106 protein-coding genes, 8 tRNA genes, 1 rRNA gene, 7 pseudogenes and 1 riboswitch (2 of these 123 only partly in view) are annotated in these 114,530 nt (G+C 53.5%); of the genes and pseudogenes, 95 read left to right on the plus strand and 27 right to left on the minus strand.

The features are described 5' to 3' along the window. Together narH and GC56T3_RS09035 are read right to left on the minus strand one after the other, a co-directional pair. A protein-coding gene (narH, locus tag GC56T3_RS09030) for a nitrate reductase subunit beta (protein WP_013145252.1) crosses the window boundary here: on the minus strand, nt 1–218 show its start. It extends 1,252 nt beyond the left edge of the window; 218 of the gene's 1,470 nt are visible here — the first part of the coding sequence; it begins with the start codon at nt 216–218; the stop codon falls past the left edge of the window. Continuing rightward, nucleotides 208–3,894, minus strand: a complete 3,687-nt coding sequence (locus tag GC56T3_RS09035) for a nitrate reductase subunit alpha (RefSeq protein WP_013145253.1) — start codon at nt 3,892–3,894, stop codon at nt 208–210. Before GC56T3_RS09035 ends, narH begins: the two co-directional genes overlap by 11 nt. Nucleotides 3,895–4,065: 171 nt before the next feature. Here GC56T3_RS09035 and GC56T3_RS09040 point away from each other — a divergent pair, with 171 nt between their 5' ends. The 7 genes from GC56T3_RS09040 to GC56T3_RS09070 all read left to right on the plus strand — a co-directional run bounded on the left by GC56T3_RS09040 (nt 4,066) and on the right by GC56T3_RS09070 (nt 13,213). Then, nucleotides 4,066–4,569, plus strand: a complete 504-nt coding sequence (locus tag GC56T3_RS09040) for a metal-dependent hydrolase (RefSeq protein WP_013145254.1) — start codon at nt 4,066–4,068, stop codon at nt 4,567–4,569. A gap of 86 nt (nt 4,570–4,655) precedes the next feature. Next, nucleotides 4,656–5,408, plus strand: a complete 753-nt coding sequence (locus GC56T3_RS09045) for a carboxylesterase (protein ID WP_013145255.1) — start codon at nt 4,656–4,658, stop codon at nt 5,406–5,408. A gap of 216 nt (nt 5,409–5,624) precedes the next feature. Next, on the plus strand, nt 5,625–9,782 hold the full coding sequence (locus GC56T3_RS09050; protein ID WP_013145256.1) for a bacteriocin-processing peptidase family protein: 4,158 nt from the start codon (nt 5,625–5,627) through the stop codon (nt 9,780–9,782). Nucleotides 9,783–9,867: 85 nt separating this feature from the next. Beyond that, on the plus strand, nt 9,868–10,134 hold the full coding sequence (locus tag GC56T3_RS09055) for a hypothetical protein (RefSeq protein ID WP_013145257.1): 267 nt from the start codon (nt 9,868–9,870) through the stop codon (nt 10,132–10,134). Between the two features lie 45 nt (nt 10,135–10,179). Then, nucleotides 10,180–10,929, plus strand: a complete 750-nt coding sequence (yidC, locus tag GC56T3_RS09060) for a membrane protein insertase YidC (RefSeq protein ID WP_013145258.1) — start codon at nt 10,180–10,182, stop codon at nt 10,927–10,929. Between the two features lie 176 nt (nt 10,930–11,105). After that, nucleotides 11,106–11,657, plus strand: a complete 552-nt coding sequence (locus tag GC56T3_RS09065) for a cysteine hydrolase family protein (protein WP_013145259.1) — start codon at nt 11,106–11,108, stop codon at nt 11,655–11,657. An 86-nt stretch (nt 11,658–11,743) separates the two neighbouring features. Then, on the plus strand, nt 11,744–13,213 hold the full coding sequence (locus tag GC56T3_RS09070; protein WP_013145260.1) for a nicotinate phosphoribosyltransferase: 1,470 nt from the start codon (nt 11,744–11,746) through the stop codon (nt 13,211–13,213). 143 nt (nt 13,214–13,356) lie between these two features. On the opposite strand, the gene pepF is transcribed toward GC56T3_RS09070, so the two are convergent. Beyond that, a complete protein-coding gene (pepF, locus tag GC56T3_RS09075) occupies nt 13,357–15,213 on the minus strand; it encodes an oligoendopeptidase F (RefSeq protein ID WP_013145261.1) in 1,857 nt (618 codons plus the stop codon). 93 nt (nt 15,214–15,306) lie between these two features. Here pepF and GC56T3_RS09080 point away from each other — a divergent pair, with 93 nt between their 5' ends. Then, nucleotides 15,307–16,197: an aldo/keto reductase family oxidoreductase gene (locus GC56T3_RS09080; protein ID WP_013145262.1), complete on the plus strand. Its 891-nt coding sequence runs from the start codon at nt 15,307–15,309 to the stop codon at nt 16,195–16,197. Between the two features lie 12 nt (nt 16,198–16,209). After that, nucleotides 16,210–18,366, plus strand: coding sequence for a DNA topoisomerase III (locus GC56T3_RS09085; RefSeq protein ID WP_013145263.1), 2,157 nt, complete (start codon nt 16,210–16,212; stop codon nt 18,364–18,366). Nucleotides 18,367–18,550: 184 nt separating this feature from the next. Here the strand turns inward: GC56T3_RS09085 and GC56T3_RS09090 are convergent, their stop codons facing one another. After that, nucleotides 18,551–19,432 carry a glycerophosphodiester phosphodiesterase family protein gene (locus tag GC56T3_RS09090; RefSeq protein ID WP_013145264.1) on the minus strand — a complete coding sequence of 294 codons (882 nt, stop codon included), beginning with the start codon at nt 19,430–19,432 and terminating at the stop codon, nt 18,551–18,553. A 174-nt stretch (nt 19,433–19,606) separates the two neighbouring features. Between GC56T3_RS09090 and GC56T3_RS09095 the strand changes: the two genes are divergently transcribed. The 25 genes and pseudogenes from GC56T3_RS09095 to cobO all read left to right on the plus strand — a co-directional run bounded on the left by GC56T3_RS09095 (nt 19,607) and on the right by cobO (nt 39,430). Then, nucleotides 19,607–19,678 (plus strand) — tRNA-Gln (locus GC56T3_RS09095). Nucleotides 19,679–19,935: 257 nt separating this feature from the next. Then, nucleotides 19,936–20,421 (plus strand): ribonuclease E activity regulator RraA, encoded by a 486-nt coding sequence (gene rraA, locus GC56T3_RS09100; protein ID WP_013145265.1) that lies wholly within the window; start codon nt 19,936–19,938, stop codon nt 20,419–20,421. 80 nt (nt 20,422–20,501) lie between these two features. Continuing rightward, a complete protein-coding gene (locus tag GC56T3_RS09105; RefSeq protein WP_013145266.1) occupies nt 20,502–20,756 on the plus strand; it encodes a hypothetical protein in 255 nt (84 codons plus the stop codon). Further along, nucleotides 20,746–21,126, plus strand: a complete 381-nt coding sequence (locus tag GC56T3_RS09110) for a retropepsin-like aspartic protease (RefSeq protein ID WP_013145267.1) — start codon at nt 20,746–20,748, stop codon at nt 21,124–21,126. The genes GC56T3_RS09105 and GC56T3_RS09110 overlap by 11 nt, the downstream gene beginning before the upstream one ends. A 10-nt stretch (nt 21,127–21,136) precedes the next feature. Beyond that, nucleotides 21,137–21,283: pseudogene (locus tag GC56T3_RS09115) on the plus strand (S-adenosylmethionine--2-demethylmenaquinone methyltransferase); the annotation flags it as partial. Nucleotides 21,284–21,341: 58 nt separating this feature from the next. Beyond that, a riboswitch (cobalamin riboswitch) is annotated at nt 21,342–21,536 on the plus strand. A gap of 184 nt (nt 21,537–21,720) precedes the next feature. Then, a complete protein-coding gene (locus tag GC56T3_RS09120) occupies nt 21,721–22,119 on the plus strand; it encodes a ferredoxin (RefSeq protein ID WP_013145268.1) in 399 nt (132 codons plus the stop codon). Then, complete coding sequence (locus GC56T3_RS09125) at nt 22,120–22,863, plus strand: energy-coupling factor ABC transporter permease (RefSeq protein WP_013145269.1); 744 nt, start codon at nt 22,120–22,122, stop codon at nt 22,861–22,863. 4 nt (nt 22,864–22,867) lie between these two features. Beyond that, nucleotides 22,868–23,161 carry an energy-coupling factor ABC transporter substrate-binding protein gene (locus GC56T3_RS09130; RefSeq protein WP_013145270.1) on the plus strand — a complete coding sequence of 98 codons (294 nt, stop codon included), beginning with the start codon at nt 22,868–22,870 and terminating at the stop codon, nt 23,159–23,161. Next, nucleotides 23,145–23,870 carry an energy-coupling factor transporter transmembrane protein EcfT gene (locus GC56T3_RS09135; RefSeq protein WP_013145271.1) on the plus strand — a complete coding sequence of 242 codons (726 nt, stop codon included), beginning with the start codon at nt 23,145–23,147 and terminating at the stop codon, nt 23,868–23,870. The genes GC56T3_RS09130 and GC56T3_RS09135 overlap by 17 nt, the downstream gene beginning before the upstream one ends. Continuing rightward, on the plus strand, nt 23,867–24,664 hold the full coding sequence (locus GC56T3_RS09140) for an energy-coupling factor ABC transporter ATP-binding protein (RefSeq protein ID WP_013145272.1): 798 nt from the start codon (nt 23,867–23,869) through the stop codon (nt 24,662–24,664). Before GC56T3_RS09135 ends, GC56T3_RS09140 begins: the two co-directional genes overlap by 4 nt. Before the next feature lie 64 nt (nt 24,665–24,728). Beyond that, on the plus strand, nt 24,729–26,510 hold the full coding sequence (cobJ, locus tag GC56T3_RS09145) for a precorrin-3B C(17)-methyltransferase (protein WP_013145273.1): 1,782 nt from the start codon (nt 24,729–24,731) through the stop codon (nt 26,508–26,510). 37 nt (nt 26,511–26,547) lie between these two features. Beyond that, the gene (locus tag GC56T3_RS09150) at nt 26,548–27,372 is read left to right on the plus strand and encodes a sirohydrochlorin chelatase (protein ID WP_013145274.1); all 825 of its coding nucleotides are present in this window, start codon (nt 26,548–26,550) and stop codon (nt 27,370–27,372) included. A gap of 22 nt (nt 27,373–27,394) precedes the next feature. Continuing rightward, nucleotides 27,395–28,171, plus strand: coding sequence for a precorrin-6A reductase (gene cobK, locus GC56T3_RS09155; protein ID WP_013145275.1), 777 nt, complete (start codon nt 27,395–27,397; stop codon nt 28,169–28,171). 114 nt (nt 28,172–28,285) lie between these two features. Then, nucleotides 28,286–28,933: a precorrin-8X methylmutase gene (locus GC56T3_RS09160; protein WP_013145276.1), complete on the plus strand. Its 648-nt coding sequence runs from the start codon at nt 28,286–28,288 to the stop codon at nt 28,931–28,933. 6 nt (nt 28,934–28,939) lie between these two features. Beyond that, nucleotides 28,940–30,058 (plus strand): cobalt-precorrin-5B (C(1))-methyltransferase, encoded by a 1,119-nt coding sequence (locus GC56T3_RS09165; RefSeq protein ID WP_013145277.1) that lies wholly within the window; start codon nt 28,940–28,942, stop codon nt 30,056–30,058. Further along, a complete protein-coding gene (locus tag GC56T3_RS09170) occupies nt 30,024–31,229 on the plus strand; it encodes a bifunctional cobalt-precorrin-7 (C(5))-methyltransferase/cobalt-precorrin-6B (C(15))-methyltransferase (protein ID WP_013145278.1) in 1,206 nt (401 codons plus the stop codon). Before GC56T3_RS09165 ends, GC56T3_RS09170 begins: the two co-directional genes overlap by 35 nt. Beyond that, nucleotides 31,226–31,927 carry a precorrin-2 C(20)-methyltransferase gene (gene cobI / locus GC56T3_RS09175; RefSeq protein ID WP_013145279.1) on the plus strand — a complete coding sequence of 234 codons (702 nt, stop codon included), beginning with the start codon at nt 31,226–31,228 and terminating at the stop codon, nt 31,925–31,927. The genes GC56T3_RS09170 and cobI overlap by 4 nt, the downstream gene beginning before the upstream one ends. Next, nucleotides 31,924–32,697, plus strand: a complete 774-nt coding sequence (gene cobM / locus GC56T3_RS09180) for a precorrin-4 C(11)-methyltransferase (protein ID WP_011231288.1) — start codon at nt 31,924–31,926, stop codon at nt 32,695–32,697. Before cobI ends, cobM begins: the two co-directional genes overlap by 4 nt. Nucleotide 32,698: 1 nt before the next feature. Further along, on the plus strand, nt 32,699–33,898 hold the full coding sequence (locus tag GC56T3_RS09185) for a cobalt-precorrin 5A hydrolase (protein WP_013145280.1): 1,200 nt from the start codon (nt 32,699–32,701) through the stop codon (nt 33,896–33,898). Continuing rightward, complete coding sequence (locus GC56T3_RS09190; protein ID WP_013145281.1) at nt 33,844–35,208, plus strand: cobyrinate a,c-diamide synthase; 1,365 nt, start codon at nt 33,844–33,846, stop codon at nt 35,206–35,208. The genes GC56T3_RS09185 and GC56T3_RS09190 overlap by 55 nt, the downstream gene beginning before the upstream one ends. After that, nucleotides 35,201–36,712: a cobyric acid synthase gene (locus GC56T3_RS09195; protein WP_013145282.1), complete on the plus strand. Its 1,512-nt coding sequence runs from the start codon at nt 35,201–35,203 to the stop codon at nt 36,710–36,712. The genes GC56T3_RS09190 and GC56T3_RS09195 overlap by 8 nt, the downstream gene beginning before the upstream one ends. Beyond that, a pseudogene (locus GC56T3_RS18600) lies at nt 36,690–37,010 on the plus strand (transposase); the annotation flags it as partial. The gene GC56T3_RS09195 and the pseudogene GC56T3_RS18600, both read left to right, overlap by 23 nt. A 68-nt stretch (nt 37,011–37,078) precedes the next feature. Further along, nucleotides 37,079–38,137: a nicotinate-nucleotide--dimethylbenzimidazole phosphoribosyltransferase gene (gene cobT, locus GC56T3_RS09200; protein ID WP_013145283.1), complete on the plus strand. Its 1,059-nt coding sequence runs from the start codon at nt 37,079–37,081 to the stop codon at nt 38,135–38,137. Beyond that, the gene (gene cobA / locus GC56T3_RS09205; protein WP_013145284.1) at nt 38,134–38,904 is read left to right on the plus strand and encodes a uroporphyrinogen-III C-methyltransferase; all 771 of its coding nucleotides are present in this window, start codon (nt 38,134–38,136) and stop codon (nt 38,902–38,904) included. Before cobT ends, cobA begins: the two co-directional genes overlap by 4 nt. Further along, nucleotides 38,885–39,430: a cob(I)yrinic acid a,c-diamide adenosyltransferase gene (cobO, locus tag GC56T3_RS09210; protein WP_013145285.1), complete on the plus strand. Its 546-nt coding sequence runs from the start codon at nt 38,885–38,887 to the stop codon at nt 39,428–39,430. The genes cobA and cobO overlap by 20 nt, the downstream gene beginning before the upstream one ends. Before the next feature lie 140 nt (nt 39,431–39,570). Here cobO and GC56T3_RS19640 read toward each other — a convergent pair whose 3' ends face one another. The 3 genes from GC56T3_RS19640 to metA all read right to left on the minus strand — a co-directional run bounded on the left by GC56T3_RS19640 (nt 39,571) and on the right by metA (nt 41,071). Beyond that, nucleotides 39,571–39,720, minus strand: a complete 150-nt coding sequence (locus tag GC56T3_RS19640; RefSeq protein WP_011231282.1) for a hypothetical protein — start codon at nt 39,718–39,720, stop codon at nt 39,571–39,573. 176 nt (nt 39,721–39,896) lie between these two features. Next, complete coding sequence (locus GC56T3_RS18605; protein WP_011231280.1) at nt 39,897–39,995, minus strand: YjcZ family sporulation protein; 99 nt, start codon at nt 39,993–39,995, stop codon at nt 39,897–39,899. Between the two features lie 167 nt (nt 39,996–40,162). Beyond that, the gene (gene metA / locus GC56T3_RS09215; RefSeq protein WP_011231279.1) at nt 40,163–41,071 is read right to left on the minus strand and encodes a homoserine O-succinyltransferase; all 909 of its coding nucleotides are present in this window, start codon (nt 41,069–41,071) and stop codon (nt 40,163–40,165) included. A 119-nt stretch (nt 41,072–41,190) separates the two neighbouring features. Here metA and GC56T3_RS09220 point away from each other — a divergent pair, with 119 nt between their 5' ends. Genes GC56T3_RS09220 through GC56T3_RS09230 form a run of 3 tightly spaced genes read left to right on the plus strand, consistent with a single transcriptional unit; the run spans nt 41,191 to nt 43,407 of the window. Beyond that, on the plus strand, nt 41,191–41,706 hold the full coding sequence (locus tag GC56T3_RS09220) for a hypothetical protein (RefSeq protein WP_013145287.1): 516 nt from the start codon (nt 41,191–41,193) through the stop codon (nt 41,704–41,706). A gap of 60 nt (nt 41,707–41,766) precedes the next feature. Beyond that, nucleotides 41,767–42,243 carry a glutathione peroxidase gene (locus GC56T3_RS09225; protein WP_013145288.1) on the plus strand — a complete coding sequence of 159 codons (477 nt, stop codon included), beginning with the start codon at nt 41,767–41,769 and terminating at the stop codon, nt 42,241–42,243. 18 nt (nt 42,244–42,261) lie between these two features. Next, a complete protein-coding gene (locus GC56T3_RS09230; RefSeq protein ID WP_013145289.1) occupies nt 42,262–43,407 on the plus strand; it encodes a conserved virulence factor C family protein in 1,146 nt (381 codons plus the stop codon). A gap of 53 nt (nt 43,408–43,460) precedes the next feature. Here GC56T3_RS09230 and GC56T3_RS09235 read toward each other — a convergent pair whose 3' ends face one another. Continuing rightward, nucleotides 43,461–43,844, minus strand: a complete 384-nt coding sequence (locus GC56T3_RS09235; RefSeq protein ID WP_013145290.1) for a DUF4183 domain-containing protein — start codon at nt 43,842–43,844, stop codon at nt 43,461–43,463. A gap of 440 nt (nt 43,845–44,284) precedes the next feature. On the opposite strand from GC56T3_RS09235, the gene GC56T3_RS09240 reads away from it, so the two are divergent. The 15 genes from GC56T3_RS09240 to GC56T3_RS09305 all read left to right on the plus strand — a co-directional run bounded on the left by GC56T3_RS09240 (nt 44,285) and on the right by GC56T3_RS09305 (nt 55,425). Next, complete coding sequence (locus GC56T3_RS09240) at nt 44,285–44,668, plus strand: DUF4183 domain-containing protein (protein ID WP_013145291.1); 384 nt, start codon at nt 44,285–44,287, stop codon at nt 44,666–44,668. A gap of 241 nt (nt 44,669–44,909) precedes the next feature. After that, a complete protein-coding gene (locus GC56T3_RS09245) occupies nt 44,910–45,347 on the plus strand; it encodes a BrxA/BrxB family bacilliredoxin (RefSeq protein WP_013145292.1) in 438 nt (145 codons plus the stop codon). 84 nt (nt 45,348–45,431) lie between these two features. Next, on the plus strand, nt 45,432–45,563 hold the full coding sequence (locus GC56T3_RS18610) for a YuzL family protein (RefSeq protein WP_011231272.1): 132 nt from the start codon (nt 45,432–45,434) through the stop codon (nt 45,561–45,563). Nucleotides 45,564–46,210: 647 nt separating this feature from the next. Continuing rightward, the gene (locus GC56T3_RS09250) at nt 46,211–47,395 is read left to right on the plus strand and encodes an LL-diaminopimelate aminotransferase (protein ID WP_013145293.1); all 1,185 of its coding nucleotides are present in this window, start codon (nt 46,211–46,213) and stop codon (nt 47,393–47,395) included. A gap of 21 nt (nt 47,396–47,416) precedes the next feature. Continuing rightward, a complete protein-coding gene (locus tag GC56T3_RS09255) occupies nt 47,417–47,995 on the plus strand; it encodes a YpjP family protein (RefSeq protein WP_173346448.1) in 579 nt (192 codons plus the stop codon). 91 nt (nt 47,996–48,086) lie between these two features. Beyond that, on the plus strand, nt 48,087–48,791 hold the full coding sequence (locus GC56T3_RS09260; protein ID WP_013145295.1) for a hypothetical protein: 705 nt from the start codon (nt 48,087–48,089) through the stop codon (nt 48,789–48,791). 74 nt (nt 48,792–48,865) lie between these two features. Beyond that, entirely contained in the window at nt 48,866–49,660 is a 795-nt protein-coding gene (thyA, locus tag GC56T3_RS09265) for a thymidylate synthase (RefSeq protein ID WP_011231268.1), read from the plus strand. 13 nt (nt 49,661–49,673) lie between these two features. Further along, nucleotides 49,674–50,168, plus strand: coding sequence for a dihydrofolate reductase (locus GC56T3_RS09270; RefSeq protein ID WP_013145296.1), 495 nt, complete (start codon nt 49,674–49,676; stop codon nt 50,166–50,168). A 180-nt stretch (nt 50,169–50,348) separates the two neighbouring features. After that, nucleotides 50,349–50,795: a YndM family protein gene (locus GC56T3_RS09275; RefSeq protein ID WP_013145298.1), complete on the plus strand. Its 447-nt coding sequence runs from the start codon at nt 50,349–50,351 to the stop codon at nt 50,793–50,795. 565 nt (nt 50,796–51,360) lie between these two features. Continuing rightward, a complete protein-coding gene (gene ilvA, locus GC56T3_RS09280) occupies nt 51,361–52,632 on the plus strand; it encodes a threonine ammonia-lyase IlvA (protein WP_013145299.1) in 1,272 nt (423 codons plus the stop codon). Nucleotides 52,633–52,728: 96 nt separating this feature from the next. Then, nucleotides 52,729–52,980 (plus strand): YpmP family protein, encoded by a 252-nt coding sequence (locus GC56T3_RS09285; RefSeq protein ID WP_011231264.1) that lies wholly within the window; start codon nt 52,729–52,731, stop codon nt 52,978–52,980. Nucleotides 52,981–53,159: 179 nt separating this feature from the next. Continuing rightward, a complete protein-coding gene (locus GC56T3_RS09290; protein ID WP_013145300.1) occupies nt 53,160–53,369 on the plus strand; it encodes a DegV family protein in 210 nt (69 codons plus the stop codon). 54 nt (nt 53,370–53,423) lie between these two features. Further along, the gene (locus GC56T3_RS09295; protein ID WP_013145301.1) at nt 53,424–53,996 is read left to right on the plus strand and encodes an SCO family protein; all 573 of its coding nucleotides are present in this window, start codon (nt 53,424–53,426) and stop codon (nt 53,994–53,996) included. Nucleotides 53,997–54,070: 74 nt separating this feature from the next. Then, nucleotides 54,071–54,853, plus strand: a complete 783-nt coding sequence (locus GC56T3_RS09300) for an SGNH/GDSL hydrolase family protein (protein WP_041468403.1) — start codon at nt 54,071–54,073, stop codon at nt 54,851–54,853. Continuing rightward, complete coding sequence (locus GC56T3_RS09305; RefSeq protein ID WP_013145303.1) at nt 54,850–55,425, plus strand: YpmS family protein; 576 nt, start codon at nt 54,850–54,852, stop codon at nt 55,423–55,425. The genes GC56T3_RS09300 and GC56T3_RS09305 overlap by 4 nt, the downstream gene beginning before the upstream one ends. An 87-nt stretch (nt 55,426–55,512) precedes the next feature. Here GC56T3_RS09305 and GC56T3_RS09310 read toward each other — a convergent pair whose 3' ends face one another. Then, nucleotides 55,513–56,877 carry an RsmF rRNA methyltransferase first C-terminal domain-containing protein gene (locus tag GC56T3_RS09310; protein ID WP_013145304.1) on the minus strand — a complete coding sequence of 455 codons (1,365 nt, stop codon included), beginning with the start codon at nt 56,875–56,877 and terminating at the stop codon, nt 55,513–55,515. A 28-nt stretch (nt 56,878–56,905) separates the two neighbouring features. After that, nucleotides 56,906–57,499, minus strand: a complete 594-nt coding sequence (gene plsY / locus GC56T3_RS09315) for a glycerol-3-phosphate 1-O-acyltransferase PlsY (protein WP_011231258.1) — start codon at nt 57,497–57,499, stop codon at nt 56,906–56,908. 175 nt (nt 57,500–57,674) lie between these two features. Here plsY and GC56T3_RS09320 point away from each other — a divergent pair, with 175 nt between their 5' ends. Both GC56T3_RS09320 and GC56T3_RS09325 read left to right on the plus strand, forming a co-directional pair. Then, a complete protein-coding gene (locus tag GC56T3_RS09320) occupies nt 57,675–58,100 on the plus strand; it encodes an OsmC family protein (protein WP_013145305.1) in 426 nt (141 codons plus the stop codon). 258 nt (nt 58,101–58,358) lie between these two features. Beyond that, the gene (locus tag GC56T3_RS09325; RefSeq protein ID WP_013145306.1) at nt 58,359–59,981 is read left to right on the plus strand and encodes a bifunctional UDP-sugar hydrolase/5'-nucleotidase; all 1,623 of its coding nucleotides are present in this window, start codon (nt 58,359–58,361) and stop codon (nt 59,979–59,981) included. Nucleotides 59,982–60,048: 67 nt separating this feature from the next. On the opposite strand, the gene pepT is transcribed toward GC56T3_RS09325, so the two are convergent. Beyond that, nucleotides 60,049–61,284: a peptidase T gene (gene pepT / locus GC56T3_RS09330; protein ID WP_013145307.1), complete on the minus strand. Its 1,236-nt coding sequence runs from the start codon at nt 61,282–61,284 to the stop codon at nt 60,049–60,051. A gap of 303 nt (nt 61,285–61,587) precedes the next feature. Here pepT and GC56T3_RS09335 point away from each other — a divergent pair, with 303 nt between their 5' ends. Together GC56T3_RS09335 and GC56T3_RS09340 are read left to right on the plus strand one after the other, a co-directional pair. Further along, nucleotides 61,588–62,805: a threonine synthase gene (locus GC56T3_RS09335; protein ID WP_013145308.1), complete on the plus strand. Its 1,218-nt coding sequence runs from the start codon at nt 61,588–61,590 to the stop codon at nt 62,803–62,805. Between the two features lie 29 nt (nt 62,806–62,834). Next, a pseudogene (locus GC56T3_RS09340) lies at nt 62,835–63,219 on the plus strand (ECF transporter S component); the annotation flags it as partial. 68 nt (nt 63,220–63,287) lie between these two features. Here the strand turns inward: GC56T3_RS09340 and GC56T3_RS09345 are convergent. Together GC56T3_RS09345 and GC56T3_RS09350 are read right to left on the minus strand one after the other, a co-directional pair. Beyond that, nucleotides 63,288–63,902 carry a sulfite oxidase-like oxidoreductase gene (locus GC56T3_RS09345; protein WP_013145309.1) on the minus strand — a complete coding sequence of 205 codons (615 nt, stop codon included), beginning with the start codon at nt 63,900–63,902 and terminating at the stop codon, nt 63,288–63,290. A gap of 396 nt (nt 63,903–64,298) precedes the next feature. After that, complete coding sequence (locus tag GC56T3_RS09350; RefSeq protein WP_041468208.1) at nt 64,299–65,579, minus strand: IS110 family transposase; 1,281 nt, start codon at nt 65,577–65,579, stop codon at nt 64,299–64,301. Nucleotides 65,580–66,005: 426 nt separating this feature from the next. Between GC56T3_RS09350 and GC56T3_RS09355 the strand changes: the two genes are divergently transcribed. The 5 genes and pseudogenes from GC56T3_RS09355 to GC56T3_RS09375 all read left to right on the plus strand — a co-directional run bounded on the left by GC56T3_RS09355 (nt 66,006) and on the right by GC56T3_RS09375 (nt 70,560). Continuing rightward, the gene (locus tag GC56T3_RS09355) at nt 66,006–66,692 is read left to right on the plus strand and encodes a DUF969 domain-containing protein (RefSeq protein WP_013145310.1); all 687 of its coding nucleotides are present in this window, start codon (nt 66,006–66,008) and stop codon (nt 66,690–66,692) included. Beyond that, on the plus strand, nt 66,693–67,655 hold the full coding sequence (locus GC56T3_RS09360; RefSeq protein ID WP_013145311.1) for a DUF979 domain-containing protein: 963 nt from the start codon (nt 66,693–66,695) through the stop codon (nt 67,653–67,655). 29 nt (nt 67,656–67,684) lie between these two features. Then, a complete protein-coding gene (gene pcp, locus GC56T3_RS09365) occupies nt 67,685–68,332 on the plus strand; it encodes a pyroglutamyl-peptidase I (protein WP_013145312.1) in 648 nt (215 codons plus the stop codon). A 41-nt stretch (nt 68,333–68,373) separates the two neighbouring features. Further along, a pseudogene (locus GC56T3_RS20235) lies at nt 68,374–68,611 on the plus strand (transporter, sodium/bile acid symporter family protein); the annotation flags it as partial. 278 nt (nt 68,612–68,889) lie between these two features. Further along, the gene (locus GC56T3_RS09375; protein ID WP_013145313.1) at nt 68,890–70,560 is read left to right on the plus strand and encodes a DUF6044 family protein; all 1,671 of its coding nucleotides are present in this window, start codon (nt 68,890–68,892) and stop codon (nt 70,558–70,560) included. Nucleotides 70,561–70,604: 44 nt separating this feature from the next. On the opposite strand, the gene GC56T3_RS09380 is transcribed toward GC56T3_RS09375, so the two are convergent. Beyond that, nucleotides 70,605–71,237, minus strand: a complete 633-nt coding sequence (locus GC56T3_RS09380) for a DUF2238 domain-containing protein (protein ID WP_013145314.1) — start codon at nt 71,235–71,237, stop codon at nt 70,605–70,607. A 326-nt stretch (nt 71,238–71,563) separates the two neighbouring features. On the opposite strand from GC56T3_RS09380, the gene GC56T3_RS19965 reads away from it, so the two are divergent. The 16 genes from GC56T3_RS19965 (at nt 71,564) to GC56T3_RS09455 (ending at nt 81,595) form a co-directional block, all read left to right on the plus strand. After that, complete coding sequence (locus GC56T3_RS19965) at nt 71,564–71,653, plus strand: putative holin-like toxin (protein ID WP_021322622.1); 90 nt, start codon at nt 71,564–71,566, stop codon at nt 71,651–71,653. A 343-nt stretch (nt 71,654–71,996) separates the two neighbouring features. Further along, nucleotides 71,997–72,113: ribosomal RNA gene (gene rrf, locus GC56T3_RS09385) — 5S ribosomal RNA — on the plus strand. Nucleotides 72,114–72,122: 9 nt separating this feature from the next. Then, a tRNA-Val gene (locus GC56T3_RS09390) sits at nt 72,123–72,197 on the plus strand. A 4-nt stretch (nt 72,198–72,201) separates the two neighbouring features. Beyond that, nucleotides 72,202–72,273, plus strand: a tRNA-Ala gene (locus GC56T3_RS09395). Nucleotides 72,274–72,279: 6 nt separating this feature from the next. Beyond that, a tRNA-Leu gene (locus tag GC56T3_RS09400) sits at nt 72,280–72,362 on the plus strand. A 17-nt stretch (nt 72,363–72,379) separates the two neighbouring features. Then, nucleotides 72,380–72,472 (plus strand) — tRNA-Ser (locus GC56T3_RS09405). A 151-nt stretch (nt 72,473–72,623) separates the two neighbouring features. After that, a tRNA-Thr gene (locus GC56T3_RS09410) sits at nt 72,624–72,696 on the plus strand. A 17-nt stretch (nt 72,697–72,713) separates the two neighbouring features. Continuing rightward, nucleotides 72,714–72,795, plus strand: a tRNA-Tyr gene (locus tag GC56T3_RS09415). A 10-nt stretch (nt 72,796–72,805) separates the two neighbouring features. Further along, a tRNA-Ile gene (locus tag GC56T3_RS09420) sits at nt 72,806–72,879 on the plus strand. Between the two features lie 217 nt (nt 72,880–73,096). Beyond that, on the plus strand, nt 73,097–73,396 hold the full coding sequence (locus GC56T3_RS09425; RefSeq protein ID WP_011231247.1) for a phasin family protein: 300 nt from the start codon (nt 73,097–73,099) through the stop codon (nt 73,394–73,396). Nucleotides 73,397–73,447: 51 nt separating this feature from the next. Then, a complete protein-coding gene (locus tag GC56T3_RS09430) occupies nt 73,448–75,124 on the plus strand; it encodes an AarF/ABC1/UbiB kinase family protein (RefSeq protein WP_013145315.1) in 1,677 nt (558 codons plus the stop codon). A 270-nt stretch (nt 75,125–75,394) separates the two neighbouring features. Beyond that, nucleotides 75,395–75,985 carry a CBO0543 family protein gene (locus tag GC56T3_RS09435; protein WP_013145316.1) on the plus strand — a complete coding sequence of 197 codons (591 nt, stop codon included), beginning with the start codon at nt 75,395–75,397 and terminating at the stop codon, nt 75,983–75,985. Between the two features lie 251 nt (nt 75,986–76,236). Further along, complete coding sequence (locus tag GC56T3_RS09440) at nt 76,237–76,656, plus strand: CoA-binding protein (protein ID WP_011231244.1); 420 nt, start codon at nt 76,237–76,239, stop codon at nt 76,654–76,656. Nucleotides 76,657–76,812: 156 nt separating this feature from the next. Further along, complete coding sequence (gene parE, locus GC56T3_RS09445) at nt 76,813–78,750, plus strand: DNA topoisomerase IV subunit B (RefSeq protein WP_013145317.1); 1,938 nt, start codon at nt 76,813–76,815, stop codon at nt 78,748–78,750. A gap of 59 nt (nt 78,751–78,809) precedes the next feature. Beyond that, nucleotides 78,810–81,254 (plus strand): DNA topoisomerase IV subunit A, encoded by a 2,445-nt coding sequence (parC, locus tag GC56T3_RS09450; protein WP_013145318.1) that lies wholly within the window; start codon nt 78,810–78,812, stop codon nt 81,252–81,254. Beyond that, on the plus strand, nt 81,251–81,595 hold the full coding sequence (locus tag GC56T3_RS09455; RefSeq protein WP_013145319.1) for a PilZ domain-containing protein: 345 nt from the start codon (nt 81,251–81,253) through the stop codon (nt 81,593–81,595). Before parC ends, GC56T3_RS09455 begins: the two co-directional genes overlap by 4 nt. A gap of 104 nt (nt 81,596–81,699) precedes the next feature. On the opposite strand, the gene GC56T3_RS09460 is transcribed toward GC56T3_RS09455, so the two are convergent. Continuing rightward, entirely contained in the window at nt 81,700–82,431 is a 732-nt protein-coding gene (locus GC56T3_RS09460; protein ID WP_013145320.1) for a MerR family transcriptional regulator, read from the minus strand. Nucleotides 82,432–82,724: 293 nt separating this feature from the next. On the opposite strand from GC56T3_RS09460, the gene treP reads away from it, so the two are divergent. The 7 genes from treP (at nt 82,725) to GC56T3_RS09495 (ending at nt 91,930) form a co-directional block, all read left to right on the plus strand. Then, nucleotides 82,725–84,143 carry a PTS system trehalose-specific EIIBC component gene (gene treP / locus GC56T3_RS09465; RefSeq protein WP_013145321.1) on the plus strand — a complete coding sequence of 473 codons (1,419 nt, stop codon included), beginning with the start codon at nt 82,725–82,727 and terminating at the stop codon, nt 84,141–84,143. Between the two features lie 112 nt (nt 84,144–84,255). Then, the gene (gene treC, locus GC56T3_RS09470) at nt 84,256–85,947 is read left to right on the plus strand and encodes an alpha,alpha-phosphotrehalase (protein ID WP_013145322.1); all 1,692 of its coding nucleotides are present in this window, start codon (nt 84,256–84,258) and stop codon (nt 85,945–85,947) included. A 22-nt stretch (nt 85,948–85,969) separates the two neighbouring features. After that, complete coding sequence (gene treR, locus GC56T3_RS09475; RefSeq protein WP_013145323.1) at nt 85,970–86,683, plus strand: trehalose operon repressor; 714 nt, start codon at nt 85,970–85,972, stop codon at nt 86,681–86,683. Nucleotides 86,684–86,897: 214 nt separating this feature from the next. Further along, the gene (locus GC56T3_RS09480; RefSeq protein ID WP_013145324.1) at nt 86,898–88,310 is read left to right on the plus strand and encodes a Na+/H+ antiporter NhaC family protein; all 1,413 of its coding nucleotides are present in this window, start codon (nt 86,898–86,900) and stop codon (nt 88,308–88,310) included. A gap of 270 nt (nt 88,311–88,580) precedes the next feature. Next, nucleotides 88,581–89,030: a thioesterase family protein gene (locus tag GC56T3_RS09485; RefSeq protein ID WP_013145325.1), complete on the plus strand. Its 450-nt coding sequence runs from the start codon at nt 88,581–88,583 to the stop codon at nt 89,028–89,030. Between the two features lie 117 nt (nt 89,031–89,147). Beyond that, the gene (locus GC56T3_RS09490) at nt 89,148–90,647 is read left to right on the plus strand and encodes an aminotransferase class V-fold PLP-dependent enzyme (protein WP_013145326.1); all 1,500 of its coding nucleotides are present in this window, start codon (nt 89,148–89,150) and stop codon (nt 90,645–90,647) included. Nucleotides 90,648–90,751: 104 nt separating this feature from the next. Next, entirely contained in the window at nt 90,752–91,930 is a 1,179-nt protein-coding gene (locus GC56T3_RS09495; protein ID WP_013145327.1) for an acyl-CoA dehydrogenase family protein, read from the plus strand. 73 nt (nt 91,931–92,003) lie between these two features. Here GC56T3_RS09495 and speE read toward each other — a convergent pair whose 3' ends face one another. The 3 genes from speE to nsrR all read right to left on the minus strand — a co-directional run bounded on the left by speE (nt 92,004) and on the right by nsrR (nt 93,652). Then, nucleotides 92,004–92,879, minus strand: a complete 876-nt coding sequence (gene speE, locus GC56T3_RS09500; protein WP_013145328.1) for a polyamine aminopropyltransferase — start codon at nt 92,877–92,879, stop codon at nt 92,004–92,006. A gap of 29 nt (nt 92,880–92,908) precedes the next feature. Further along, nucleotides 92,909–93,103 carry a hypothetical protein gene (locus GC56T3_RS09505; RefSeq protein ID WP_020755390.1) on the minus strand — a complete coding sequence of 65 codons (195 nt, stop codon included), beginning with the start codon at nt 93,101–93,103 and terminating at the stop codon, nt 92,909–92,911. A 105-nt stretch (nt 93,104–93,208) separates the two neighbouring features. After that, nucleotides 93,209–93,652, minus strand: a complete 444-nt coding sequence (gene nsrR / locus GC56T3_RS09510; protein WP_011231230.1) for a nitric oxide-sensing transcriptional repressor NsrR — start codon at nt 93,650–93,652, stop codon at nt 93,209–93,211. 171 nt (nt 93,653–93,823) lie between these two features. Here nsrR and hmpA point away from each other — a divergent pair, with 171 nt between their 5' ends. The 8 genes from hmpA (at nt 93,824) to GC56T3_RS09550 (ending at nt 101,559) form a co-directional block, all read left to right on the plus strand. Further along, complete coding sequence (hmpA, locus tag GC56T3_RS09515; RefSeq protein ID WP_013145329.1) at nt 93,824–95,059, plus strand: NO-inducible flavohemoprotein; 1,236 nt, start codon at nt 93,824–93,826, stop codon at nt 95,057–95,059. Between the two features lie 224 nt (nt 95,060–95,283). Next, a complete protein-coding gene (gene purU / locus GC56T3_RS09520; RefSeq protein ID WP_013145330.1) occupies nt 95,284–96,186 on the plus strand; it encodes a formyltetrahydrofolate deformylase in 903 nt (300 codons plus the stop codon). Nucleotides 96,187–96,295: 109 nt separating this feature from the next. Beyond that, nucleotides 96,296–96,670 (plus strand): helix-turn-helix transcriptional regulator, encoded by a 375-nt coding sequence (locus tag GC56T3_RS09525; RefSeq protein WP_011231227.1) that lies wholly within the window; start codon nt 96,296–96,298, stop codon nt 96,668–96,670. 159 nt (nt 96,671–96,829) lie between these two features. Then, nucleotides 96,830–97,672 (plus strand): AAA family ATPase, encoded by an 843-nt coding sequence (locus GC56T3_RS09530; RefSeq protein ID WP_369769994.1) that lies wholly within the window; start codon nt 96,830–96,832, stop codon nt 97,670–97,672. A 10-nt stretch (nt 97,673–97,682) separates the two neighbouring features. Further along, entirely contained in the window at nt 97,683–99,587 is a 1,905-nt protein-coding gene (locus GC56T3_RS09535; RefSeq protein ID WP_013145332.1) for a nitric oxide reductase activation protein NorD, read from the plus strand. Nucleotides 99,588–99,604: 17 nt separating this feature from the next. Then, nucleotides 99,605–100,846 carry a DHH family phosphoesterase gene (locus GC56T3_RS09540; RefSeq protein ID WP_013145333.1) on the plus strand — a complete coding sequence of 414 codons (1,242 nt, stop codon included), beginning with the start codon at nt 99,605–99,607 and terminating at the stop codon, nt 100,844–100,846. Nucleotides 100,847–100,856: 10 nt separating this feature from the next. Then, nucleotides 100,857–101,162 carry a M23 family metallopeptidase gene (locus GC56T3_RS09545; RefSeq protein ID WP_193568237.1) on the plus strand — a complete coding sequence of 102 codons (306 nt, stop codon included), beginning with the start codon at nt 100,857–100,859 and terminating at the stop codon, nt 101,160–101,162. 202 nt (nt 101,163–101,364) lie between these two features. Further along, the gene (locus GC56T3_RS09550; protein WP_011231223.1) at nt 101,365–101,559 is read left to right on the plus strand and encodes a hypothetical protein; all 195 of its coding nucleotides are present in this window, start codon (nt 101,365–101,367) and stop codon (nt 101,557–101,559) included. Between the two features lie 302 nt (nt 101,560–101,861). On the opposite strand, the gene GC56T3_RS09555 is transcribed toward GC56T3_RS09550, so the two are convergent. From GC56T3_RS09555 to katG, 3 genes are all read right to left on the minus strand, one after another. Beyond that, nucleotides 101,862–102,287, minus strand: a complete 426-nt coding sequence (locus GC56T3_RS09555; protein WP_013145335.1) for an NUDIX hydrolase — start codon at nt 102,285–102,287, stop codon at nt 101,862–101,864. Between the two features lie 108 nt (nt 102,288–102,395). Beyond that, nucleotides 102,396–102,878 (minus strand): hypothetical protein, encoded by a 483-nt coding sequence (locus GC56T3_RS09560; protein WP_013145336.1) that lies wholly within the window; start codon nt 102,876–102,878, stop codon nt 102,396–102,398. A 370-nt stretch (nt 102,879–103,248) separates the two neighbouring features. Beyond that, nucleotides 103,249–105,459, minus strand: coding sequence for a catalase/peroxidase HPI (katG, locus tag GC56T3_RS09565; RefSeq protein WP_013145337.1), 2,211 nt, complete (start codon nt 105,457–105,459; stop codon nt 103,249–103,251). Between the two features lie 386 nt (nt 105,460–105,845). Between katG and GC56T3_RS19970 the strand changes: the two are divergent. After that, nucleotides 105,846–106,955, plus strand: a pseudogene (locus GC56T3_RS19970) (MFS transporter); the annotation flags it as partial. Nucleotides 106,956–106,997: 42 nt separating this feature from the next. Here GC56T3_RS19970 and GC56T3_RS20305 read toward each other — a convergent pair. Further along, nucleotides 106,998–107,459: pseudogene (locus GC56T3_RS20305) on the minus strand (SDR family NAD(P)-dependent oxidoreductase); the annotation flags it as partial. Between the two features lie 490 nt (nt 107,460–107,949). On the opposite strand from GC56T3_RS20305, the gene GC56T3_RS09575 reads away from it, so the two are divergent. Continuing rightward, complete coding sequence (locus GC56T3_RS09575; protein WP_013145339.1) at nt 107,950–108,432, plus strand: hypothetical protein; 483 nt, start codon at nt 107,950–107,952, stop codon at nt 108,430–108,432. Between the two features lie 79 nt (nt 108,433–108,511). Here GC56T3_RS09575 and GC56T3_RS09580 read toward each other — a convergent pair whose 3' ends face one another. After that, the gene (locus tag GC56T3_RS09580) at nt 108,512–109,087 is read right to left on the minus strand and encodes a hypothetical protein (RefSeq protein WP_013145340.1); all 576 of its coding nucleotides are present in this window, start codon (nt 109,085–109,087) and stop codon (nt 108,512–108,514) included. 108 nt (nt 109,088–109,195) lie between these two features. Further along, nucleotides 109,196–109,831 carry a hypothetical protein gene (locus GC56T3_RS09585; protein ID WP_013145341.1) on the minus strand — a complete coding sequence of 212 codons (636 nt, stop codon included), beginning with the start codon at nt 109,829–109,831 and terminating at the stop codon, nt 109,196–109,198. A 253-nt stretch (nt 109,832–110,084) separates the two neighbouring features. On the opposite strand from GC56T3_RS09585, the gene GC56T3_RS09590 reads away from it, so the two are divergent. After that, nucleotides 110,085–111,707, plus strand: coding sequence for a hypothetical protein (locus tag GC56T3_RS09590; protein ID WP_013145342.1), 1,623 nt, complete (start codon nt 110,085–110,087; stop codon nt 111,705–111,707). A 126-nt stretch (nt 111,708–111,833) separates the two neighbouring features. On the opposite strand, the pseudogene GC56T3_RS20310 reads toward GC56T3_RS09590, so the two are convergent. The 3 genes and pseudogenes from GC56T3_RS20310 to GC56T3_RS09605 all read right to left on the minus strand — a co-directional run. Then, nucleotides 111,834–113,017 (minus strand): annotated as a pseudogene (locus GC56T3_RS20310) (DNA polymerase IV). Further along, nucleotides 113,001–113,225, minus strand: coding sequence for a lysine transporter (locus tag GC56T3_RS09600; protein WP_013145343.1), 225 nt, complete (start codon nt 113,223–113,225; stop codon nt 113,001–113,003). The pseudogene GC56T3_RS20310 and the gene GC56T3_RS09600 overlap by 17 nt, the downstream one beginning before the upstream one ends. After that, on the minus strand, nt 113,222–114,530 hold the 3' portion of the coding sequence (locus GC56T3_RS09605) for a PH domain-containing protein (protein WP_013145344.1). The gene runs 134 nt beyond the window's last position; only the last 1,309 of its 1,443 coding nucleotides appear in the window; the start codon falls outside the window, past its right edge — the gene reads right to left on this strand; it ends in the stop codon at nt 113,222–113,224. The genes GC56T3_RS09600 and GC56T3_RS09605 overlap by 4 nt, the downstream gene beginning before the upstream one ends.

A 114,530-nucleotide genomic window follows, 5' to 3' on the forward strand; every position in this document is an offset into this window, starting at 1 on the left:
AGTTCGCCGTTTTTCAACTCCCAGCCGCCTCTATACTTCTCTTGGTTTTCCCATTGTTTCGGATAGCCGATTCCGGGTTTCGTTTCAACGTTGTTAAAGTACATGTATTCAGCGCCGGGGCGGTTCGTCCATGTGTTTTTGCACGTGACGCTGCACGTATGGCAGCCGATGCATTTGTCCAAATTCATCACCATGCCGACTTGCGCTTTAATCTTCAAGCCAATCAACCTCCTCGAGTTTGCGGATGACGACGTACAGGTCGCGTTGGTTGCCCGTCGGTCCGTAATAGTTGAATCCGTAGCTTAACTGTGCATATCCGCCGATCATATGCGTCGGCTTTACGTGGATGCGCGTCGGGCTGTTGTGCGTGCCGCCGCGGTTGTTTGTCAGCTTCGTGCCCGGCACGTTAATATGGCGGTCTTGCGCGTGGTGCATAAACGCCATGCCGCGCGGCAGCCGGTGGGAGACGACGGCGCGGGCGACGACGACGCCGTTTTCGTTGAAACATTCGATCCAGTCGTTGTCGTTGATGCCGGCTTCGGCCGCATCATCTTTGTTCATCCACACGGTCGGCCCGCCGCGGAAAAGCGTCAACATCGGCAAGGAGTCGAAATACATGCTGTGGATCGACCATTTGTTATGCGGCGTCAAATAGTTCAAGATGACTTCCTTTCCGTTTTCTTTCGGGCGTTTGTTTGAAAACGGACGGTGCGGCAACACCGGCTTGAACGTCGCCATCGTTTCGCCGAACTCGTGCATCAGTTCATGATCGATGTAAAACGACTGCCGGCCGGTCAACGTCCGCCACGGGATGAGCCGTTCGACGTTCGTCGTAAACGGCGAGTAGCGCCGCCCGCCTTTTTCCGAGCCGCTGAACGCCGGCGAGGTGATGACCGTTTTCGGCTGGGCGGTGATTTGTTCAAACGTAAAGCATTCTTCCTCGCGTTCTTTCGCTAAATCGGCCAATTTCAAATCCGTCTTTTTCTCAAGCGCCTCCCACGCTTTCACCGCCATTTTGCCGTTTGTAGTTGATGACAGCGTCAAAATCGCTTCAGCCGCTTTTTTCGCTTCGCTGATATCCGGGCAGCCGTCGGCGATTGAAGCGCGCCGGACAGTGCCAAGCCGGCGTTTCAACTGTTCATACTCGTCTTTCGCTGACCAGGCAATCCCTTTTGTGCCGATCGGCTGGCGGGCGACGTTCGGACCCAGGGCGGTCATTTGATCGTAAATGAGCGTATAGTCGCGCTCGATGACATGAATGTTCGGCATCGTTTTGCCCGGAATCGGTTCGGTTTCGCCTTTGCTCCAGTCTTTCACTTCACCGAACGGCTGCGCCAGCTCTTGCGCCGTATCGTGCAACAGCGGAGTGGCGACGACTTCTTTCATTGGCTTCAAGCCGGCTTGTTTCGCGACATCGGATACCGCTTTCGCGAGCGATTTGAAAATGTCCCAGTCCGAGCGCGCTTCCCAGAGCGGGGGCACCGCCGGGTTGAATGGGTGGACGAACGGGTGCATATCGGTGCTGCTTAAGTCATGTTTTTCATACCAGGTCGCCGCCGGCAGGACGACATCGGAGTAAAGAGCCGTTCCCGCCATGCGGAAGTCTAGGTTAACAAGCAAGTCGAGCTTGCCTTCCGGCGCTTTGTCGCGCCAGCGGATTTCTTCCGGGCGCAGGCTGTCTCGGTCATCGTTTAACAAGCCGTTCGTCGTGCCAAGCAAATGTTTTAAGAAATATTCGTGCCCTTTGCCGGAGCTTGAAATTAAGTTGGCGCGCCAGACGATCAAGTTGCGCGGGAAGTTGGCCTCATCGTCCGGGTCTTCAATGGCAAACTGCATCTTTTTCTCTTTCAGCTGTTTCGCGACATAGGCGCCGATTTCTTCCGGTGTGCGGGCGCCGGCGTGAACGGCTTCGTTGTACAGCTCGATGCCGTTTTTGTTAAATGTCGGGTACGACGGCAGCCAGCCGAGCCGCGCGGCCAAGACGTTGTAATCGCCAGGATGCAAGTAACGCGCTTTTTTGGCCAGCGGCGAGACGAGTTCGTCGACCGGCCGCTCTTCGTAGCGCCATTGGTCGGTTGCAAAGTAAAAGAACGACGTGCCGTTTTGCAATTTCGCCGGTCCGACCCAGTCGCGGGCGGTGGCGATTGTCTGCCATCCTTCCGCTGGGCGCAGTTTTTCTTGCCCGACGTAATGCGCCCAGCCGCCGCCATTCACCCCTTGGGCGCCGACGAACAACACCAAGTTCAACACAGCGCGGTAAATCGTATCGGAGTTATACCAATGGTTGATTCCTGCGCCGACGATGATCATGGACCGGCCGTTTGTGTCGATCGCGTTGTCGGCAAACTCGCGGGCGATTTTGACGACGAGATTCCGCTTGACGCCGGTGATCGCCTCTTGCCACGCCGGGGTGAACGGAACGTTGTCATCGTACGAACGGGCAACGACACCGCCGATGCCGCGGTCAATGCCGTAGTTGGCCAAAACCAAGTCATAGACGGTCGTGACATACACGTCGCCCGCTTCGGTGTGCACTTTTTTCACCGGCACAGCACGCTCGATTGTTTTTCCACCGTCATCCGTGAAATATGGCAACTGAATCGGGAAGATTCCATCTTCGCTGCCTAAAAACGACAGGCGCGGTTCAATGGGCTGCCCCGTTTCCTCGTCGACGAGGCGCAAGTTCCATTTCTCCTTATCCTCCCAGCGGGCGCCGATCGTTCCATTCGGCACGACAAACGAGTCGGTGTTTTCATCATAGATGACCGGCTTCCATTCGGCATTGTTCGTTTGTTTGCCAAGGTCTTTCGCCAACAAGAAGCGGCCGGCCGTCCATGCGCCGCCGTTTTGTTTTAAGGTGACGACAAACGGAAAATCGGTGTACGTTTTGGCATATCGTTCAAAATATGGAACGATCCGTTTGACGTAATATTCGTTTAAAATGACATGCCCCATCGCCATCGCCAAGGCGCCGTCCGTCCCTTGCTTCACCGACAGCCAGTCGTCGGCGAATTTTGTCGACTCGGCGTAATCTGGGCTGACGGAGACGACTTTCGTGCCGCGGTAGCGCACTTCGGCTAAAAAGTGAGCGTCCGGAGTCCGGGTGAGCGGGACGTTCGAGCCCCAGGTGATGATGTAGCCGGCGTTGTACCAGTCGCTTGACTCCGGCACGTCCGTTTGGTCGCCCCAAATTTGCGGCGAGGCTGGCGGCAAGTCGGCGTACCAGTCGTAAAAGCTTAACATCGGTCCGCCCATCAGCTGCATAAACCGCGATCCGGCGGCATGGCTGACCATCGACATCGCCGGAATCGGCGAGAAGCCGATGTTGCGGTCCGGTCCGTATTTCACAACCGTATACAATAAGGAAGCGGCGACAAGCGTCAACGCTTCGTCCCAGCTGAAGCGGACAAACCCGCCTTTTCCGCGCGCCTGTTTGTAGCGTTTTGCTTTTTCGCGGTCTTCGACGATGCTTTTCCACGCTTCAAGCGGGTTGTTCGGATGAGCTGCGAGCGCCTCGCGCCACATGTCAAGCAAAACGCCGCGCACGTACGGGTATTTGACGCGCAACGGGCTGTACATGTACCATGAGAAGCTCGCGCCGCGCGGACAGCCGCGCGGTTCAAAATCCGGCATATCCGGCCCGGTTGACGGGTAGTCAAGCTGCTGCCCTTCCCACGTGACGATGCCGTTTTTGACATAAATGTTCCAGCTGCACGATCCTGTGCAGTTGACGCCGTGAGTCGAGCGGACGACTTTGTCGTGCTGCCAGCGGCGGCGGTAGGCGTCTTCCCAGGCGCGGTCGCCGTAAGTTGTTTCACTGTGGCCGTCGGCTTGGCGCTCAATCGGCCGAATATATTTGAAACGGTTGGCAAGCGGGGATCGTTTTCGTTTCATTTTGTTCAACTCCTTTACGCGTTCTGTACTTTTAACGATAACCATGATGCCAATAACACGATGTTAACTTTGTCACACTTCGCGGCATTGTCACAAATTCGTCAAAGAAACGAACAAATATTCTTTTCTGTGGTATAATGGGGAAAACGATAAAAGTTTGAGGGGATTTCGTTGCGATACTCCAGCCATGTCATTGCCACATTATGCCTCGGCGCGGCGGCGGCCGCGCATACAAAGCTGCCGTTTACCGCCGCCTATACGGCGGGGCTTGTCATCGGCAGCCTTCTTCCTGATATTGACGAGCCGTCGTCATACGTCGGCCGCCGTTCGTTCGGCGTCGCCGGCAAAGTGAAAGAAGCGTTCGGCCATCGCGGCATGACGCATTCGCTCATCGTCTGGGGGGTGCTTGCCGCCCTCGTCTGGCGAGATTCGGCGTCGCCGTTTACCGCGGGGCTCGTGCTCGGCTACTTGTTTCACATTGTGGAAGACTTTTTTTCCGTCCAGGGAGTGCCGCTGTTTTGGCCGTTTTCGTCCAAGCGGTGGAAAGTGCCGCTCTATCGGACGGGAAAGGGGATGGAAAAAGCATTGGTTGGCATCGCTTGGATCGCGTTCGTCTATTTTGGATTCAACGGCTTGTTTCACGAATGGTGGCGGTCATGGTTGTCGATGTGGTAACGGCGCCCGATCAAAAAAGGAAAAAAGAGGTGCGGCGGCGAATATGGTGAGAGGAACGGGTTTGACTAGATAAGGGGGAGAGGAAGATGAGCGAACAATATCCGGTGCTTCCGGGCGCCGAGCCGTTTTACGCCGAAAACGGGCCGGTCGGGGTGCTGCTCGTGCACGGATTCACGGGCACGCCCCACAGCATGCGCCCGCTCGCTGAGGCGTATGCGAAAGCGGGGTATACCGTTTGTCTGCCGCGTTTAAAAGGCCATGGGACACATTATGAAGATATGGAGCGGACGACATTCCACGACTGGATTGCCTCGGTCGAAGAAGGATTTGAATGGCTGAAAAAACGATGCCAAACCATTTTTGTCACCGGTCTGTCCATGGGTGGGACGCTGACGCTTTATATGGCGGAACGTTACCCGTCCATCCGCGGCATCGTCCTGATCAATGCGGCGATTGACATCCCGGCCATCCGCGCTGGTCTAGCGGGTGGCGGCGAGCTGCCGAGGTATCTGGATTCGATCGGTTCGGACTTGAAAAATCCGGATGTGAAAGAGCTGGCATACGAGAAAACGCCGACCGCTTCGCTTCTTCAGCTGGCTAGGCTGATGGAGCAAGTGAAAGGCGAGCTGGAACGTGTGACATGCCCGATTTTAATTTTCGTCTCGAACGAAGACCATGTCGTGCCGCCAGAAAACGCCGATCTCATTTTTCAACGCATTCCATCGGCGCAAAAAGAAATGGTCCGTCTTCAAAACAGCTATCATGTGGCGACGCTTGACTATGATCAACCGGTCATTATCGAACGATCGCTCGAATTTTTTGCTAAGCATGCGGATTGAACATCTCTGTTTCCGGCCTTGTCCTGCCAAATTAGGGCAGGGCATTTTTTTGTAACATAACGGGCGTTCCGAGCGGCTATTTTCATAGTGCAGGCGGCGAACAAAACGGGTTCATCGATTTTTGTTGTCGTTATTTTTCTAAAAAAATAGGTGGCTGTTTTCGACGGCTTGTTCTAAACTAATGATAGTGAAAATGATAAAGGAGCTTTCAGTTGCATGATGATGGAACAAATTTCGTTGCTTATTCAAGAAAAGAGAATAATAGAGGCTCTTGACAGAATCAAACCTTATTTACAACATACGGCCTTGTTCTGGTGGCGGCCGCTCATGGCTTCGTGGGACGAGATCGAACCGTTTCAGGCGCTCATCCGCCTGTTCGATTATGCGCTCATGTACCGGCATAGCGGGCTTGTCGCGCGGTACGCCCACCGGAAGTTCAACACGCTGCAGACGCTCGCGTGGTTGTGCGACGAATGGCTCGATCAACGCCGGCCGCTCGATGTGGAAGAGGCGCTCACTCCGCGCCTGACCGCCGCGCTCGAAGGCCGGGTGGAGGAGCCGAGGGAAGCGATCGCCCGGGCGGCGTTTGCGTTGGTGCGCGCTTTATTGGATATGCAGCGGATCGAGGAGGCGAGGGAATGGATGGATGTGGTTGCCCGCTATGAGACGGTGCCGATGCATGACAAGTGGGGCTATTTTTATATCGAAACCGGCGACCGGAAGCGAGCGGAACAAGCGATCCGGGCTGGGTTGGACGACCCGGAGCGCGGCGACATGTGCTATTTGCTTCTTGCCGATTTGTGTGCGCTCGATGGCCGCCACCACGAGGCGCTTGCCGTTCTGGAGGAAGGAGGGCAGCGTTTTCCGCAAGTGCTGGCGTTTTACGCTGAGCGCGTGCGCCGCTTGCGCGATGTGCGCGCCTACCGCGAGGCGCTCGCGGCGATGGATGAACTTGACCGCCTGAATCCGCTTCATATGCATCGCCGTTATTTCGCCCATTTGCGCGCCGAACTGTATTACCAGCTTGACGAATGGGAGAAGCTTGAATCGCTTGTGAAAGCGGAGCCGCAGCTTGAAAAAACGCCGTACGCCCGAGCGCTTGGGCGGCAAAGGAAACGGTCGGTGGTGCTGCCGCTTGTGCCGGTCGTGCAAAAGCATAACTATTGCGTGCCGGCGAGTTTGGAAATGATGCTTCGATTGCTTGGCTCCCCCCGCACGCAGGATGAAGTGGCCCAACATATTTTTGATGTGCGCGGATCGAAATTGTCGACGACGGTTCATTATTTGGAAGAGCTTGGCTTTGTTTGCCGCTTTTTCGTCGGCTCGCCGCTTCGTTGGAAGCGGCTGATTGATGAGGGCGTTCCGGTGCTGTTAAGCGTCGATTATGAACAGTCATCGCACGTGCAGGTGTTGTTTGGCTATGACGAGCGGCTTGGGGCGTTGTACGTGCAAGACCCGAATCTATTTGATCCGTTTGTTGTTTCCGAGGACGAGCTTGCCAAATGGTATGCAGGGACGCATTATTTGTCGATTGTGGCGCTTCCCCGGGAAAAAGCGGCGCTCGCCGCCGAGCTCCCCGAAGAGGAAGACCGCTATTTCCGCGAATTGCATGCGTTGGCCGAAAAGATGGATGAGGACGAGCAGGCGCATTTCGCCGTGTTTGTCGCCTTTTTGCGCAAGCATGAGCACATCCCGTACACATGGCTGTATGTCATGAAGCATTTTAGCAGCGATGAGGCGAAGCCGCTTGTGTTGGATTACACCGGGCGCGTCTTGAGCGAGTATCCCGAACATAACGACTTGCTGCTGATGGCGGCGAAAGCGTACGTCTACACGCAAGAAATGGAGAAGGCCGAAGACGTGCTCAAACGGGTGAAAGGAAAGGCGCAAAGCCCGCTCTACCATTATTTGCGCGGCCGCATTGCCTTTTTTGCCAGCCGCTACGAAGAGGCGGCACGCTATTTTCGCACCTCGCTCCAGTTGGACCCAGACCAGCCGGAAGTGTGGAGCTATTTCGGACTCGCCTCGGCGTACGCCGGTCATATCGAAAAAGGGCTCATCTCTTCGCGCGTGGCGGTCAGCCTGTATCCGGGCGATTTGTTTATCGAAACGAACCACGGTGTGCTTTTGTTCCACGTGAAGCGGTTCGCCGAAGCGCGCGCTTGGTTTGATCGTCTTGTGCGCCGCGAACGGCGGGATGCCCAGCTTTGGTATGAGCGGGCCCGCTGCGATCGGGAGCTCGGCCGCCGGCGCAAGGCGGAACGCGGCTTTTGCGTCGCCAAAGCGCTCGACCCGCAGGAACCGTACCCGTATTTGATGTTGGCTGACTTGTATGATGACGACGGCGATCGGGAAAAAGCGAAAGCGGTGCTGGAAGAGGGGCTGGCTGTTGCTTGGCGTTTGGCGCCGCTTTACGTCCGCCTTGGCGATCTCTATATGGAGGAAGGAGAGGCGGAACAAGCGGTTTCGTGCTACGAAGAGGCGATCCGCCATGACAGCGATGACGTGTTTGCCCATCTAGGCTTGGCGGCCGCCCTCGCGGAGCGCGGGGATGTGGAAGCGGCGCGCCGGTATGTAATCAAGCAGCACACCCGTTTTGCCAACAACAGCGAATATTGGCTCAATGCAGGCAAATGGCTCATCGCCCACGGTTTCGCCGATGAGGAGGAAGGACGCGAGACGGCGCTGTCGTGGTTGGAGGAAGGGCTGCGCCTTGCTGAGTTTGATGCGGAAGAAGCGTATGAGTTTTATCTTGAGCTGTTGACAACGCCGACTCTTTTCGAACGCGGCCGGGCGTTTTTAGAACAGCTTGTCTCAGCTCGCCCGACACTCGCTTCGGCCCATTCCGCTCTCGGCGCCCTTTATGAACGGCAAGGACGGCCGTCGAAGGCTATGGATTTGTACCGCGAAGCCGCCGCCATGGGCCACCCGCTTTCACTCTTCCGGCTGGCGGAGCTGTGCGCCTCACTTGGACGCCACGAAGAGGCGAAACAACAGTATGAGACGTGTCTCAAAGCCGATCCATCGTTTGTCCTCTGCCATTTTCGCTTAGCTGCGCTCTATGAGGCAGAAGGAAACGAAGAGCGGCAGCATACGCATTTGCTTCAGGCGGTCCGCCTTGCCCCGAAGCGCGTCGATATGGAGCAGCTTGCCGCGATCGCGGAGCCTTCAGCGCTTCTTCGGGCTTTGGCTGACGCCCGTCCGCATGCAGGGGAGGCGTGGTATTACGACAGCCTTGGATATGTTTATGGAGCGCTTGGGCGCCGCGATCAAGAAAAGGCGGCGGTCGAGAAGGCGCTTGCTCTTGACCCGGACCATCATGAAGTGCTCCGCCATTGGGCGATGGTGCTCATGGGGGAAGGACGCCAAAAAGAGGCGGTCAAACTGCTCGAACAGTTGATGGTGCGCCATCCTGACGATGAACCGTTGTACCCGTTGTATGTTGCTCTCTTTCCGAAAACGATGCGCGGCTTAGGGAAGCTGCGCCATCGACTCGAGCGGCTGAAGGCAAGCCGCGAGGCGAAAAGCGTCATGTATCGGAACACAGCCTCGGCTCTTCTCCCGTATTTTGGCGAGGAGCAGGGGGAGCATGACGCACCGGTGCGATGGTGGACAAAAGCGAAAGAATGGGTCGGCACCGTTGTCTTGTTTTCGATTGTGACCGATTTATACGACGAAGCGATTCGCCTCAACCGCAGCGATGCGGAAACCTATGGGCGGCTCGCCCGCTTATATGCCGCGCTGGAATTGGACAGCGACGCCGTGAAAACGTGGCGCAAAGCGCTCGCCCGCGTTTGGGATCCGTCTTTGGCGCAAGAATTTGTGGAATATTTATTGGCCGCCGATGAGGAAAGAAAACGCGAGGAAGCGAAGCGCTGGCTGGAGCGGCTGCTGGCGGAGCGCCCGGACGATGTCGAACTGCGCGTGTTGCAGGCGGTCGTTTGGCTTCAAGAAGGGCAGCACGAGAAAGCCGAGCGGCAGCTCGAGGAGATTGTGGCGGAAGACCCGCTCGCCCGTGAGGCGCTCATGTTGCTTGGCGAACAGTATATGGAAACGGGCCGCTATCAGGAAGCGGCGGCGCTTTGGGAGCGCTACGCCGATTGGTATCCTGAGGATGAAGAGCTGAATATGCAGCTCGCGGCTGCTTATGAAGCGGCAGGGCACATTGAGCGGGCGTTGGCTGCCATTGAACGGTGCGCCCATATGGCCAAAGATGCCCGACTTCGCTACGAACGAGCTCGCTATCTTGCGCTGCTTGGACGCTTCGATGAGGCGAAGCAAGAGCTTGAGGCGGCATTTTCGGCTGATGAAAGCGGAGAGCTCGCCCTGTTGGCAGCTGACGAGCCGGCATTTCACCGCTTGGAGCAGATGTGATCAATTGTTGCTTTTCTTTTGATGGAAAGTTTGCTATTGTATGAGAAGAGAAGATGGACGGGGCAAAAGGGGGTGGACGGGACGCATGGAAGCGCCTATTGATTTGCTTGTGTATATGTCGCTTGTCGGCGCGTTATGGATCATCATGAAAGGACATATGAGCGCGCGCCGGATGGCAGGCTCGCTGTTTTATGAACCGGCGTTGGCCTCGGTTCGCGAGCGGGAGGCGGCAGGAGGCGTCGAACGAGCGGCGCTTCCATGGCGCCCGCTGTTTTTGCCGCAGCGGCGGAAAATTCCCGTTCGGGAACGGACAAGCCGAACGGATGAGGATGGAAGGCCCTTTCCTTTATGATGAAACGGCATGATTTTGCAACATGATATTGAAGGAGGGCTTTTCATGAAAAAATGGGTATTGGTGCTGCTTGGCGCCGTTTTGCTTCTTTCCGGCTGCAACCGCAACGAACCGATCAATGAACATAGCCAAGGCATTTGGAACCATTATTTTGTCTACCCGATGTCGAAGCTCCTTTTGACGCTTGGGCACTGGTTTGGCGACAACTACGGCATCGCCATTATCGTGCTGACGCTCATCGTCCGTTTTTGCTTGCTGCCGCTCATTTTGAAGCAGTTCCGCGCATCACTCGCCATGCAAAAGCTGCGCCCGGAATTGTTGAAGCTGCAAGAAAAATATAAAAGCAAAGACCCGGAAACGCAGCGCAAGCTCCAGCAAGAAATGATGCAGCTGTACCAAAAGCACGGCGTCAATCCGGCGAGCGGTTGCCTGCCGGTGCTCATTCAAATGCCGATTTTTATGGCGCTTTATTACGCGATTTCGCGGACGCAAGAAATTAAAACCCACTCGTTCCTATGGGTCGAGCTTGGCCACCGCGATCCGTATTTCATTTTGCCCGTTTTGGCGGCGTTGACAACGTTCATCTCGCTCCGCCTCTCGCCGTCGATGGCCGAAGAACAAATGCCGCAAATGGCGATGATGTCGTACATCATGCCGGTCATGATCTTTATCGGCGCCAGCTCCGTCCCATCGGCGCTGTCGCTTTACTGGGTGGTTGGCGGCTGCTTCTCGATCATCCAGTCGCTCATTTTGCGCAGTCAGCTGAAAGCGGCGAAAACGGCGGAAAACAGCTAAAACCACATCGACAATCTCCTGTCCGCTTCCAGCAGGCAGGGGATTTGTTGTCTTGTCTGCTGTCCATATTGCTATGGTATAATGGTAGAAGAGCCCAAAAAGATGTGGCGAGATGGAAAAACAGCAACCTGGCCAATTTAGAAATAGAGGAAAAGAGAAAAAGGGAGTGAACGGGAATGAACAAGGCGCTCATTAACATCGACTACACCGTCGATTTTATCGCCGATGATGGCGCGCTCACATGCGGGAAGCCGGGGCAGGCGATTGAAGAAGAACTTGTACGGGTGACGAAACAGTTTATCGATCGTGGAGATTTTGTTGTCTTCGCCATTGACAAACATGTGGCGGGAGATCACTACCATCCGGAAACGAAGCTGTTTCCGCCGCATAACATTGAAGGGACGGAGGGACGAAAGCTGTACGGGGAGCTCGAAGAGGTGTATCAAGCAAATAAGCATAAAGACAACGTCTATTGGATGGACAAAACGCGCTACAGCGCGTTCGCCGGGACCGATTTGGAGCTGAAATTGCGTGAGAGAGGCATCACGGAAGTGCATTTGGTCGGCTGCTGCACCGATATTTGCGTCCTCCATACGGCGGTTGATGCGTACAACAAAGGCTTTCGCATCGTCGTCCACCGGCGGGCGGTCGCGAGCTTCGACGCGGCGGGACACGAATGGGCGCTCCGCCATTTTCGCCATACGCTAGGCGCAGAAATAGTGGAATAATGGAGAAAACATGATAGAATAGACGATGAACGTTCTTTTTCTCCATTCGGCGGCGCAGTCATTCGTATGTTGGAGGTTGCACATTCATGAAAAAATATGCCGATGACAGTTTGATGCTTCATACGGACTTATATCAAATCAACATGGTCGAGACGTATTGGGAAGATCGTATGCATGAGCGCCGCGCTGTGTTTGAAGTGTTTTTCCGCAAGCTGCCGTTTGGCAACGGCTATGCGGTGTTCGCTGGGTTGGAGCGCGTCATTCAGTTTTTGCAACAGTTCCGATTTTCTGACAGCGACATCGACTATTTGCGCCAAGAACTTGGTTACCGCGACGACTTTTTAGACTATTTGCGGACGCTTCGCTTCACCGGCACGGTCCGTTCGATGCGCGAAGGGGAAGTGGTGTTTGCCAACGAACCGATTATGCGCATCGAGGCGCCGCTCGCCGAGGCGCAACTCATCGAAACGGCTATTTTAAACATCATCAATTTCCAGACGCTCATCGCCACGAAAGCGTCGCGCATTAAGCATATTCTCGGGGACGAACCGGCTTTGGAGTTCGGCAGCCGGCGGGCGCAGGAGATGGATGCGGCGCTTTGGGGGGCGCGCGCAGCGTATATCGGCGGGATTGAGGCGACATCGAACGTGCGCGCCGGGAAGCTGTTTGGCATTCCGGTCGCCGGAACGCACGCCCATTCGATGATTCAAGCGTATCAGGATGAATACACCGCCTTTTTGAAGTATGCACGCCGTCATAAAGACTGCGTATTTCTCGTCGATACGTACGATACGTTGAAGTCCGGGGTGCCAAACGCCATTCGCGTCGCGAAGGAGCTGGGCGACCAAATCAACTTTATCGGCATCCGCATCGACAGCGGCGATTTGGCCTATTTGTCGAAAGAAGCGCGGAAAATGCTCGATGAAGCCGGATTTCCGAACGCGAAAATTTTCGCCTCAAACGATTTGGACGAAGATACGATTTTAAACTTGAAGTCGCAAGGGGCGAAAATCGATGTGTGGGGGATCGGCACAAAGCTCATTACGGCGTACGATCAGCCGGCGCTCGGCGCCGTGTACAAAATGGTGGCGATTGAAAACGAACGCGGTGAGATGGTCGATACAATCAAAATCAGCGGCAATCCAGAGAAAGTGACGACGCCGGGGCTGAAGCGGGTGTACCGCATCGTCAACAAAATCAACCATAAAGCGGAAGGCGACTACATCGCCTTAGAGAGCGAAAACCCGCAGCAAGAAGAGCGGCTGAAAATGTTCCATCCGGTGTACACGTTCATCAGCAAATTCGTCACCAATTTCGAAGCGCGTGATTTGCATGTGACGATCTTCGACAACGGCCGGCTGGTGTATACGTCGCCCCCGCTTCCGGACATTCAAGCGTATGCGAAAGAAAGCTTGCGCTTGTTTTGGGAGGAGTACAAACGGACGCTCAATCCCGAGCAATATCCCGTCGATTTGAGCCAAGCGTGCTGGGACAATAAGATGGAAAACATCCGCAAGGTGAAAGAAAAAATTGCAGGCGCATCTTTAAGTGAATAACCGCCTTGGCTGCGGGGCAAGCGCATGGTGTCGCTTTGCGCGCGATCGACCGCCTTAACCGGTCCGGCGCGTTGCAGCGCAAAGCGATATTCTTTTTTCCGCCGCAATAACAAAGGTGTCCCGAACGGCGCGGGACACCTCTTTCATGTAGACCGCTGACGGTTTTGGCTTGGCAGCTGTCGATCGAGTTCGTCAACGAGTTCGGCGAAATGACCTAAGACCCGCTCGATCGGTTCGGGGCTTGTCATATCCACTCCGGCTCGCTTGAGCAGACGGATCGGATCATCGGATGCGCCGGAGCGCAAAAATTGTTTGTACCGCTTCACCGCCTTGCCGCTTGTATCGGTTTGGATGTCGCTCACAATGGTGTACGACGCCGCGAGCGAAGTGGCATATTTGTATACATAAAAGGCGTCATAAAAATGCGGGATGCGCAGCCAGCCGTGCGCGGCGCCGGGATCGGCGGCGTACGCCGGGCCGTAATACGTTTTCAGCAGGCCAAGCCAAAGATGGTTCAGTTCGTCCGCTGTCAGACTGCCGCCTTGGCGCACTTTGTCATGAATCATCCGTTCAAATTCGGAATACATCACTTGCGTGTACAACGTGCCGCGGATTTGCTCGATTTGTTCGATGAGCAGGCGGAGTTTTTCTTCTTTTGTTTTCGCCTGTTTGTACAAATAATCGAGCATGAGCCATTCGTTCGCGGTCGAGGCGACTTCGGCGGTGAAAATCGAATGGCCGGAATAATGGTACGGCTGCGCGCGGTTCGTGTATACGGAATGCATGGCGTGCCCAAGCTCGTGGGCCATCGTCAATACGCTGTCGAGCGAACCGTTGTAATTGAGCAAGATGAACGGATGGGTGTCATACGCTCCCGTGTTGTAGCCGCCGGTATATTTTTTCGGGCGCGGGAAGACATCAAGCCATCGTTCTTGAAACGCTCGGTGCACCTGTTTGATATAGTCGGCGCCGAGCGGCTTGAGTCCTTCCACTATGAGCGTCTTCGCCGTTTCGACCGGAATCGGTTTCATTGTTTCGCCGACGAGCGGCACGTACAAGTCATAGCTATGGACGCGGTCAAGCCCGAGCGCGCGCCGCCGCAGTTCGACATAGCGGTGAAGCGCCGGCAAGTGGCGGCGAGTGGCGGCGATCAAGTGATCGAACACTTCCTTTGGTACGTCATCGGCGGCCAGCGCGGCGGCAAGGCCGGATGGATAGCGGCGCACGTTCGCATACAATTCATCCGCTTTGACCGAGGCATACAGCGTCGCGGCTGCGGTTTGTTCCATGGCTTCATAACTTTTGGCTTTCGCTTCAAACGCCGCCTTTCGATAGCGGCGGTCCGGGTGCTCGAGCATGGCGGCGTATTGGTCGTCGGTCAATGTCACTGTCTTTCCGTTCGGCATCTTGACAGATGGCGGCTCGTAATCGCCGCGGGCGGCGTGGTCATAAATGTTCTCCGCTTCGCCGAGCGCCGGCGATAGTTTCGCGAGCAGCTGTTCTTCGCGTTTCGTGAGCGTATGCGGCTTTTGCTCGCGCAACTCATGGAAGTAATAGCGGTACGCTTTCAGCGGTTTGCTTTTTTGGAGCTTCCTGAGCGTCCGCTCTGGGAGGGCGAGCAGTTCCGGCTCGATAAACGCTGTTTTCGCCGCATATTGGGCGGCGAGCGCTTCCACTTTTGCCCCGAGCCGGGCCGCCGTTTCATCTTCAATGTTGATATCGCGTTTTAAATGGGCGTAAAGCGACAGTTTTTCGAGCTTGCGGGCCGTTTGTTCGTTTAGGGCGAACAGTTTGGCGATCGTCTTCGCATCGTCAAGCTTCCCTTCAAACGCCGCCAGTTTCGGCAAGGCGTTTTTCACCGCCTTGTAGTCGCGCATCCATTCGTGTTCGGATGGGTAAATGTCGGCCACATTCCATTCGTATGCAGTTTCGGCGGCTGATGTCGGCCATGGGGGGGCCAAAAGAAGCACGGCGGCGAGCCCAAGAAGCCAGCGCTTCATATCATCACGTCCTTTCCGTTTTTTCCTCTTGTTGGTAGTATGCGCAAGCGGAACGATTTTAGCCAAAACCAAAAAAAGAAAGGGAGACGATCAATGGAACGAATCCGTTTAGCGGACGATTTGACTTTTTCCCGCCTCATTCACGGCTGTTGGCGGCTTGCGGACTGGGGCTATTCGCCCGAGCAGCTGCTGTCGCTCATTGAATTTTGTCTTGAGCGCGGCATTACGACGTTTGACCATGCTGATATTTACGGCGACTACACGTGTGAATCGCGCTTTGGCGAAGCGCTGGCGTTAAAGCCAAGCTTGCGCGGTCAGATCGAGATCGTGACGAAATGCGGCATCAAGTTGCCGTCAAAATACGGGATGAAATTATATGATACAAGCAAAACCCATATCATCGCCTCGGTCGAGCAGTCGCTCGCCAATTTCCGCACGGATTATATCGATGTCTTGCTCATTCATCGTCCGGATCCGTTCATGAATCCAGAAGAGGTGGCCGAGGCGTTTTTGAAGCTGAAACAGGACGGAAAAGTGCGCTATTTCGGCGTCTCGAACTTTAAACGTTCGCAGTGGGAAATGCTTCAGTCGTATTTGCCGTTTCCGCTCGTGACCAACCAAATCGAAGTATCGGCGTATCGGTTGGAAAATCTTGAAGACGGCACAGTTGACCTTTGCCTTGAGAAGCGCATTCCGCCAATGGTATGGTCGCCGCTCGCCGGTGGAGCGATTTTTTCCGCTGACGATGACCGGGCGGTGCGGCTGCGCGGGACGCTTGAACAAGTGCGGGGTGAGGTGGGCGCTGAGACGATCGACGAAGTGTTGTACGCGTGGCTCCTCGTTCATCCAGCGCGGATGATGCCGATTGTCGGCTCGGGGAAACAAGAACGCATCGAGCGGGCGGTGCGGGCGCTGTCTTTGTCGCTTTCCCGCGAGCAATGGTTCGCCATTTTGCAAAGCTCCATGGGGCATGATGTGCCGTAAGGGGAAAGGGCGATGAAAGTCATTATCGCGGAAAAGCCGGACCAAGGGGCGACGCTCGCCTCGATTTTTCGGACGAAAAAACGGCAAGGCTATATCGAAATTTTGCCGAATAACTTGTTTCCCGACGGGGCGTATATGACATGGGCGATCGGGCATTTGTTCCAGCTCGCAGCTCCTGAGCGGTACCGCCCCGAGTGGAAACGGTGGACGCTCAACACGTTGCCGATCATCCCGGAACGGTTCGAGTATGAGATCGAAAAAGCGAAGGCGAAACAGTTTCAAGTGGTCAAGGAACTGTTGCGAAAGCCGGAAGTGACGGAAATCATCCATGCCGGCGACGCGGGGCGCGAAGGGGAGCTCATTGTGCGCAACATCATCCGCATGAGCGGCGTCAACAAGCCGATGAAGCGGCTTTGGCTGTCGTCCTTGACCCCGAAGGCGATTGAGGAAGGGTTTTGCCGTTTGCTTGATGAGCAGACGACGCGCCCGCTCTATGAGGAAGCGTACGCCCGCGCCTGCGCGGATTGGCTCGTCGGCATGAACGCCTCGCGCGTGTACAGCCTATTGCTGAAAGAGCGCGGGATGAATGATGTGTTTTCCGTCGGACGCGTGCAGACGCCGACATTGGCGCTGATCGTCCGGCGTGAGCGGGAAATTGAGCAGTTCCGCCCTGAACCGTTTTGGGAAGTCGTCGCTTCGTTTGTCATCGGCGATAAGCGCTATGAAGGAAAATGGACGGATGAAAACGGCCAAACGCGTCTCAAGGACGAGGAGATGGCGAAAAAGATCGCTGCCTTTTGCCAAGGAAAACGAGCGGAAGTCGCCGACGTCCGCACGGAGCGGAAAACGTATCAGCCGCCCCTGTTGTTCAACTTATCGACGCTGCAGGCGACAGCGAACAAGCTGTACCGCTTCTCGCCGAAAAAGACGCTTGATGTGCTGCAATCGCTCTACCAAAAAGGGATCGTTTCGTATCCTCGTTCCGATTCGATGCATGTGACGAAAGGGGAAGCGGAAACGTTCCCTGCCATTTTACAAAAATTGTCATCGTTTCCAGCGTACGCTTCTTATTTTCCGCTGCCGCAGCCGTCGATTTTACAGAATAAACGTTATGTAAACGAGAAAAAAGTCACCGACCACTACGCGATCATCCCGACTGAACAAGTTGTTGCCCCGGAGAAGCTGTCGGACGACGAGCGGAAGGTGTATGATTTGGTCGTCCGCCGCTTGATTGCCGCCCACCACCGGGCGGCGGTCATCGATTATACGACCGTCACGACGCTCGTTGACGGTCGGGCTCGCTTCGTTTCGAAAGGAAGGCAGGTCGTCGAGGAAGGATGGCGCGCGGTCATCCGCCCGCATGAGGAGGAGAAAGATGCTGCGCTGCCTCCCCTTGAGCGAGGGGAGGCGGGGAAAGCGGCCGCTGTAAAGGTGAAAGAAGGGAAGACCGAGCCGCCGAAACGGTATACAGAAGGCGAACTCATCACCTTGATGAAAACGGCGGGAAAATTTTTGGACGATGAGGAACTGGAAAAAGTGCTCGCCAAAACGGAAGGGCTGGGCACGGAAGCAACAAGGGCGGCGATCATTACCATGCTGAAAGAGCGGAAGTATATTGAAGTGAAAAAGAACCTCGTGTACGCGACCGACAAGGCGAAAGTGTTGATCGAGGCGCTTGGCGGCACGATTCTCGCCTCGCCGGAAATGACGGCGAAATGGGAGCAGCGCTTAAGCGAAATCGGTGAAGGGAGCGCCTCTCCCGCTGCTTTTATGGAACAGGTGAAAAAGTTGGCGCAAAAAGTGGTCGCTGACGCCATCGCCGCTGCGCCGAATTGGAATTTCAGAGGGGTTGACACCGCCTCGATCCAACGGACAAGGAAGAAAAAAACGATGGGCGAGAAGCTTGGACCGTGCCCGCTTTGCCGCGGGACCGTCGTCGACAAAGGAACGTTGTACGGTTGCGACCAGTACGCGAAAACAAAATGCCCGTTTACGATCTCCAAACGCATTCTCGGCAAGTCGATTTCGGCGGCGAATGTGAAAAAGCTGCTGGCGCAAGGGAAAACAAATGTCATAAAAGGGTTTAAAAAAGGCGGGAAAACGTTTGACGCCATACTCGTTTGGGATGAAAACGAGAAGAAATTGTCGTTTCAGTTTCCGAAGCGGTGACGAAGGCAACAGGCGTTGGGGACGGGAGGCTTGGCGAAAAGGCGGACCGATGGCGGCCCGCCGATCTGGCCTCCTTTTTCTCAAATGATACACCGAATCGGGTCAAATGGGAACGATTTTCGTTTTTATTAACCATAATAACATTATGTAAACAATAAGTTCCCCCTGGCTCCCTGAAGGTGGGTCAATGACGGGGCAAACGACGGCAGGCAGCCATGCGATCCGGGCGGTCAGGATAGTCGGTGAACACACCGTCAACCCCCATGGCGCATAGGCGAGCGAGATCGTGTGGTTCATTGACGGTATAGACGTGAACCATGAGCCCGCGGCCATGGGCGGCGCGCACCCACTCTTCGGTGACGACTGAGAGCGGCAAGCCGATGCCATCGGCATAGACGGCGATTTGTTGCAGCAGCTCGTCGCGGCCGCTGTGCGCTTCCTTTTCGCCGACCAATTGAATGAGCCGAATGCCGCGCGGGATGAGCGGCCGGAGCGCTTGCAAGCTTTCCGGGTGGAACGATTGAAACATGACGCGGCGCTGTTGCAGGAATCCGTGTTTTTTCAATAGATGGACGACCGCCTCTTCGATGCCGGGCTGTTTCGTTTCGATGTACAACGGGGCTTCCACACGCTCCGCTTTCAGCATCTGAATCACCTCATCAAGCGTCGGGATGCGCTGGCCGGCAAAGCGTGGATGAAACCACGAACCGGCATCCAGCCGCCTCAGTTCAGCGAACGAAAAATCATTTACCCGCCACGGAGCACGGCGCGGGTAGACCGTTTCGGCATTTGTCGTCCGGGCGAGCGTCGCATCATGCAGGGCAACGAGCTTCCCGTCTTTGGCTGCGCGCACATCGACTTCGATATAGTCCGCCTGCATGCGGGCGGCGAGGCGGTAGGACGCGAGCGTATGCTCCGGCGCGTGTCCGGACGCGCCGCGGTGGGCGATGACGGCGGTTTTCGGCTGGCTGGATGGCTGACAGGAAGCCACGGCCGCTGAGACGATCGGCAGCGATAACCAAAACAATGCGCAAAGATAGAAGCGAAAAACCGTGATCGGGCGCATATACATCTCTCCCCTTCCAGTATCATATCGGAAAAACAAGTGCGAGAGAAAACGAGGGGATATAGCAGGGAAAGGATGTTTGTACCGATAGTGTCGCACATCAAACAAAGGGATATTCAGTTTGATGCATAACGTGCACCATCATGCCGCATACTGTAAACGACAACAAAACGTTGGGCTATAGCCAAGCGGTAAGGCAACGGACTTTGACTCCGTGATGCGCTGGTTCGAATCCAGCTAGCCCAGCTGAACGTCTGGTCAAACCGGAGGGGCTTTGGGCCGGTGAAAACGGTCTCCGCCATATATCGGCGCGGGGCCGTTTTTTATGGTTTCAATGCGGGCGGTAGAATACATCGAAGCGATTAACAGCCACACAATGGTTTGGTTCACATCGTCGCGTTCGTGTCAGTCGTTCGAATGAAAGATCGTCGACAAAAAACTGCTGAGGCAGAAGGATTTTGGCGAATGACGGCGAATGCAAAACATGAAAGGGGAGAGCGACAATGAAAACAGCCGATTTATGCGATCAATTTTTAGACGAGTTGCAAGTATGCGAGTTGCCGTTTCAATCGTACGGCGGAAAACGGATGTTTTTTGGGCCGATCGCGACGGTCGACGTGTTTGAGGACAACGTTCTTGTCCGCGAAGCGCTCGAGACGGTGCCGCCGGGGACGGTGCTCGTGGTCGATGGAAAAGGCTCGCGCCGCGTCGCGCTATTAGGCGACCGGTTGGCGCAAATCGCCTGCGACCGGGGGCTTGCCGGCGTCATCATCCACGGCTGCATCCGCGATTCGGCGGAAATCGGCCGCATGCCGCTTGGGGTCATGGCGATCGGCACATGCCCAGTGAAAAGCAAAAAAGAGGGAAAAGGCGCCCGCGACGTTGTGCTTGAGTTCGGCGGCGTCCGCTGGGAACCGGGCGCATACGTGTACGCCGATGCCGACGGCGTTGTCGTTGCTCGTGAAAATGTGCGTCTAAAAAGCGATTGATGGTTGTCATATTTTACGAAGGCGTTTCGATGTTTGGACGGTGATATAACGGATACAAAGAACAAGTTGAGGTGATAGAGATGAAATGGCAGGAAGTGCGTTCGTTGTATCCAAACCAGTTTGTGAAAGTACAGGCATTGAAGTCCTACTTACAGGAGGACCAAGAAATTATTGAAGAAGTGGATGTTATTGGAACTGTTTCGAATGAGGATGCAACTCGAGAGTTGTTGCAATCAAAAGGGAATCAGCTTGTTTATCACACGAGCCACAAGGAAATTGTTTTAAAAGTTCGGAAAGCGATTGGCCTGAGAGGGAAATTTCATTATGCAGATTGAATATCGTGAAGGATTGCTGTTTACATCGATCGAAATCGTTTATCAAGGAAGGTCTAAGTTGATTCATAATATGGTGATTGATACTGGTGCGGCGAAAACAGTGATTTCTCAAAATGCAGTAGAGGATATTCATTTGCGGGTAGAGCCGGGCGATCGTATTGTGGCTTATTATGGAATCGGTGGGAAAGAGTACGCGTTTACAAAAAAATTAGACTGTATTCAGTTAGATTCTTTCCAACTAAGAGAGTATGAGATTGATTTTAGCGGGATGGACTATGAGGGGATTAACGGTTTGTTAGGACTGGACATATTGCTGGACGCTGGATTTGTCTTAGACCTAGACAAGTTGGAGATGTATCGTTCTGGTTGAAATGGAGCGCCCGCTCGAAAGCAAAAAAGAGGGAAAAGGCTCACGCGACGTTGCGCTCGAGTTTGGCGGCGTCCGCTGGGAGCCGGGGGCATACGTGTACGCCGATGCCGACGGTGTTGTCGTCGCCCGCGAAGATTTGTCGGCAAAAAACGGTTGACGGCCGCCGTCAAGTTGTACTACGATGAAAACGGATGCTTGTTCCATGACAAGATCAATAGGCGAGAAACAAACAAGGTGCCTAAGCCTGCTTTAGGGTTTGGGTGAAAAGGGAAGCCCGGTGAAAATCCGGCACGGTGCCCGCCACTGTGATGGGGAGCTTTGCGGCAGCAAGTCACTGAAGGATGCTTCGGGAAGACGCCGCCAAGCGATGATCCTAAGTCAGGAGACCTGCCTTGTTTGGATCGGACGGATGCCTACGGGACTATAGGCAGACGTGCGGGAGAATGATGGCTGCATTGGGCCTGTTTGGGCCGTTTACGGCTTTCGTATACATTTTTCTGCACCTCTGCTGTAGAGGTGCTTTTTCTTTTGCCGAAAACCTGCCCGTCTGTCTGCGTCTAAATTCTATCATTCTAGCCAAAAAGGGGGGATTCGGTGGCGACATGGGATTTGCGGGGAATGAAGCATCATGTGCTCATTTGCAACGGAGGGACGTGCCTCCGCCATGGCGGGGATGACGTGACAATGGCGGTGCGCGAGGAGATCGCCCGCCTCGGGCTTGACGATGCTGTCCATACAACAAGGACGCGCTGCAACGGACGCTGTCAAGACGCGTGTGTGATGATCGTCTATCCGCAAGGCGTCTGGTATCGACAGATGACGCCGGAGCGGGCGAAGGAGGTTGTGCGCGCTCATTTGGATGAGGGGCTGCCTCTTTTGAAATGGGCGACGTATGAATATGAAGACGAATTGGTGTTGACGCCAGCCGGCGAACGGGAGGCGCCAAGCGGAAAACGAAAAACCGAACATGGCGTGAAAGGAGTGAAGGGATAAATGAAGAGAGCGGTTCGATGGAGCGGAATGGCGGCTTTATTCACTGCTTATTTTTGGTTGACGAATGAAAATGAAGCGTATGCCATGCACATTATGGAAGGATTTTTGCCTGTCAAATGGGCGCTGTTTTGGTGGCTGCTGTTTTTGCCGTTCTTTGTGTTCGGATTGCGGCGGCTTGTGCATACGCTGAAGCAGCACCCCGAACATAAGCTTCTGATGGCGTTAGCTGGTGCGTTTACGTTTGTATTGTCGGCGCTGAAAATTCCATCCGTCACCGGCAGCAGCTCGCATCCGACCGGGATCGGCTTCGGCTCGGTTTTGTTTGGACCGTGGGTGATGGTGGTGATCGGTACAGTCGTTCTTCTCTTTCAAGCGCTGCTTCTTGCCCACGGAGGGTTGACGACGCTTGGGGCCAATGCCATGTCGATGGCGATCGTCGGCCCGTTCGTCGCGTACGGAGTGTATCAACTGTGCCGAAAAGGGGCGGTATCCAATCGAGCGGCTTTGTTTCTTGCCGCTTGTTTGTCTGACTTGGCCACATATGTGATGACGTCCCTGCAGCTTGCCTTGGCGTTTCCGTCTCCTGATGGGGGAGTCATCGCTTCGTTTTTGAAATTCGCCGGCATTTTTGCCATTACTCAAGTGCCGTTGGCGGTGACGGAAGGCATCATAACGGTGATCGTCTGGAACTGGCTTTCCTCCTATCAAGCTTCTCCGCTGTTTCAAAAGGAAAAGGAGGCATAATGGGATGAAGAAAAATGGCTTGCTCGTGTTGTTGGCTGCTTTGCTTGTCATCATTCCGCTTTGGTGGGCGCGCGGATCGGAATTCGGCGGAACGGACGATCAAGCAGAAAAAGCTATTCAAACGCTCAACCCGCACTATCGTCCTTGGTTTGAGTCGATCTTCACCCCTCCAGGCGGCGAAGTCGAAACGCTTTTGTTCTCGCTGCAAGCCGCGCTTGGCGCCGGCGTGATCGGCTACGTCATCGGGTTGTACAAAGGGCGTTCGGAGCGGAAAAACAGCCATGATTCGCGAGTTTGACCGTTGGACGTATGACAACCGGCTGCGGGCATGGCGGGCGGAGTGGAAGCTGATCGTGGCGTTTGTTATGCTTGCCGTTGTCATGATGGGCGGCTGGCGCGAACAATGGCTTGTGCTCATCGGAATGGCGTATTGGATTGTCGCTCGCGCACGAGTGCCGTTTGCGGTGTATGGAAAAGCGATGCTCGCTGCCTCCGTTTTTTTAGGGCTCAGCCTGCTGACGCTCGTTGTGTCCGTGTCGGTTCCTTTTCAAATAACCTTGATCAGTAACCAGCTGAAGCCGGCTGCGGAGCTCGCCGTTCGCTCCCTTGCCGCTTGGTCGTGCTTGTTTTTCCTTCTCATTACGACGCCGGCGCCGGACTTGATTGCGGTGCTGAGGCGAATGCGGCTGCCGGCGGCGCTCGTGGAACTTTGCTTTCTTATGTATCGCTTTATCTTTTTGCTCGAGCAGGCGGCCGCAGAGCTAATGCTGGCGCTGCGGGCCCGCAGCGGAGGAACGCATTGGCGGCATGGCGGGATGCTGATGTACCAACTGTGGGTGAAAACGTGGCAGTCGTATGAAGCGTTCAGCCGTTCGCTTGCGGCGCGTGGAGGCGTCGCGTCGGCCGGGCATACGCATCAGCGGGAAAAAGCGCATGTGCCTCTTGTCGATGTTGCGGCCGGCATCATCATGGCTTTGCTGCTTGGGTGGGCATGGTGGAAAGGGTGAAAACGTTGCTGCTGCGGATGGAACGAGTGAAATACGCTTATCAAGCAGAACGGTATGTGCTGAATGGGATTGATTGGGAAATTCCAGAGCGAAAAAAATGCGCCTTGATCGGGCCAAACGGCTGCGGCAAAACGACGTTGTTTCTTCATTTGAACGGGCTGCTGCGGGCGCAGGAAGGAGCGGTGTATTGGAAAGGGCGCAACATGTACGAACGCGGCGCCGATTGGGCGCAATGGCGGCGTGAAGTCGGCATCGTCTTCCAAAACCCGGAGCACCAAATCCTCGCCCCGCTCGTGCGTGATGAATTGGCGATCAGCTTAGTCCATGCCGGAATCGATCGAGAAAAAATGAGGGAGGCGCTTGCCGCGATTACGGCGGAATACCACCTTCAATCTTGGCTGGACCGCCCGACCCATCAATTCAGTCTCGGACAGAAAAAATGGCTGACGCTCTGCTGTACGATGGCGGCCAAGCCGGACTTGCTCGTATTGGACGAACCGACCGCCTATTTGGATCAGCATCAGACAAAGCAGTTTCTCAAACAAATTGACGCCATTCACCAGGCGGGGACGACTGTGTTGATCGCCACCCATGACATGGATTTCGTCTGGCAGTGGGCGGATGTCGTCGCGGTCATGCACGAAGGACGGATCGTGATGCAAGGGGCGCCCGAAGACGTATTCGCCGACCGCCAGCGGCTGTTGGACATTCGCTTGGATGTTCCGCTGTTCGTGCGGCTTTGGCAAGCATGGCGGCCAGAGGAAAAGATCGTCCCCCGATGTGTTGCGCCGTGAAAGGGACATGAGCGGCGAATGGAGTGTGAAAAATGGGTGCTAGTCGGCAAAAGGAGGGATCATGATGAGCGGCAAATTGCTCATTGTCGGCTTCGGCCCGGGAAGCGTCGACCAAATGACGAAACGGGCTCGGGAAGCGATTGAAGAAAGCGACGTCATCATCGGCTACAAAACGTACATCGAACTTGTGCGCGATCTCATTGCTGGAAAAGAGATCATTAGCACGGGCATGACCGAAGAAGTGAGCCGCGCCCAAGCGGCGGTGAAGTGGGCCGAGCGCGGCAAAACGGTCGCCGTCATTTCAAGCGGCGACGCCGGGTTGTACGGCATGGCGGGGCTCGTGTATGAAGTGTTGATCGAAAAAGGGTGGACGAAAGCGAGTCCGATTGAAGTCGAAGTCATCCCCGGCATTTCCGCCATTCATTCGTGCGCTGCATTGCTTGGGGCGCCGATTATGCACGATGCGTGTACGATCAGCTTGAGCGACCATTTGACGCCGTGGGAGCTGATTGAAAAGCGGATTGACGCCGCGGCGGCGGCCGATTTTGTCATCGCGCTGTACAACCCGAAAAGCGGGCGGCGCACTCGGCAGATTGTGGAGGCGCAGCGCATCCTGCTTCGCCACCGGTCTCCGGAGACCCCGGTCGGTCTGGTAAAAAGCGCGTATCGCGAGCGTCAGCATATTGTCCTCACCGACTTGGCGCATATGCTGGACCATGAAATCGGTATGTTGACGACGGTCATTATCGGCAACTCGACGACTTTTGTTTACGATGGGCTCATGATCACGCCGCGCGGCTACCAGCGCAAATACCAGTTGACCGCCGCCGTCCAGCCGCTCAAGCCGCATGAGCGGCTGCGCAAAGAGGCGGAGCCGTGGGCGCTCGACCAGACGAAGCCGCTGAGAGAGCCGGACGAAGAAAACGGAGAAGCGTTTCGGCCGTTTGCCGCGGCTGCCTCCGCTTTCGGCGACGAGAAAGACCGCGGTTTGGCCGCCGTGGCGGTTTTGCCGCCGGCTGTGGACGCGGCCGCGAAGGAAGCTGGATTGGCGCCGGCAGCTTCCGCTTTTCCGCTGCCGGAGGAGCCATTCGTCCAAACGGAAAACCGGCCGTCATCCGCTCTGTTGCATCGGGTGAGAGAAACAGCGGAGGACGCGCTTGCAGCATTGGAAAGAAGAACGACAAAGAAGGCGTCCGCCGTGCTGTTCGAAGCGGCAGTGAGCCCAGGGGTGGCCAACAAGCAGTTCACTCCGGAACAGCTCATCGCGCTCGCCGAAGCGGTCGGACCGGACGGGAAAATGACGTACACGCCGGATCATTATATCAAAATCGAGCGGGTGACAGAGGATCCAAAAGGGCTTGTCGATCGGCTCGCTGCTGTCGGACTGATGGTGATGCCGGTTGGTGATGTGCTGACGGTGAAGGCATGCGACTTTTGCGATGGAGAGAAAAAAGACGCGATTCCATATGCCGAGGAATTGGCGCGGCGATTTGGGGGCATGGCGCTGCCGAAAGAGTTGAAGCTTGGCATCAACGGCTGCGGCATGGCATGCTACGGCGCGGTGCGCGAAGACATCGGGCTTGTGTACCGGAAAGGGAAATTTGACTTGTTTTTAGGCGGGAAAACGGTCGGCCGCAACGCCCATCCTGGCCAGTTCGTTGCGGAAGGCATCCCGCCGGAAGAGATGGTGGCCATTGTGGCGGACATCATTGAACAGTACAAAGAACATGCTCATCCGAACGAACGATTTCATAAGTTTTTTGCCCGCGTGAAACAAATCGGCCGCTTTTCGTACGAGGAGGCCAAGACGGCGGCGAAGATCGAAACGCCGGCATGCGGTGAGTAACCTTGGATGGAGCGATATAAAAGAGAGGAGAGCGAATATGAGAGCCATTTTGTTTGTCGGCCATGGAAGCCGCGACCCGGAAGGAAATGAGCAAGTACAGCAGTTTGTCGACCGCCTGCGGCCGCGTCTTTCTGCTTCTTTCCATGTTGAAACGAGTTTTCTAGAGTTTGGCCGTCCGTCGATCAGCGAAGGAATCGAGCGGTGCGTTGAGGCCGGAGCGGCGGAAGTGGCGGTCATTCCGCTCATTTTATTGCCGGCTGGGCATTCGAAGCTGCACATCCCGGCGGAAATCGATGAGGCGAAAGCGCGCTATCCGCACATCATGTTTCGATATGGACGGCCGATCGGCGTTCATGAGCAGACGTTCGCGATTTTGCGCGAGCGTCTGCAAGAAATCGGCGAGCGGCCGGAAGAGCCAGACGACGGCACAGCGGTCATTTTGCTCGGCCGCGGCGGGAGCGACCCGGACGCGAACAGCGACTTGTATAAAATCGCCCGCTTGTTTTGGGAACAAACGGGCTATGCGCTCATCGAGCCGGCGTTTATGGGGGTGACGACGCCGTCGCTTGATGACGCCGTCCGCCGCTGTCTCATGCTTGGGGCGAAGCGGATCGTCGTTTTGCCGTATTTTTTGTTCACCGGTGTGCTCATCAAGCGGCTTGAACGGCAAGTGGCGCAATACCGCCTCGATCACCCGCACGTCTCATTTGCGCTGGCCGATTATGTCGGCTTTCATCCGAAACTGATCGATATCGTGCTTGACCGCCTGCAAGAAGTGCTCGATCAAACGGTGGCGATGAACTGCGATGTCTGTCAATACCGGCTGCACGTTTCTCACCATCATCATCACCATCATCACTAAAAAACAAAAAGGGGGAGCGCTGATGATTTTGATGTTGGCAGGGACGAGCGATGCCCGCGAATTGGCGGTGATGATCCAACAAGCTGGCTATTCGGTCACGGCGACGGTCGTCACCGATCACGCGGCCGAACAGCTTCGGTCATCCGGCATTCGCGCCTATGTCGGCCGCTTGGATGCGTCCCAGCTTGCCGAGCTGGCCAAAGCCGAGGGAGCCAAAGCGATTGTCGATGCGAGCCATCCATTTGCGGAGGAGGCGTCGAAAAACGCCATGCAAGCGTCGGCCGTTGCCGAATTGCCGTACATCCGCTATGAGCGGCAGGCGTCTTCGCTTTCATCCGAGAAGGTGACGTTTGTCGATAGCTATGAAGAAGCCGCCGAGCTGGCGGCGGAAAAAGGCGGCGTCGTGATGCTGACGACCGGCAGCAAAACGATCGACATTTTCGCCGCCAAGCTGCTCGGGCGCCCGGACGTCAAGGTGATTGCGCGGATGCTGCCGCGGAAAGACAATCTCGACAAATGCGAGCGGCTTGGGTTTTCCCAAGAGCAGATCGTCATGATGCAAGGGCCGTTTACGAAAGAGCTCGATCGGGCGCTATACCGCCATTTTGGCGTCACGGTCGTCGTCACGAAAGAAAGCGGCAAGGTCGGGTTTGTCGATGAGAAAATCGCTGCCGCCGAGGAGCTCGGCATCGATGTCATCGTCATCCGCCGCCCACGGTTGTCATACGGCATCGTGCATCACGATTTTGCCGGCGTGCTTGAGTCGTTGAAGCAGCATGCCCCGCTTCCGACGGCGTAAACGGATGGACATTCCTCCATGCCGCTGGGTAAAGCGCACACGTAGTGTCAAACAAAATAGATTTGGCTAGCGGGAGTTCCCTGAACATCAAGCGAAAAAAGGAGCGAGTGAAAGATGGAGTTTCATACCACGTTTCGTCCGGCCACCGTCCAGCCGGAACAAATTGAAGCGCGAAGTTTTCAAATCATTGATGAAGAGATCGGCGAGCATTCGTTTACGGAAGAACAATATCGAATCGTTCAGCGCGTCATCCATGCATCGGCTGATTTTGAGCTGGGCAAAAGCCTCATTTTCCACCCGGATGCGATCCGCTCAGGCATTGACGCCATTCGCAGCGGCAAGCTCGTCGTCGCCGATGTGCAAATGGTGCAAGCCGGCGTCAATCAAGCGCGGCTTGCGAAGTTCGGCAGCGCGGTGCGCGTCTATATTTCTGATGAAGACGTGATCGCTGAAGCGAAACGGTTGAATACGACGAGGGCGATTGTGGCGATGCGCAAAGCGGTGAAAGAAGCGGAAGGCGGCATTTTTGCCATCGGCAACGCTCCGACAGCGTTATTGGAGCTCATTCGCCTCATCAAAGAAGGAGAGGCGCGGCCGGGATTGGTGATCGGCTTGCCGGTCGGATTCGTCTCGGCGGCGGAATCGAAAGAAGAATTGGCGAAGCTCGATGTGCCGTTCATCACCAACCGCGGCCGCAAAGGAGGAAGCACCGTGACTGTCGCCGCCTTGAATGCTTTATCGCTGCTCGCCGAGCGAGCGTGACGAACGATGGAAACAAAAAAAACGCTGCGTGAAGGATATACGACCGGATCGTGCGCGGCAGCGGCCACGAAAGCCGCGCTCACAGCCCTCATCACTGGCCAAGTGCAGACAGACGCGACGATTCGCCTTCCGATCGGGCGGGTCGTCACCTTTTCACTTGCCTCTTGTTCGTTCGAAGGCGAAACGGCGACTGCAGCTGTGGTGAAAGACGGCGGCGATGATCCGGATGCGACGCACGGTGCGCTCATCGTTTCCACTGTCTCATGGGCCTCGTCGCCGGGCGTTCATATTGACGGCGGGGAAGGGGTCGGACGTGTCACGAAACCCGGCTTGCCGGTGCCGGTCGGGGAAGCCGCGATCAATCCAGTGCCGCGGCAAATGATCCGCGAAGCAGTCAACGAAGTATTGGCGCAATACGGTTTACATCGCGGGGTGAACGTTGTCATTTCCGTGCCCGGCGGCGAGGAAATCGCCAAAAAAACGTTGAATCCGAGGCTTGGCATTATGGGCGGCATTTCGATTTTAGGAACGCGGGGCATCGTCGTTCCGTTCTCGACCGCCGCCTACCGGGCGAGCATCGTGCAGGCGCTTCAAGTGGCGAAAGCGAACGGCTGCCGCCATGTTGTCATCACGACCGGGGGGCGGAGCGAGAAATACGCCATGCAAGAATATCCGCATTTGCCGGAAGAAGCGTTTATCGAAATGGGCGATTTTGTCGGCTTTACGCTGAAACAATGCAAACGGCTTGGCATCGAGATGGTGTCGATGGTCGGGATGATGGGGAAATTTTCGAAAGTCGCTCAAGGAGTGATGATGGTGCACTCGAAAAGCGCCCCGGTCGACTTTGGCTTTTTGGCTGCCATCGCCGAGCAGGCAGGTGCTTGTCCAGAACTGGTGGCTGCGGTGCGCGGCGCGAATACGGCGGCGCAAGTGGGCGACATGATGCAAGAGGCTGGTTGCACGAAGTTTTTCGAGCTGTTGTGCGAAGCGTGCTGCCAGGCGGCGCTTCACGAAGTGGGAGGCGGTCTGACGGTGGCGACGTCCATTTACACAATGAACGGACAACGATTAGGAAAGGCGGTGCAGACCGATGGGGACGATGAAGTTGATCGGTGTCGGTGCTGATGGGCAAGCAAGTCTTCCGGAGCTGTATCGACGCTGGATTGATGAAAGCGAGCTGCTTGTCGGCGGCGAACGGCAGCTGGCGATGTTTCCTGAATACAAAGGAGAAACGATGGTCATCCGCCGCGGACTGGCGGAGCTGGTGGAGCGGCTCCGCCATGAGACGCGCAACACGGTCGTGCTTGCTTCCGGCGATCCGCTCTTTTACGGCATCGGCAGCTATTTGGCCGGCAAATTGCCGATCGACGTGTATCCCGCCGTCAGCTCGGTGCAATGGGCGTTTGCGAAAATGGGCGAGTCCTGGCAAGACGCGGCGTTTGTCAGCGTCCATGGCCGGCCGCTCACCGGCTTGGCTCAGCGGATCGACGGGCGGCGCAAAGTCGCCATCTTAACCGATGCGACGAACTCGCCGGCCGCCATCGCCCGCTATTTGCTCGAGTACGGCATGACGGAATATGAGGCGTTTGTCGGCGAGGAGCTCGGCGGGCCGAACGAGCGATGCCGGTTTTTCAAGCTAGAAGAAATGGCAGAAACCGAGTTTCTTCCATTAAATATAGTCATTTTGCGGCAAACCGCTCCCGGTCCGGTTTGGCCGCTCGGCATTGACGATGATGAATTTTTCCAACGCAAGCCGGACAAAGGGCTGATTACAAAGAAAGAAATTCGCGTCTTAAGCGTAAGCGCCTTGCGCTTGCGCCCGGACAGCGTCGTCTGGGACATTGGGACGTGCACCGGTTCGGTCGCGATTGAAGCGGCGAAAATCGCCCGCGACGGGGCGGTGTTTGCGATTGAAAAAAATAAATGCGACCTCGAGATTTGCCGGCAAAACTTGCGCAAATTCCGCGTTGACATCACGCTTGTGCACGGCAGGGCGCCCGATCGTCTCGATGAGTTTGCCGACCCGGATGCCATCTTTATCGGCGGCACGTCAGGCGCGATGTCGCCGTTGTTGGACGTCTGTTCAAAACGGCTGAAGAAAAATGGACGCATCGTGATCAACGCGGCAACGGTTGAGACGCTTGCTGAAGCGGGCCGCGAGCTCGGCGAACGCGGGTTTCATGTGGACATCACGCTCGCGCAAGTGTCGCGAAGCAAGCCCATTTTAGAGTTGACGCGCTTTGAGGCGCTCAATCCGGTGTATATCATGACAGCCAAGCGGGAGGGAGACGAATGACCGGCACGTTGTACGGCATCGGTGTTGGCCCGGGCGATCCGGAGCTCATGACGGTGAAAGCATACCGCCGCCTAAAAGAAGTGGATGTCATCGCCTATCCAAAAAAAGGGCGGCAAAGCAAAAGCTATGCGGAACAAATTGTTGATGCGTATTTTGCGCCAGAGGAAAAACGGCGGCTCGGCCTGCATTTTCCGATGACAAAAGACCGAGCCGTGCTTGAGCCGAAGTGGAACGAGGCGGCGGACGCCATTTGGGCGGAGCTGTCGGCCGGGCGCGATGTCGCGTTTGTGACCGAAGGCGATCCGCTGTTGTACAGCACGTTCATTCATTTGATGCACGTGATGGAGCACCGCTATCCGGAAGCGCCGATTGAAGTCGTCCCCGGCGTCAGTTCGGCCAACGCTGCTGCCGCTAGGCTTCGTCTGCCGCTGGCGGATGGTGATGAAACTGTGGCGATCGTGCCCGCCCGCGACGATGTTGAGGCGATGAAAGCGGCGCTTCTTCGTCACGATTGCGTTGTCTTTTTTAAAGTGGCGAAAGTGATCGATTTGCTGGTTCGTCTGTTGCGGGAACTCGATTTGCTTCATCGCGCCGCTGTTGTGACGAAAGTGACGTCCGGCGAGGAAGTCGTGTGGAAGGTCGAGGAGCTCGACGGAGCGGAGCTCGAATATTTGACATTGATGGTGGTGAGAAAGTGAAGCTGTATATCGTAGGAGCGGGGCCGGGAGCGCCGGATTTGATCACGGTTCGCGGCGCCGAGCTTCTCGCTGCTGCCGACGCCATTTTTTACACAGACTCGCTAGTGAGCGCGGAATTGATCGAGCGCTACCGGAAGCCGGATGCTGACGTTTTCCATACTGCCGGCATGCATTTAGAAGAAATGGTCGCGGCAATGGCGGAGCAAGTGAAACAAGGACGGCTTGTCGTGCGCGTCCATACCGGTGATCCATCGATTTACGGGGCGACGCTTGAGCAAATCGCCTTGTTGAAAGAAGAAGGAATTGAAGTGGAAATCGTCCCCGGCGTCAGTTCGGCGTTTGCCGCCGCGGCCGCCGTGCAGGCGGAGCTCACCGTTCCGGAATTGACGCAGACGGTCATTTTCACCCGCGCCGAGGGGCGGACGCCGATGCCGCCGCGTGAGAAATTGCAGGAGCTGGCGCAGCATCATTGCACGCTCGTTCTTTTTTTAAGCGCGACGCTTGCCAAAAAAGTAAGCGCGGCGCTCCTTGAAGCGGGCTGGAGCGGTGATACGCCTGTCGCGATCGTCTATAAGGCGACATGGCCGGATGAAGTCGTGATTCGTTCCACCGTTGCCACAATGGCTGACGATATGCGGCGCCATGGTGTGACGAAACACGCGATCATGTTGGCCGGTTGGGCGCTCGATCCCCATATTCATGAGCGCGGCTACCGTTCGAAGCTGTACGACCGCACGTTTACGCACGGATATCGAAAGGGGGAGAAGTAAGGTGGGGGCTGCTGCCGCGAACAACAAAAGACACGGCGCCTATGCTGTCGTGGCCATTACGAAACACGGGGTCGAGATCGCCCGACGCCTTGGCGGCGCTCTTGCGGGAGCGGACGTTTATTATACGGATAAATTCGCCCGCGGCGATGAAGCCAAGCACGGGATCCGCTTGTTTTCCGGCAACGTCAGAGCGCTGTTGCCGGAGTTGTTCGCCCGCTATGACGGACTCATTTGCATCATTTCGCTCGGCGCTGTCGTGCGGGTGATCGCTCCGCTGTTAAAAGACAAAAAGACCGATCCTGCGGTCGTGGTGATCGATGATAAGGCTGAACATGTGATTAGTGTTCTTTCCGGCCATTTGGGCGGAGCGAACGAACTGACGCGGCGCGTCGCCGCCATTTTAGGCGCCCGACCGGTCATTACGACCGCTTCTGACGTGCAGCAGACAATCGCCGTCGATCTGTTCGGTCGCCAGTTCGGCTGGGAATGGGAATCAGCTGACAAGCTGACACCAGTGAGCGCCGCGGTCGTGAACGAAGAGCCGGTCGCGATCGTGCAAGAGTCGGGGGAAACCGGCTGGTGGCCGGAAGGGCGGCCGTTGCCCAAAAACATTGCCGTGTACGACTCGATCGCGGAAGCGCTCGCTGCCCGCCCGGCGGCCGCGCTTGTGGTCACTCATCGCCTGCTTGCACCGGAAGAAGAGGCCATTTTGCAAAACGGCGTTTTGTATCGCCCGAAAGTAATCGCGCTTGGCATCGGCTGCAACCGCGGCACATCGGCTGACGAAATCGAAGCGGTCATCCATGAGACGCTCAATGAGCTGCGCTTTTCGATGAAAAGCGTCAAAGCGGTGTGCACCATTGATTTGAAAAAGGATGAACAAGGACTTTTGGAGGTAGTCAACAAATATAGATGGGAATTGGTTGCGTATACGCCAGAAGAGCTGAACACGGTGCCGATCGAAGCGCCGTCGGAAACGGTGTACCGCTACACCGGCGCGTATGGGGTGAGCGAGCCCGCGGCGAAATTGTACAGCGGGGCCGATCGGCTGGCGCTGGTGAAAAAGAAGTCCGGCAATGTGACGATTTCCGTGGCGCTCATCGATCATCAAAAGAAAGCGACCATGCAGGGAAAGGGGAAAGAGGCATGCGACGGCTTGTCATCGCCGCACCGGGAAGCGGCGCCGGCAAAACGACCGTGACGCTTGGGTTGATGGCGGCCATGAGGCAGCAAGGATATACGGTGCAAGGGTTTAAATGCGGTCCGGACTACATCGACCCGACTTACCATACGGCTGTGACCGGCCGGCCGGCGCGCAACTTGGACAGTTGGATGATGGGAAGCGAAGCGGTCAAAACGGTGCTCGCCAACGGTTGTCAAGGGGCTGATATCGCCATCATCGAGGGGGTGATGGGGCTGTTTGACGGGAAACAGCCGCTTTCTGACGAGGGGTCGACGGCTGAAATCGCCGTGTTGACCGAAAGCCCGGTGCTGCTTGTCGTCGATTGTTCCGGAATGGCCCGCAGCGCCGCCGCCATCGTCCATGGGTTTCAAACGTTTCGCCCCGATGTGCGCCTCGCCGGCGTATTTGCCAACCGCGTCGGCAGCGAAGGGCATTTTCGGCTTGTCAAAGCGGCCATCGAGCAAACGTGCGGGGTGCCGGTCGTCGGGTTTCTCACGCAAGACGAAGCGTTGGCGCTGCCAGAGCGCCATTTAGGGCTCGTGCCGTCGGTGGAGCGCGGCGAACTGGATTCGTTTTTTGCCGAACTGGGGAGAAAGGTGGCGCGCACGATCGATTGGGAGACGCTCCTTTCGATTGCAGAAGCGCCAGCCCTTTGTTCTCCGGCGCCGCTCATTCGCCCTTCGCGGCCGTATCGCGTGCGCGTGGCGGTTGCCAAAGATGCCGCCTTTCATTTTTACTATCCGGAGAATCTGGAGATGCTTTCTGCCTGCGGCGCGGAGCTTGTCTACTTTTCTCCGCTCGCCGGCGAGCCGCTTCCGGATGGGGTGAACGGATTGTATATCGGCGGCGGGTTTCCGGAAGAGTTTGCCGCCGAGCTCGCCAGGCAAGCCGCGGTCAAACAGTCGATCCGCGCCGCCATTGAACAAGGGATGCCGACATTGGCCGAGTGCGGCGGATTTATGTTTCTTACCGAGCAGCTTGTTGCGACGGACGGTGCGGCCTATGAGATGGCAGGCGTCATCCCGGGGAGAGTGGTGATGAAGACGAAGCTCGCGGCGCTTGGCTACCGCGAAGTGCGCGGTCGAAATGGAAATTTTCTATTGCCGGAAGGAGAAACAGCGCGCGGGCATGAATTTCACTATTCCGTGTACGAACCGCGGGGCGAGGCGCCGTTTGCCTACGAAACGAGCGGCCGGAAAGGAACGAAGCCTGACGGTTATTTGGCGCACCGGCTTGTCGCCGGCTATGTCCATTTTCATTTCGCGTCCGCCCCGGCGATGGTTGAGCGGTGGCTCGCCGAATGCGAGAAGGTGACCATCAATGGCTAAGGCGCTGCCGATCATGTTTCAAGGCACTCATTCCGATGCCGGCAAAAGTGTCATCGCCACCGCGTTTTGCCGCATGTTCGCCCAGGACGGCTGGAAGACGGCGCCGTTCAAGTCGCAAAACATGTCGTTAAACTCCTACGTGACGCCGGACGGAAACGAAATCGGGCGGGCGCAAGGAATTCAGGCCGAAGCGGCCGGAGTGGCGGCGCGCGCCGAGATGAATCCGATTTTGATTAAGCCAAGCCGCGAGCATGAATCGCAAATCGTTGTGCTTGGCAAACCGTACGGCAATATGCAGGCGTTCGCTTACCGGAACGAGTTTTTCCACCAAGGGCTGGCCGTCATCCGTCAGTCGCTCGAAACGTTGATGAACGAGTATGACCGGATTGTCATGGAAGGAGCGGGAAGCCCGGCGGAAGTAAACTTAAACGACCGCGAGCTCGTCAACATGCGCATCGCCCGTCTCGCCAACGCCCCGGTCGTGTTGATCGGCGATATTGAGCGGGGCGGGGTGTTCGCGAGCCTCGTTGGAACGCTGTCGTTGCTTGAGCCTGAGGACCGAAAGCGGGTCATTGGGGTCATCATTAACAAGTTTCGCGGCGATGTGGCGCTGCTTAAGCCGGGGCTTGATTGGTTTGAGCAGCACACCGGCGTGCCGGTGCTTGGCGTCGTTCCCTATTTGCCTGATTTGGCGATCGATGCTGAAGATTCGCTGTCGCTTGAGCGGTTTGCTTCATCTGTCGGGGGAGAGGAAGCGATTGATGTCGCTGTCATCCGCTGTCCGAAAATCGCCAATTTCACCGACATCGACCCGCTTTTGGCCGAACCGGACTGCCGCGTCCGGTTGGTCACGCACGCCGATGAGCTTGGCGCGCCGGATGTGATCGTGCTTCCCGGCAGCAAAAACACGATCGAAGACTTGATTTATATGAAGAAAAGAGGACTCGCTTCCCGCATTGTGTCGCTTGTCAATGAAGGAAAAGCGAGAGTCGTCGGCTTATGCGGCGGCTACCAAATGCTTGGCGCCGTCATCCGCGATCCGTATGGAGTCGAGACGCCGCTCCCGGAAGTAAAAGGGCTTGGTTTGCTGCCGATTGAAACGACGCTTGAGCGGACGAAAATCACGATCCGTACGGAAGGGATGCTTACGTGGGCGGGCGAGCGGTTTTCGGTGCAAGGATACGAGATTCATATGGGCCGCTCGGCGCCGCTTCCTGGCTATGCGCCGCTTATTGAGGCGGACGGCCGCCATGAAGGGGCGAAGCACAGTGATGAGCGGGTGCTGGGCACGTACATGCACGATTTGTTTCATAACGATGCGTTCCGCACCGCGTTTTTCAACAGCATTCGCCGCCAAAAAGGAATCGCCCCTTCTGGCGTCCGACCCTTTCGCTCGCTCAAAGAAAAGGCGTTCGACCGGCTTGCCGCTCATGTCCGCCAGCACGTGGCGGTCGAGCGGATCGAACAGATGATGCGTCAATTTGGCTGTCGCGATCACAGTTGAAGTCCAACAACGGGAAGACACCAAGGCAATGGGCGTTGATTTGGGACTTCGTTATATCGCCGTTGTCAGCATTGGAACGAAATCGTTGTTTTTCAAGGGTAGCCAATGCGCTTTCATTCGCCGACGATATGCGGCTTTGCGGCGAACGTTGGGCAAAGCGAAGAAGTTCCATATGATTCGCAAAATCGGCCGTAAAGAGTCCCGCTGGATGAAGGATCGAAACCATAAAATCAGCCGTCAACTCGTCCGTTTTGCCCTCGCCAACGGTGTTGGCATGATTCGGATGGAAAAGTTGACGCGTTCCCTCAATCATAGACGAGAAAGGAGGAAGCGCCTATTCCCGCTTGATGGGGATATGGTGCGCCCATGATGAATGTTTCCATCCCACCGATCCACCGTGAAATGGTTGAACAAGCGCGTGCCTATATCGATCAATTGACCAAACCGCCCGGCAGCCTCGGCCGTCTTGAAGAAGTGGCGGCAACGCTTGCCGGCATGACCGGGGAGCTGCTTCCACGCGTCACTCCGCCCGGAGTGCTCGTGTTTGCGGCCGACCATGGCGTCACGGAAGAAGGGGTGTCTGCCTATCCGGCCGAAGTGACGGCGCAAATGGTGTACAACTTTGCCAACGGCGGAGCGGCGATCAACGCCTTCAGCCGGCAAATCGGCGCGTTGCTTCAGGTGATTGATGTCGGTGTCGCCGTGCCGATTGCTGATGAGCGCGTCATTCAGAAAAAGGTGCGCCCGGGAACGAACAATTTCGCGGAAACGGAAGCGATGACGCCGTCCGAGGCTGAACAGGCGCTTCATGTCGGTTACGAACAGGCGGCGTCCATCATTGAACAAGGCGCCCGCACGCTCATTGTCGGCGAAATGGGCATCGGCAATACGACCGCCGCGAGCGCCTTATTGGCCACGTTGACCGATGAGCCGCTTGAGCGCATCGTTGGCAAAGGAAGCGGCATTAAGGAGGAAATGCTTGCCCATAAACAGGACGTGATCCGACGGGCGCTCTTGCTTCATCGACCGGATCCGGCGAAGCCGCTTGAATGGCTTTCGAAAATCGGCGGGTTGGAGATCGCTGCTATGGCCGGGGCGATGCTGGCAGCCGCCGAACGGCGCATCCCGATTTTGCTTGACGGTTTTATTTGCACGGTGGCTGCCCTTGTGGCCCGCCAGTTTGCCGTGAACGTCACAGACTATATGATTGCCGGCCATCGTTCGCAAGAGCCGGGGCACAGTATAGCCCTTCGTTTGCTAGAGAAGGAGCCGCTTTTGGATCTCGGCATGCGCCTTGGCGAAGGAAGCGGCGCGGCGGTAGCGTTTCCGCTCTTGATTTCAGCAACGGCGATGGTGAACGAAATGGCGACGTTCGCCTCGGCGGGCATTTCCACGGCCAATGCGAAAGGGGAGAAGGGGCGATGACCGTCGGCAAAGTGTATTTAGTCGGCGCTGGGCCGGGGGATGAAAAGCTCATCACGGTTTACGGCCGCGAATGCCTAGAACGGGCGGATGTCATTATTTACGACCGGCTCATCAACCGTAAGCTGCTGCGCTACGCGAAGCCGGACGCTGAGCTTCTTTACTGCGGCAAAGAGCCGGGAAAACATGACACGGTTCAAGAACAAATTCATGAGCTGCTCGTTTGGCATGCGCAACAAGGAAAAACGGTCGTCCGCTTAAAAGGCGGCGATCCGTGCGTTTTTGGCCGCGTTGGTGAAGAGGCGGAAGTGTTGGCGAAAGCCGGAATTCCGTTTGAAATCGTTCCAGGGGTGACATCCGGCATTGCTGTGCCGGCGTACGCCGGCATTCCGGTCACCCACCGTGATTACGCCGCCTCGGTGGCGATGGTCAGCGGGCATCGGAGTGAGCGGATCGATTGGGAGGCGCTGACTCGAGGATGCGATACGATCATTGTCTACATGGGAGCGGCCAATTTGCCGGATATTTGCGGCCGGTTGATGGCGGCCGGAAAGCCGTCGGATACGCCGGCGGCCATCATTGAATGGGGGACGACCGAGCGGCAGCGCACGGTGGCGGCGACGCTTTCGACGCTGTCAGACGAGGCGGAACAGGCGGGCATTTCCCATCCTGCCATCATCATCATCGGCGATGTCGTTCGTCTGCGTGAGACGCTCCAATGGTTTCCGGAGCGGCAAGGGGGCGTGGTCGATGCCGACGCCTCGTCATAGCGGGCGTGTCATCGTTTATACGGGCGACGGAAAAGGAAAAACGACGGCCGCATTGGGGCTTGCCCTGCGTGCCGTCGGCCGGGGAATGAACGTCGCGATTTTGCAGTTTGTGAAATCGCCGGAACGGACATACGGCGAGCAGTTGGCCCTAGAGCGTCTTGGCGTCGACGTCCGTCAGCTCGGCGCCGGCTTCACATGGACGAAAACGCCGGACATCCACCGCGAAGCATTGAAGCGTGCCTGGGCGGTGGCCAAAGAATATGTGTATTCCGGACGGTATGACATGATTGTGCTCGATGAACTGAACAATGTGTTGGCCATTGACCGCTTTCCCGTTGAAGATATCGTATCAGTCGGCGAGGTGCTCGAGCTGATCCGCACGCGCCCGCCGTCGCTCCATCTTGTCATCACGGGGCGCGCGGCGCGCCCGGAGCTGATGGCGGCTGCCGATATCGTGACGGAAATGAAGCTCATCAAGCATGACTATGAACAAGGAAGAACCGCGATGAAAGGGATTGAATTTTAGAAGCAAAAAGAGGCTGTCTCAAAAGGTTGGTTTTCTTTCGATAAAGTACAATATATTGTTTTCGGACAGCATTTTGCGCGTATATATACAGTAATAAGCAAAGGTGTCCCGATCCTTTTGGGACACCTTCTTTTTGTGGGTTAGGCATTTTCATCGGTTTTGTCATTTTGGATTTTGTTTTGCCGCCGTCCTTTGCTGTTATCGCCGGAAACCGGGCCGCGAAGCAAGGCCATCGGATCTTGCGTTGGCGCGTTTTGATTGCGGCTGCCGTTGTTTGGGCGTTTCGTCATGAGCTCCACCTCCTTTGGCTACCGTTGTCATACGTTTAGCATGGACGATGCCTTCATTCCTATGCATGGTTGTCTACAGCCCAGCATAAAAAAAGCGGGAAGCGTTCGTGTTCCCGCTGAAGCCGGCCGGATGCTGGCAAACACGGCGGCCGGATGAAGGCAATCAGTGATTTCGGTTAGTAGGCATATCCGCCCAAGCAGGCACATCCAACAATAATCAACAAAATAAACAGAACGACAATCAACGCAAAGCTGTTTCCATGCCAAGCGCCCATCATGTTCACCTCCTGGTGGAATCTATCGTATTGTATGTCAAAAAAACGAAAAGAACAGGGCGATTGTCGAAACACGAAAACAATCGGCCAAAATGAGAAAAACGCCTTGCATATGTTTCAGCAAGGCGTTTTTTCGGGATGGTTCAACATGATTGCATATATTGATTTCATTCCCATTCATAAGGCGTTTCTTGATACACGTAATAGTTCAGCCAGTTGACAAACAGCAAGTTGGCATGCGAGCGCCATGTGTTCAGCGGTGGCTGGCTTGGGTCATCATTGGGAAAGTATGATTCCGGGATGTGAATCGGCAGCCCTTTCGCCAAGTCGCGTTCATATTCTTCTTTGAGCGTTGTCGCATCATATTCTGGATGGCCCGTTAAGAAAATGCGGCGCCCGTCGTTCGATGCGACGAGGCAAACGCCGGCTTTGTCAGACATGGACAAAATGGTGAGATCCGGCACTTTTTCGATGTCTTCGCGCTTGACGTCTGTATGGCGGGAGTGCGGCATGCGGAACACATCGTCAAAACCGCGCAATAGTTTTACGTTTTTCACTTCCACCGTATGGTTGAACACACCGAAGCATTTTTCCGGCAATGGGTATTTCGGAATGCCGTAGTGATAGTATAAGCCAGCTTGTGCCCCCCAACAAATGTGCAACGTTGACGTGACGTTCGTTTTCGTCCATTCCATAATTTCCGTCAATTCTCCCCAATAGTTGACCTCTTCAAACGGCATTTGCTCGACCGGCGCTCCGGTGATGATCATCCCGTCGAACTTGCGATGGCGAATGTGCGGGAAAATCGTGTAAAATTGTTCTAAATGATGTTTGCTTGTCGTTTTCGGCTCATGGGTCGCCGGGCGCAAAAAGGTGACGTTCACTTGCAGCGGCGAGTTGCCGAGCAGCCGCAGCAACTGTGTCTCTGCTTTTTCTTTTTCGGGCATCAAGTTTAAAATGATGATGTTGAGCGGACGGATGTCTTGGGAGTAAGCCCGTTCTTCGTCCATCACGAAAATGTTTTCTTGTTCGAGTATTTCTTTCGCCGGCAAGTCTTTTGGAATGTTGATTGGCAATGGTGTCCCCTCCGTTTCTGTCTCGTTACTAAATACCTTAATTATAAAAACTTTGTCAACATTCTTCAATTGATTTTTTGACCTTAAAACAGCTTGTGAACAAAAAGGGGGAATCCCGATTGGATCCGACCGCCTTTGACAATTTAAAAACGGTGTTGGAAGGAGCGATATATGACGCGGACTTGCAAGGGCGCATTGCCGTGGTCGATCGCCGCGACCTTGTCGATTTGGCTCGTTTGTTCCGGGAGTACGCCATTTCATTTCGGCTGAATGATGCGCCCGATCCGCTCGTCGTCTGCACCGCGCGGCTTTCGCTTGATTTTGCTGAGCTGGTCAATGAGCGGCTCTATCACGGCCGGGCCGGCTGCCGGCTCGCTCTTCTGTTTACCCTTCCGGTTCGCCGCTCGTCCGTTTGTGCGCTCATTGAAGGAACGCTGCGGACGATTTGGGGGGAGGAGCGAATCATCCGGCAAACGCTCCGCTTTACGTTTCCGCATGAACGCGGCCCGTATGAAAATGAAGCCGTGGTCGAATTTGCACGCCTCATTTATGAGGAAAACGCCGCCGATTTGCCGGAGATGGTGCCGTATATGGTTTCATCACTTGAACAATTGCAGCTGTTCGCCGGGCAGTAGTGGCGCAAAAAGTGGAAACAAACGGTGAAATCCGCTATGATAGGGATGAGGTGAAAAATCATGAGTGTATATGAATTCAGCGCCAAAACCATTCGCGGAGAGGAACAACCGCTTTCCGTCTATCGAGGCAACGTGCTGTTGATTGTCAACACGGCGAGCCGTTGCGGCTTCACCCCGCAGTATAAAGAACTGCAGGAGCTGTATGACGAATATCGCGATCGCGGGTTTGTTGTGCTCGGCTTTCCGTGCAACCAGTTCGGCGGCCAAGAGCCGGGGACGGAAGAAGAAATTGAGCAATTTTGCCAGTTGAATTACGGTGTGACGTTCCCGCTGTTTGCGAAAGTGGATGTGAATGGCGATAACGCCCATCCGCTGTTTCAATATTTGAAAGAAGAGGCGCCGGGGGCATTGGGAACAAAGGCGATCAAATGGAATTTCACGAAGTTTTTGGTCGACCGCAACGGCAAGGTTGTCGCTCGTTTCGCACCGCAAACAAAGCCAAGCGAGCTGAGAAAGGAAATTGAAAAGCTGCTGTAAGGCAAGGAGGGGTAACGCTTGCGCATTCAAGCGATTGAGCCGACGCCAAGCCCGAACACGATGAAAATATTGCTTGATGAAGAATTGCCTTCCGGCACGCGCCATAACTACAAACCGGACAACATTGGCGAAGCGCCGCCGCTTATTCAAGCATTGATGCGCATTGACGGAGTGAAAGGCATTTACCATGTCGCTGATTTTTTGGCTATTGAACGCCATCCGAAATACGACTGGCGCGACATTTTGGCGAAAGTGCGCGAAGTGTTCGGCGAGAAAGCGGATGACGGCGCCGAGGCAAAGCCGAAAGGAAACGAACATTTCGGCGAAGTGAAAGTGTTCGTGCAAATGCTGTACGGTCTGCCGATGCAAGTGAAGCTTGTCGATGGGGAGCGCGAACACCGCGTCGGGCTGCCGAAACCGTTTATGGACGCGGTCATTGAGGCGCAAAAATACGCAGGAAATGTTGTGCTTGAGCGCAAATGGGTCGAAAAAGGAGTGCGCTACGGCACGTTTGAGGAAATCGGCCGCGAAATGGTCGATGAGCTGTCGGCAGCCTATCCGCCCGAGCGGCTGGAGCGGATCGTCAACATGTTCCGCCGCGGTGAGCAGGAAAAAACGGTGCAAAAGCGTCCAAGCCTCAAAGTGACGAGCGAGATGCTCGATGACCCGGATTGGCGCAAACGGTATGCCGCGCTCGAGCAGATGGCCGAGCCGACCGAGGACGATATCCCGGTGTTGGCCAAGGCGCTCAAGGATGAAAAAATGGCCATCCGCCGCCTGGCAACAGCGTATCTCGGCATGATCGGCGGCAAAAAGGTGCTTCCGTATTTGTATGAAGCGTTAAAAGATCCTGCTGTCGCTGTCCGCCGCACCGCCGGCGACTGTTTGTCCGACATCGGCGATCCGGAGGCCATTCCGGCCATGATCGAAGCGCTAAAGGACGAAAGCAAGCTCGTCCGTTGGCGCGCGGCCATGTTTTTGTACGAAGTCGGCGACGAATCGGCGCTGCCGGCGTTAAAAGCGGCGGAAAACGATCCGGAGTTTGAAGTGAGCTTGCAAGTGAAAATGGCCATTGAACGGATCGAAGGCGGCGAAGAAGCGAAAGGCTCCATCTGGAAGCAGATGACGGAGAGCCGGAAGAAAGAAAACGAAACGGAACAGTAAAACAGGCGCGCCCATCGGTGCGCCTGTTTTTATGATCGAAAAGAGTATTGCTGTTACGTTGTCACTGTAGTGTTGGAGCTTGGAGCGAATTGGACAATTTCGAGCACAACCGGGGTGTTAGCTGGAATCGAGCCGCTTCCGGTCGGGACGGTAATGGACAGTGACCCGACGCCGGTAGCTCCTGGAGTGTACGTCGATATCCCTTCCATTTGCAAAACGCCGTTAATGTACACGTTAAAGTAGCTATTGTTAGTTGCCAATGCTGGCAACTCTGTCGCTTGGCTGCCGTCGTCTTGCAAAAAGCTGGCTGCGTCGATCGTTAAGGTTGCTCCTTCTGCTATTTCAGCTGTTGTGATGTAAAAAAATCTTGCGACGTCTGGTGCAACCTCTGTCGTGGTAGTAGCGGCGACAAACAATTTAATTAATTGTAAAGCCATACAATCTCCCCTTCTCCATTTTGTGTTTAACATGCTGTGGCCCCGAAGCTGAGCCAATTATCATCCGTTCTTTTTAGTATCTGGAACTCTGTTGGCAATCAGCCGGTGCCATAGGTTCATTTTATTGTATGGATTAATTACAGAGGATGGCTCGGCGATTGCCGCAATGGGAGAAAAATGATGTTTTTGCCCTGCTATACCAGCCTGTTTTACCAGTGAATTTGAATATGAAACAAACATTTTAAACGAATTTGGTCGTTTTATGATCCTGTTATAATAGACTGAATTAAGTGGAATATAGTGATTTTTTACTACCGTTCATTAACCTGCCATTTTGTTTGCTATTCACTTTGGAGATGGGAGGTGAATATACTAATGCAGAATATCTTGCGGAGTGAAATGATCACGAAACAATATGGTGTGTTTGGGTGAGCAAACGAATGAAACGGACATCTTCAGCAGCAAAACATGTGATCGCTGCTTCCAAAGTATACGATTGGACCCATGCTGTACTGACCATTCCTCTCCGTGTGGCGCTCCACTTCCCTCCGCGTGTCTTGCAGGCGGAAACGTACCAGTATAACACCATATCAGACGGAGTGAAAACCGTCTATACAGACGACGATGAACTGAGAGAGTACGGCGACCGCGGTATTTTAGATCCGAAACATGTATCATGGATCAACTTGTTTATTAATGGGGTGCTGCAACCGGAAAAACTGTATGAGGTGGAAAAAGGGAAGCTGACATTGAAGACGGCCGAGCCGCCGCCAAAAGGTGCGCCGATTATTCTTCAATTTATTACAATTAAATCGGGTTTCTAATTTTCTTTACGTCTGCGCATTCGCTTTTCAGAACATGTTCCCGAATCCAAGCAAAGCCTTTGGAGTCCATCCTCCAGGGCTTTATTCGTCATTGCTGAAATGTTGCCGAAGCTTGAGGCATCATTTTTTGGCCGTCAGGAAAAGGTGAATAGGGAAGCACAGCAGTCATCTTCATTGATTTTTGCACCGGAAGTATAGTATGCTGATAGCACAGCGACTATAGGGTGGAGGGATGATGGCCATGTCGATGGCGTATGAAGAATATATGCGCCAGCTCGTGCAGCCGATGCGGGATGAACTCGTCCGCGCCGGCTTCCGCGAATTGCGCACGAGCGAAGAAGTCGAGCAGTTTATGGAACAAGTGGAAGGAACGACGTTTGTCTTTGTCAACTCAGTGTGCGGCTGCGCCGCTGGATTGGCGCGCCCGGCGGCGACGCAGGCGGTGCTGCGGAGCGAGAAAAAGCCGGACCATTTGGTGACGGTATTCGCTGGCCAGGATAAGGAAGCGACAGCGAAAATGCGCGAGTACTTTGTCGGTTATCCGCCGTCTTCGCCGTCGATGGCACTCTTAAAGGGGAAAGAAGTCGTTCACTTCATTCCGCGCGAAGACATCGAGTTTCACTCGATGGAGGACGTGATGGAAAATATTTTGGCTGCGTTTGACCAATATTGCGGCTGATGCGGTGCGAGCGAGGAGCAAACTGCTTTTGTTCCGCATACAACGGCGCGTTGGCGGGAACGATAAGGGCGGAGGTGATCGGGCGTGCCGAAGCGGAAAAAAGATCGTTCGAAAACGGGCGTCAGCGCCCCAGATGTTCGAGGGCAAGGCACGACGGAGACGGAGACAGGCGCCTTCGAGCTTGACTCTGCCCGCAAAAAAACAAAAATCGATTAAAAAGGAGCTCCCGATGCGGGGCTCCTTTTGTCGTTTTCATGCGCAAACTCCCTTCGCATCCAACAGAATGCCAAGGGAGCTGGATGGATCGCCAAGAGCGTTTAGGCGTTGGCGATACAACTATAAATAAAGTAAAGCAATGTAATGAGGCTGGCCGCAAAAAAGATCGTGTTCATGTTTCATTTTTCCCGCCTTTCTGTCTATATTTTCGCTGAGAATCTATGATACACTATTCATGTGAACTACCCCCACTTCGCTTTGCTTGAAGTGGGAGCTTCTCAGTTCCACGACGAAAGCATTCTTTCGTCTCCCTGAGCGTGACTTCGGGTCGTCCCAACCCTAGGCATCCGACGATTCGGAGTTCTTTCGCGCCTTGGATATTTTACGCATGGAAGGCTTTGCTTGGTTTTCGCATTGGATATTCTCCATGCAACCCCCTATATCCAGTTCACAAAGAACATGATATACCTTGATTTTATCATGTGTTTTGGCTGACGCCAACCGACATCCATTTGCCGCTGATCGCTGGGCTGCGACCTTCACGCGGTTGAAGCGGGTGTCTTCTTTCGGAACTATGATAAAAGTATATACCAACAAAAGCAAAAAGAAAATGCAGTTTTTGTCTTGTCAAGGGAGAGGAAGACGAAATGAAAAAAGCGAAACGAATGAACGCGTTTTCGGCATCGATTTTCGCCGAGTTGACGGCGTATCGTCAAAAGCAGCGCCACCTTCATGACGAGTGGATCGACTTGAGCGTTGGCAGCCCGGATTTGCCGCCGGCGCCGTTTGTGCGTGAGGCGATTGCCCGCTACGCCAACGAGCCGAATGCGTACGGCTACACATTAAAGGGCATTCGCGAGTTTCATGAAGCGGTCGCCGATTATTATCGGACGGCGCATGGCGTCGTGCTCGATCCGGAGACGGAAGTGACGTACGTCATCGGATCACAGGACGGGCTCGTGCATTTGCCGATGGTGTTCGCCGACCCGGGGGATGTCATTTTATTGCCGGATCCCGGGTATCCGGCGTATGCGGCGGGAGTGGCGATGGCGGAAGCGATGCCGTATTTTCTGCCGCTGAGGGAGGAAAACAGCTTTTTGCCGGATTTGCGTGCGATCCCGGAGGACATCGCCAAACGGACGACGATCATGTTTATCAACTTTCCTGGAAATCCGGTTCCAGCCGTAGCGACAGAATCATTTTATCGCGAAGTGGTCGAGTTTGCGAAGCGGTACGATATCCTCGTTGTTTCCGATTTTGCTTACGGCGAGCTGTATTATGACGGAAACAAACCGGTGAGTTTTCTTTCTGTTCCAGGCGCAAAGGACGTTGGCGTGGAGATCAATTCGTTGTCAAAAAGCTACAACATGGCCGGCTGCCGGGTCGGCTACTTGTGCGGAAATGCCGAGGTGATTCGTGCGTTTGCCGAGTTCAAGTCCAATTTGGATTACGGAATTTTTTGGCCGCTGCAAAAAGCGGCCGCGGAAGTGCTCCGCCATGGCGCCGGCTTTTGCGCCCAGAGCCGCATGATGTATCAAGCGCGCCGCGATGTGCTCGTGGATGGACTCGCTGACATCGGTTGGACGGTTGACCGTCCGCAAGCCGGTATGTTCGTGTGGGCGAAAATTCCGGACGGCTTTACATCGCTTTCGTTCGCGAAGGCGCTCATCGACCAAGCGGGCGTCGTTGTGACGCCTGGGCACGCGTTTGGGCCGAGCGGCGAAGGGTATGTGCGCATCGCCCTTGTCCAGCCGGAAGAAGTGTTGCGCCGGGCGGTCGCCAAATTAAAAGCGACCGGCTTGTTCGCGTCTTTGGCCGCTGATCGGCGGTAGCGGGAGGTGAAGGAGATGAAGCTGCCGTCTTGGCTTCGAAAAACGCTTGTTGCCGCCATTACCGTCTGCACGTTTGGACTCGTCACACCGCCCGCTTCGCTGCTCGCGGCCAAAGAGCCGCCGTCAGATGATGCATCGTCTTCCGACTGGCAGCACAGTCCAACAAGTCGTGCCGAGGAAGCGGTTTCGTTGACGCGAGCTCAATTCATTGAGCGGACGATGGAAAAGGCCGTTGCCCAGTCCCATGAAAAATTCGGCCGCAAAATCGCTCCGGTCATTGAAGATGAGTTTCGCGCCGTCATTTTGCCGCGCATGGAAGAAGTGATCGCCGAGCTTGCCGATCGTTATCCGGAAGAGGAGCTCCGCTATTTGGCTGTTTCGGAAAATCCGTCCGGCGGGCAAGGGGAGCGCATTTTTCATTTGTATCGGGCGGATACGGGAGAGGATTTGATCCGCTTTCACGTCCGCCGCGAGCATCCGCCGCAAGACGGATATTGGTTTCAGTTTCACTATCATACATGCGATGATGGGTTTCAAGCCCATCATGAACTCGGGAAAATCTACTGGTCAAAAAATACGCCGCCGAACTGGCGTACATAATCGCCTACGGTTCTTTCCTGATTTTGCGCGTTTTTTCCCGCTTCGTTCTATGATATGATTTTCATAGATTGAAAGAAGCGGGGGAACCACGATGAAACGGCTGTTCACTAGTTTGTTGGCGGCGCTGTTCGCCATTCCGCTTCTGTCGTTCTCGCCGTATCCGGCTGCCCATGGCGTGCTGCTTGAAGAAAGCAGCCTTGGCCTTAGGGGTGTTCCGTCTCATGATGTGCTTGGCCGCATCATCATCGTGCCGGAGACGGAGTTTTCCGCCTCTGAAGCGAATGAAATGATCCGGACGCTCGCCCGCATTGATCGCACGATTTTAGAGCAGGCGGCGGACCACCATATTTACATCCAACTGTTGACCGGCCCGATCACCGATGAGCCGACGGCCCGCCATTTGCGCGGAAAAACGCCGCGCGGTTATATGCCGGGTTCGAAAACATGGGATGACGTGCCGGGCATCGGTGGGTCGCATTTAGTGCTTGTCCGCCTCGGCCATAGCGAAAAAGGAAAAGGGCATGGCTCGGTCAATTTGGAGCTGCATGAGTTTGCTCATTCGCTCGATTACATCGTATTTGACCGCATTCATGAAACGGACGAATTTCAAGCGATTTGGCGGGAGGAGGCGCCGCGGCTCTTTCCTGGCGAATATTATTTTTTGACTTATCCGGAAGAGTATTTTGCCGAGTCGTTTGCCTATTATTATGCAAGCGACAAGACGCGGCAAACGTTGCGGGCGGCAGCGCCGAGAACATATGCGTTGATCCGCGGATTGGCGGAACGGGCCTCGTAAAAGGCTCGTTTTTTTATGGACAAGTGGTTCACCATGCGTTGCTTTATGGTATGATAGAGCGTGAGGTGAGAACATTGCGGCAATATTTGCAACTTTTGGAGGATATTTTGGAAAACGGCGTCGAAAAAGAAGACCGCACGGGCGTCGGCACGCTGTCGGTGTTCGGCCGCCAGCTCCGCTTCAACTTGCAAGATGGATTTCCGCTCGTGACAACGAAAAAATTGCATATCCGCTCCATCATTTATGAACTGCTTTGGTTTTTAAAAGGCGATACGAACGTCCGCTATTTGCAGGAGAATGGCGTGACGATTTGGGACGAGTGGGCGGACGAAAACGGCGATCTCGGCCCGATTTACGGCGCGCAATGGCGCTCATGGAAAGGGGCGGACGGGAAAACAATCGACCAGATCGCGTGGGTCGTCGAGGAGATCAAACGAAATCCGAATTCACGCCGGCTGCTTGTGAGCGCTTGGAACGTAGCGGAATTGGACGAGATGAAGCTGCCGCCGTGCCATTATGCCTTTCAGTTTTATGTTGCGAACGGTCGGTTGTCGTGCATGTGGCAGCAGCGCTCCGTTGATACGTTTTTAGGGCTGCCGTTTAACATTGCCAGCTACGCGCTGTTGACGCATATGATCGCCCAGCAATGCGACCTCGATGTCGGCGAACTCATTTTCACCGGCGGTGATGTCCATTTGTACAAAAACCATCTCGAACAGGCGAAACTGCAGCTGACGCGCGAGCCGCGCCCGCTGCCGAAGCTCGTGATCAAACGGAAGCCGCCGTCCATTTTCGATTACGAATACGACGATTTTGAAATTGTCGGCTACAACCCGCATCCGACGATTAAAGCACCGGTGGCTGTGTAAAGGAGAGGACGCGATGATTTCGCACATTGTGGCAATGGATGAAAACCGGGTGATCGGCAAAGACAACCGCTTGCCTTGGCATTTGCCGGCCGATTTGGCGTATTTTAAACGGGTGACAATGGGCTATGCCATCGTGATGGGGCGCAAAACGTTTGAAGCGATCGGCCGGCCGCTTCCCGGCCGCGATAACGTCGTTGTCACGGGCAACCGCTCGTTTCGCCCGGAAGGCTGCCTTGTGCTTCATTCGCTCGAGGAAGTCAAGCAATGGATCGCATCGCGCGCTGATGAAGTGTTTATCATCGGCGGGGCCGAACTGTTTCGGGCGACGATGCCGATTGTCGACCGGCTGTATGTGACAAAAATTTTTGCTTCCTTCCCCGGCGATACGTTTTATCCGCCCATTTCTGACGATGAATGGGAAATCGTTTCCTATACGCCAGGAGGGAAAGATGAAAAGAATCCGTATGAACACGCCTTTATCATTTATGAGCGGAAAAAGGCGAAATAGATGGGACACGGGCATGGACATGCGTTTGTCGTTGGCGTACGAAACGTTTGCGAAGACGACCCCAAAAACGGGGCGTCTTTTTGTTTGAGATCCGAACATTTTGAAAACGTGTTTCTGCATAGAAGCGGGGCGAAAAAGGAACGATAATCAATAGAACCACAATGGAAATGGAGGAAGACGATGAAACATATCGTTCCGTTTGTCGTCAAGCTCGCTGCTTGGAGCGTCGTCTTGTTTTCGATGTTTACGATCTTCGATGCCCCGCTTTCCTTGATTTCACTCATGACGATCGTGACGGCGCTTGTTTCTTATATGATCGGCGATCTGTTCGTGTTGCCGCGCGTCGGCCATTTTGTCGCTGCCGCTCTTGACGTGCCGCTTTCCTTTTTGCTTATTTGGCCGGTCAGCTTTGCCCTCATTGCCCCGTCCGTCAACATGGCATACGGCGCGTTTTTCAGCTCCTTGGCGATCGGGGCGGTTGAAGCGTTTTTCCATTTGTATATGGAAAACCATGTGCACGAAGAAGCAAGACGGGAAGAAGCGCACCGCTGGTATGATGAAGGAAGATGGGCGACGGAATTTGCCGAGGAAGAAGAGTTCAAAAGAGAGGAGGACGACCGGGCGTAGCGCCGGTCGTTTTTTCTGGCCGCTTGCGCATGAAGAAGTATATAGATGCAATTTGAAGATTTACCATTTGCGGCTTTTACCGAGTATTGGATCGACTGTCGGGCGACCGAACAACGCCGCTTCCAGACCCATATATGGGTCTGTGAAGCAGGCGTTTGTTCGGTCTTCTGTCACGCCTTGGCGTGACGGAGGCAAGCCACAGGCTTGCCTTCGACAGTCGCAAGTGGATAAACCGCTTTTCCGTCAAGAATATGTGAAACTTCTTCGTTGCATCTATATCGTTCGCCGTACATATGCTGCACAATTCGCCGTGTTGCCGTCTGGCAGGACGGCTAGGGAGAGGTTTCGAGCAGGAAGGATGGCGCTCATCGGATGGCGTCAGGCCAAAAGCGCGAATCTGGCCGGCGGAAGCGTCCAGTATCCGGTAAAGCGGGGCCATCGCGATGTTCACGAGCCCGCTTCCCTTCATCCTCATAAAACTTTTCGAAAATTCCCTTTTCTTTTTGCGAATTTGTGATATAATCTACAAATCAAAGACAACTTAGAAAAGAAAGGGAACGAGAACATGGAACAACAGCTGAAACGGAAGCAAGGGGCAGTATACGTCGAGGACATTTTGATCGCGTATCATACGCTGAAGGATGTTGTTTTCCATACGCCGCTGCAAAAAAATCCGCTGTTATCCGAGCGCTACGAGTGCAATGTCTACTTAAAGCGCGAGGATTTGCAAGTCGTGCGTTCGTTTAAGCTGCGCGGGGCGTACAACCGGATGAAGCATTTAACCGATGAGGAGCGGAGAAACGGGGTGGTATGTGCCAGCGCCGGCAACCATGCCCAAGGGGTGGCCTATTCATGCCGGGCGCTTGGCGTGCATGGGAAAATTTATATGCCGGCGACGACGCCTCGGCAAAAAGTGTCGCAAGTGCAGCTGTTTGGCAAAGACATGGTCGAGATCGTCCTTGTCGGCGACACGTTTGACGATTCATACAACGAAGCGGTGAAGTGCGCCGAGGCGGAAGGGCGGACGTTCATCCATCCGTTTGATGATGAATACGTCATCGCCGGACAGGGGACGATTGGCGTCGAGGTGCTCAACGACTGCGATGAACCGATCGACTTTTTGTTCGCCAGCATCGGCGGCGGGGGATTGATGGCCGGACTAGGGACGTATGTGAAAAGCATTTCTCCGTCCACCAAAGTCATCGGGGTCGAGCCGGCTGGCGCCCCATCGATGAAAGCGGCGCTCGAGCACGGACATGTGGTGACGCTCGATGAAATCGACAAGTTCGTTGACGGCGCTGCCGTCAAGACGGTCGGGGAAAAGACATTCGCCTTATGCCGCGGGGTGCTTGATGACATCGTCGTCGTTCCGGAAGGAAAAGTATGCACGACGATTTTGGAGCTGTACAACGAAAACGCCATTGTCGCTGAACCGGCAGGGGCGCTGCCGATCGCCGCACTTGATTTTTACAAGGAACAAATCCGAGGCAAAACAGTCGTCTGCGTCATAAGCGGCGGCAACAACGACATCGACCGGATGCAGGAAATCAAAGAGCGCTCGATGATTTACGAAGGACTGCAGCACTATTTCATCGTCAACTTCCCGCAGCGGGCTGGGGCGTTGCGTGAGTTTTTGGATGAAGTGCTTGGGCCGACCGATGACATTACCCGGTTTGAATACACGAAGAAAAACAACAAAGAAAGCGGACCGGCGCTTGTGGGCATCGAGCTGAAACGGCGCGAAGACTACGCGCCGCTCATCGAGCGGATGAAGAAAAAAGGCTTCCCGTTCCAAGAGGTCAACAAAGACCCGAACTTGTTCCATCTATTGATTTGACGAAAAAAGTCGGAACAAATTCGCCGCATTCCGACATACTTTTTCACCGGATTGGTGTATAATAAAAGTAAATCGGTGAAAAAGAGGATTGATATTTTGCTATTCAAAAGCCTCGAGTTTCAAAACGCGTATGGGCAGAAGGTCAAGATTATCGAAATTCCAGTATTGGAGGAAGAGAATACGTACCGATTCATGGTCCAACTGCGCTTGGAGGCGTTTATTGCAAAAGTGTATCGGTCGAGAACAAACCGTTCCGTTTACTCGTTCCGCGAACATTTGAAGAAAGTGCTGAAATGGCCGGTATATGAGCAGATCTTTAAAGAAACGGCGTTAAAGCATAATGCATGACTGTTGTTGTTTTGCCCTTGGCGGCAAAACAACTTTTTTTCTGCCGGTATAGTCCGTTCATAATGGGCGATGTTCCTGCTTGGGGATGAGCCGAGCTTGCTCATGGACGTTTTTAGGTAGGATTTTCGCCGGTTTCATTATATAATGGAAACGAGATCATCAGTATTAGGAGTGAACGAATGAAACCAATCAAAATTGTAACCGACTCAACGGTCGATGTGCCGTTTTCGGTGCTTGCCGAGCACGGCGTTGAAGTCGTTCCGCTTCATTTGACAGTGGATGGGGAGGCGTTTATCGACCGGGTGACGATCACCCCGGAACAATTTATGGCGAAAATGAAAGCGGCGCGCGAACTGCCGAAAATGGAGGAAGCGGCGCTTGATGAATAAACGCCGTTGTTGTGCGGCATCAACATATTTTGGTCGAAAAGGATGGATCCATCGATGTGGAAACGAATCGCGCTTTTTCTCGTTGTTCTTTTGCTGGCGGCGTGCGGAAAAACGATTCCGGACGCCAAAAACTGGCCGGTTGAGGACTTTACGTTTGTCGATCAAACGGGCAAGCCGTTTGGGCTTCGCGACTTAAAAGGAAAAGTGTGGGTCGCCGATTTTATTTTTACAAATTGCGAAACGGTTTGTCCGCCGATGACGGCCCATATGGCCAAGCTAAAGAAAATGGCAAAGAAAGAAGGACTGGATGTCGAGTTTGTCTCCTTCAGCGTTGATCCGGAAGTCGACACGCCGGAAAAACTGGCGGCGTATGCGAAACAATTTACAGATGACCTATCAAACTGGCATTTGCTTACCGGATACAGCCCGGCCGAGATCAGCGAGCTGGCGCAAAAAAGCTTTAAAACGATCGTGCAAAAGCCGGCCAATGACGACCAAGTCGTGCATGGCACCAGTTTTTATTTGGTCGGGCCAGACGGAAAAGTGGTTCAGACGTACAGCGGCGTGCAAGATGTGCCATACGAAACAATTTTAGAGCATATCAAAATCGTGCAGTCGTCGCAATGAGGCAAAAACGGCTACCGCCTTTTTGCCTTCTTTTCGTCTTTCCCCTTGTTGCGGCAAAAGGCAGGTGTCAAACAATGAGACGGTGGGGATGGTTGTTGTGCTGCTGGCTGCTCGCCGGATGTGTGTCGCTTTCGGCGGGCGGAAAGCCGGAGCGCCCGCATGAAGCCGCCGTCAAGCAGACGGAAGCAAAGCCGCTTCCGAAAGATATACATTTGGTCGCTTTAGGCGATTCGTTGACGGAAGGAGTCGGGGACGGCGAAGGGAAAGGAGGCTATGTTGGCCGCCTTGTCCCGCTCCTTTCGGCAGAAGACGGGGTGCGGACGGTCACCGTGACGAATTTAGGGAAACGCGGCCGGCGCATCGCTGAATTGGAACCGGTCATTCACGCCCATCAAGCGGAGCTCGGGCGGGCTGATATGATCTTGATCACCATTGGCGGCAACGATGTGATGAATGTCGTCCGCTCGCACTTTTTAGACTTGTCGCGCCAGCGGTTTCAGCAAGCCACGGAAATATTTGCCGACCGACTGGATCATCTATTGATCTCGCTGCGCACGATCAATCCGGATGCGGTCATTGTGCTTGTGGGTCTATACAATCCGTTTTCCAGCACGTTGCCGAACATTCCGGAAATCGATGATGTCATCGCTGAGTGGAACAGCGCCAGCCGGGCAGTGCTTTCACGGTATGATCGGACGATCTTCGTTGATATTCAAGACATCTTCATCGACCGCGACGAATTGCTTCATCGCGACGAATTTCATCCGAATGCCGCAGGATACGAACAGATGGCCATGCGAGTGCATGAAGCGTTAGATCAACAAAAAGAGTGGTGGGTAGGGAGCTTATTGCAATGAATTGGAAACGAGCGTTTTGGATGTTGGCGACTGTCAACGCGGCGGTCATTGTTTTAGCCGCCGCCTGGCTGCTTAAGCCGTCTCCGCCGGTGAAACGGCCGGCGCACCCGGATGTCGAAGGAGCCTCATTTACTGTTTACTCGAAGAAAGCGCATTTGAACGCCGTCATTAATGATTATTTGGTGAAAAAAACGAAAGGCCATCCGCTGCAATACCGCGTTTGGCTCGCCGATCGCGTCTATGTTTCAAGCGAAATCCCCATTTTAGGCCGCTCGGTCGAACTTGTCGTCTCGTTTGTGCCCAAAGTAATCAAAGGAGGGAATGTCGAGCTCACGGAGCCGACGATTTCGCTCGGCGACTGGAAGCTGCCAGTGACGTATGTGCTTCGCTACTTACAAAAGCACGCCCCGCTGCCGGATGAAGTGGCGATTGACCCGGAGCACACCCGCGTCTACGTCGCGCTCACGGACATTCGCTTTGGCAACGGCTATCAAGTGGCGGCAAAAAAAATCGATTTGGCCGCCGATGAGATCGTGTTTACCTTAACAATTCCGACGAAGCAGCACCAGTAAAAAAGGGCTGACCTAAAACGCACCCGCGTTTTGGGTCAGCCCCTTTTTGCGATTGGGAGCTCCTTTGCCATCTGCTTTTCCGACGTTTTAGACGAGGCGCAGCCCTTTTGGATAAAAGTTTTTCACCGTTCCTTTCACTTCTTTCCCCCAGGCGAACGGAAATCCATCCACGGCCACAAGCAGCCAACCGCGGTCGCCGCCGGTGGAAAGCGTCTCGCCGCGCCAATATTGGACGATTTCGCGGCTCGCGCTCGATAGGTCAAGCACATGTTTCGCTTCCTCTGTCCGCAGCGCCAAGGCAAGGGCATGGTTCGGCTCAAACCGCTCTTTTTTCACATCCCCTAAGTGCAACCCGGCGCGGACGATTTTCAAACCGGACAAATCCGGGCAACGCTCGGGCAACACAGTCAAATGGGCTCCAAATGACACGAACGTGCCGTCTCGCTCTGTCCACAATGCCTCTTGTTCAAACTGGCGATACAGGCGGATAGCGGCTTTTGGCGCGCTCGATTTCGCCCACCGCCCCCGCCAAGGTGAGGTGGGCCGCTGTTTTTGCAGTTTGGCGACAAAATGCCCTTCCCCTTTCAGACGGTGCGGCCAAAGGCGGGCGGCGTGTACGAGATCGGATCGATTGGTTTTCGTCCATTCCGGCCGCCCTGGCTCAAGCCCTCCCGCTTTGGCGATCGGCAACAGCCGCAAGTCATCGTGCGCCTCAAGCAGCCATTCAATCGTTTGCTCGTTTTCCTCCGGAGAGAACGTGCACGTGGAATAGACGAGAATGCCGCCTTCTTTCAGCATCGCATAGGCGCTTTCCAAAATGCGCCGCTGTCTGGCCGCACATTCTTCCACATAAGCCGGGCTCCAAAACGAAGCGGCCTCTTCATCCTTGCGAAACATGCCTTCGCCGGAACAGGGGGCGTCGACTAAAATTTTGTCAAAAAAGCCCGGAAACCGCTCGGCAAGCGCCTCGGGAGTTTCATTGACGACAACGGTGTTCGTCAAGCCGAACCGTTCGACGTTCTCTGCGAGCGCTTTGACCCGTTTCGGGTGGATTTCGTTGGCGACAAGCAGCCCTTTGTTTTCCATCATCGCTCCAAGCTGGGTCGTTTTCCCGCCAGGGGCGGCGCACAAGTCGAGCACTGTCTCCCCAGGGGCGGGACGCAGCGCTTCGGCGACCGCCATCGCGCTCGGTTCTTGAATGTAATACAGGCCGGCCGCATGGTACGGATGCTTTCCCGGCTGTTCGTCCGGCTCATAATAAAACCCGGTCAGGCAAAACGGCACCGGGGAAAGGGAAAAGGGCGCCGTTTTTGCCCATGCGCCCGGGTCGGTTTTCAACGGATTGACGCGCAAGCCGTTGATTTTTTCGTTTTCATAAACAGCGAAAAACTCGTCTGCTTCTTCATCAAGCAGCTTCTTCATTTTCGCGACAAATGCTTCCGGCAATCTCAACGCAACAAACTCCTTTCTCCGTCCGTCGTCATGAGCGTTTGCCTGGCCATTTCACTTTTGGCTCCGTTTTGTTCAAGATGCGTTGAATGTTGGCGCGATGACGATAAAAGATAAACGAAGCCAGCAACAACACTGCCACCGTCAATGGAATGTCGTCAGTGAAAAAGACGGTGTACACGACCGCATACAGCGCCGCGGCCATCGATGACAGGGAGACGTAGCGTGAAACAGCCAAGACGACAAGAAACACGGCGATGAGCGACAAAAAGAACAACGGCGAATAAAACAGCATCACCCCGCCCGATGTCGCCACCGCCTTGCCGCCGCGGAACTTGGCGAACACCGGATACATATGGCCGACCACGGCGATCGCCCCGGCCAAAAGCGGATGCACGGGGACGGAAAAAAGCATCGGCAAGCTCGCCGCCAGCGTCCCTTTTAGCATATCGCCGACAATGACGATCGTTCCCGCTTTCGCCCCAAGCACGCGGAACGTGTTTGTTCCCCCAAGATTACCGCTTCCATGTTCACGGATGTCGATCCCGTAGCCGATTTTCCCGACAAGAAGGCCAAACGGAATCGAGCCGAGAAGATAAGCAAGAAGCAAAATGAGTGCGGTCATCGAATCAAACACCCTTTACTCAACAAGTTTGTGCATGTTTCTATTTTAACATGCATGAGCGAAAACGGTAGACAGGAATTTTGCATTTCAAGGACATAGCCGCTAAACTGAAAAGAAGAAACGGGCTGTCGGAAAGTCCGTCCGACCCCGGACAGATGAGAAAGGAGCGACCATGATGAAAACGACGGTTGTATGGAACGGAAACATGTCATTCAGCGGCCAAAGCGCTTCCGGTGTGGTGATTCCGATCGACGCCTCGAAAGACGTCGGCGGCAACGATTCAGGCGCTCGGCCGATGGAGCTTTTGCTTCACGCCTTAGCCGGCTGCACCGGCATTGACATCGTTTTGATCTTGCGGAAAATGCGGCTTGATGTCCGCGCGTTTTCGATGGAAGTCGAAGGAACGCGCGCCGATGACCACCCAAAGCGGTTTACAGAGATTCATATTCATTACGCGCTCGAAGGCGATTTGCCGGAAGACAAGGTCGTCCGCGCCATTCGGTTGTCAAAAGAAAAATATTGTTCCGTTTCCCATTCGTTAAATGCCGCCATTACAGCGAGCTATTCGATCAACGGCATGCGCGGGAAGGAGACGATCTAACAAGGAGAAGGGCTTGACGTTCATGGCCGTTTCGCGTGGCATAGCGCCGAATGACGCTGGCTGTCCACCGAGCTAAAAGGGAAAGACTGTCCGATCAACAGACTCTATCGGGCGGTCTTTTTTGTTTCTGTTGTTCTCAACAGTCAGTTGCGAATTTACAAAATATTTACGAAAATCATCCTTTCTGCTCTATCATTGTATTGACTCGCAAGGATATAATGGGAGTGAACGAGAAGGCGAGAGAAAGGGGAACCGGGAATGAAGAATTCCAAACGATGGGGAAGACGGGTGCTATCCGCATTGGCTGCTGCAGCGGTGCTGGCCGCGGCTCCAGTTGGGGCGGCAGGGAACGGGAAAAGCAAGGGGAAGCCGCCTGCTTCCTCGCACCGTTATATTGAGGTGCAGCTGTTAGGCATTAACGACTTCCACGGTCAGTTGAATGTGACGAGAAAAGTCGGCGGGCGGGAAGTCGGACGGGCTGATTATTTGGCCGCTTATTTGAAACAGCGGGAGGCGGAAAACAAAAATACGCTGCTCGTCCATGCCGGCGATGCGGTTGGCGCCAGCCCGCCGGTATCGGCGTTGCTGCAGGACGAGCCGACGATCGAAGTGCTCAATAAGCTCGGCTTTGACGTCGGCACCCTTGGCAACCATGAGTTTGATGAAGGAGTAGCGGAAATGCTCCGCTTGATCCATGGCGGATACCACCCGGCGACCGGCGATTTCGCCGGAGCGGATTTTCCGTACGTGAGCGCCAACGTCGTTGATGCGCAAACGGGAAAGCCGATTCTCCCGCCATATGTGATTAAGCGGGTCAACGGCATGCCGATCGGATTGATCGGCGTCACGCTCACGGAAACACCAATGATTGTGACGCCAAGCGGCGTCGCGGGAGTCAAGTTCATCGATGAAGCAACAGCGATTAACAAAGCGGTCCGGGAACTGAAGAAAAAAGGGGTGCAAACGATCGTCGTTCTCGCCCATAACCCAGGCGTATCCAATCCGGATGGGACAAACGCAAGCGGGGAAATTGTCGATATCGCCAAAAATGTCGATGATGAAGTCGATGTGATTTTCGCCGGTCATAACCATGCCTATTTAAATGCGGTTGTGGACGGCAAGCTGCTCGTTCAGTCGTATTCGTACGGCACGGCGTTTTCTGATGTCGATTTGAAAATCGACCCGCGTACGAAAGACGTCGTCGCCAAAAAAGCGGAGATCGTGACGACCTATCATGACGGCATCACTCCGGACCCGGAAATCCGTGCCCTCGTCGAAAAATATGAAGCGAAAGTGGCGCCGCTTGTCAATCAAGTCGTCGGCACAGCAGCCGAAACGATCACCGATGAACAAAACGAAAGCGGCGAGTCCGCCTTGGGCAATTTGATCGCCGATGCCCAGCGGGCGGCGATGAAAACCGATTTTGCCTTTATGAACCCGGGCGGCATTCGCGCCGATATTGAACAAGGCGAAGTGACGTGGGGCGAATTGTACAACGTTCAGCCGTTCAACAACCAGCTCGTGAAAATGACGCTCACCGGCGCGCAAATCCGCCAGCTTTTGAATCAACAATGGCAGCCAACCCAAACGCGCATGCTGCAAATCTCCGGCCTCCGCTATACATGGAGCGCCAGCAGACCAGCAGGGGACAGAGTCGTCGATATTCAGCTGCCAGATGGCACCCCGCTTCATCCAGACGCTGAATATACGGTAACGGTCAACAGCTTTCTCGCTGATGGTGGCGATGGGTTCACCGTGCTGACGCAAGGGCAACACCGCGAGGTCGGTCCGGTCGATTTGGATGCACTTGTCACTTACATCCGCCAGTTGTCACAGCCGTTTTCGGCACAAATCGAAGGGCGGATCACAAAACTGCAATAGGCGGAACAATTATGATGTTTTTAGAAGCGAAAAAGGGATGCCGAAAACCATCGGCTCCCTTTTGGCTTTAGGAAGTTTTTTGCTCGAACAGCTTGATGATCTCCACGATCACTTCGGCCGCTTTCACCATATTGTCGGCGGAAATGTATTCGTAGCGGCCGTGGAAGTTTTCGCCGCCGGCGAAAAGGTTCGGCGTCGGCAGCCCCATGTAGGAGAGCTGCGACCCGTCTGTACCGCCGCGGATCGGTTTCACCTTTGGTTCAATGCCCAAGTTCGTCATCGCTTCGTGGGCGATGTCAACAATGTGGCGCACCGGCTCGATTTTTTCGCGCATGTTGTAATATTGGTCGTTGATTTCGAGCGTGATTCGGTCGTTTCCATATTTTTGCGCAAGCGAAGCCGCGATCTCTTTCATTTTCGCTTTGCGAGCTTCGAACTGTTCGCGGTCAAAGTCACGGATGATGTAGTGAAGCTTCGTTTCCTCTACACTGCCTTGGAACGAAAGCAAATGGTAAAACCCTTCATATCCTTCCGTATGCTCAGGCGCCTCATGGGCTGGCAACTGCTGCTCGAACTCCATGGCGATTTTGATCGAGTTGATCATTTTTCCTTTCGCTGTGCCCGGATGGACGTTTTTTCCTTTGATCGTGATTTTCGCTTCGGCAGCGTTAAAACTTTCATACTCCAATTCGCCAAGCGGCCCGCCGTCGACCGTGTAGGCAAATTGGGCGCCGAATTTGGCAACGTCAAATTTATGCGGCCCGCGGCCAATTTCCTCATCCGGCGTAAAGGCGACGCGCACTTTGCCGTGCTTGATTTCCGGGTGTTGAATGAGATAGTTCATCGCGGTCATAATTTCGGCGATTCCGGCTTTATCGTCAGCACCAAGCAGCGTCGTCCCATCGGTCGTGATGAGCGTATGCCCTTGGTAGTGAGCGAGCTCCGGGAAATCGTTTGGTGACAAGATGATGCCTTGTTCTTTGTTTAACACGATGTCCCCGCCGTCGTACTGTTCGATGATTTGCGGGTTGACGTTGGCTCCCGTAAACTCCGGAGCGGTGTCCATATGAGCCAAAAAGCCAATCACTGGCACGTTTTTGTCCGTATTGGCCGGCAACGTCGCCATCACGTAGCCGTTGTCATCGATCGTCACATCTTCCATGCCGATCGACTTCAGCTCTTCGACGAGCATTCTCGCCAGCTCCCACTGTCCCGAAGTCGATGGGCACGTATGGCTGTTTGGGTCGGATTGAGTGTTGACTTTCGCGTAGCGGATGAAGCGTTCGATGAGTTCCTGTTTCATTGGTTCATCTCCTTATGTATAAGTTTTTCTGGATCAGCGAATCATTCCGCCGATGCAGTGAGAAAAAAGAGGCGGTTTCCGTTTTATTTTACCATATGCGGCTTCAAACGGTAAAAAAGAGGGGGACCATTTCCTACTTGGCGCTATGATGCCCCAAAGTTGGCGTACGGACACTGCCATTACAGGCGCCGGTGGCAGAGGACGGTTATGGTATAATGAAAAGGCCAGTGCCTCGTCAGAAACGCGAAAGTAGGTGCTTCCTGCCTCGTGCGGATGAAACAAATGGAAAGGAGAAGCCAAACCATGTCATTCAGCTACGTGTCTCATCTGTATTGTCCGAAGTGTGAACGTACATACGATGTCGACCAAATCCATCAACTTTGCGAATGCGGTTCGCCGCTTCTTGTCGCTTACGACTTGGAGTCGATGCGCCAAAAAGTCAAGAGGGATGTGCTGAGGGAACGTGAAGCGAATTTATGGCGTTATCATGAGTTGCTGCCGGTAAAGCATCCTGAACATATCGTGTCGCTCGGCGAAGGGATGACGCCGCTTGTGCCGATGATGCGGCTTGGCAGAAAGATCGGCATTGAAGCGCTCTACATGAAAGACGAAGGGGTCATTCCAACAAGAACGTTCAAAGCCCGCGGGGCGGCGGTCGGGGTTTCCAAAGCCAAGGAACTGGGCGTCAAGCAGCTTGCGATGCCGACAAACGGCAACGCCGGCGCGGCATGGTCGCTCTACGCGGCGCGGGCGGGCATTCAGGCGACAGTCGTCATGCCGGTTGATGCACCGGAACTGACGCGAAAGGAATGCGCCATCGCTGGGGCGGAACTGTATTTAGTCAACGGCCTCATTAGCGATGCCGGGCAAATCGTCGCCAAAGCGATCCGCGAATACGGATGGTACGATGCGTCGACGTTGAAAGAACCGTACCGGATTGAAGGGAAGAAAACGATGGGACTGGAGATCGCCGAACAGTTCTCGTGGCAGCTCCCGGATGTCATTTTGTATCCGACCGGCGGCGGCGTCGGGTTGATCGGCATTTACAAGGCGATCAAAGAACTGCAGGCGCTCGGCTGGGTGGACGGCCGCATGCCGCGGCTTGTCGCTGTGCAGGCCGAGCATTGCGCGCCGATCGTCAAGGCGTGGAAGGAGAAAAAACGTGAATCGGAGTTTTGGCCGAACGCCCATACAGTGGCGTTTGGCATCAATGTGCCGAAAGCGCTTGGCGACTTTCTTGTTCTTGAGGCGGTGTATGAGACGGACGGTTGCGCTATTGCCGTCAACGATGAAGCAATTTTGGCTGAACAGCGGACGGCAGCCGAACTCGAAGGGGCGTTCATTTGCCCGGAAGGAGCGGCGGCGTTTGCGGCGGCACGAACGTTGCGCGAGAGCGGTTGGATTCGTGATGGGGAGACGGTCGTCGTATTAAATACCGGAACCGGGCTGAAATACGCCGATACGGTGGACGTCCATCCGCCGGTGCTCGAGCCGGGGGATATGCTTCCAAAGGAGAATTGACAAGTTGGCGGAGTAGGCGCCAAACAGAAAACACATTTTTCGTCGGCAGCGCGACCGGTGTTCCGGTCGGGCAGATGGCCAATTTCACCGCCGGGGTGGCGTTCATTTTGCCTGTTTCCTAATATTTATCGGAAAGCGGCGTCGAAAAAAGGCATGTTGCTGGGGCTGGCGGCGGGAACGGCGACAATGGCTCTCATCATGAGCGTGCTCAACTACTGCGTCTTTTTGCCGGCATACACTCTTTTTCTTGGCGCTCCGGCGATGAGCGCCCCGGAAACAAAAGCATTGGTCATCTCGGCGATTTTGCCGTTTAACGTCGTCAAAGGAGCGATCGCGGCGGCGGTGTTTATGCTTCTCTTTTTGCGTCTTGGCTCTTGGCTTGAGAAACAAGCTGCATCCCGCCAAGCCGCTTGATGATCAAAAAGCGAGGGTGTTTTTCTCAACCCCCTCGCTTTTTTGTTTTGCCGACCGCCTTGGCTTCGTCAAAAGCGAAGACGCGGCACCCACTCGGCAAACCGCTCCTCTTTAAACGGGTTGGCGGTCATCGAATAGCCGCGCTCCTCCCAATAGCCCGGCTCATCTTCCTTCATAAAGCGGATGCCGGACGCCCATTTCGCCCCTTTCCATAAGTAAAACGTCGCCGGCGGAATGAAACGGAGCGGATAGCCGTGCTTCGGCGAGATGTCCTGCCAGTCGTGATGCTTGTCTTTCCATCGATAGACAAACAAGGCATCATCGCCCATCAGCGCTTCAAGCGGCAAGTTCGCCGAATAGCCGAACCGGTCGCCGTTTAAATATCCGTAAATTTTCACGTATTTCACATCAGGATCTAGCTCGACAAAGCGCAAAAACTCGCGGAAGGCGATGCCTTCAAACGTCGTGTCGAATTTTGACCATGTTGTGACACAATGCATATCGATGGTTGAAACCGTCTTAGGCAGCTGCATCACTTCTTGATACGAAAGCGACACTTCCTCTTTCACATCGCCGAACAATCGGAAATTCCACGTCGCTTCATCGAATTGGTACACATCGCCCTCATGCAAAATCGGCCATTTTTCGGTTTCGAATTGGCCGGGAGGGAGTTGTTTGGTCATGGTCGGCACCTCCCTCTAGAAATGTTGATTTATCAAGGCTTTTCGGCCCCTCAGGGGTGTCCAAAAAATATTTTTCGACAAAATCCCTTACATCCTTTTTCAGTTTTGTGGATATCTTACAGACCTAGGGTGCGCTTCGCGGCCACGGCTGGGGATATTTTCCTTCCGTGGGGAGAAGCGTATTCGATGCACCCTTTGGATCTCCGCGTCGCTGATGAGGACGAACCCTCCCATGTCTCCGGGCGTCTTCGCGCCAACATTCCCTCGTTCGGTCTCGTCATCAGGCGGAGGCCGGCCAAGCTCCTTTGGGGACTCAAGGTCGAATGGATAAAATCACGCCAGCTTCTCCGGTGTCATCCTGTTGTCCAACGATTCTTCCGTTCGCAGGGGGAGGCCTTAGGCCGCCCGTTGCACCTGGGACAAGACGTCCTGTTTCATTCGCTCCGCGTCAAAGGCTTGTTTCTTCGTACAAATCGCAAACAGCACATTCAACAGCTTCCGGCATAATGCGACGATGGACTGCTTTCCGGTCAGCGGATTGACGGGGCGGGTCGTGTAATACTCATGCAGCTCGCGAAACGCCTCGTTGTGCCGGATCAGCGGAATCATCGCCCGAAACAGCACCGATCGCAGCCGTTTCCGTCCCCGTTTGGAGATGTGCTTTTGCCCTTTGCGCTGGCCGGAGGAGTTCTCTTTGAGCGTCAGGCCCGCCAACTTCACCAATTGACGCGGGTCCCGATAGTGGGCGAAGCTGCCGATCTCCGCCAGCAGATCGATGATCGTGGCGTCTCCCAACCCGTCGACCGTTTTCAGCCATTGATACTCCATCGTCGTTTGAACCAACGCCTTCAACTCGGCGTCCAACGCGGCGATCTCAGCCTCCAATTGGCGGTATCGGCGGACGAGCGCGGCGATTTCAAACCGGGCCATCGTCGTCCCTTCCGTCACCCCAATCGAGTCCTTCGCGGCGTCGATCAACGCCTGAATTTTGGCCTTCTGCGGGCATTTCAGCCCTTCGCTTTGCCGGTACACCTCGATGAGCTCCTCGGCGGATCGGCTGGCCATATCGGCCGGAAGCGGCGTCCACTCCAGCACCGAAAGCGCCGTTTTCCCCAGGTCGCGAAACACCGTCCAAAACTCCGGAAAATACCGGTCGGTCCAGCGGACGATCGCGTTTTTCACCGCCGTCTGTTCCTTGCGGAGCTTCTCTTTGAGCGTGCTCCCGACGCGCAAATCGGCTTCGATCTCGTGCAGCAGCCGGGGGACGAGGAATCGTCCGTCTTTCGCCAGTCTGGCGATGACCAGGGCGTCTTTGGCGTCATGTTTCGTCGGCAGGTTGTCATCGAGTTCTTTCGACCGGCACACATGCGCCGGGTTGACCATGACCAACGGGATCCCGTGCTCCTCGAGGAAGTAGGCCAGGTTCAACCAGTAGTGCCCGGTCGGCTCCACCGCGACGATCACCTGCGGCTTTCCGAACGCTTGCATCGCCTCCTGAATCGCTTCATACAGCTGGCGAAAGCCCTCTTTCGACTGGAAGATCGGGAACGATTTGCGAAGCACACGCCCCCGGTCATCCACGAAGCAGGCGTAGTGGGTTCGTTTCGCGATATCGATGCCCACGACAAGCGTTTGTTCGGTGACTTGATCAATTTTATAGTTTTGTGTACAATTCATCTGAAGTCCTCCTTGGTATGGTGAGTGATGTGTTTGACACCCCTGCATCATACCAAGAGGGCTTTTTTTGATCAAGTCCCCGGAAAAGCTCCTAACGGGAATGCTCCTTTTTCTGCTAAATTTCTCTTAATTATTCATGATACAAAATAGGGGCAAGGGATGCAACGAAGAGGGGGCTTGATGTATCATGACGGGTTCGGTCAAGTTGATGTTTTATTTTGTAAAGTAAATTTTCGGTAAGTATTTATTGATTTTTCATTTTTCTCAATTATATAATGATAATAACAAATTTGAAACTATTGTTCCGAAATATGGAACGACAGATGGAGGAGAGGGGGATGCCGACTAAGAAATAGAGTGGGGTGAACGACGTAACGATTTGTATTAACATTTGCCGTAAAATGTGCTGGAGAGGAGAAGAGAAACATGGTGCTCATTGGAGTGTTGATCGTCATCATCGGCTTCATTGTTCGCATTAATCCACTTCTTGTCGTGACAGCGGCTGGATTGGCGACAGGATTGCTCGCCCATCAATCGCTGTATGACATTATTGAACAATTTGGAACAGCGTTTACGACCAACCGGTATATGGCGGTGTTCATCGCCACATTGCCCGTCATCGGCATTTTGGAACGTTTTGGATTGCGTGAACAGGCAGAGAGTGTCGTGGCGAAAATCAAAGCCGCGACAACAGGACGAATCTTGACCGCTTATTTGATCATCCGGGAAGCGGCTGCTGCGGCTGGGCTTACTTCCATTGGCGGCCATGCACAAATGGTTCGCCCGCTCGTCGCTCCTATGGCAGAAGGAGCGGCGGAAGCGAAATACGGAAAACTGCCGGACCGTGTCCGGGATGACATTCGCGCTCATTCCGCAGCGGTGGACAATATCGGGTTGTTTTTTGGCGAGGATGTGTTCATCGCCATCGGAGCGATTTTGTTGATGAAAGGATTTTTTGATCAAAACGGCATTCCTTCTGATCCGCTGCATATGGCGTTATGGGCGATCCCAACGGCCGTAGCCGCGTTGATCGTTCACAGCATCCGCCTGCATCGGCTGGACCGCTCGCTTCACAAGCTCCTTCATCGGGAGAATGGAAAGGGGAGAGAGTGAATGTGGCTGTCCATTGAAGCGGTGTACATATTTTTAGGCATTGTGGTTGTGTTGGGAAGCTTGTGGACCTTTGCCGATCGCCAAAACCCGAAGCGCTTCACATCAGGGTTGTTTTATTTCCTTTATGGTGTGACACTGCTGTTCGGCAGCATCATTCCCCCGTTTTACACCGGAGTGCTTGTGCTTATCATGGTGGCCATTGTCGGAACCGGGGGATTGAAGCTCGGAAGCTACCAAGAGGCGACGCCGGAAGAGAGAAGACAACATCGCGATCGATTGAAACATCGCCTGTTCATTCCGGCCTTGTTGATTCCGGTTTTGACTGTCATCGGCGTGACATGGCTGAAAAATGTCAAGGTTGGGAATGCCTTCATTTTAGATCCGAAAAACGTGACCCTTGTGTCTCTTGGTCTAGCGACGTTCGTTGCTTTGCTTGTCAGTCTGTGGATCACTCGGTCTACCCCTGTTATGGCGGTCAAAGAATCGCGCAGGCTGCTTGAATCAATCGGCTGGGCCGCCCTCTTGCCGCAGATGCTGGCAACGCTAGGGACGATTTTTACGACTGCTGGGGTAGGCGCCGCTGTTTCCAATTTGGTAGGAAACATCATTCCGACTCATTCGTTGTTTTGGATTGTGGTGGCCTATTGTATTGGCATGGCTTTGTTTACGATGATCATGGGCAATGCTTTTGCCGCGTTTCCGGTCATGACAGCGGGGATCGCTGTTCCACTGCTGATTAAACAATTTGGCGTCGATGCGAATCATGTGGCCGCCCTCGGGATGTTTTCCGGCTACTGCGGCACCTTGATGACACCGATGGCGGCGAATTTCAACATTGTTCCTGCTGCTCTGCTTGACTTGAAGGATAAAAATCATGTCATTCGTGTGCAAGTGCCGACAGCGTTGGTTCTTTTGGCGTTCAACATCGCCGCAATGTATGTGGTCACTCTCATGGATTTATAATCCGATAACGGGAAAGGACTGAAGATACGATGAAAAAAGTGCTCGTGACAGGATTTGATCCGTTTGGAGGAGAAACAGTGAATCCATCGCTGGAGGCGGTCAAGCAAGCAGCCGGATGGAAAAACGATCGGTATATCGTTGAAGTTCGGGAGATTCCAACCGTATTTGGCCAATCATTAGAAATCTTGCATGATGCAATGAAGCAAGTGGATCCCGATATTGTGATTTGCGTCGGACAGGCGGGAGGGAGAGCCGATATTTCCGTTGAAAGAGTAGCGGTGAACATCAATGATGCCCGCATTCCCGACAACGAAGGTCATCAGCCGATTGACGAACCCGTTGTTCCAGGCGGGCCTGTTGGCTATTGGTCAACTTTGCCGGTCAAAGCGATTGTCCATGAGTTGAGGCGTCACGGCATACCAGCCTCTGTCTCTTATACAGCGGGAACGTTTGTCTGCAACCATGTGTTTTACGGATTGATGCATTATATTGCCCAAGTGAAGATGCCCATTCGGGCCGGATTTATCCATATTCCGTATCTGTCGGAACAAGCAGCCCGGCATCCAGGACAGCCTAGCATGGCGTTAGAAACGATTGTGAAAGGACTGCGGATTGCCATTGACGTGACGGTCGAACGTGAAGAAGATATCCAAGCGGTTGGCGGGCAAATTTGTTAAGGGGGATTCGTCCAGTTGCCTTTGACTTCAGCCTGCCCCTTCTGCTCGGCATGGATTTGGCTAAACAAAAAGCGGTCGCCATGGAGGTAGGAATGCAAAACTCCGGATTAGGCGTGGCGATCGCCACGGCGAATTTTTCACCCTTGGCGGCTGTTCCAAGTGCGATTTTCAGCGTGTGGCACAACAATATATATATCCGAAGCGATCCTCGCGGCGATTTTCAGCCGGAGGGAAGAGAAGGACCATCTGATAGGATTAAAGGAAAAGTCAAGGGTGTAGAAGCAGGTGTAAACAGCGGTTTTGTAAGAGAGAGGCCGCTGTTTTCTATTGTGTATTGTAGTGGGGAAGCTATCTACCATAAGTTGTCCTTAATATTTTAAGATAGGTGTGCATAGAGAAAATAGAAGGGGCAAAAAATGCGAATGAAGAGGAGACTGAGAAGAACGCGCAGCCCCCCTTTTCATAAATCACCACCCTCTTCGACCGTCCTTAGGAATAATTTTCTTCTCATTGCACACCGTATCCAATAGAAACTTGGAAACGGGAGCGTGATGCCAATGGCCGAACAAAGAGAACGATGGTTTTTCCTTTTGGCGCTTGGCCTCATCGCCCTTTACGTGTCCCCACTGTTTATTCTTGGCGAGAACGCCCATATTCGCGTCCACGATAATTTGGATTCCAACATCGCCTGGTACAAAGTGCTTGCTGAAAGCGGGCAAATCACCGGGCCGCTTGACGCGAAGATTCCGCAAATCGCCAACGGCAAGTTGTCAAGAAATGCCCTCGGTTCGGAGTTGACCGGCATCGTCTGGCTGCACGCGTTATTTCCCACGATGACTGCTTATGCGCTCAGCCAAACGATCACGAGGGTGGTGGCGTTTGTCGGTATGTATTGGTTGTTAAAAACACATTTCCTGCCCGAGCCGCGTTGGATGGCCGTCCGCATCGGCGTGGCGCTCGCATTTGCCCTGACGCTGTTTTGGCCGTCGGGGATGTTAAGCACGCTGGGCATGCCGCTTGCGCTTTGGGCGTTTTTGAGCATCCGAAAAGGTGAGGGGAAGTGGAGACATTACGCCGCGCTTACGCTTCTCCCGTTTTATTCCAGCTTTGTGCTCGGATTTTTCTTTTTTCTTGCCGCCATGGGCGTTTTTTGGCTTGTTGATGTGCTGCGTGGGAAGGGGTGGAACATCCGCTTTTTGACTTCCATCGCTTACATGACGCTGTTGTATTTGCTTGTCGAGTACAGGCTTGTCTACTCGTTTTTATGGGAAGATGAGCCGACGAGCCGGGATGAGTACTTCCATGCCCGTTTGTCGTTTTGGCATTGCGTCCGTTTGACGTGGAAAAACTTTCTCCTCGGCCACCATCACGTCATGACCGAGCATACATTTTTTATTTTGCCGGCCTGGTTGATGGCCTTGTATCTCGTTTTCATGAAAAAACGATGGAAGCAAGAACGGTTATTTCTTTTCCTATTCGGACTGAATTTCGCCCTGTCGGCGTGGTATGCATTTTGGTTTTATAAAGGGTGGCTGCCGCTTACCGAGCGGTTTCATTTTTTAGACACGTTTAACTTTGCCCGCTTTCATTTTTTGCGCCCGCTTGTCATTTATGTGCAGTTTGCGCTGGCGCTGAAAATCGTATGGCAATACAGCGAAAAAGGAGAAAAGTGGGCGAAGCGGCTGCTAGCGGCCCAAGTGATCTTGGTGTTTTTGATTAACGAAGAAATCGTCTTCCGCTACGAGCCGACGGTGAAGCAATTTTACGCGGAAAAACAGTTCCAAGAAATCAAGCAATACATCGGGCTCCCGGTGTCCGACTACCGCGTCGTCAGCATCGGCATTCACCCCGCCATCGCCCAATACAACGGGTTTTACACGCTCGATACGTACAACAACTTTTATCCGCTGTCATACAAATACGAGTTCCGCAAAATCATTGAACGTGAACTGGAAAAAAGCAAAACGATCCGCACATATTTTGACGAATGGGGCGGGCGCTGCTATATTTTTACAGCGGAACTTGGAAAACGGTACATGTTCACGAAACACTCGAAAAAGCGGCTGAAGAACTTGCAGCTGAATACAGAACAGTTGAAAAAAATGGGCGGCCGCTATATTTTCTCGGCGGTTCCGATTGATAATGCGGCGGAAAATGGACTCGTGTTGGACCGTGTATTCACGTCCGATGAGTCGGCGTGGACGATTTATTTGTATAAGGTGAATTGAAAACAGCGGCTTCTCTTGAAAAGGGAAGCCGCTGTTTTACGAGCCTAGCTGCGGGGCTGATCCAACCGCGCGAGTTGCCGGTCGTGCCACCTTGAGAGCAGCCATAGGGCAATCAGTGTCCCAATCAATGTGCATACCATATCCCATTGGGTGTCCCAAATATCGCCTTGCGTGCCCAAAAAATCTTTCGATGCCTTTCCTCCTTTGGAGATGATGGAGACGAGCCATTCGATGATTTCATACAGGGCGGCGATGGCGAGCGACATGCTTGTGACGATCGTGAAAAGCCAAGGGCCGCGCGACAGCGGCGTTTTCCGCAGCGCAATCTCCCTTAGGACGAGGGCGAACGTCCCTTTGAGGAAATGGCCAAACCGGTCATAATGGTTGCGTTCGAAATGGAACGCATCTTTGATCCAGTTAAAAAAAGGAACTTTGGAGTAAATATAATGGCCGCCGATCAACATGAGGACCGCCAGCATGGCGATGATGGCATACGACATCGTTGTCAGCCGGAAGCGTTGATACAGGGCCATCACGATCACAAGCCCCACAAGCGCTGGGGCGACCTCAAGCGCCCACACCGCATAGCTGGTTGGACGAATGGCCGACCAAACGAACACAGCAGCGACGATCAGCAACAACAGCCCATGAATGCGGGTTTGCCTTGCTTGTTCCACCTTTTTTCCTCCTTGGAACAGCGAGATTCGTCTATGGTCATTATTCGGAAAAACGCTGATTTTATACAAATCATTTTTTCGAGCGCTTGATGAAAACGCCGGAGTTTCAGCGGTTATAGGAAGCAGGGAAGAAGGACTGTGGAAGCGGCGGTACGAAGCAACAGGAAAAGTGGCGTTTGTCCCCCTCGGGTAAGGAAACATTCCTAATTTTCAACGAGGATGCGAATGTATATTCGCATTTGTTTGATTTGATGGTATAATGAAACATGCACAGCCATATGCAGGGTGGGCAGTGGCCACTCCCTCAACGAAAGGGGGTGGTGCTGATGATGTCGATTGCCGACGCGCTGACGCTCATGATTGCGTTTGCGTCACTCATCGTCGCGGTGATCGCCGTATCCAAAGACAAAAAGTAACCCACCCTGCTAGGCCGAGGCGAGGGTAGGTTACGATGCCCGAGGCTTGGGCCACTGCACTTCTTGCAGCGGCTGTGTATGGACAGGGCATTGGTGGCCGCCAATGCCCTGCTTTATTATACGTTCCTTCTTCCTTTATTATACGCGTATAAAGAAGGGGATGACAAGAACTTTAGAGAAAGGGACAGTGAAGATCGAAAAAAATGAAAAAGAGGGTTGACTCTTTCATTTTTTTATAGTAAACTTTACATTGTCGTTCCGATTCTGAAAGAACTGAAATATAAAGATACAAAAAAACTTGACAAACTTTTGGATTGCTTTATAATAAAAATCGTCGCCATTGCCTAGTGGTGATAGCGGGGGGGGAACACCCGTTCCCATCCCGAACACGGAAGTTAAGCCCTCCAGCGCCGATGGTAGTTGGGGCCAGCGCCCCTGCAAGAGTAGGTCGTTGCTAGGCAAACAACGTGGAGTATTAGCTCAGCGGGAGAGCACCACGTTGACAGCGTGGGGGTCACTGGTTCGATCCCAGTATACTCCACCATCATGGGGCGTTAGTTCAGGGGGAGAACGCTTCGCTGGCAGCGAAGAGGTCAGGGGTTCAAATCCCCTACGCTCCATTGTATGCGGTCGTGGCGGAATGGCAGACGCGCTAGGTTGAGGGCCTAGTGGGGGCAACCCCGTGGAGGTTCAAGTCCTCTCGACCGCATCGCTCCAAACAGCTATGGAGGAGTACCCAAGTCTGGCTGAAGGGGTCGGTTTCGAAAACCGATAGGGGTGTCACAGCCCGCGGGGGTTCGAATCCCTCCTCCTCCGCCATAAATATTGATTTAGCTCAATTGGTAGAGACGAGCATCTGCATCGTCGAATTTGCTTCGAGTTGCCTCGACGCATCCTGCTTCCTCGAAACAGCTTGTAGAGGAAGAGGCACAGAGCACAACAATGAGCCACCTTCTTGCATTTATTTTATGCCGACTTAGCTCAATTGGTAGAGCAACTGAATCGTAATCAGTAGGTTGCGGGTTCGAGTCCTGCAGTCGGCATTTTTTATTTTTATTATGGAGGGGTAGCGAAGTGGCTAAACGCGGCGGACTGTAAATCCGCTCCCTTTGGGTTCGGCGGTTCGAATCCGTCCCCCTCCACTTTATGAGCGGGCCTATAGCTCAGCTGGTCAGAGCGCACGCCTGATAAGCGTGAGGTCGGTGGTTCAAGTCCACTTAGGCCCATCTCTATGACAGACGGCAAGAGTGATTCTTGCCGTCTTTTTTTACTTGTGACCGGGTTGCATCGAAAACATGAAGGAGTTCCTGTGAATCGTTGTCCAATGATAGCATGCCGCATCGACCTGTCTCCTATACAAAAGAGCTGCCGTCTAGCTCGACATGGATCGCCAAAGAATGGTACAATAAGGAAAACACAATGGCACAAGGAGGCTGCAAACGAATGAGCATTTTGAAAAAAGGATTGGCATTCGGGCTGGGATTGGCGATTGCAAGCAAAGAACAAGTGGAAAAGATCATTGACGAGCTTGTCAAAAAAGGGGAATTGTCGCTTGACGAATCGAAGGAAGTGATCGATCAATGGAAGCAGCAGACCGAAGCGCGGAAAACGGAAGTGCAGCGGCTTGTACGCGAGCAAATCAAGCAGGTGATCGATAAACTTGATTTGGCGACGAAAGAAGACGTGCGGCAACTCGAGGAGCGAATCCGCCGTCTTGAAGAAAAGGAACAAAGCGGGCAGTAAACCGATGCGGCCTGTCCGCTCGCTTTTTGCCGCCTTAGGAGAGATGTCCCGATGATCGGAAAACGGATGCGCCATATCGGAAGGTATCACGAAATCGCCGTCTCCTTGCTTCGGCACGGATTCGGGATGATCGTCGATGAGCTCGGCTTTTCGTCTTTTCTTTCTTTGCCGCCGCGATGGAGAGCGGAGCAAGGGAAAAAGGAAGGAAAAACGGTTGGGGAGCGGCTCCGCCTTGTGCTCGAGGAGCTCGGCCCGACGTTCGTGAAGCTCGGGCAAATTGCTAGCACACGGCCGGATTTGATTCCCGCTCCGATCATCAGCGAGCTCGAAAAACTGCAAGACCAAGTTCCGCCGTTTCCGTTTGCCGACGTTCGCCGGAGGGTGGAAACAGAACTTGGGGGTTCGCTTGAAACATTGTTTCGTTCATTTGACGAAACGCCGCTCGCTGCCGCTTCGCTCGGACAAGTGCACCGGGCGGTTCTTCCTTCCGGACAAGCCGTGGCGGTGAAAGTGCAGCGTCCGCACATCGCTGCGCGGGTGGAGACGGATCTGGAAATTTTGCAAGATTTGGCCGTGCTGGCGGAACGTCGTCTCGATTGGGCGGCAACCTACCAATTGTCTGAGATTGTCGATGAACTGGCGCGTTCATTACGGCAGGAGCTGGATTATACAGTCGAGGCGCGCTATGCGGAACGGTTTGCACAGCAGTTTGCCGACGATTCGTCGGTGTATGTCCCGAAGGTGTTTTGGGATTATACGACGAAAACAGTGCTCACGATGGAATATGTCGAAGGAATGAAACTTGGGGAGCTCGAGCGGCTGAAAGCGAACGGCCACTCCTTAAAAACGATCGCCGAGCGTTTGGCTGAAGCAACCTTTAAACAAATGTTTGAGCATGGATTTTTTCATGGCGACCCTCATCCTGGCAATGTATTTGTTCTCCACGATGGAACGCTTTCCTTCATTGACTTTGGCTTGATGGGCCGCCTTCGACCTCATGTCAAACATCATCTTTCTTCACTCATCATCGCCTTAATGCGGCAAAACACGGATGGGGTGTTGGGTGCGATTTACGGCTTAGGGATTGTTCCTGACGGAGTCCATGAAGGAAAATTGCGCGATGATATTGACGAGTTGCGGGAGAAATACTACCGCGTCCCGCTCGGTGAGATCAGTCTTGGGGAAGCCGTCGAGGATTTGCTTTCGGTGGCATTTCGCCATGGCATTCGCATCCCAAGCGATTTGACGCTGTTAGGGAAAGCGCTGTTGACGGTCGAAGGGGTCGTGGAGACGCTTGACCCGCAGTTTCGCATCATGGACGTTGCCGAACCGTTTGGGAGAAAGCTGATGAAAGAGCGTCTTCGGCCTGATCGCGTGGCAGAAACAGCGTGGAAGCGGATTTTTGATTATGGTGAATGGCTGCTCCGACTGCCGGAGAGCGTAAAGGAATGGACGAAAATGATGCGGCATGGCAAGCTTCGATTGGAAATCACGGCTCCTGATTTGGAAGCGCTGCTAAAGAAGCTCGACCAGATTGCGAACCGGCTGTCGTTTAGCATCGTTCTTCTTTCGCTGAGCATCGTCCTCGTCGGCCTGATGATCGCTTCATCGCTCGGTCGGCCGTCGACGCTGCTGTGGAAGATTCCTGCTGTTGAAATCGGATTGGGTGCGTCCGCTTTTCTATTCGGTTGGCTGCTTTACTCGATTTTTCGTTCAGGAAAATTTTAGCGTTTGTTGCACAATGATTTCTTTGTTTGGAAATTCTTGAAAGTTTGATACAGTCCGATCCATCGAGGGTGTCCCAAAAACACAGCGGGACACCTTTTCTTCATCAATAATTAAATTTGCACGAAGCACGTTTGTTAAGCCATGCTAGGCAGCCTGATGGAGTGGAAAGCCGGTGAGGGCGCCGGAATAAATTCCACACTTTGGATTATACTAACAGTGCTGTCTGAGACAGCGTTTAGGGAGTGGGAAATGGGTTAGGGAGGATCGATGATGACGGTTTCTCTTCCTGTTGTTTGGACGGTGGAACTGGCAGCGGTTATGTTGAGTATAGCGGGAAGTTTTTGGATCGCCAAACGGCATATACGGAGATATGCGGTTTTGTATGCATTCAGTGCGGTGACAGGCATCGTTCTTTGCCTTGCGTTTGTCTATGCAGGCTTTTACTCCTTCCCTGTTAAGCTCGTTCCTTATACACCGATTCCGCTCGTTGAAATGGCAACCGTCATTCCGTTTTTCGTTTTGTTTGGAGTCAAGTACAGTCCGGAAAGCTGGGCATGGAAGTTGCCGTTTTACTTTGCGATGGTGCAGTTGATTATGTTGTTCGAGTTGGTTGCTCTTGTATCGCCGCTCCCTCTGATTGATTATAAGGAACAGTGGGATGTGTGGGATTCATACACCGCCTGGTGGCTGTATTTGCTTTTCTTTGAGTGGATGGGCGGAAAAATCGTCCCCCAAAAAGCGCGCTCCCCGCTTGCGGCTTCCTCTTTCCGCTACGGCCGGTGGGGATGGATGATCGTCCATGCGATTGCCATGACGACCGTTTTTTTAGCTGGAGTGTACGCCGGGTGGAACATAAAATAACTGGCAGCAGGTCATCCATGTTCGGACAGCCAGCAAACAGAATGTCTGGATGCGGACGAGAAAGCGGATCGATGCGTAGGCGATGAATATGATGTTCAAGTTTGCGTCTGTTGTGGCCGGCCTAGGATGTGTGGGCGCTGTGCAAAAAAGATCGATGATTTTTTCCTTTTTCTATTGGCTGGGCAGGATTTTGATCTGGCTGGAGCGAAACTAGTACAGCAAAAAGGAGAATAAAGGAAGGAGAGACCTCGATGTCCATTGTCAACCCAAGCCGGGAAGAAATCGGTGAAATTTTGCGCAAGGCGAAACGGATTGCCGTCGTTGGGTTGTCCAACAATCCGGAGCGCGAGTCGTATATGGTGGCGAAAGCGATGAAAGACGCTGGATACGAAATCATTCCGGTCAATCCGATGATCGATGAGTGGGAAGGCATTCCGGCGGTTGATCAACTCACCGATATCGAAGGCCATGTCGACATCGTCGATGTGTTCCGCCGCTCTGAGCATTTGCCCGAGCTGGCCCGCGAGTTTGTGCAAATCGACGCTGACGTGTTTTGGGCGCAGCTTGGCGTCGTCAATGAGGAGGCGTATCGCTTTTTGAAAGAAAAAGGCTACACGGTCATTATGGACCGCTGCATTAAAGTGGAACATGCGCTCACCAAGCGTGCTTAATCCATGAAACGGCCATCTTGTTCGAGATGGTCCTTTCGTTTTTTTTTGTCGCACTTGTCCGAATTTGTCGGGGGATGTCAAAAGGCAATGGACAGTCGGGAAGTTTGTGGTACAATAGAAACAGATGTTCTTGTTTTTGTAGGAAGGGGTGGCCTTGTGGCAAAGCGAGCGACATACGAATATAACGAAGATGCCATTCAAGTGTTGGAAGGGCTTGAGGCAGTCAGGAAGCGGCCGGGGATGTACATTGGCAGCACCGACAGCCGCGGCTTGCATCATCTTGTCTATGAAATTGTTGACAATTCGGTCGATGAAGCGTTGGCCGGATACGGAAACTACATTTTGGTGCAAATACATAAAGACAACAGCATCACGGTTTTGGATGAGGGGCGCGGCATGCCGGTCGGGATGCATAAGCTTGGCAAGCCGACGCCGGAAGTCATTTTGACCGTGCTTCATGCCGGCGGCAAATTCGGCCAAGGCGGCTATAAAACGAGCGGCGGCCTGCACGGAGTCGGGGCGTCGGTTGTCAACGCCTTATCAGAATGGCTGGTCGTCACGATTCATCGCGACGGCTTCATTTACCGGCAGCGGTTTGAGCATGGAGGCAAACCGGTGACGACGCTAGAGAAAATCGGCACAACGAACAAAACCGGAACCATCATTCAATTTAAGCCGGACCCAACGATTTTCAGCACGACGGTCTTCGATTATGAAACATTGAGTGAACGGCTGCGCGAATCGGCGTTTTTGCTGAAAGGGTTGAAAATTGAACTCGTTGACGAACGGACCGGCATGCGGGAGGTGTTCCACTACGAAAACGGAATTGAAGCGTTTGTCGCCTATTTGAATGAGGAGAAAGATGTGCTCCACCCGGTTGTGTATTTTGCTGGCGAGCAAAACGGCATTGAAGTCGAGTTTGCGTTCCAGTTTCACGACGGTTATTCGGAAAACGTGCTGTCGTTTGTCAACAACGTGCGCACAAAAGACGGCGGCACGCATGAGGCGGGTGCGAAAACGGCGATGACGCGCGTTTTTAACGAATACGCCCGCCGCGTTGGTCTGCTGAAGGAAAAGGACAAAAACCTCGAAGGGTCTGATATTCGCGAAGGGTTGTCCGCGGTCGTTTCGGTGCGCATCCCAGAGCACTTGCTGCAGTTTGAAGGGCAGACGAAAGGAAAGCTCGGAACGAGCGAAGCGCGTTCGGCCGTCGATGCGGTGGTGTCCGAGCAGCTCATGTACTTTCTGCAAGAAAACCCGGACGTAAGCGCGATGCTCATTAAGAAAGCGATCCGGGCCTATCAGGCGCGTGAAGCGGCCCGCAAAGCGCGCGAAGAGGCGAGAAGCGGCAAAAAGCGGAAAGGGAAAGAGGCGCTCTTAAGCGGCAAGCTGACGCCGGCGCAAGGGCGCAATCCGCAAAAAAATGAGCTCTATCTCGTTGAAGGCGATTCGGCGGGCGGTTCGGCGAAACAAGGGCGCGACCGTCGATTCCAGGCGGTGCTTCCGCTGCGCGGAAAAGTCATCAACACGGAAAAGGCGAAACTTGGCGATATTTTGAAAAACGAGGAAATCAATACGATCATCCACGCCATCGGCGGCGGCGTCGGGGCTGATTTTTCGCTCGATGATGTCAACTACGACAAAGTGATCATTATGACCGATGCCGACACGGACGGCGCCCATATTCAAGTGCTGCTTTTGACGTTTTTTTACCGCTACATGCGTCCGCTGATTGAAGCGGGAAAAGTGTATATCGCCTTGCCGCCGCTTTACAAAATCAGCAAAAAAAGCGGCAAAAACGAAATCGTCGAATATGCGTGGACGGACGAGCAGCTGAAAGAAATTACGAAAAAAATGGGCCGCGGCTATACGATTCAGCGCTATAAAGGGCTCGGCGAAATGAACGCCGATCAATTATGGGAAACGACGATGAACCCACAGACGCGTACGCTCATCCGCGTGCGCATTGAAGATGCGGCCCGCGCCGAACGGAGGGTGACGACGCTCATGGGCGACAAAGTCGAGCCGCGCCGCAAATGGATCGAAACGCACGTCGCCTTCGGGCTCGAAGAGGAACCGGGATGGATCGGCTGATGGCGGCGTGAAAAGGCGCGGCCTTTTTGGCGCTGATGTGTTAGGAAAGGAGAATGACGATGGCAGAACGATTGCTGGAAATGCCGTTAGAGGACGTGCTTGGCGACCGCTTTGGCCGCTACAGCAAATACATTATCCAAGACCGGGCGCTCCCGGATGCGCGCGACGGGCTGAAGCCCGTGCAGCGCCGCATTTTGTATGCCATGTACATGGATGGCAACACGGCTGATAAACCGTTTCGCAAGGCGGCGAAAACGGTTGGAAACGTGATCGGCAACTTTCATCCGCACGGCGACTCATCGGTGTATGAAGCGATGGTGCGGATGAGCCAAGAGTGGAAGCTGCGCAACGTGCTGGTGGAGATGCACGGCAACAACGGCAGCATCGACGGCGACCCGCCGGCGGCGATGCGCTACACGGAAGCGCGCCTGTCGGCGATTGCCGCCGAGTTGCTTCGCGATATTGACAAAGAAACGGTTCCGTTTGTGCCGAACTTTGACGATACGACCGATGAGCCGACCGTCCTGCCGGCGATGTTTCCGAATTTGTTGGTGAACGGCTCGACCGGGATTTCGGCCGGCTATGCGACCGATATTCCGCCGCATGCGCTTGGCGAGGTGATCGACGCCGTCTTGATGCGGATCGACCGGCCGGATTGCACTGTTGACGAGCTGATGACGGTTCTTCCTGGCCCCGATTTTCCGACCGGCGGCATCATCCAAGGGAAAGACGGCATCCGCAAGGCGTATGAGACCGGCCGCGGGAAAATCATCATCCGCGCCAAAGCCGCCATCGAGCAGGGAAAAGGCGGGAAAAAGCACATTGTCATCACGGAACTGCCGTATGAAGTGAACAAAGCGAATTTAGTGAAAAAAATTGACGAGCTTCGCCTCGACAAAAAGCTCGACGGCATCGCCGATGTGCGCGATGAAACGGACCGGAACGGGCTGTCGATCGTCATCGAATTGAAAAAAGACGCCGATGCGGAAGCGATTCTCAACTACTTGTACAAAAATACGGATTTGCAAGTGCCGTACAGCTTCAACATGGTGGCGATCCATGAGCGCCGGCCGAAGCTGATGAGTTTGCCGGAGCTGTTGGATGCCTACATCGCCCACCGGAAAGAGGTCGTCACCAACCGCTCGCATTTTGAGCTGAAAAAAGCGAATGAGCGGAAGCACATCGTCGACGGCTTGATTCGGGCGCTTTCCATTTTGGATGAGGTGATTGCGACGATTCGTGCTTCAAGCGACAAGCGCGACGCCAAAGAACGGCTGATGGCTCATTACGGATTCACCGAAGCGCAGGCCGAGGCGATCGTGACGCTCCAGCTGTATCGGTTGACGAACACCGACATCACGGCGCTGCGTCAAGAAGCGGAAGAACTGGATCAAGCGATTGCGGAACTTACGGGGATTCTCGCAGATGAAAAGAAGCTGCTTGGCGTCATCAAAAAAGAGCTGAAGACGATGAAAAAGCAATATGCCGATGAGCGGCGGACGGTGATTGAAGAGGAGATTGAAGAGCTGAAAGTGAAGGTGGAGGCGCTCATTCCGGCGGAAGACGTGATCGTCACCGTGACAAAAGAAGGATATGTGAAGCGGACGAGCTATCGTTCATACAGCGCCTCAAACGGTCAAGACATGGGCATGAAGGAAACGGATCGGCTGCTCGCCCAGCTCGAGATGAATACGACCGATGTGCTCTTGCTTTTCACCCGCCGCGGTTATTATTTATACTGCCCGGTGCATACGCTCCCTGATATCCGTTGGAAAGAGGTCGGCCAGCACATTTCCCATCTCATTCCGCTTGAACGCGACGATGAACTCGTCGCCGCTGTTCCAGTCTCTTCCTTTAACACCGGGGAGCAGCTCATCTTTGTGACGAAACAAGGGCTCGTAAAGCGAACGGAGCTCGCTCAATACCAAGTGCAGCGCTACACCCGCCCGCTTGTGGCCGTTAATGTGAAAGAGGATGATGACGTCATCGCCGTCTACGCGACGGATGGATGCGGCCATCTTTGGCTTGCGACGCATGATGGACATGCGCTCTTGTTTGCCGAGGAGGAGATCAGCCTTGTTGGCGTGCGCGCGGCTGGGGTGAAAGGGATTCAATTGAAGGAAGGGGACTTTGTCGCCGCTGCGTGCCCCGTTCGCCTAGAAGAGGGGGGCTCCTTCGTCGTCGTGACGCAGCGCGGGGCAGTGAAAAAAGTGGCGATGAGCGAGTTTGAGCCGTCCTCACGAGCGAAGCGCGGCGTTGTGATCGTACGTGAAGTGAAATCCAACCCGCACCGAGTTGTCGGCGCCGTCTTTGTCAGCAGCGATGAGGAAATGGTCGGATTGCGGACGGAAAAAGGGGTGGTCGAGACGATCGAAGCCGCTTCCCTTCGTCTCTCCGACCGCTACAGCACGGGTTCGTTTGTTGTTGACACTGACGAAGCCGGGATGGTGGTGGATGTCTGGAAAGAACCGACGAAGCTGCTTGGAAAAGGGGAGGAAGGATGAGGTTCAAGCGTCAAGAACCGTTCCGGTATCAGTTTGGCCGGCCGCTCCCGGCTGAACTGCGCACAGCCGATGGCGAGCGCAGCGTCTACATTCACGATCTAAGTCCGCACGGGATGAAAATCGAAACGGAAGGCCGCCTTCCCTTTTCAACAGGGGGAACGCTGGTTGACATCTCGTTTTGGCTAAACGCTGCCCCCTTTACGCTGCGGGGGCAGCTTGTCTGGGAAAGACCGTTTGTCCACGCCTACTATTATGGCGTCCGCCTCCATGTCACCAAACAAGAAGAAGCGCACTTGATCGAAGCCATCAAACGACATGCGGCCGAGAGCCGCCGAATATGACGCAAAAAGGGGCCCGAGTTTTGGCGGGGCCCTTTTTTGATTTTTGACGGAGGTATGGCGCATCCAAAACGGGTGCCCTTGTCACATTGATGCCAAAATCGTCTTCACCAAAACTTCCACCATTTATTTGCCCGTGTTCGAGCAGCGCTGGTGCTGGCAGCGGTTTGCCGAAACGACAACACGAGCTCGCGAAACGCTTTTTCCCGTTCTAAAATGCGCAGTTCGAGCTGTTTTCGCTCCTCTTCCTGTCTTACTTTTTCCTCTTGACAGAACGCGACGACCGTTTCCAAATGTTCATGCAGCTGTTCCGTTTTTTGCTGCCATGCGTCCTCGTAATCGCGGAGTGAACGGCGCACCGTTTCGGCAGCTGCCGTCGTTTGCTCCTCGATGTAGTCAAGGCGGCCTTTCACCTCATCCATCGCTTGCCGGACCGTGGCTGTCGTTTCCTGTTTCAAGGCGTCGACGATATCGTCTTTTAAGCGGGCCGCCAACTGCTCGGCTATGTATGGCATCCCTTGATGCAGCAGGCGGGGCACATCGATGATTTCCCCTTCCATGACGGCTGTTTCCACTTGAGCGGCTGTCTCGTTGGCTCGATCTGCTGGTTGTCCGTCCATTTGCCTGATCATTTCAGCCACTTCGCGCGGATGGCGGCCGTCCTCAAGCCAAGTGCGGATATGGCGAAACCGGTCGATCAGCTCGTCGGTGTACATGCGTGCCCCCTCGGTTGTGCGTGGGACGGCAATCGATCCAGCGAACTGCTTTTCCCATTGTTTCAAATCGCGGGCGGTGACCCCGATTTTTTTCGCTGCTTCGCGGAGTGTATAGGTTTTCATCGCATTCCCTCATCCTTTCTCGTCTTTTGGCATTGATTTGCGTTATGTTTTATTTTCCTACTCGGTCGTTGATTTTCCTGCCGCTTGACAAAACATAACAAAAGAAGTGGGAGTTAGCAAAAAAACAACAACTATTGTCGAAAAATGAAGGCGGTCATCGAAAGATGTTGACAAACTTGTATATACAAGATAAAATGAATTCAGGTTGTATATACAAGTTTGTTTGCAACCGGTTGCTGAAAGCGATTTAACGCTATAGCGGTCGTTAAGGAAAGAAAAGGGAGGCGTTCATCATGGGGGCATACCAACAAGCAGCCGCGCAAATCGTTGAAGCCATCGGCGGCAAAGAAAACATCGTCGCCGCCACGCATTGTGTGACCCGGCTTCGGTTTGCGCTCAAAGAGGAAGGAAAAGTCAATAAGGAAGCGCTTGAGCGCATCGATGTCGTCAAAGGGTCGTTTTCCGCAAACGGCCAGTTTCAAGTCGTCATCGGCCAAGGGCTTGTCGATAAAGTGTATGACGACCTCATCGAGCTGACGGGCATCGGCCGGGCGACAAAGCAGGAGATTAAAGACGCTGCGGAAGCGAAGCTCAATCCGCTGCAACGCGCGATTAAGACGCTGGCTGATATTTTCATTCCCATCTTGCCGGCGATCGTGACGGCCGGTTTGTTAATGGGTATTAATAACGTCTTGACAGGCCCAGGCATTTTTTACGAAGGGAAATCGTTTGTCGAGGTGCACAAAGAATGGGCCGATTTGGCGAACATGATCAACTTGATCGCCAATACGGCGTTTGTCTTCCTGCCCGGTTTGATCGGCTGGTCAGCAGTGACGAAATTCGGCGGCAGCCCGCTCTTAGGGATTGTCCTTGGTTTGATGCTCGTCCACCCAGATTTGCTCAACGCTTGGGGCTGGGGAGCGGCGAAAGAAAAAGGAGAGATTCCGGTTTGGAACTTGTTCGGCTTTGAAGTGCAAAAAGTCGGCTACCAAGGGCAAGTGCTGCCGGTGTTGGTGGCTTCCTACGTGCTGGCGAAGCTTGAGCTGTTTTTGCGCAAGCGCATTCCGGATGCGTTTCAGCTGTTGCTTGTCGCGCCGCTTGCGTTGCTCATTACGGGCTTTTTGGCGTTCATCGCCATTGGGCCGGTCACATTTGCGATCGGCAATGCCATTACCCACTTGTTTGTCACGATTTTTGACACGGTTCCGGCTCTTGGAGGATTGTTGTATGGAGCGCTGTATGCGCCGCTTGTCGTCACCGGGATGCACCATACGTTCTTGCCGGTTGACTTGCAGCTGATTGCCAATACCGGCGGCACATTCTTATGGCCGATTTTGGTCATGTCAAACATCGCCCAAGGTTCGGCAGCGTTGGCGATGATGTTTGTCGCGAAGGAGGAAAAGCTGCGCGGTTTGTCGTTTACGTCGGCTGTTTCCGCGTATTTAGGCATCACGGAACCGGCGATGTTCGGGGTCAACTTGCGCTTTCGTTTCCCGTTTATCGCAGCGATGACCGGAGCGGCGATCGCCGGCATGTTTATTACGCTCAATAAAGTCATCGCTCCGTCGATCGGTGTCGGCGGCCTGCCGGGTTTCTTGTCGATCGTACCGCAAAAGTGGACGCCGTTCTTTATCGGCATGGCGATCGCGATTGTGGTGCCGTTTGCGCTGACGTTTGTCTTTGGGAAAGTGCGTAAAGCCGCCCGCTCATGATTGCCGTGTGTTGACGCAAGAGAACGATGTGCGAAATCATCCATTTACCACCATACCATTGGCCGCCGATGCCAATGGTATGTTTTTATCCTGACGAACGAGGTGAAGAGAGATGTCAACAACCCCTTGGTGGAAAAAAGCGGTCGTTTATCAAATTTATCCGAAAAGCTTCTACGACACGAATGGAGACGGCATCGGCGATTTGCCGGGCGTGATCGAGAAGCTCGATTATCTACAAGAACTGGGCGTCGATGTCATTTGGCTGACACCGATCTACGCGTCGCCGCAGCGCGACAACGGTTATGACATCAGCGATTATTTCCGCATCCATCACGAATACGGAACGATGGACGATTTTGACCGTCTGCTTCACGAAGTGCATGCGCGCGGCATGAAGCTGGTGATGGACATGGTCGTCAACCATACCTCAACCGACCATGAATGGTTTAAGCAGGCGCGCTCCTCGAAAACGAACCCATACCGCTCGTTTTACATTTGGCGCGACCCGAAGCCGGACGGCGGAGCGCCGAACAACTGGCAATCGAAATTCGGCGGCTCGGCGTGGGAATACGATGAACAAACCGGCCAATATTACTTGCATTTGTTCGATGTGACACAAGCGGACTTGAACTGGGAAAACGAAGAGCTGCGCCGCCGCATTTATGACATGATGCATTTTTGGCTCCAAAAAGGAGTGGACGGCTTTCGGCTTGACGTCATCAACTTGTTGTCAAAAGATCAGCGCTTCCCGGATGACGACGGTTCGGTGCCGCCGGGGGACGGGCGCCGCTTTTATACGGACGGACCGCGCATTCATGAGTTTTTGCAGGAAATGAATCGAGAGGTGTTTTCAAAATACGACATCATGACAGTGGGGGAAATGTCGTCGACGACGATCGATCATTGCATCCGCTACACGAACCCGGAAAACCACGAGCTCAATATGACGTTTAACTTTCACCACTTGAAGGTCGATTACCCGAACGGAGAAAAATGGGCAGTCGCCCCATTTGATTTCCTTGCCTTAAAACGCATTTTGTCCGAATGGCAAGTCCGGATGTATGAAGGCGGGGGCTGGAATGCGCTCTTTTGGTGCAACCACGATCAGCCGCGCATCGTGTCGCGCTATGGCGATGACGGGACGTATTGGAAAGAATCAGCCAAAATGTTGGCGACGACGATCCATTTGATGCAAGGGACACCATACATTTACCAAGGCGAAGAAATCGGCATGACCGACCCGAAATTCACCGATATTCGCGACTATCGCGATGTGGAGTCGCTCAACATGTACCGGATTTTGCGAGAACAAGGCAAAAGCGAGCAAGAAGTGATGGAAATTTTGCAGCGAAAATCGCGCGACAATTCCCGCACGCCGATGCAATGGGACGACAGCCCGCATGCCGGTTTCACGTCTGGGACGCCGTGGATTCGCGTCGCCGACAACTACCGGCGCATTAACGTGAAACAGGCGCTCGCCGACCGCGACTCGATTTTCTACCATTATAAACGGCTGATTGAGCTGCGCAAACAGTATGATCTCATTACGACCGGGCGCTATGAGCTGCTGCTGGCGGACGATCCGCATATTTTCGCCTATATGCGTCATGGCGATGGAGAAAAGCTGCTTGTTGTCAACAATTTTTATCCAGTCGAAACGACGTTCACGCTGCCGAAAGAAGCGGGAGCCGATGGCTATACGGGAGAACTGCTGCTTGCCAATTATTCGGACGCGCCGGCTGATTTTCGCCGCATGCAACTGCGCCCATACGAATCGGTTGTTTATCTTTTGCGCCGGCCGTGATACAATACAAGCGGTGATTCTTATGCATGAAAACAAATATTTAACCATTTACCATGACCTCATTTCCCGCATCCGCCGCGGAGAATGGAAGGCGTACGACAAGCTGCCATCGGAACACGAGCTGGCCGCCCGATATGAGACATCGCGCGAGACGATTCGCAAAGCGCTCCATTTGTTGTCCGAGCACGGCTATATCCAAAAAATGAAAGGAAAAGGATCTATCGTCCTTGACGTCGGCAAATATGACTTTCCCGTATCCGGATTGGTCAGCTTTAAAGAACTGGCGCAGACGATGAAGCAGCCGGTGCGGACGATCGTGCATGAACTGGCGATCATCAAGCCGGATCGCGAGCTCAGGCAGCATCTGCGCGCCTCAAGCAAAGACGAAGTGTGGAAAGTCGTGCGCGTCCGTGAAATCGGCGGAGAGCGGATTATTTTGGATAAAGACTTTTTTCTGAAAAAGCATGTGCCGCTATTGACGAAAGAGATTTGTGAAGACTCGATCTATGAATACTTGGAAACGAAGCTGCATTTGCCGATCAGCTTTGCGAAAAAAGAAATATCGGTCGACGAAGCGACGGACGAAGACCGGCGCTATTTGGATTTGCATGGCGATGACCGCGTCGTTGTCGTCAAAAACTACGTGTATTTAAGCGATGCTACATTGTTTCAATACACGGAATCGCGTCACCGGCTCGACAAGTTCCGATTTGTCGATTTTGCGCGCCGGAAATGACAACGCCTTCTGTGCCCCAGGTTGTTTGGGAGCCAGCCCGGGGCGGATGAAAGTGTGGGCCACGCTGCCAACTGCAGCGCGGCTTTTTTTGTTTGCGCGGGCAACATAAATTTTATAAGTAAAACTATGTTCTAAATCATCAATGAAAATCATAAAAAAACTACATCATGGCTATCCTTCTTGGTAACAACATCATCGCAAAGGAGGCGCCGACGTGGAAGGAACATGGTGGTCGCTGTTGCCTTTTCTGCTCATCATTCCGTTGGCGGTATGGCTGAAAGAAATTTTGCCCGGCCTCGTGGCCGGATTGCTCGTCGGAGCGTTTTGCCTTGAGTGGTCGGCTGTCGGCGCGATTGAGCGCGCTGTTTCCGCTGTTCTTCACGCCCTGACCGATCCGGAGCATATGAAGGTGGCCGCGTTTTTGTATTTGTTCGGTTCGCTTGTCGGCATGATGCAAATTACCGGCGGGATCAAAGGGTTTGTCGAGAGACTTTCCGGCCGCATCCGCTCGAAGCGGGGGATTTTGTTGTTCGTTTGGCTGACGGTGCCGGTGACGTTTTTTATGCCGATGTTTCGCATTATGCTCCTTGGACCAGTGATGAAAGCGGTCCTTCGCCAGTTTCGCATCGACCGCCGCCGCATGGCGTACATGATCGACGTCTCGACCGAGCCGATCATCGTGCTTTTGCCAGCGGCGACAGCGTTCGTCGGCTTTATGACTTCTGTTGTCGCCGCGGCGCTTGAGCAAAACGACATTCACGAATCGCCGTATGACGTGTTTTTGCGCAGCCTGCCGTACAACTTGTTTGCGATTGTCGCTCTGGTCGTCGGGGTGTTGACGACGATGTTGAACATCCGGATCGGCAAACCGCGGGCGAAAAAAGGAGAAGGGGAAACGAATACACTGCACGGGCTCGGATTGCGCAAGGAGCTGGCGCTGATCAACGGGGAGCCGTTGCACTTGTTTGTCCCGCTGGCGCTGTTAATCGCGCTGACGTTTGCCTTTTTCGTGTACGACGGGAGGAAACGCGGGGCAGAGAATTGGTGGGAGGCGTTTTCCGCGGCCGATGCGACATGGGCGATGCTGTTGGCGTTGTTTGTGACCATCCTTTTGTCGATGGCGTTTTATTTATGGCGCCGACAATCGCTTTCAGAGCTGACGTACCATTTTTTTGCTGGAGGTAACGAAATGATGGCGCCGATCGGCATGCTCGTTCTCGTATGGGCGGTCTCGGCGGTGGCAGGGGAACTCGGATTTGCGGAGTACGTGTCGTCGACGTTCGGCACATGGCTGCCGGGGGCATTCGTGCCAGCGGCCGTGTTTTTGGTCGGATCGTTTTTATCCTACTTTATCGGTTCTTCATGGGGAACGTGGGGCATTTTGATGCCGCTTGGCGTCACGCTTTCCCATGCGACCGGGGCGCCGCTCGAGGTGACAGTCGGCGCCGTGTTTGCGAGCGGGACGTTTGGCGCCTTTGCTTCGCCGCTTGGCGATACGACGATTACAACCGCAGCCATTATGGATATGGACTTGATGAGCTATGCGAAATATAAACTGCGCATCTCTCTCCTTTGCGCCGGCGTGTCGCTCGTTGGATACGTTCTTTTGCCGCTTTGGATGCCATGAACGAGTGGAACGCGCCACGCCGCCGGCCGGTCTTTTCAGGCTACCGAATAGGTGAACAGGCCGGGTGTTCACCGCCCATTTTACAATCACACACAATGTTCTAAATAATCAATAAATCAACAATTGAAAACAAAAACAAATCAGAGTATGATAAAAACAACATACTAACTAGTTGGTAGCTGCAAATCCAACTCGGTCACGCCCCATACTCACCCAAACAAATATTGTGGGCGAAAGGGGCAAAAAAAGGCAAGAAAGGAAGAGGGAGAAATGAAGACGCACATCATTACCGTCAACCCACGCTTTTGTGAAACTGATGCGCTCGGACATTTAAGCAACATTAGCTATTTTATTTATTTAGAAGAAGCGCGCACCCGCCTGTTTGATGAATTGCGTTACGGCGGGCGAACGGAGGACTGGCATTTTATTTTAGCTTCCACCAAGTGTGATTTTATCAACCAAGGATTCTTCGGACGACGATTGCGCGTGGAAACCAATGTCTCCCGGATCGGCAATAAAAGCTTTCAATGCATTCATCGCATCATGGAAGAGGAAACAGTAAGACTGATCGCCATCGGAGAGGCAGCGATCGTCCATTTCAATTTCCAAACCCAAACGAGCGAACCGTTGCCTGATGACTTGCGGACCATGCTTGCCGAATACCTTGTGCCGTCCGTGGGGGAAACGATTTCGCCGTCATCGTGCAAAAAAAGGGAGTGAATATCATCCGCCTGTACGGCGGATTTTTCATTTTCAACTTTCCCACGTTTTTTGGACCGAACCACCGAAGGCGACATACTTTGTAAATAGACGAAATGGCGGAAAGGGGGAATCAACATGGCCATTCACGCTGTGATCGGCAATGCGGTGTATACATGCCGCGGGGAGCTTGAGACGTATTTTCAGCCGTTTCGCGATGGAACGATCGGCCGCTTTCATCCGTTTTCTACGCCGTTTGGCAAACAGCGGCTTATTTACGCCGACTGGACAGCAAGCGGGCGGCTGTACCGGCCGATTGAAGAGAAGCTGACGCATGAGCTCGGTCCATTTGTCGGCAACACGCATACGGAATCGAATGTGACCGGAACGAAAACGACGCTTGCCTATCGCTATGCAAAAGAAATCATCAAACAGCACGTTCATGCCGGGAAAAACGACGTCTTGATCATGCAAGGCGCCGGGACCACAAGCGCCGTCAACAAGCTGCAGCGTCTGCTTGGCTTGCGCGTACCGGAACGGTGGAAGCACCGCTTGTCCCTTCATGATGAGGAGCGGCCAGTCGTCTTTGTCACCCATATGGAGCACCATTCGAATTTATTGCCATGGGTGGAAACCATCGCGGAAGTCGTGGCGGTCCGTCCGACAGAAAACGGGGATGTCGATCTTGACCATTTGCGCGAGCTGCTGGAGCGCTACCGAGATCGGCCGCAAAAAATCGGTGCCTTTACTGCTTGCTCGAACGTCACGGGGTTGGAAACCCCATATCATAAGCTGGCGAAAATCATGCACGAGCATGGCGGCCTTTGCTTTGTTGATTTTGCTGCTTCCGCTCCGTACGTCCGCATCGATATGCATCCGGACGACCCAATGGAGCAGCTTGATGCCATTTATTTCTCTCCCCATAAGTTTCTCGGGGGGCCGGGAAGCGCCGGCGTGCTCATCTTTGACAGCCGGCTTTATCATCAGCACGCTCCGGATCACCCCGGCGGCGGGACGGTGTACTGGACTGACCCGTGGGGGAACTATGAATACATCCAAGCCATTGAGGAACGCGAAGATGGCGGAACACCGCCGTTTTGGCAAACCATCAAGGCAGCGTTGGCCATCCAGCTGAAAGAGCAAATGAACGTAAAACAGATGCGCGCCCGCGAAAAGGAACTTGTTTCCCTTCTTTTGCCGGCGCTAAAAAGCACTCCCGGCGTCCGCGTGCTTGAAGGACATCGGGACGACCGTCTTGGCATCATCTCATTTGTCATAGATGGATTGCATTACAACCTTGTTGTCAAACTGCTGAATGATCGCTTCGGCATTCAAGCGCGCGGCGGCTGTTCCTGCGCCGGACCATACGGCCACTATTTGCTTGGCATCGACAAGGAACAATCCGCTGCGTTGCTTCAAGAAGTCAAAAACGGCAATCCTCTCGCCAAACCAGGATGGGTGCGTCTGTCGCTCCATCCTACGATGACGAACGAAGAAGTGTATGCGATCATCCGCGCCGTCCGTCAAATCGCCCGCTATGGCCGCCGCTGGCAGGAGGAATACGAGTACGATGCTGGGAAAAATGAGTTCGTCCACCGTGACGATGATCGGTACATTCGGCATTTCTTTCTCTTTTAAGCTTCCGAGAGCAAGGACGGTCATTTTCCCGTGCGTTTTTGTTTTCAGTCCTAGCCAGAACTCGGTACAATAAAGGCATCTTGACCAAAAGAAGGGGAGAACCGATGAACGAATTGTACCATTTGCTTGTGCGAACCGATCGGGAGCAACAATTGTACAACCAAGCGCGTCGCCTTGCGGAACGATTTGTCCAACGGGCAGCGCATGATGACGAACAGGCAACGTTTCCATTTGCCGATTTTGCCGATTTAAAAGAGGCTGGATTCCTTTCCTTGACCGTCCCGACTGAATACGGCGGCCAAGGGGCGTCGCTTTATGAGCTCGTGCTCGTACAAGAGACGATCGCCCAAGGCTCTGGGGCAACCGCCTTGGCGTTCGGCTGGCATGCAAGCATTCTCATGCGTTTATTTTTGCTCCGCCGCTGGCCGGAATCGGTGCTCACTCATTTGGCGAAAGAAGTCGTTTGCCGCCACGCGCTCATCAACAGCGCCCACTCTGAACGGACAACTGGCAGCCCGGCGCGCGGCGGTAAACCGGAAACGACGGCCGTCTTTCGCCATGGCCGCTGGGTGCTTCGAGGGCGAAAGACATTTGCATCGTTAGCCCCTGCGCTCGATTACGTCTTAATTTCCGCCACAATGGAAGATGGTCGGGTCGGTGAGTTTCTGGTGCCGATGTCTGCTTCAGGCATTCGCATCGAGCCGACGTGGAACACGCTTGGCATGCGGGCGACGCGCAGCGATGATCTTGTTCTTGAAGAAGTCGAAGTCGACCAAAAGGCGCTCGTAGAGACGCTTGGAGAAGCGAACGAAGCCGCTCCGGCGCAAGGATGGCTGTTGCACGTGCCGGCTTGTTACTTAGGCATCGCCATTGCGGCGCGCAATGAGGCGCTTCGCTTTGCCAAGACGTACCAGCCTAATACCCTGCCTCACCCAATCGCCTCGACGCCCGAAGTGCAACGGAAAATCGCTGAAATGGAATGGCGCCTCACCCATGCGCGCCATTTCCTGTACGCGGTCGCCGATTTATGGGATCGCTATCCGGAAAAACGGATGGAAATGAAAGAGGAGTTGGCAACAGCTAAATTGGTTGCCACCAATACTGCGCTTGAAGTCGTCGATTGGGCGATGCGCATTGTCGGCGGACAAAGCTTGTTTGCTGACAATCCGCTTCAGCGGCATTACCGTGACGTCCGCGCTGGGCTCTACAACCCGCCGGCGGATGACTTGACGCTTCAATGGCTTGCCAAGCGGGCATTGTCTCACAACCCACCTGCTCCATAAAACAGAACGGACTCAAGCAACACGAAAAAGCTGTCCCTGCTTTGTGGGGGACAGCTTTTTTGATGCCAAGCGGTTATTCCACCTCAAGCGCCGAACGCAAAAATGCCGGCAACGCGAAACATTGGCGAAAGATCCCATCGTTCACATATTTCGTGTCATTTGGAATGGTAGTCTGCGCCGGAAAATCGAGCGGCCGTTTCGAGCCGATCGTAAAGCTCCACAGTCCGCCTGGATACGTCGGCACCACCGCGGTGTACACAAGCACATGCGGGAACAGTTCGCGAATATTGCGGTACGTCCGCTTCAAAATATCCAGATGGAAAATTGGCGACTGGCTTTGGCAGACCATCAGCCCATCCGCTTTCAACGCGCGATGGACGTTGGCGTAAAACTCCGGTGAAAACAAGGCTTCCGCCGGGCCGACTGGGTCGGACGAGTCGATCATAATGACGTCGTAGACGCTTTCCTTCCCTTGCACAAACACGACGCCATCATCATAAATAAACCGCACGCGCGGATCCGATAAGTTGCCGGAGACGGCTGGCAAATGCTCTTTGCACGCCCGGACAACTTTTTCGTCAATTTCCACCATGTCGATGGCTTCAAGATGAGCATATTTCGCCGTCTCACGGGCTGCGCCGCAGTCGCCGCCGCCGATGATGAGCACCCGTTTCGCCTGCGGATGAAACTGCAGCGGCACGTGCGAAATCATTTCGTTATAAATATGGCCGTCAATCGAGGTCGTTTGCACGACGCCATCGAGTACGAGCATGCGGCCAAAATCGTACGAATCCAAAATCATCACATGCTGGTACTCGGACGGCTCGGCAAAAATCACCTCTTTGATTCGATAGCTGATTTTTAAGTTGTCGCGATCATCTTCGGTGAGCCAAAGCTCTCCATTGTCCATATGCAAGTAAGGTGGCAAAGCGTTTCCTTCGTGTTTCATTGTGACCTCCTTTAGTCATGCAGATGTTTTCACACCTTTCTAATCTTAATATATTCTTCGTCTTGTGGCAAACAAAGGGGATGTGATCGGCCGGTGCCGGACGTATTCATCCCACCGCCCATGTTTGACGACTGGTTTCGTTTTTCCAACTGATGATCATTCTTGCCGCCACATCCCGCGCAAAGGCCGAGCGCCAAGGTGCCAATCGCCGCAAAGGCCGCCATCGGTTTCGCATCATCCCGCGTCTTCCTTCCGTAGAGCGATGCTTAGTGATTGTGTGCCTGCCAAACGCCAAAAAACTCTCCAGCTTATAGCCAGAGAGTTTTTTCTCAACCGCGCCGCTCTTTCAATAAAGAACGAAGCGACGCTCGGTCTTCAAGCAAGTCGGCGAGCGTATACGCATCCAGCACACGCAAAAACGCCTCTAACGCCTCGTGAAGTGCGAAGCGAAGCCGACATACCGGCGTTAAGACGCACTCATTGCCGTGGGCGGCAAAACACTCGACAAGCGACAAGTTTTCCTCCGTTTCGCGAACAACCGCGCCGATGACAATCTCCGCGGGGCGTTTCGCAAGGCGGATTCCACCGTTGCGCCCACGGATCGTTTCAATGTAGCCGAGTTTGCCAAGCTCATAGACGATTTTGCTTAAATGATGCTCTGAAATGGAAAAGGCAGCGGCAATGTCTTTGATGTTTGTTTTTTCTTCTTCATCAAGCGCGCCTAAAAACAAGAGGACGCGCAAGGCGTATTCCGTATAGTTCGTCAACTGCATCGTGATTCACAACCTTTAAGCGACATTCTTGATCCCATTGTACCACACCTGATTCGAACGGAGAATTGTGAACAATTTATTAAAGATGTATTTGAAATATTGCTTTTTCGCAGTGCTCATGGTTGAATAAAAGATGTATTAAAAATACATGTTTTACAAGGGGATGAAATCATGACAACGACAACGAAATTGCATCCAAAAACGATTGAAATTGTGAAATCAACGGTGCCTGTCTTGGAAACACATGGTGAACAAATTACGAAGCGGTTTTATGAACTCATGTTTTCCAATCATCCGGAACTGCTCAATATTTTCAACCACGCCAACCAAAAGCAAGGGCGGCAGCAACGCGCCTTGGCCGCAGCCGTGTATGCGGCAGCGCGCTATATCGACCAGCTTGATGCTATTTTGCCGGTTGTGCGGCAAATCGGCCATAAACACCGCAGCTTAGGAATCAAACCAGAACAATACCCGATCGTCGGAAAGCATTTGTTGCTGGCGATCAAAGACGTGCTCGGCGACGCCGCCACCGACGAAGTGATCACGGCTTGGGCGGAAGCATATGAAGCCATTGCGTCCGTTTTCATTCAAGTGGAAAAAGAGCTCTACGATGAGGCAGCGGCCAAACACGGAGGCTGGCGTGACTTTCGCCGATTTGTCGTCGTGAAAAAGGTGAAAGAAAGCCGCGTCATTACTTCGTTTTATTTGGAGCCGGAAGACGGCAAGGCCATCAGTGATTATTTGCCGGGTCAATACGTGAGCGTCAAACTGTCGATTCCGGGCGAGACGTATACGCATATTCGCCAATACAGCTTATCGGATGCACCTGGAAAAGGGTATTACCGCATCAGCGTCAAACGGGAAGCAGCTACAGCGGACAAGCCGGCCGGCATTGTTTCCAACTATTTGCATGATCATGTCCAAGAGGGCGACGTGCTCGAGCTTAGCGCTCCAGCCGGCGATTTTACGCTTGATTTGTCCAAAACGACGCCGGTTGTGTTCATCAGCGGCGGCGTCGGCATCACTCCGCTTTTGAGCATGGCGCATACGTTGGCCATCCGCCAACCGACCCGCCCAGCGGCGTTTTTGCATGCTGCTTTGAATGGCCGCGTGCACGCGTTTGACGAGGAGCTTCGGATGTTGGCGGAACGCCCGTCATTTTCTTATCATATTTGTTATGAGTCGCCATCCGACGAGGACCGCCTCCATCCACATTTTGGCAAAGAAGGGCGGATTGACCTTGCATGGATGCAATCCGTGATCCCGACGAAAGACGCAGACTTTTATTTCTGCGGCCCGGTGCCGTTTATGAAAACCGTCTATGGCGCTCTAAAACAATGGGGTGTGCCAGAAGAGCACATCCATTACGAATTTTTCGGCCCGGCCGGCGATTTGACGAAAGACTGAGAGAGGGTTTTCGCTTGCCAGGGGGCTGACCCAAAAGGGTCATTTTCCTTAACAAAACACAACATATTGTTTCTTAATGATTGTTTTATACCTATATACGGTAACAAGAAAGGGTGTCCCGATCCTTTTGGGACACCCTCTTTTGTTATCTTCCCTGTTGGCAAGTTCATGAATTTTTTGTATGATGAATGGCAAGGAAAAGCAAGAAAAGGGAGAGACAACGCATGACGACATTTCGCCAACATCGCTGGCAATCATTTTTGCAAGGTTACGAGCAGCGCGCTCGAATCCTTATCTCTTGCCCAGATCGCCCGGGCATCGTCGCGGCGGTGACGTCGTTTCTGTACGAACAAGGGGCGAATATCGTTGAATCGAGCCAATATTCGACCGATCCTGAGGGAGGGACGTTTTTTCTCCGCTTGGAGTTCGACTGTCCGAACATCGCCGAGCAAAAAGAAGAGATCGAAGCGGCGTTCGCCCCGATCGCTGCTGAATTTCAGATGCGTTGGCAGCTTCGGCTGCACAACGATATTCGGCGAATCGCGATTTTTGTCTCCAAAGCCGAGCATTGTCTGCTTGAACTTCTTTGGCAATGGCAGGCGGGAGAGCTGATCGCCGACATCGCCCTTGTCACCAGCAACCACCCCGACTTGCGCGAGACGGTCGAGTCGTTTGGCATCCCGTATGTGCATATTCCGGTGACGAAAGAAACGAAAGCGGACGCCGAAGCCGAACAAATCCGTCTGCTTCGTGACTATCAGATCGACACCATCGTGCTTGCCCGCTACATGCAAATTTTGTCGCCGGCGTTTGTCGCTGAATTCCCGGGACGGATCATCAACATCCACCACTCATTTTTGCCCGCCTTTATCGGCGCGCGTCCGTATGAGCGGGCGTATGAGCGCGGCGTCAAATTGATCGGCGCCACATCGCACTACGTCACCGACGATTTGGATGAAGGGCCGATCATTGAGCAGGACGTCGCCCGCGTGGATCACCGCCACCATCCGGACGACTTAAAGCGGATCGGCCGACTGATTGAAAAAACGGTGCTCGCCCGGGCGCTTCGGTGGCATTTGGAAGACCGGGTCATCATCCACGGAAACAAAACGATCGTGTTTTATTGAAACCAAGCGGGAGAGGATTTTTCCTTTCCCGCATGGTATAATGAAGACAAGCAGGATTTCGCCGCCCAAAGAGCGAAATTTCATCCGTAGGGAAGGAGGGAAAAAGCCTATGGGAGAAAAACGGACGCCCAGCGGTTTTCTGTTAAAACAACGTGCGTTTTTAAAATTGTATTTGATTACGCTCACCGAACAGGAGCGGCTCTACGGGCTGAAGCTGCTTGATGTATTGCGCCAAGAGTTCAAGCCGTTCGGCTACCGGCCGAACCACTCCGAAGTGTATAAGGCGCTGCACGATTTGATCGAAGACGGCATTTTAAAACAAGTGAAACAGAAAAAAGAGGGAATGAAGTACCAAGAAGTCGTCTACTATCGGTTCGCCGAGGGCGGACAGGAAAAGGCGAAGCTGTACAAACGCCAGCTCAAGGCGGAGCTTGATCGGTGCGCGGCGCTCATTCGCAAGGCGATTGAGGACAACTTCGGTTGAGAGCGCCTCGTTTTTTCTTTGTTATATTTACATAATATATTTATGGTCTAGTTCTTTTGTTTTGCGTCCCGCCGGGCGATTTAGTAGAATGAGAGGGGAAGATCGCCACAGAGAGGAAGTCAGAAGATGGGAACATGGCCGTTGACGGTCACGAAAGAAATGGAAAAGCGAAAAGAACTGTTCCGCCGCGATCCGAATCGCGCGTTGATTGGAGCGGGCGGGTACAAGGCGGCAGATGAGGCGATCGTGCACGATGCCGCCATTGCGCTCGCGCTTGGGAAAAACGTGCTCTTAAAAGGCCCGACCGGATCGGGAAAAACGCGGCTTGCTGAAACGTTGTCCGCTTTGTTTGGTCAACCGATGCACAGCATCAACTGTTCCGTGGACTTAGACGCCGAAGCATTGCTCGGTTTTAAGACGATCGTGCACAAAAACAGCCAGGCGGTGATCGAGTACGTGCCCGGACCAGTCATCCAGGCGATGACAAAAGGGCATTTGCTATACATTGACGAAATTAATATGGCGAAACCGGAAACGCTGCCGATTTTAAACAGCGTCCTTGACTACCGGCGGCGGCTCACCAATCCGCTGACTGGAAATGTCGTACAGGCGAAACCGACATTTGGCGTCATCGCCGCGATCAATGAAGGCTATATTGGCACCGTACCGCTCAATGAGGCGCTCAAAAACCGGTTTGTCGTCATCAATGTCCCGTATGTGCAAGGAGAAACATTAAAATCGGTATTGTTGGCGCAAACTACATTAACGGATGAAACGTTGATCGATCGTTTCGTCGCCCTGTCGGCGGATCTGCTTGCGCAGGTGCGAAACGGACAAATCGCCGAGGAAGCGGCTTCGGTGCGCGCTTTGTTGGATGCGTGCGATTTGGCGGCATACATGCCGCCATTGCGGGCCATTGAGCGAAGCATCGTCGATAAGCTTGACGATGAACGGGAACGGGCGGCGGTGCGCAACATCGCCGAAACGTGGTTTGACGAATAGGAGGCTCGGCATGGAGCGGTTTATGATGTTCAATGACCGAACGGTCGACTCGAGTTTGGTCATGCAGCTTTCTGACCTCGCCCAAACGCTCATGCGCCGCCGCGACGTTGCCATCCAGTTCGCCGCCCATTCCGGCGTGCATTGTGTCAAGCCGGTCGTTTACGTCAGCCATTTTTGGGATGGGTATCCACCATTGGAGCGGGAAACGGCAATGAAAAGCGACGTCGGCTTGCGCATCATCGGCACGTATCGGCACACCGACCGATTGGCGGTTCGCGCCTTCCGACATGCGGTGGAATCCCGACCGCTCTCCAAGCTTTCCAAACAGCTGTTTACATTCGCTGAAGATCTTCGCTTGGAAGCCGTCTGCGAGCGGGAACGTCCCGGGATGAAGCGATGGTTCCGCACGCGCCGCCGCATGTACCGCCGCTACTTCACTCAGCAATGGCAAGCAAACAGGACGCGCGGCGCTTGGGCTGATCAGTTTTTGGCGGGGATGTATTTGCGGCTCACGGCTGATTCGCCGCTTGATGATGCGCCGCTGGCTCCGATGGCGGATGAAGCGGTGCAGGCGCGCCTTGAAACGTTATGGCCGCAATTTTTTGATGCTTCCTCGACAGCCGAGGTGGCGGACTGGGCGTTCGCCGTTGTGGAACTGATGGAGGACGTGCTGCCTCATGATATGGTCAATGCCTATACATCGCTGCCAATCGTTGAGGATGATGCGGACGAGAAAACGATGACGCTTCAAGATCTCAAACGGACCAACCCATTGGAAAACCGCGATGCCCTTCAGGAGACGGATGGAGAGGCCAAGCGGCAAGTGCTGCCAACATGGCATCGGGAAACGAGCCGGGCGGGTGGAAGCTTTCTCCGCTTTGAGCTCGAACGAGGCAGCCGCACCGAGATCATCAGCGATGAGGCGAGGCCGGGTGAAGACGGCGATCAGGCTCTGGCCGTCGTGAAAGGAACGTCTCGGCCGACGGCGCGAAACGAGTATGGCCTGGAAGCGCAAGCATCCTTCAGCGAACAGCCGCCGGCTGGAAACAGTGCGCCGTATGGCGAGGCCAACCGCCAAGCCGATCTTGTGCTTCTTCCTTCGTCGCCAAACCTCGCGCATCTTGAGCAATACCGCGCCAAACAGGCGGCGGTGGCGCCGTACCGAAAACGGCTTGTGCGCATCATGGAACAATGGCTTGAACACAAGCGCTCCGCTTGGCGCACGAACTTGCCCGTCGGTCGGCTGCGCAAACAATTGGTGTCGTTTTTCACTGATGAGCGGCCGCGCTTGTTTTACAAAAAAGGCGAGCCGACGCGGCGGTTTGATGCGGTCTTCGGCCTGCTTGTCGATTGCTCGGCTTCGATGCATGACAAAATGGAAGAGACGAAAACCGGGCTCGTTCTTTGCCATGAGGTGCTGAAAACGTTGCGCGTGCCGCACCAAATTGTCGGATTTTGGGAAGATGCGAACGAAGCAGCCGCTTCGCGTCAGCCGAACTATTTGCAGATGGCGGTCTCATTCCATCGCTCGCTTGAGCCGTCGAGCGGCCCGGCGATCCTGCAGCTCGAGCCGCATGAAGATAATCGCGATGGATTGGCGATTCGCTGGATGACCGAACAGCTCCTCAAGCGCCCGGAAGCACAAAAAGTGCTGCTCGTCTTCTCTGACGGCGAACCCGCCGCGTACGGATATGAACAAAACGGCATCATCGATACGCACGAAGCAGTCGCCGAAGCGCGCCGCCGCGGCATTGAGGTCGTCAATCTCTTTTTAGGCCACGGGGCCGACGATGAGTCAAAGCGGCGGACGGTTGAAAACATCTATGGTCGCTTCCGCGTCTTTGTTCCGCATGTGAGCGAGTTGCCGGATCGGCTGTTGCCGCTCTTGAAAACGTGGTTGCAAAAAAGTTTGTGACAAAAAGGTGGGACCCCATGATCAAATTATTCACTGACAGCGATCTAGACGGCATCGGCTGCGGATTGCTCGCGAAGCTGGCGTTTGCCGAGGTGAACATTTCGTTTTGTTCCTATCGCAATTTGGATGAACGGGTCGTCCAATTCTTGCAAAGCGACGAGGCCAACGGCGCCATGTTGTTTATCACCGACTTGGCCGTCGGCAAGGAAGTGGAACAGCAACTCGCTGAACGGGCGGCGCGCGGCGGCCATGTGCAAGTGATCGACCACCATGTGACGGCGCTTCATTTCAATGACTACCCGTGGGGACAGGTGGTGCCGGTGAGGGATGATGGCAAAAAGACGTGCGCCACCTCGCTCTTTTACGACTATCTCGTCCGCGAGGGCAAACTCGCACCTAATGAAACGCTAGATGGGTTCGTCGAGCTCGTCCGCCAATACGACACGTGGGAATGGGAAGAGAATGGGAATTTGCAAGCGAAGCGGCTGAATGATTTGTTGACGATTTTCGGGCTTGACGGCTTTTGGGAGACGATGAGCGAGCGGCTCGCCTCCAGAGAACCGTTCTCCTTGACCGAGACGGAAGAGCTGCTTCTCGATATGGAAGAGAAGAAAATTCAGCGTTACATTCGGCAAAAGCAAAAACAGCTTGTTCAGCGCTGGCTTGGTGACTATTGCATCGGCGTCGTCTTTGCCGAGCGCCATTTGTCGGAATTGGGCAATGCGTTATCCAAGCGTTATCCTCATCTTGACTTGATCGCTTTAGTCAACATGGGGACGAAACATATTGGCTTTCGCACCATTCATGATGACGTCAACGTCGCTGAGTTTGCCCAGCAATTCGGTGGCGGCGGCCATCCCAAGGCGTCCGGCTGTTTGATCGATGATACAACATTTCCGCTGTTTGTCGTCGAGACGTTCCCGCTTCTGCCGGTATACGGTGATGCGGAACAAAACCAATTGAACAAAAAAGACGAGGCCGAAGGAGTGTTTTGGACAAATCACCATGGCCAATGGTGGCTGAGTCGCAAAACCGCTCAAGGTTGGAGCGTGTATGCCGATGGGGGAGAGACCCATACGTTCCCAGAGGAAACCGCCGGCGAACGCTGGCTGAAGCGGCAGTTTGCCGCTGGCCTTGCCCATGATGCAGCCGTGCTCGACTTTTTAAGCGTTCGGCTCGGACGAGACAAAGATGCCATTCAAGCCGACTATAAAGCGGCCGTCAAACAATACAAGCAACAAACCGGCATTGAATCATGATGCCGCCGCTGTGGACGGCACGGTCGTTCGGTATGGGTGGAGTGAACTCGGTGGCTGGCGGCTGACCATTCGGACAAAGGCCGGGCTGTTTCTCTATTATGCCTACTTGCAAGGATATGCGGCGAATCTGTCGGAAGGACAAGCTGTCGTGAAAGGACAGCTCGTCGGCTTTGTCGGCGACTCTGGCTACGGTCCGGTCGGCACGACTGGAAAATTCGCCCCGCACTTGCACGTTGGCCTGTATGATGCCAACTGGAATGCGATCAATCCGTATCCATACCTAAAATATTGGGAACAAAACGGATTGCGGCACTAACCGGCAAGATCATCACAACCCACAAGGTTCAACAGCCACATATGCGCAAAAAGAAAAAGGTGTTCCGATCTCTTTTAGGAAGGATTGGGACACCTTTATTTGTTGCGGAAACGCCGAAGAGAAAATGTTAACATAATTGTAACAGTTTTTGTGTTTAGGAAAAACAGTCTTTGATTATAATAATAATAGGGAGGTGAAGACGGTGAAACAGTATGTCTTTTCCTTCTACACAGTCCAAGGGAAAACGATTGTGTGGGAAGAGGCCATTCCGGCATCTGGGATGATGGAAGCCTTTTCAAAAGCCCAACGGCTTCTGGTGAAGCATAAGCAAGAAAAAGGCGTGCCAGTTCGCGTTCGGTATAAAGGCGTCCGCTATCGTCAAACGGATATTGCCTAAACGAAAGGAGAAAGGATGAGATCATGCGGTCCCTGCAGCTGCCGACGCGCAGTGGGTAACGTGCAGCTTCTTGAATGAGAATCAAGAGGCTGCGCGTTTTTATTTTATTTTAGGTGGGCGTGTCGATGGGCGTTTTTTTGTTTTGTCTCACTATTATGAGATTACTTGTTATCGAAACAGACTCTTTCATAACTTCTTATAATTTATATTATGTTAACTTTTTAAACGAGAGAAAGGGAAAGCCACAAACTCCTCTTCCCCTACGACTCGCTTGCAACCGCAGTGCAGTAGAAAGCGGAAAACTATATGTAGTTCAATATTTCACGCGGTGCAAAGTTGTCGATTTTCTGCAATTCGTCTTTGCTCCACCATTTTAGCCCTTTCAGTGTGTCTTTTTCGTTCTTTGTCATATGTTCGATAGACAACACCGTATCGGATTGGATCGTGATTTGATAATAAATTTCCCGGCTAATAAAAGAACCTTGTTTTCCTTCAATCCATACATCCAGTTGGAATATGGGCCCACCGAGAAGATCAACAACTATGCCTAGTTCTTCGTATAATTCCCTTTTTAAAGCTTCAGCTGGGGTCTCGTTTTCTTCAATGCCCCCTCCTGGAGTAACCCATAACACTTTGTTTCCTGCCATATTCCGAAATTCAAATTGCTGAAGAAGAATTTCGTTTCGCTCGTTGACGATCACTGCTCTAGCGCATTTGCGCATCCTCATCGGGCGCTCCTTTCCGGATCTATTAGATCATTTTTCAGCTGGTTTCGCCTGCAGGAAAAAGCATTCGATTGTCCAGCGCTGGGCGTAGTAACGCGTGCCAATAGAAGATCATATAATGGCGCTGATCACGCAACCGGCAAGCTTATTTTTTATTGGACTGTTACGAAACAACCAGTTTATAAGAAGGGGCTCGGCATCAAATGTTTCAACGCTCACCTTCCCTTCAATAAACAACACAGCAAAACGGACCTCAACGATGATGGGAGACCCACTGGGTCCCTCGATCAAAAAGAATGTTTCCGCAGTTGGATAGTTATCTAAATGACTCCCAAACTCTTTCTCATAATAGTCAATGGGTTCTCTTCGTTCTGAACCTACAATGTCCCTTAGGATTTGAAAAAAATGATGAATATTCTCTGTGAAAACTTCCGGATAAAGCGATCCGGAAAGTCTCTGTTCAGCGGCTGCCAAACGGAATAAACATAAATCGATACGTTTGGTTAAAATCTGTTCCCACTCACTCCAAGTGAAAGACTTTTCCGACCGGGCCACAAACTCTTTTATGATTCCTAAGCCGTAATATGTTCCCATGGCTCCTCCCGTCTTTCATCATCGATACTTTTCCCTCTCCCCTTCACCGACTGAAAAACACCAAAAGATTTGTAATAGGTTTAAATTGTTTCGATCATACATACACCATGCCGTTTCTCCGTTTGAGTGCTCTCTTTTATTATACGTTCGACACAGCAGGGCCTATTTCCTTTATCTCCCCTAATCTTTATCTACCAGGTGCACGCTGCAAAGCCATCGCAAGAGAAAGTGACCTTTGCATCCTTAGGAGGATTGCGGCCGCGAAACCATGCGGATGGGTATTCCTGCCCATAGAGAGCTGCTGGCCATTAGGCCTATTCAACATACAAAAGCAGCTTGCCCCCAAACAGACAAGCTACTTTTTGGCCGATCAAACCGTAACCGACTCTTTGGCTTGTTTCAAATGAATATCAAAGCGGTCGGCGTTCATCACTTTGACCCAAGCGTTGATAAAGTCGCGGACGAATTTTTCTCGGTTGTCGTCTTGGGCGTAAAATTCCGCGTACGAACGAAGGATCGAGTTGGCGCCGAAAATGAGGTCGACCCGGGTGGCCGTCCACCGCACTTCGCCCGTTTTCCGGTCGCGGATTTCATAAATGCCTCCTTCGGTCGGCACCCATTCATAGTTCATGTCGACTAAGTTGACAAAGAAGTCGTTCGTCAGCACCCCGATGCGATCAGTGAAGACGCCGTGAGGCAGATCACGGTAGTTCGCGCCCAACACCCGCAAACCGCCGATGAGCACGGTCATCTCGGGTGCGGTCAACCCTAGAAGTTGCGCTTTGTCGATAAGCAATTCTTCCGGACCGACGCTGTACTCCTTCTTTTGATAGTTGCGGAACCCATCGGCGAACGGTTCGAGCACCGAGAAGCTCTCGACATCGGTTTGCTCTTGCGTCGCATCGCCCCGTCCTGGAATAAACGGCACTGTGACATCAAAGCCGGCGTCGCGGGCCGCCTTTTCGACCGCGGCGCTGCCGCCAAGAACGATGAGATCGGCGATGCTGACTTTCTTCGGCAGCTCGCGTTGGATGTCTTCATACACCGAAAGCACTTTGGCGAGCCGCTCTGGTTCGTTCACTTCCCAATCTTTTTGCGGGGCAAGGCGGATGCGGGCGCCGTTGGCTCCGCCGCGCTTATCCGAGTTGCGGAACGTGCTGGCTGCCGCCCAAGCGGTTTTGACGAGTTCGCTGACGGTCAGGCCCGAGTTCAAAATTTTCTCTTTGATTTGTTCGATTTCGGCATCAGTCAATTCATAGTCGACCGTCGGAATCGGGTCTTGCCAGATGAAGTCTTCTTTCGGCACTTCCGGACCTAAGTATCTCGTTTTCGGCCCCATATCGCGATGCGTCAGTTTGAACCAGGCACGGGCGAACGCATCCGCAAACTCTTCAGGATTTTCATAGAAACGGCGGGCGATTTTTTCATATTCCGGGTCAAAACGCAACGCTAAATCTGTCGTCATCATCATCGGCGGCACTTTGACATTAGCGTCTTCTGCATCAGGCGCTAAATCCTCTTCCCTCAGATTTACCGCTTCCCATTGATAGGCCCCAGCCGGACTCTTGGTCAGCTTCCATTCATATTCGAAGAGCAATCGGAAATAACTGTTGTCCCACTGCGTCGGCGTCGGCGTCCATGCGCCTTCGATGCCGCTCGTGATCGTGTCGCGGCCTTTCCCTTTTCCGTACGAGCTGACCCAGCCCAATCCTTGCGCTTCAATTGGAGCCGCTTCCGGCTCTGGACCGACGTGTGAAGCAGGGCCTGCGCCGTGTGCCTTGCCGAATGTGTGGCCACCCGCAATTAAAGCGACCGTTTCTTCGTCGGTCATTCCCATGCGGCGGAATGTTTCGCGAATGTCGCGCGCCGCAGCAACCGGATCCGGCTTGCCGTCAGGGCCTTCCGGGTTGACGTAAATGAGACCCATCTGCACAGCGGCAAGCGGATTCTCAAGTTCGCGATCCCCGCTGTAGCGTTCCGAAGCGAGCCACTCTTTTTCCGCGCCCCAATAAATGTCTTCTTCTGGATGCCAGACATCTTCCCGGCCGCCGCCGAATCCGATCGTTTTTCCTCCCATGGATTCGATGGCGACATTGCCTGCCAAGATGAACAAGTCCGCCCAAGAAATCTTGTTGCCATATTTCTTTTTGATTGGCCACAATAACCGCCGCGCTTTATCCAAGTTGGCGTTATCCGGCCAGCTGTTTAACGGGGCAAAGCGCTGCGTGCCGGTCGAACCGCCGCCGCGGCCGTCGCCGATGCGGTACGTCCCTGCCGAATGCCACGCCATGCGGATAAACAACGGCCCGTAATGGCCATAATCGGCCGGCCACCAGTCTTGGCTTTCTGTCATCAGTTTGCGCAAATCTTCTTTGAGCGCCCAATAGTCTAGTTTTTGAAACTCCTCAGCATAGTTGAACTCTTCATCATGAGGATTCGTTTTTCGGTCATGTTGATGGAGAATGCTTAAGTTCAGCTGGTTCGGCCACCAGTCTTTATTGGTTGTTCTGTTCGAGTGATGACTTGTCACACTGCCATGATACGGACATTTGGAAGCATTGTGTTGGCTTTGGTTTTTCATTTCCTCTTCCCCTTTCCATATTCAAATGTCACCATTATCTTTCTAGTTGCTTTTTCTGTCAACTAGAATTGATAATGATTCGTACATTAAAATTATAATAAATTAATATTTGATAGTAAAGGATAAAAAATATTTTTTTATATACAATCTTTTTTTACCTTCGATTACACCGCCGTATCCACTCAAGACAAACCATTCTGATCGTATGAAACAAGACTGCCCCTACTAATCTTGACAAAATTCTCCTGATCAAAAATAATACAAATAGGAACGTATATTCGATTTTGTTGGTTTGCGGCTGACGCTTGACCAACGAACGAAGGGAGCTGAGGCCAAATAAGCATGGAAACGGGACCATTTCATGAAAAGGAGGATATATAACTGCCATGACAACAACCAGTCCATCCATGGGTTCGCTTTTGCGAAACCGCTTTATTCAAACGATTATGACGGCCGGATTATTCATTCAAATCGGCATTTGGATTCGCAACTTTGCGATTTTATTGTTTGTGACGGAGAAAACAAACGGTAATGCGCTGGCCGTCTCGCTCATTTCAGTGGCCGAGTTCGCTCCCATTTTTATCTTTTCTTTTATCGGCGGAACGCTTGCCGACCGATGGCGCCCGAAACGGACCATGATTTGGTGCGATCTTTTCAGCGCGCTCTCCATTTTTGTAATCCTGATCGCCCTTTGGTTTGGCACATGGAAGACGGTGTTTCTTGCGACCTTTGTCTCGGCAATTTTATCGCAATTTTCGCAGCCGTCAGGAATGAAACTATTTAAGTTGCATGTTCCAGGCGAACAAATGCAAGGAGGCATGTCGCTATTTCAAGCGATGATGGCGATTTTCGTCGTGATCGGCCCGATCATGGGCACATTCGTCTTTCAACAATTCGGCATCTACGTTTCCATGGCGATAGTCGGATTTTGCTTTTTGGCATCGGCTCTGATCTTAACGCTCTTGCCGCCGGATCGGGCTGAAGAGCGCGCTGGGAGCGCGGCATCTTTATGGGAGGAAATGAAGCAAGGCTTTCGCTATGTATGGTCGCGCAAAATCCTCGTCACACTCGGCGGCGGGTTTATGGCCGCGGGATTAGCAGTGGGCTTGATTCAACCATTGGCCGTGTTTCTTGTCACGGAGCGGCTTGGGATGGAAGAAAGTTATTTGCAATGGCTGTTTGCCGCACACGGAGCAGCGATGATGATTGGCGGCGGCATAGCGATGGCGCTTTCCCACCGAATAGGGCCTCACGTTTTGCTGATGCTTGGAATGGGAAGCCTTGCCGTCGGTATTTTTATCATGGGGTGGTCAACGCTGTTTTGGCTTACCTTATTGGCCGAGTTTATCGCCGGTCTTTTCATGCCGGCGCTGCACATCGGCATTAACACGATTGTGATGAACCATACGGAAGCAGCGTTTATTGGCCGAGTCAACGGCATGTTGACCCCGCTGTTCATGGGGGCAATGGTCACGACGATGAGCTTGGAAGGTATTTTCTGCACTCGGTCCATAAAAATCAGGGAAATGACAAATAAGAGTCGGCACTCCTCTCTGATGCGCTTCTGTAAGCATCTTATTCAGCTGCAAGCGAATTTTTCCTTTCTTGGTATGGGGGTTTTTCGGCGTATCCTCTGTTACCTTTCTCCCTGGGCTGCGTCCATAAGCATAAATGTTGTCGACGAACACAACCTTTGCCCCATTCCCTTCCGCCGCCTTTAGCACATGTTCCATGATCGCCGGATGACCCTTAGGCCATTCGGGATAAGGGATGTTGACCGCATGAAAGATCACATCGACATTTTTGCATGCCTTGATCAGTTCATCTTCCCGAAGCGCATCTCCTGGGCAGATTTCCACATCCTTCATCGTTCCAAACCACTGTTGCAGCTTATCCTGAGAACGGGCAAAGGCTCTGACAGGGATTCCTCTTGATGTGAGCTCCTGAACCAGGGCATAGCCCATTCCGCCTGATGCGCCAAGCACGATCGCTTTTCTCACGTTTTATGCCTCCTTTAATATGAACGCCGAGCCCATCATTTTTTATTCCATCAACATCCCATTATGGCGGCCTGTTCTCCTATTATGTTATATTCGATGTCTTCCTTCCTTTTCCTTTAACGCTAAGTCAATATTTTCTTTCGATAGAGCAAAGGAGAAGCGCGCAACGGTGTTTCGAATGAATGTTCATCCCATCGAGCAGCTGTTTGTTCATCGCAAGCGAACGATGAGCATGACAATGTTCCTCCGTTCTATCCATCGATTGCCGCTGTTGGGATACATTTTTCAAGTGTCAGCACAATGACACATGAGCAGTCAGTGAAAACAAAATCATTATGATGTAACTCTCTAAACTTTTTTGCCTAATAGGTGACTCTCCTAATTGCGAAAAAAATAGGTCGAAAAATAGTTATTCATCGGAATCAATCTGTTCAACATCATCATTTAATACAGTAGTACCAAATCTAAACTAGGAAAGGATGATAGACGAATGGTTTGTGTGTGCAATGGTGGATTGTTTCCCCAATTGTTTTTTACGCAGTCTTCAACGGATTTGCCCATTACCATCCCTCTGACCGGAACTGCCGTCACGGAAGTGCTTCGTTTGCAGCCGATTACGACCCTCAGCGGCGATCGTGTCAAACTTGATTCGATGGTCGAGTTGGAATTGGCCGTATTGGCCCTCCTGACAGGCGTAACCTTGACAGGCATCACGTATCGCTTAGAACGGTCAACGAACGGAGGAGTCTTTACCCCCATTGCGTCGCTTGATGTTGAATCACTTCTTCCTGGGTTAGGAATTGCCGCTAATACAACGTTATTCCCGAACTTGACATGGGTCGACACGCCGGGCGTAGGAACACATGTATATCGCATTGTCATTGAAACGAACGGAGGCATTTTATCTACCCTGTTAAGCAGCATTACAGCGGAAACTCGCGCCTTGAACGCTCTTGTTGTTCGCAGCGTATAACCTGTCAAAGCCGGCTCAGTGGAAGGTGATTGCCCGCTGAGCCGGCTTTTTGTCTTATGGCGCATATGTCTTCAGGCTGTTAAGCATGGACAACAATATGGTTCAACGATCGCACTCCATTGGGCAGCTGTTGGCAGAAAAAAAATCCGTCCACCTTGTAGGTGGTTGGTGCTTCGTTCATACTGACTTGGAATTGGAAATTAGAAAAAGAAAGGTTTTGTCCTGGCTCGATGCGTGATACATGAACCGGCTTTAGCCAAAATTCCCCCTTCTCCTCCACCATGTTCTCCGCCTCCTTATTCATATATCGCCAAGGTTCCATCACTAGTGGATTGAGGCGGCGATCGTATTGAATGTCATCCCCTAACTTGGCGGATAACACCATATGCTCCTTGGGGGAAACCCGCAGGCAAATATAGGGGTTCTCCAAAGGAGAAGATCCCATATTGCGGATCACGAAGTTCCCGGCAATGATTCCTTTTTGCCCGCCTGCCTTCGGAAGCAATAAGGAATAGGTGAAGTAACAAATCACACAAATTTCATCTGATAAGACTTGTTTCGGCAACTGTTTCATTTCCGTTACGGCTTGTTTAACAGCGCGAAGTTCTTTCTCAATCGATTGTATTTTCTGTTCCAACTTTAGAATCTCATCCATCATCTTTCCCCCTCTTATGACCTCACTTTTCCATTTCTTAAATGTATATGTATGAAAAAAAGAGGAGAACATCTCCTCTTTTTTCCGCATAAACGAGAGACGTGTTTTTTACATTGCAGGAAACACAGCGGGGCATTGCGGCGGAAAGACATCCACCGGACATTCCTCTTCGCAGATGATTTCCGGGCGGGGTTGGCAGAACCGTGCAGCGACTTCCAAAATGACTTCAAACGTCACGACAATGCTTTGGCAAATGCGGATCGAAATATTCGCAGTAATGCGGTTTCCGCTTTGCGTAAACGCCCCGACGCGGCAAGTATTAAAGGTGTTTTGCACAGCGTTGCAGCACACCGTTGTGCCTTCTGGAGCACAAAGAATCACTTCCTCGCTGGTCGTGATTAAGGCGGGGTTGCTGACGACGGTAACTTGAGCGCCCGTTGCGTTCGTTCCCGTCACCTCTAACACGACTTGAATCGTTTTGCTTAAGGTGACCGCTTGCAGCGTCACAATTTGATTGCCGACCGTGCACTCAATATCACGGCGAGGAGCGTCTTCCGCACACTCCAACAATGTGATCGAACAATTGACTTGGGAAACCGTGACTCCATCTAAAGAACCAGCCGGGAATGTGAACGTGATGTCTTGCGCCAGCTGTACAACGTGTGTCGTCCAGTCATAGACTTTGCACACTTGAATGCACTCTGGATCAAATTGCTGAGCAAATTGCTCTAAATTGATAGGCATAAAATAGATCCTTCCTTTCATTTCATGTTTTTTTCAGGCTACTCTATAGTATGATTGCGATAAGTACAAGTTATAGTAAAAATGACTATTTTTGTTCGTTTTTGAAAACAAAAATGATATGGTTCATGCATGAGCAAGCAGGGTACCTATTTTTCGATGTCTGCATATAATGGCTACCATGACATGCGAAAAAAGGTGATGGACATGAACTGGATATAATGGCTACCATGACATGCGAAAAAAGGTGATGGACATGAACTGGGAACAAAAAAACACCCAATTGCAACAGAAAATCATCCACCTGAAATCAGAATTGGACAAATACAAAACATTGCTCGCCTCATTGACTTCTCAAGAAGAATGGGAGCGTCTTCACATGGAAAAGGATGAACTCCAAGCGAAACACGATGAACTCATCGAACAATGCCGCCATTATGAAGAGTTGCTGTCCGCACAAACGAATGAGATCCAACGTTTATCGGAAGCATTGAAAACTATGGAGGAAGAAAAAGAATTGTTGCGGCAGGAGATAGAGCAATGGAAAACAAAATGCGCCTACTGGCAAGAACAAGCTGAATCCAATCAAAAACACCTACAGTCTTTGGAAGAGAGAGTGAAGGCGTTTCAACAAAAGGAAACGGAATGGAATGAAAAAAATCGAGTGCGAAAGGACGTGCCCCTTTCTTTTATGAACGAATCAACCGATTCATGGGCATCTTGGCTAAATAGACTGGAAAAAGACAGTAAGATGATGAAGGAACAAATAGAGAAAATCGCAAAGGATTTTTCAAAACTACAAAACGCTTTAAGCAACATCCCCAAAATCGAAGCCCTGGAAAAAGACATAGATGTTTTCACGAAGCAAATGCAAGAAATACAAAAAAAACTGTCCAAAATAGATATCGAAAAACAAAAAGACTCCTTGACGTTGCAAAAACATATTCTCGCTCAACAAATGGATTTGGAGTTAATGATGGAAAAGGTCACGAGTTTTGCCAGTGAAATCAGACATCTCTCGAACCAAATCGCTGATTTCACCAAATTGCGAAATGATCCACGTTACGACGCAAATGACTTGAAGGATGTGTTGTCCCACCTCATGCAACAATTCACTGCATCTTCTGATGAGAAATCGAAAGAACCGGCAACATCACCGAGCCAATCAGTCACCTCCTTTTCAACAAGCATGCAGACGGGAAAGGCGCTGTCATCCCCCAACAGCTTTTTGAAATTACAGGAGCTTATGGATGACGCGAACCAACCCATTGTCGTCTCATCTGTGAAACGCAAAGAAGCGCATGCCTTCAACTTTCCCTCATCTCATCTATATTCGCAAAAATCGGTCCCAATCAAACGCGTCAGAATGGAACAGCCGTCTTCCCATCATCGCCATCCATCCCCTCCGGCAGAGGATGAGGGCAACCGATTGAACATCAGCGTTCAACATGATCCATCAAATTCAGAAAAACGCTCAGACGCTTCAAGACTGGAACAGAAAAAGGAACCAAAGCTGTTTACACAGGCAGATGAAGTGAGTTTAGAAAGCATCCATAAAGCGGCGGGCCCCCTAAAAAACCAGGATGAACGATCTGAAGAAATAGACCAAAACATGAAAATCAGGGGAAAGCATGAATATCCAGTTCCCCCCGATGGCCAAGAGGTGCTGATGCAAGATCAAACAACAGCATCCGAAATTTCTGCCAATGGGCAGAAATCGGATTCTGAAGCCCATGAAATGGAAACAACCCCTTCTTCTGTTTCGGTTCCAATCGAAGAAGACGCAATCACTCAAACAGAAGATCTCTTTATCGAAAAAGAAAAACCATCCAAATGGGGATTATGGTCTCTATTCAAAAAGACGAAAATACCTCAATAACCAAGAGGGTGTCCCAAAAGGATCGGGACACCTTTTCTTATTACCGTATGTAGGCATAAAACAATCATTAAGAAACGATATGTTGTGTTTTGTTTAAGGGAAAACAACCTTTTGGGTCAGCCCCTCCTACTTTGGATTCAGAACATCGCCCTTTTTTTCTGGCACGGAACGAACGCCACGCAACAGCTCAGCGCCTGTTCGAAGGGCGCGATCGCCGAATTTGGCCCGCAGCTGTTCGATCGTTTTCCAAAGCGCTTCCACTTTCGCGTCCTCTTCATAGTGAAACAAATCGAGCTGCTTTCCTTCTTCCCGCTCATCAAACACATGAAGCGCGGCGACGCCAAGAAGCCGCACCGGGCGGCCGTCCCAATGCTTTTTCAACAGCCGCGCTGCCGTCAAAAAGAGGTCGTCCGCCGTTTGCAACGGCGCCGCCTCGGTTTGGCTGCGAGTGATCGTGCGAAAATCGTGGTAGCGGATCGTCAGTTGCTAGCTGGCGCAACACAGCCAGCAGTTCCCGCTCTTTGTCCATATCGTACGGCAACGTCGTCGAATGGCCGGCCGATTTCCGTTTCTCCCCTGCGTCGGGATCGACCGAACGCGGATCGATGCCGTTTGCCCGGTCGTGAAGGCGAAGGCCGTAAACGCCAAATATCTGACGAAAGAGTTCGCGGTCGGTCCTCGCCACATCGCCGATTGTGCGCAGGCCCAACGCATGCAACTTCTTTGCGGTTTTGTCACCGACGCCATGCATCTGTTCGACCGGAAGCGGCCATAGCACGGCCGGCACGTCGCGTTTACGCAGCACGGTGATGCCGAGCGGCTTTTTCATCTCGCTTGCCATTTTCGCCAAAAACTTATTCGGGGCGATGCCGATGCTCACTGGAATGGACAGCTGCTCCAACAGCCCGCACTGGATATGATGGGCCACGGCCAGCGGGTGAACGGTTGGCGTCCGGCCAGTCATGTCCTTCATCGATCGAGGCGCGCTCCAAAACAGGCGAGAAACGCTCGAGCCATTGGAACATGCGGCGGCTCATCTCGCGGTAAAAGGCGAAATCCGGCGGCCGCACGACAAGGTCCAAGCAGCGTTTTTTCGCTTCCCAGAGCGGCATCGTCGTATAAATGCCAAAATGTTGCTTTGCTGCATAGTTCGCCGCCAGCACGATCCCTCTCCGCTCTTTCGGGTCCCCTGCTACGACCACCGGCTTTTCCCGAAGCGTCGGATGGCGGGCGATCTCGCAGCTGGCGAAAAACGAATTGCAGTCGACGTGAAAAATGATCCGTCCACGGGATTCACGCTCTGTTGACATGCCCTTTCCCTTTCTTTTCTCTGTTTTCGCCCAAAACGGCGAGTAAAATCAACAACGTATCGCACAACGACGCGGTCAGCACCGCCGGCAAAGCGTGCCGCCAACGCCGCTGGATCGCCCCTTGGGTCAAAATGAACACGTTTTGCACACCCAGCGGCAAAATGAGTCCAAACGCAAGGATGAGCCCGTGAAGAAAGGCCTTCATCATGTTTGGTCCCCCTTTTCCCCTTGCAGCCATCGATAGATCGAAGCCGCATCCTCTTCATCCACATCCACGACGCGGGCGCGGGTGCCGATCGGCATGACGGAAGCCGAGATTGTCGCCAGCCGTTTTCGCCTTTGCCACCAGGTCGCCGATGCTTCGAGCGATTGAACATGACGTTTCAATACATACGTCGTCGTTTGCCGAAACCAGCCGCTTCGAAGTGCCAGCTGCCGCGATGAAAGCGCCCAACCCGCGATGCGAAAGCGGCGGGTGCCGATCCATGCCCCTAATGGCAGCACGAACAAAGCGGCCATGCCCCATGGGCGTTCCATATACGCCACCAAGATGGTTGGAATCACGAGCCAAACAAGCGGACGAAGCATGTAGCGGCGTTGAGCCCGTTTCGGCAATGGATGAAAATGGGCATCGAGATCGTACTCAGGCAAACAAGCTTGAATGATCGACGCGACTCTCCTCTTTTCGACAAGCGGACAAAGAACCACATCCCCTGCCCCGCCGCCATCCAGTCTCCCTCCGGCATGAATAATGGACACAGAGGCGTATCCGAAAAAACGGCGCAGCCAATTCTCATGAATGACGACACCTTGGACGCGGGCAACAGGGACGGACACCACTTTTCGTTCCAACCATCCGCGAGCAATCACAATCGTGTCTTCTTGTTTCCGCACGACAAACGAAGCGTACCGGATCATATTTTGTACAATGGCTACTCCATAGGCGGCTAAGAGAATCGACAAGATCAATAGAGCAATATACCATCGTCCATGTCCGTTCCATGTCGACTGAATATCATGGACAAGCGCCTCATACGGAATGAAGTCGCTAAATTGCGACAAAAACGCGCATAAAGCGGCAACCACGCCAAGCGCTCCACCGCTTGTCAACGAAGCCATCCATACTTCTTTCATCGATAAGGTAAACAGAGCAGGATGTGGGCGGTTCGCGAGTGGTTCCGGATGGGCGGCGTTTTCCGCCTTGTTTTTCGCCTGTTCCACGCATCGTTGCAGGCGGCGGGCTTCTTCCCTTGATATGGCCCGAAGCGTCACTTCTGCTTCACCGAGGGCATCGCCCGCCGTCTCAATATGTACTTGGATGACCCCCGCCATCCGCTGCCATATTCCCTCTGTCACCGAAATCCCATGAATGCGCTCCAGCGGAATCGAACGCCTTTTGCGGACAAACACTCCTTCTTCCACGAGCAAGTGGTCTTCGTTCCATTCATAGGTAAAGCGAATCCACGAAAGAATCCCCATGACCAGCGTATAGGCCACAGCCACAAGCGGCACG

The sequence above is a fragment of the Geobacillus sp. C56-T3 genome, from assembly GCF_000092445.1.
In the GTDB taxonomy this organism is placed as follows: Bacteria; Bacillota; Bacilli; order Bacillales; family Anoxybacillaceae; genus Geobacillus; species Geobacillus thermoleovorans.

Excerpts from the sequence above, each read along its gene's own strand:
- GC56T3_RS09035 (WP_013145253.1), bottom strand. The coding sequence starts at position 3,894 with ATGAAACGAAAACGATCCCCGCTTGCCAACCGTTTCAAATATATTCGG.
- GC56T3_RS09045 (WP_013145255.1), top strand. The coding sequence starts at position 4,656 with ATGAGCGAACAATATCCGGTGCTTCCGGGCGCCGAGCCGTTTTACGCC.
- GC56T3_RS09050 (WP_013145256.1), top strand. The coding sequence starts at position 5,625 with ATGATGATGGAACAAATTTCGTTGCTTATTCAAGAAAAGAGAATAATA.
- GC56T3_RS09055 (WP_013145257.1), top strand. The coding sequence starts at position 9,868 with ATGGAAGCGCCTATTGATTTGCTTGTGTATATGTCGCTTGTCGGCGCG.
- yidC (WP_013145258.1), top strand. The coding sequence starts at position 10,180 with ATGAAAAAATGGGTATTGGTGCTGCTTGGCGCCGTTTTGCTTCTTTCC.
- GC56T3_RS09065 (WP_013145259.1), top strand. The coding sequence starts at position 11,106 with ATGAACAAGGCGCTCATTAACATCGACTACACCGTCGATTTTATCGCC.
- GC56T3_RS09070 (WP_013145260.1), top strand. The coding sequence starts at position 11,744 with ATGAAAAAATATGCCGATGACAGTTTGATGCTTCATACGGACTTATAT.
- pepF (WP_013145261.1), bottom strand. The coding sequence starts at position 15,213 with ATGAAGCGCTGGCTTCTTGGGCTCGCCGCCGTGCTTCTTTTGGCCCCC.
- GC56T3_RS09080 (WP_013145262.1), top strand. The coding sequence starts at position 15,307 with ATGGAACGAATCCGTTTAGCGGACGATTTGACTTTTTCCCGCCTCATT.
- GC56T3_RS09085 (WP_013145263.1), top strand. The coding sequence starts at position 16,210 with ATGAAAGTCATTATCGCGGAAAAGCCGGACCAAGGGGCGACGCTCGCC.
- GC56T3_RS09090 (WP_013145264.1), bottom strand. The coding sequence starts at position 19,432 with ATGCGCCCGATCACGGTTTTTCGCTTCTATCTTTGCGCATTGTTTTGG.
- rraA (WP_013145265.1), top strand. The coding sequence starts at position 19,936 with ATGAAAACAGCCGATTTATGCGATCAATTTTTAGACGAGTTGCAAGTA.
- GC56T3_RS09105 (WP_013145266.1), top strand. The coding sequence starts at position 20,502 with ATGAAATGGCAGGAAGTGCGTTCGTTGTATCCAAACCAGTTTGTGAAA.
- GC56T3_RS09110 (WP_013145267.1), top strand. The coding sequence starts at position 20,746 with ATGCAGATTGAATATCGTGAAGGATTGCTGTTTACATCGATCGAAATC.
- GC56T3_RS09125 (WP_013145269.1), top strand. The coding sequence starts at position 22,120 with ATGAAGAGAGCGGTTCGATGGAGCGGAATGGCGGCTTTATTCACTGCT.
- GC56T3_RS09130 (WP_013145270.1), top strand. The coding sequence starts at position 22,868 with ATGAAGAAAAATGGCTTGCTCGTGTTGTTGGCTGCTTTGCTTGTCATC.
- GC56T3_RS09135 (WP_013145271.1), top strand. The coding sequence starts at position 23,145 with ATGATTCGCGAGTTTGACCGTTGGACGTATGACAACCGGCTGCGGGCA.
- cobJ (WP_013145273.1), top strand. The coding sequence starts at position 24,729 with ATGAGCGGCAAATTGCTCATTGTCGGCTTCGGCCCGGGAAGCGTCGAC.
- GC56T3_RS09150 (WP_013145274.1), top strand. The coding sequence starts at position 26,548 with ATGAGAGCCATTTTGTTTGTCGGCCATGGAAGCCGCGACCCGGAAGGA.
- cobK (WP_013145275.1), top strand. The coding sequence starts at position 27,395 with ATGATTTTGATGTTGGCAGGGACGAGCGATGCCCGCGAATTGGCGGTG.
- GC56T3_RS09160 (WP_013145276.1), top strand. The coding sequence starts at position 28,286 with ATGGAGTTTCATACCACGTTTCGTCCGGCCACCGTCCAGCCGGAACAA.
- GC56T3_RS09165 (WP_013145277.1), top strand. The coding sequence starts at position 28,940 with ATGGAAACAAAAAAAACGCTGCGTGAAGGATATACGACCGGATCGTGC.
- GC56T3_RS09170 (WP_013145278.1), top strand. The coding sequence starts at position 30,024 with ATGGGGACGATGAAGTTGATCGGTGTCGGTGCTGATGGGCAAGCAAGT.
- cobI (WP_013145279.1), top strand. The coding sequence starts at position 31,226 with ATGACCGGCACGTTGTACGGCATCGGTGTTGGCCCGGGCGATCCGGAG.
- GC56T3_RS09190 (WP_013145281.1), top strand. The coding sequence starts at position 33,844 with ATGCGACGGCTTGTCATCGCCGCACCGGGAAGCGGCGCCGGCAAAACG.
- GC56T3_RS09195 (WP_013145282.1), top strand. The coding sequence starts at position 35,201 with ATGGCTAAGGCGCTGCCGATCATGTTTCAAGGCACTCATTCCGATGCC.
- cobT (WP_013145283.1), top strand. The coding sequence starts at position 37,079 with ATGATGAATGTTTCCATCCCACCGATCCACCGTGAAATGGTTGAACAA.
- cobA (WP_013145284.1), top strand. The coding sequence starts at position 38,134 with ATGACCGTCGGCAAAGTGTATTTAGTCGGCGCTGGGCCGGGGGATGAA.
- cobO (WP_013145285.1), top strand. The coding sequence starts at position 38,885 with ATGCCGACGCCTCGTCATAGCGGGCGTGTCATCGTTTATACGGGCGAC.
- GC56T3_RS19640 (WP_011231282.1), bottom strand. The coding sequence starts at position 39,720 with ATGACGAAACGCCCAAACAACGGCAGCCGCAATCAAAACGCGCCAACG.
- GC56T3_RS18605 (WP_011231280.1), bottom strand. The coding sequence starts at position 39,995 with ATGGGCGCTTGGCATGGAAACAGCTTTGCGTTGATTGTCGTTCTGTTT.
- GC56T3_RS09225 (WP_013145288.1), top strand. The coding sequence starts at position 41,767 with ATGAGTGTATATGAATTCAGCGCCAAAACCATTCGCGGAGAGGAACAA.
- GC56T3_RS09235 (WP_013145290.1), bottom strand. The coding sequence starts at position 43,844 with ATGGCTTTACAATTAATTAAATTGTTTGTCGCCGCTACTACCACGACA.
- GC56T3_RS09240 (WP_013145291.1), top strand. The coding sequence starts at position 44,285 with ATGAAACGGACATCTTCAGCAGCAAAACATGTGATCGCTGCTTCCAAA.
- GC56T3_RS09245 (WP_013145292.1), top strand. The coding sequence starts at position 44,910 with ATGTCGATGGCGTATGAAGAATATATGCGCCAGCTCGTGCAGCCGATG.
- GC56T3_RS09250 (WP_013145293.1), top strand. The coding sequence starts at position 46,211 with ATGAAAAAAGCGAAACGAATGAACGCGTTTTCGGCATCGATTTTCGCC.
- GC56T3_RS09260 (WP_013145295.1), top strand. The coding sequence starts at position 48,087 with ATGAAACGGCTGTTCACTAGTTTGTTGGCGGCGCTGTTCGCCATTCCG.
- GC56T3_RS09270 (WP_013145296.1), top strand. The coding sequence starts at position 49,674 with ATGATTTCGCACATTGTGGCAATGGATGAAAACCGGGTGATCGGCAAA.
- GC56T3_RS09275 (WP_013145298.1), top strand. The coding sequence starts at position 50,349 with ATGAAACATATCGTTCCGTTTGTCGTCAAGCTCGCTGCTTGGAGCGTC.
- ilvA (WP_013145299.1), top strand. The coding sequence starts at position 51,361 with ATGGAACAACAGCTGAAACGGAAGCAAGGGGCAGTATACGTCGAGGAC.
- GC56T3_RS09290 (WP_013145300.1), top strand. The coding sequence starts at position 53,160 with ATGAAACCAATCAAAATTGTAACCGACTCAACGGTCGATGTGCCGTTT.
- GC56T3_RS09295 (WP_013145301.1), top strand. The coding sequence starts at position 53,424 with ATGTGGAAACGAATCGCGCTTTTTCTCGTTGTTCTTTTGCTGGCGGCG.
- GC56T3_RS09300 (WP_041468403.1), top strand. The coding sequence starts at position 54,071 with ATGAGACGGTGGGGATGGTTGTTGTGCTGCTGGCTGCTCGCCGGATGT.
- GC56T3_RS09305 (WP_013145303.1), top strand. The coding sequence starts at position 54,850 with ATGAATTGGAAACGAGCGTTTTGGATGTTGGCGACTGTCAACGCGGCG.
- plsY (WP_011231258.1), bottom strand. The coding sequence starts at position 57,499 with ATGACCGCACTCATTTTGCTTCTTGCTTATCTTCTCGGCTCGATTCCG.
- GC56T3_RS09320 (WP_013145305.1), top strand. The coding sequence starts at position 57,675 with ATGAAAACGACGGTTGTATGGAACGGAAACATGTCATTCAGCGGCCAA.
- GC56T3_RS09325 (WP_013145306.1), top strand. The coding sequence starts at position 58,359 with ATGAAGAATTCCAAACGATGGGGAAGACGGGTGCTATCCGCATTGGCT.
- pepT (WP_013145307.1), bottom strand. The coding sequence starts at position 61,284 with ATGAAACAGGAACTCATCGAACGCTTCATCCGCTACGCGAAAGTCAAC.
- GC56T3_RS09335 (WP_013145308.1), top strand. The coding sequence starts at position 61,588 with ATGTCATTCAGCTACGTGTCTCATCTGTATTGTCCGAAGTGTGAACGT.
- GC56T3_RS09345 (WP_013145309.1), bottom strand. The coding sequence starts at position 63,902 with ATGACCAAACAACTCCCTCCCGGCCAATTCGAAACCGAAAAATGGCCG.
- GC56T3_RS09350 (WP_041468208.1), bottom strand. The coding sequence starts at position 65,579 with ATGAATTGTACACAAAACTATAAAATTGATCAAGTCACCGAACAAACG.
- GC56T3_RS09355 (WP_013145310.1), top strand. The coding sequence starts at position 66,006 with ATGGTGCTCATTGGAGTGTTGATCGTCATCATCGGCTTCATTGTTCGC.
- GC56T3_RS09360 (WP_013145311.1), top strand. The coding sequence starts at position 66,693 with ATGTGGCTGTCCATTGAAGCGGTGTACATATTTTTAGGCATTGTGGTT.
- pcp (WP_013145312.1), top strand. The coding sequence starts at position 67,685 with ATGAAAAAAGTGCTCGTGACAGGATTTGATCCGTTTGGAGGAGAAACA.
- GC56T3_RS09375 (WP_013145313.1), top strand. The coding sequence starts at position 68,890 with ATGGCCGAACAAAGAGAACGATGGTTTTTCCTTTTGGCGCTTGGCCTC.
- GC56T3_RS19965 (WP_021322622.1), top strand. The coding sequence starts at position 71,564 with ATGATGTCGATTGCCGACGCGCTGACGCTCATGATTGCGTTTGCGTCA.
- GC56T3_RS09425 (WP_011231247.1), top strand. The coding sequence starts at position 73,097 with ATGAGCATTTTGAAAAAAGGATTGGCATTCGGGCTGGGATTGGCGATT.
- GC56T3_RS09430 (WP_013145315.1), top strand. The coding sequence starts at position 73,448 with ATGATCGGAAAACGGATGCGCCATATCGGAAGGTATCACGAAATCGCC.
- GC56T3_RS09435 (WP_013145316.1), top strand. The coding sequence starts at position 75,395 with ATGACGGTTTCTCTTCCTGTTGTTTGGACGGTGGAACTGGCAGCGGTT.
- GC56T3_RS09440 (WP_011231244.1), top strand. The coding sequence starts at position 76,237 with ATGTCCATTGTCAACCCAAGCCGGGAAGAAATCGGTGAAATTTTGCGC.
- parC (WP_013145318.1), top strand. The coding sequence starts at position 78,810 with ATGGCAGAACGATTGCTGGAAATGCCGTTAGAGGACGTGCTTGGCGAC.
- GC56T3_RS09455 (WP_013145319.1), top strand. The coding sequence starts at position 81,251 with ATGAGGTTCAAGCGTCAAGAACCGTTCCGGTATCAGTTTGGCCGGCCG.
- GC56T3_RS09460 (WP_013145320.1), bottom strand. The coding sequence starts at position 82,431 with ATGAAAACCTATACACTCCGCGAAGCAGCGAAAAAAATCGGGGTCACC.
- treP (WP_013145321.1), top strand. The coding sequence starts at position 82,725 with ATGGGGGCATACCAACAAGCAGCCGCGCAAATCGTTGAAGCCATCGGC.
- treC (WP_013145322.1), top strand. The coding sequence starts at position 84,256 with ATGTCAACAACCCCTTGGTGGAAAAAAGCGGTCGTTTATCAAATTTAT.
- treR (WP_013145323.1), top strand. The coding sequence starts at position 85,970 with ATGCATGAAAACAAATATTTAACCATTTACCATGACCTCATTTCCCGC.
- GC56T3_RS09485 (WP_013145325.1), top strand. The coding sequence starts at position 88,581 with ATGAAGACGCACATCATTACCGTCAACCCACGCTTTTGTGAAACTGAT.
- GC56T3_RS09490 (WP_013145326.1), top strand. The coding sequence starts at position 89,148 with ATGGCCATTCACGCTGTGATCGGCAATGCGGTGTATACATGCCGCGGG.
- GC56T3_RS09495 (WP_013145327.1), top strand. The coding sequence starts at position 90,752 with ATGAACGAATTGTACCATTTGCTTGTGCGAACCGATCGGGAGCAACAA.
- speE (WP_013145328.1), bottom strand. The coding sequence starts at position 92,879 with ATGAAACACGAAGGAAACGCTTTGCCACCTTACTTGCATATGGACAAT.
- GC56T3_RS09505 (WP_020755390.1), bottom strand. The coding sequence starts at position 93,103 with ATGGCGGCCTTTGCGGCGATTGGCACCTTGGCGCTCGGCCTTTGCGCG.
- nsrR (WP_011231230.1), bottom strand. The coding sequence starts at position 93,652 with ATGCAGTTGACGAACTATACGGAATACGCCTTGCGCGTCCTCTTGTTT.
- hmpA (WP_013145329.1), top strand. The coding sequence starts at position 93,824 with ATGACAACGACAACGAAATTGCATCCAAAAACGATTGAAATTGTGAAA.
- purU (WP_013145330.1), top strand. The coding sequence starts at position 95,284 with ATGACGACATTTCGCCAACATCGCTGGCAATCATTTTTGCAAGGTTAC.
- GC56T3_RS09525 (WP_011231227.1), top strand. The coding sequence starts at position 96,296 with ATGGGAGAAAAACGGACGCCCAGCGGTTTTCTGTTAAAACAACGTGCG.
- GC56T3_RS09530 (WP_369769994.1), top strand. The coding sequence starts at position 96,830 with ATGGAAAAGCGAAAAGAACTGTTCCGCCGCGATCCGAATCGCGCGTTG.
- GC56T3_RS09535 (WP_013145332.1), top strand. The coding sequence starts at position 97,683 with ATGGAGCGGTTTATGATGTTCAATGACCGAACGGTCGACTCGAGTTTG.
- GC56T3_RS09540 (WP_013145333.1), top strand. The coding sequence starts at position 99,605 with ATGATCAAATTATTCACTGACAGCGATCTAGACGGCATCGGCTGCGGA.
- GC56T3_RS09555 (WP_013145335.1), bottom strand. The coding sequence starts at position 102,287 with ATGAGGATGCGCAAATGCGCTAGAGCAGTGATCGTCAACGAGCGAAAC.
- GC56T3_RS09560 (WP_013145336.1), bottom strand. The coding sequence starts at position 102,878 with ATGGGAACATATTACGGCTTAGGAATCATAAAAGAGTTTGTGGCCCGG.
- katG (WP_013145337.1), bottom strand. The coding sequence starts at position 105,459 with ATGAAAAACCAAAGCCAACACAATGCTTCCAAATGTCCGTATCATGGC.
- GC56T3_RS09575 (WP_013145339.1), top strand. The coding sequence starts at position 107,950 with ATGGTTTGTGTGTGCAATGGTGGATTGTTTCCCCAATTGTTTTTTACG.
- GC56T3_RS09580 (WP_013145340.1), bottom strand. The coding sequence starts at position 109,087 with ATGGATGAGATTCTAAAGTTGGAACAGAAAATACAATCGATTGAGAAA.
- GC56T3_RS09585 (WP_013145341.1), bottom strand. The coding sequence starts at position 109,831 with ATGCCTATCAATTTAGAGCAATTTGCTCAGCAATTTGATCCAGAGTGC.
- GC56T3_RS09590 (WP_013145342.1), top strand. The coding sequence starts at position 110,085 with ATGAACTGGGAACAAAAAAACACCCAATTGCAACAGAAAATCATCCAC.
- GC56T3_RS09600 (WP_013145343.1), bottom strand. The coding sequence starts at position 113,225 with ATGATGAAGGCCTTTCTTCACGGGCTCATCCTTGCGTTTGGACTCATT.